The organism is Natronocella acetinitrilica (genome assembly GCF_024170285.1).
Classification (GTDB): Bacteria; Pseudomonadota; Gammaproteobacteria; order Nitrococcales; family Aquisalimonadaceae; genus Natronocella; species Natronocella acetinitrilica.
Genome location: NZ_JALJXV010000008.1, coordinates 1 through 115343, shown reverse-complemented (window position 1 = coordinate 115343; position 115343 = coordinate 1). Strand labels below are relative to the sequence as shown.

Below are 115343 nucleotides of genomic sequence, written 5' to 3'. Positions count from 1 at the left end.
GCCTGCCCGATAACCAGTTTCGCCATGCCGCAGGCACTTCGCTCCCCGGCATATCGTCATTTCGATGGAAGCCAAGCAACCGCTGCTCGACATCGACCAGGCGGCACCGGGGCCAGACACGAGCGAACAATCGCCGCACCGGGTGCAGCAGATCCACATGAGCGGGTTCGGCCATGGTGGTAATGCCGTGAAAGCGCAGCCGATCGCGCAGCAAAGGCAAATCGAAGGTTGTGCCGTTGTACGTGACGAGTACACCCACAGCCGCAAGGCGGGGCAGCAGGTCCCGCAGCATGGCAGCCTCGCCGGAAAATGCAGTGAGCAGCCACTGTCGCAGCACCAGTGCGGCACCCTCACGCCAGGCGAGACCACAATTGAGAATCACGGTTCCAGCGCCGCCACTGAGCCCGGACGTCTCGGTATCGAAATAGCCGACCAATCCGGTCTTCGGGAGCCGTTGCGGCATAAGGGTCTCGGGAATGACGCCCGACAGTGCGACGGGCCAACTCCCATGCTGGTGAACTAGGGGCCAGCGCTTCTCCATGACCAATACCCCGGGGCCGAGCACAGTAGCACCGAGGCTCCCGGCGAGCGCCGTGGCGGCGTTATCCCGACAGGCTCGCCGCGTCGGAGTGCCCTGCCCGGGTGCGCGCAACTGCCCGAGCCGCCTGGCCAGAGCCGTTGTGTTTGCCTCCGCCGGTCCCGGTTCGGTGCCAGCGGCACGACGGAGCGCATCAAGACGCGTGCGTAACGGCATGGCTCAGCATGGTGTCCAGCACCGTCGCAGTCACTGATTTCGGCGAATAGCCACGCACTTCGTCGGACGCGAGTATGGGCCCGACACAAGCCGGGCAACCATGGGCACAGTCACACCGGGCCACCAGATCGCGAGCGCCGCCGACCACGGCATCCCGTTGTTCGTAAAGCGGCGCCGAAAATCCGATGCCGCCGGGATAGTTGTCGTACAGAAACACGGCGGGTCGAAACCGGGCTTCGGACGCCGGATCCCTTGGACTTCCCTCGGGGCCGAGAATCCGGCCCCGCCCGTCCGAGCCCACCGTTGCAAACCAACGGCCATCCCCGTCGCCCACCGATCGCCCCAGATCACCTGGATCAGCCATCACTCGCAATGCAGCAACATGGTGCATGGCATAGGCCGCGCCGAGGAATCCATCCAGGGCCTGTTGTCGGGAGGTAAAGCGCGCTTCCAGCACGCCAGGAGCCAGTTCCCACCATACCGACGTGGTGTGCATCTCCTGGTCCGGCAGGTTGATATTGCCGTAGCCGATGTTCTCGTGGCTGTAGTATCGGATCTTCTTGTAGCCCGGAATCCGCCTTACCACATGAACTTCGCCCCTGGAGGTGCTGCTGGCAACCACCGGGGCGGATTCGAAGTTTTCCAGAATCCGCAGGCGCGTGTAGTCAATGGCGTCAGTGTAGTAATCGGCGCGGGTTTGACGCACGTAGGCCTTGCGGCCCACCCAGTCAAGCCGCTCCACCTGGTAGGGATTGGCCTGGCGCATGTAGATCGCGCCCTCGTAGATCGTCTCCGCGGCGCTGGTGTAGTCCACCTCGGCAATGATCTGCTTGCCCCCGTTGGTGGCATCGATCACCACAAAGTTGCCTTCCGCCACAGAGCGCAGGCTGACGCTGTGGGCCGGGTAACTGTCTGCCATCCAGTGCCAGGCATCCGCCTCGCGATGCACGACCCCCTGCTCTTCCAGGTATGCCAGCAGCTCCTCCAGATTCTCGCCACCGAATCGCTCACCCCTCTGAAAGGGCAACTCGAAGGCCGCGCAGCGCACGTGATCCAGCAGGATGAGCAACTGGTCCGGATCGATACGGGCGTGCTCTGGAGAAGCGCCGAGAAAGAATTCCGGATTGCGGATAATGTATTGATCCAGCGGCTGGCTGGAAGCCACCAGCACGCCAAGTGCGGCGCGCTGCCGGCGCCCGGCCCTGCCCAGACGCTGCCAGGTCGCTGCGATGCTGCCGGGATACCCGTTCAGCACGCAGACATCCAGGGCGCCGATATCCACGCCCAGTTCCAGCGCCGAGGTGGACACAACACAGTCCACCCGCCCGGCACGCAGTGCCTTCTCGGCAGCCCTGCGCTCCACGGGAAGGTAGCCGCCACGATAAGCCGTCACCCGGGCTGGCTTGCGCGGGTCGGCGTCGAAGACATCCTTCAGATACTTGGTCAGCACTTCCACCATCAGGCGGGACTGCGCGAAGAGAATTGTCTTGAGCCCTGCCCGGATTGCCGTTCTGGCGATACGCGTGGTCTGCGACCGCGCCGAGGCACGAATACCCAGGTCGGGGTTGATCACCGGGGGATTCCATAGCAACAGATGCCGCTCTCCCACTGGCGCCCCGCTTTCACTGATTGCCGTTACCGGCCGCCCGACCAGCCGCGCAGCCAGGTCTTCAGGGTTGGCGATGGTCGCCGAGCAAAGCACGAACACGGGCCGGGCGCCGTAAAACCGGCAGATGCGGTCCAGCCGCCGCATCAGGTTTGCCATGTGAGCGCCGAACACACCCCGGTAGATGTGCATCTCGTCGATCACAACGAAACGCAGATTCTCGAAGAACTGTGCCCATTTGGTGTGATGCGGCAACACCGCTTGATGCAGCATGTCCGGATTCGACACGACGATGTCACCATGGGTGCGGACCGCCTTACGGGCATCGCCGGGCGTATCGCCGTCAAAGGTGTATGCCCGAATGCCAAGCTCACCGGCCTGGTTGAGCTCGGTCAACTCGGCCACCTGATCTTGCGACAGTGCCTTGGTCGGGAAGAGGTAAAGCGCCTTGCCACCGCCCTCAAGCACTGCCTGCAACACGGGAAGGTTGTAGCAGAGGGTCTTGCCCGAGGCCGTGGGAGTGACCATCACGCTATCGACACCGGCCCGCACCTGACCCCAGGCCCGGCTCTGGTGGCTATACAGCTGGTCGACACCCCGCGAATGCAGTGCCTGCCGCAACGCAGGATGCAGCTCATCAGGCAACGGCTCGAACCGTCCCGGACTGCCGGGTGCCACGAGCTCTCCGGTAACTCGGCTGCCGTACTTGCGTTTGAGCCTGGCTGCGAGACGACGTACCGGGTCGTCAGCGGCGCTCGGCGCAGCTTGTTCTGCCAGCCTGACCACGCGTATTCTCCATTTGTTCTCCTGATCCGCTGAATGTAGAGAACAAATGGAGAACACACAAGAGAGGAGCTGTGCCGATCATGGATTCGCACCCGCACAGCCATGGGCAACATGGCAAGTCGCAGGCCACGCATTCCGCGCCCTCATTGACCCGGCGGCAGCAGGCGGTTCTTGATCTGCTTTCCCAGCGCGCCGCTGAGGGTTTGCCCGCGCCTACGCTGATGGAAGTATGCGAGGCGTTGGGGCTGCGCTCACGCGGCTCCCTGCACAAGCATATCCAGGCCCTGGTGAACGCCGGACTGGTAGCGCCCACCCAGGGAAGGCGCCGGGGCATCCACCTGATCCAGCCCGACCACGACAGCCCCGAATCACTGCCGCTGCTCGGCCGGATCGCAGCCGGTCGCCCTATCGAAGCCGTGACCGATGAGATCACATTGAATATCCCGTCGGAACTCCATGGCGGACGGGCCTCCTACGCCCTGGAAGTCCGCGGCGACTCCATGCGCGACGCTGGCGTACTGGACGGCGACTGGGTGCTGGTCGAGCACAAGCAACAGGCCAAAAATGGCGATATGGTGGTCGCTCTCATCGACGGGGACGAGGCCACGCTGAAGTTCATTCAGCAGAGTCCGGAGGCTGTGTTCCTTCACCCCGCCAACCCGGAATATGCTGTACAGCGATATACACCGGAGCAAGTGCAGATCCAGGGGGTGGTGGTGGCACAGTTTCGCCGCTACCGGTAAAAAAACCTGATTATGGACACGGTTTCCATTTTATTTAAATTCCATTTAATTCATTAAAAACAGACTCTTGTTGATTGCCGAAGCGTTCATGATGACCTGATTCCATTTATGGTCTATGATATGCGCTGAACTGATCATCGCCGCCCGACAGGGTCCTCGTGCGGCGCCCCACACCCGATAGCGGGAGGAGGCTTAGTCCATGTCCGAGAGAATAGCCATCGGTGGCCTGCAGGTTGCCAAGCCGCTGTATGACCTGATTGCCAACGAAGTCACGCCCGACCTCGGGATAGAAGCCGACCATGTCTGGACGGAACTCGGCCGCATGGTTCGTGATCTTGGTCCCCGTAATCGCGAGTTGCTTGAAAAGCGCGATCGCCTCCAGGCGAAAATCGATGCCTGGCATCGCGAACGCAAAGGGCAGCCGCATAACGCAGAAGAGTACAAGCAGTTTCTCAAGGAAATCGGCTATCTCCTTCCAGAGGGGGAAGATTTCCAGGCAACGACGTCCAACGTTGATCCTGAAATCGCGACTATCGCCGGGCCACAGTTGGTGGTTCCCGTGATGAATGCCCGTTTCGCGCTGAATGCGGGTAACGCCCGTTGGGGAAGCCTGTACGACGCGCTGTATGGCACAGACATCATTCCCGAGGACGGTGGGCTGGAGAAGACCGGCGGGTTTAACCCCGATCGTGGCGACGCCGTGGTCAAGCACGCCGCTACCATGCTTGACGACGCCGCACCTCTAGAGACTGGCAGCCATGCCGACGTCACCGGCTACCGGATCGACGCCGGCAAGCTCCAGGTGTCACTGGAAGGGGGCACCACCAGCCTGAAGGATCCATCGCAGTTTGTCGGCTTCGTCGGCCCACAGAATGCGCCGGAGACCATTCTCCTGCAGAAGAACAACCTGCATCTGGAAATCCAGATCGACAGCAGCCACCCCATCGGCTCGCGACACCCCGCCGGCGTCAAGGACGTGGTGTTGGAATCGGCGCTTACCGCAATCCAGGACTGCGAGGATTCCATCGCCGCTGTGGACGGCGACGACAAGGTGCTGGTCTATCGCAATTGGCTGGGCCTGATGCGCGGCGACCTGGAAGAGCAGGTGAAGAAGGGTGACAAGACGATCACCCGTCAGCTCAACCCGGACCGCACCTACACTCTGGCCGAGGGCGGCGAACTGACGCTGCCGGGGCGTGCACTCATGCTGGTGCGCAACGTCGGTCATTTGATGACAACGCCGGCGGTGCTCGACGAGCAGGGCAACGAGATCCCCGAAGGCATGCTCGATGGCATGATCACGTCGCTGTGCGCCATGCACGACCTCAAGGGCCTGGGGCGGGTCAGCAATTCACGGGAAGGCAGCGTCTACATCGTCAAGCCGAAAATGCACGGCCCGGAAGAAGTCGCCTTTGCCTGTGAGATTCTCAATCGTGTGGAAGACGCTCTCGGTCTTGCCCGCAACACCCTGAAGATCGGGGTAATGGATGAAGAACGACGCACCACCGTCAACCTGAAGGAATGCCTCCGTGCCGCCAGGGAGCGGGTGATCTTCATCAACACCGGCTTCCTCGATCGCACCGGCGATGAGATCCACACATCCATGGAACTCGGCCCCTTCAAGCGCAAGGACGACATCAAGGGTGAGCCCTGGATCAAGGCCTATGAGGACTGGAATGTCGATGTAGGCCTCGAGTGCGGCCTGCAGGGTCATGCCCAGATCGGCAAGGGCATGTGGCCGAAGCCCGACCGCATGGCCGAGATGCTGGAAGCCAAGATCGGCCATCCCAAGGCAGGCGCGAACTGTGCCTGGGTGCCCTCCCCCACGGCGGCCACCCTGCATGCCCTGCACTACCATCAGGTTGACGTCCAGGCAGTGCAATCGCGACTCAAGAGCCGCGGACGCGCCAGTCTTGACGACATCCTCACGGTTCCGGTGGAGAACAACCCCAACTGGAGCGCAGAGGAGATCCAGCAGGAACTGGACAACAACGCCCAGGGCATCCTCGGCTACGTGGTCCGCTGGATCGACCAGGGTGTCGGCTGCTCCAAGGTGCCGGACATCAACGATGTGGGGCTGATGGAAGACCGTGCAACGTTGCGCATCTCCAGCCAGCATATCGCCAACTGGCTGCACCATGGCGTTGCCAGCGAAGAGCAGGTGATGGAGACAATGAAGCGCATGGCCGAGGTGGTTGACCGCCAGAACGCTGGCGATCCCGCCTATCGCAACATGTCCCCGAGCTTTGACGGTATCGCCTTCAAGGCTGCCTGCGACCTGGTGTTCAAGGGCCGCGAGCAGCCCAGTGGCTACACCGAGCCGGTGCTGCACCGCCGGAGACGGGAGCTGAAGGGCACCTGAGTCCGATCAGGACGGTAGCAAAACAGAAAAAAAGCCGGCAGATTGCCGGCTTTTTCTTGTCTGCACGTGATCAGGCGTGCCCGGGGAGCAGTGGATCGGTGATTCGCTCACCCCAGCTCCGGCTGTAGAAGGGCTCTGCTACAGCCCGTACCTGACGAGACAGCGGAGAGTCGCCCAACTCGAGAACATCGGCGCTGACGAAACCGCCTCGCTCCTCGACTCTGCTGGCAACGTAGATGACGTCCTCGGAGACCTGCTCGAAGGTATCGGGTTCAAGGTCCAGACCGACCAGCAACTGGTCGGGATCGCCACGCAACTCCGGCTCCATGGCGCATAACCAGGCAGCACGCACTTCACGGCGACCGACGAACAGCGTCGTCAGCGCATCCACCAGGATGGCTGGATAGGGCCTGGCAGGCCCTACCCGCCGCGGCCGGCCGGCTTCATGCTGGCGGCTCGCAACCGCATCGACGCCCGGGAGGTGCCCTGCCGCCAGAGCTTGCACGTCGTCCGGCGAGAGGATCTCCTGCAATTCTGACAACGGATTGAGCACCAATGGGACGTCAGTACCCAGGGCCATGAGCTGGGCACCGGGCATGCGCAACACCTGCTCCTCGCTGTCGATTGAGCGGCGAACCTCCTCCAGCGACGTGAATACGGGAATCACCCGCTCGCCACGCTCGGTTTCCCACTGCATAAGCGTCAGTTCCTGGCCGGACCGGGTGCTGTCGGCCGGTGAACTGCTGCCAATGAGATAGATCTCCGAGCGCAGCAGGGCGCGATAGAAATCGGGCCGCATGGCCGGCTGCTGGTGGGCGCGGCTGAGCGCATGTTCGAGGACGTTGGGCTGGTCGGTAGTCGGTTCCATGGACCTCCGCCGGATGGGGCCGGCTCGGCATCGGGGGGCTCGGGTCACCCCCAGTGGGTTAGGGTTTAACCAACCCTTACAGTCTAACATGACCATCACAGCGACGTGCCGGATGTCTTGTCGGCGCAGGGGCACTACAATGGGATCAGGTCCTTACAGGTACCGACCATGGCTGACGAGCAACGCTATTGGCAGACACTGACCGAGCTTTGCAGGGAACACGCTGACGCGGTGGCCCGGGTTTATCGATTGCGGCCAGGCTATCTGCGTGAGGACATGCTTGCCATCGTCGTCAATTTCACGGCTGGCGCAGCGTTGCGGGAACACTTTGCCGGCGCCGGGAACGTCGATACAAGCACTCTCCTGGAGACGCTCGCCGCACTGCCAGAAGAAACGCAGCACCCCCGTACCGCGGTCGAGGCCCTCGCCTGGTTTGACAGGGGCGCATGCCAGGGCCGTCGGATCCCCGACGTGCTCATTCAGACGCCCCTGCTCCAGCCGTCCGTGGAACGGGCGTTCAAAAACCGGCGACGCCAGAAAACGGAACACAGCCTGCGGCGAATTATCGAAAACCGCAGACTACTCCACCGGCACCTGCACGCCCTCCGGCAAGCGGCCAGAAGCGGCAGGCTGCGGCGGACACATGCCGCCGCCCACCGGGAGATGATGCGCCTGCTTCGCTCGAGCGAGTGGCACGCCCGCGCCAGCGGTGGATGGGCCGTGAAAAACCGCTTTCCGGTGGTCGGCGTGAGCCGCGCCCTGCACCGCCTCTACATCGGCCCGCTGCGGCGGATCTCCGGGGAACTGCAATTCCTGGAGCAACTGCTGACAGCCGACGACAGGGATCGTCTGGCCCCCAGGACGGACGCCGCCGCACGACGGATGCTCCACGAACTGATGGAGGCGGCGGCAACGGATGTCGATCGTAGCCGCCGCGGCGACGCCGTTTTCCAGCCGCCATCCCTGGGCAAACGCCTCATACCGAGGCCCCGCCCCCGGCACCGGCCGCGGCACTGACCTCAACCCGCCTGCCGCGGCTCGTCTTCGTCGTCGCGGCGCCATGCGGTGTAGCCCGGCAGCACCAGGTTGAGCAGGATTGCCGCCACACTGGCCAGGGCAATACCCTGCAGGCCGATGGCGGTACCACCCACCACGACGCCACCAATACCAAGCACCAGCGTCACGGCGACGATGATCAGGTTGCGGGCCTGGGAGAGATCGACCTGATGACGGATCAGCGTATTCAGGCCAACCACTGCAATGGACCCGAACAGCAGGCAGAGGATACCGCCCATCACGGGGGCCGGAATCGCTTGCAGCACGGCGCCGAACTTGCCAACGAAGGCCAATACGATGGCGACTCCCGCGGCCCATAACATGATGTTGGGGTTGAAGTTGCGGGTGAGCATGACGGCGCCGGTTACTTCCGAGTAGGTGGTGTTGGGCGGTCCACCGACACTGGCCGCCGCCGTGGTGGCAAGGCCATCACCGAATAGCGTCCGATGCAGGCCGGGTTTACGCAGGTAATTGCGCCGGGTCACGTTACTGATGGCAAGCACGTCGCCCACGTGTTCGATGGCGGGCGCGATGGCCACCGGCAGCATGAACAGGATCGCGCCCCAGTGGAAACTGGGCGCGCTGAAAGCGGGCACGGTGAGCCACGGCGCATCGGTGATGGTGGAAATATCAACAATGCCCACCGCGAAGGACGCCAGATAGCCCGCCAGCACGCCGAACAGGATGGGCAGCAGGCGGAACAGGCCGCGACCCAGCACGGCCACGACGATGGTCACGCCCAGGGAAATGGCCGCGATGACGATTGCCGTGGTATACGGCACGAGTTCGGCAGCACCGTCGCCGGTGCGGCCCATGGCCATGTTGGCCGCCACGGGAGCCAGGCCCAGACCGATGCTCATGATCACCGGCGCAATGACCACCGGCGGCAACAGCCGGTCCACAAAGCCGGTGCCGTTCAACTTCACGGCACCTGCGAGGAGCATGTAGGTGATCCCTGCCGCCATGAGACCACCCATGGTGGCAGACAGACCGAACTCGCCGGTAGCCACGCCGATAGGCGCAATGAAGGCGAAGGACGACGCCAGGAAAATTGGCAGTTGCTTGCCCGTGACGAGGTGAAAGATCAGCGTCCCGACACCGGCGGTGAACAGCGCAACGCTGGGATCGAGCCCGGTGATCAGCGGCATCAGCACCAGCGCACCAAAGGCGACCAACAGCATCTGGGATCCGGCCAGCGCTTCTCGCCAGACGGGATCGGAGTATCGTTCCTGCATTGGGGGAGTCCTTGTTTTGCCCAAACGCGCCGACGCCACGAAAGCACTCGGCTCGGCGGGCAAGACTAATAAAGTCTGCAGAAAAAATCAGGCCCGATCAGCGGGCATCACTGAGACGCTCGAGCCGGCGTCGATGGTACGGAGAGTAATAACGCAGATTGCCCGGGGCATGGGCAATCACGCCGGAAATGGCAATCACCATCAGGATCAACGGCAGTGCCGCGACATCGTGGAGCGCGATGGCGACCAGGAGTAGCACCTTGAACACGATGGCCAGCCCCCGGATCTGCAACAGCCAGATCGCGTTGCTCCAGACCTCCAGCATCACCATGAGCAGGCCGGTGGCCATGGTCAGCCAGAAGTATGGCAGCCAGCTGTGCGGCGCTGCTTCGTAAAGATAGGCACCGCCCAGTCCGGCAACGCCAATCAGATGCAGCGTGCGCAGGCCGATGCGGATCCAGCGCTGCCCGGGGAGAGCACGGGATTCATCGGGAAACAACACCCGGATCAACGACTCACGCGCTGACTTGCCGCCGCGCACTAGTCTGCCCTACCCTGTTCGGACGCATCGCGATCAAGGCTGTGCTGCTGCTGTTGCCACAGCGCGTGATAGAGCCCGCCAGCAGCCAGCAGTTGGACATGGGTGCCCTGCTCCACCACCCGCCCCTGATCCAGCACGAGTATCGCGTCGGCGTTCATGATGGTGGACAGCCGATGGGCGATGGCCAGGGTGGTCCGGCGCACGGTGGCCGCCGCCAGAGCCGCCAGCACGGCCTGCTCGGAATGGCTGTCCAGGGCCGATGTCGCCTCGTCGAGAATGAGGATTGGCGGATCCTTCAGAAGCATGCGGGCGATGGCGATGCGTTGCTTCTCGCCGCCGGACACCTTCAACCCGCGCTCACCGACCCGGGTGTCATAACCATCGGGCAACCGATCGATAAAGCCCTGCAGATTGGCCCGACGCGCCGCGTCCAGCACGGCTTCCCTGGGCGCGTCGGGGCGGCCATAGGCGATGTTGTAGTAAATGGATTCGTTGAACAGCACGGTGTCCTGGGGAACCACCCCGATTGCCCGACGCAGGCTCTCCTGGGTGACGTCGCGGATATCCTGCCCATTGATCAGGATTCGCCCCTCATTAACGTCGTAGAAGCGGAACAGCAGGCGCGCAATGGTTGACTTGCCGGCACCACTGGGGCCGACGATGGCGACAGTCTGCCCGGGATGAACCGTGAAGTTCAGGTCGCGAAGAATGGTGCGCTCGGGTTGATAGCCGAAAGCCACCGAGTCGAAGCGGAGTTCGCCGCCATCAGGCTGCAACGGCACCGCGTCCGGGGCGTCGACGACGGCTTCGTTGGTTTCCAGCAAGCGGAACATGCGCTCGATGCTCACCAGGGCCTGTCTGATTTCCCGATAGACAAAGCCAAGAAAATTGAGGGGGATAAAGAGCTGGATCATGTAGGCATTGACCATGACCAGATCACCCAGGCTCATGCGGCCATCCGCAACCTGGCTCGCGGCCATCATCATCATCACCGTAACTGCAGCGGCTATGATCAGGGCCTGACCGGAATTGAGCGCCGCCAGGGACAGGCGGTTTTTCATCCGTGCCGCCTCCCAGGCGGCCAGATTGTGATCATAGCGCTCCGCCTCGAAACGCTCGTTGCCAAAATACTTCACCGTCTCGTAGTTCAGCAGGCTGTCCATGGCCCGGGTGTTGGACTGGCTGTCCATCTCATTGGACTCGCGCACGAAACGCGTTCGCCACTCCGTCACCACGATGGAGAAGAAGATATACACACCCACCGCCGCGAGCACGGTGGTGACAAACCCGGGGCTGAAAGCCACCACCAGGATCACCGCCACCATCGCTATCTCCAGCAGCGTCGGCAGGATGTTAAATAGCGTGAAGCGCAGCAAGAAACTGATTCCCGTCGTTCCTCGCTCGATATCCCGGGCCAGTCCACCCATCCGACGGGACAAATGGAAGGCCAGTTCCAACCGGTGGAGGTGCTCGAAGACCGCGAGGGACACCCGGCGCATGGCCCGTTCTGCAACCCGGGCAAACACCGCATCACGCAACTCACTGAAGAACACGGCGCTGAACCGCAGCAAACCGTAGGCCGCCACCAGGCCGAGGGGCACCGCGATCAGTGCTTCGGCGCGGCCCTCGAAGTGATCGACGATGTATTTCAGGGCAATGGGTACGGTGACGTTGGCGAGTTTCGCGAGGGTCAGGCAGGCCAGGGCCAGGAAGACCCGGCCGCGGTACTCCATCAAATAGGGGAGCAGGCTGCGCAGAATGCGCCAGTCGGGCCGTCGCTGAGGCTCGTCATCACCTGTGGTCTGGGCGCGCAAGAATTCTGCTCCATAGGCAGTCAGTGAACTTGCAGCAGGATGGGCCTTTGTCGCTCGAGTTGAAAGCCCCGCCCACGGAGTAGGAGCGATTAAAGGGAAATTTGTAGCCCGTTTGTAGCTGATTCTTGACGAAACAATCAACTTTAAAATAAATTCTTAAACTTCTGTTTTTACTTTGTTTTATAAACTTTTGATGTTAATGCTGTCGGTATCTGGCGGCATTCGAAGCCGCCGAAGCGGGCGACAAGGTTCATAATCTATGCGAGCATCTCGGAGATAGCCCACAGTAGATGGGCAGACGGACTTCCAGCAGCTACAAAACGCCAACAAAATCATCGAATCCGGAGGACGGGCAGCATGGACCGGTTCACTCTCGCAGACTACGGTATCGACGGGCCACAGGTCCTGCGCAATCCGGCGCCAGCGCAACTCTACGAGTTTGCCCTGACGCATGAGCCCGGCACCGCCATCTCCGCCACGGGTGCGCTCATGGCGCGCTCCGGTGCAAAGACCGGTCGCAGCCCCAAGGACAAGCGCCTGGTGCTTGGCGGGCAAACCGAAGCCGATATCTGGTGGGGTCCGGTAAACAAGGGCCTGTCGGATCAATCATTCGACGCGTTGCGTGCCCAGGCGCTTGCCCACCTGGGTGCACAGCCACGGCTGTTTGTCATTGATGGCTTCGCCGGATGGGATCCCGCCCATCGGGTGCGCATCCGCATCATCTGCGAACGCGCCTACCATGCCCTGTTCATGCGGAACATGCTGATTCGTCCCACCGAGGACGAACTGGCGGAATTCGGCACACCGGACTACGTGATCTACAACGCCGGGCGGGCCAGCGCGGACGACAGCATTGACGGCGTCGACAGCCAGACCAGCGTCAGCCTCTGCCTCGACAGTGGCGAATTCATCATCCTCGGTACGGAATACGCCGGGGAGATGAAAAAGGGCGTGTTCACCATCATGAACTACCTGATGCCCAAGAATAACGTGCTGTCCATGCACTGCTCGGCGAACCAGGGCGACAACGGCGATGTCTCGATCTTCTTCGGCCTCTCCGGCACTGGCAAGACCACCCTCTCCGCGGATCCTCGTCGCGCCCTCATCGGCGACGACGAACACTGCTGGTCGGACGACGGCGTTTTCAACATCGAGGGTGGCTGCTACGCCAAGGTGATCGACCTGGACCCCCGGGCCGAACCGGATATCTACCAGGCGATTCGCTTCGGTGCAGTACTGGAGAACGTGGTTTTCGATCCGACGACCCGGGAGGTGAACTACCGCGACGGCAGCATCACGGAGAACACCCGGTGCTCCTACCCCGTGGAATTCATTCCGAACGCCAAGCTCCCCTGCATCGCCGGCAAGCCCAAGAACGTGGTCTTCCTCACCTGTGACGCATTCAGCGTGCTGCCCCCGGTGAGCAAGCTCACCCCGGCCCAGGCCATGTACCACTTCATCAGTGGATACACGGCGAAGGTGGCCGGCACCGAAATGGGCGTGACCGAACCGGAGGCGACCTTTTCTTCATGCTTTGGCGCCCCGTTCCTGGTCTGGCACCCGACACGTTATGCCGAGTTGCTGGCGGAGCGCATCCGCCGCGACGAAGTCTCCGTCTGGCTGGTTAACACGGGCTGGACCGGCGGCCCCTACGGCGTTGGCCAGCGCATGAGCATCGCCCACACCCGGGCCATCATCGACGCCATACACGACGGATCACTGGAACAGGCACCGACGGTAACCGACCCCGTATTCGGGGTCGCCGTGCCGACGCACTGCGCCGGCGTCCCAGAGCACGTGCTGATTCCGGAGAACAACTGGCCCGATCACGCTGCTTACCAGGAAACGGCCCAGCACCTCGCAGCCCTGTTCCATGAGAATTTCCGCAAGTTCGAGGATCAGGCCTCGGCGGAGATCCGTGACGCCGGTCCGCGGCGACCCCGGGAGATCGCTGCCGCCACCGCAGCCGCGGCACTCTGATAACCCGGCAATTCGGCGGCAGTTGATCCCGACCGCCCATGGAGGCCAAGAGAATGGCAGCATTTCTGCTCGCCGATGTTGCCGTTGCCGACATGCAGGCATACCGTGACAGCGGCTATATCGACACGGTTCCACGCATTGCCGCCGGGTTTGGTGGGCGCTATCGGGCGCGCGGCGGTGACATGTCGGTGCTCGAGGGCGACTGGAGTCCGCGCCGGATGGTGATCATTGAGTTCCCGGACATGGCGGCGCTGCTGGATTTCTATCATTCACAGGACTACGCACCGTGGAAGGCGATCCGCCAGCGTCTCACCGATTCGAAGTGGGTCGCGGTCGACGGCCTGTCCACGGAACTCCTGCCCTGAACCACTGGTCCCTCCCCCCAGTGGCCTGCTCGATGCTGGACCGCTCGCCATTACCGGTGTAAAGATTGAAGTAGAGATTCTTGCTTCGTGGCCGCACTCTGGTCTGGCCAGCCCGTGGAGGAACCAGCCCATGGCCGCGCGCTTCCCTCGCATTCCCCTGATCCTCGCGCTGATCGCGCCCCTGCTCGCCGCTGCCACCTTCGGCGCACACGCACGGGAACTCGCCGTACACCCGGATGAGCTGGTGCCCGTAGAACTGGCGACAGTGGGTTTCGACCGCCTATCCGGCGCGCCGGTGGTACTCCTGCGGGAACCTGAATCAGGTGATGTGGTGCCGATTCTGGTCGGGGTCAACGAGGCCAGGGCCATTCTCATGGCACTGCACGATGTTTCGGTCCGTCGCCCCATGACCCACGACCTCATGCATAGCCTGGTTGGCGCCATCGACGCACGCCTGGAGCGGGTCATGGTGGACGAACTGCGTGACGGCACCTATTTCGGGATGCTGCAACTACGCAAGAACGCATCGGATGAGACCATCATGGTCGACACCCGCCCCAGCGACGGACTGGCGCTGGCCCTGCGAGCCGGAGCCATGATCCTCGTAGCACCGGCCATACTCCAGCACCGGCCGGACCTGGAATTCGAAGGCCTGCAGGATGACGAGGTGGTGACGGCACTGGACATCACCGTGGTACCGGTTACCGCCGAACTGCGGGAAGCACTCGGCCTGCCTGAGGATGCCGAAGGCGTGTTGGTGAGCCGGGCACGCGGTCGTGCCGCGTCTGCCGGCATCAGCGAGGGGGATCTGATTCTGAGCATCAATGGCGAAGTCCCTCGCTCGCCCATGGATTTTCTTGAACTGGTTGGCGAGACCAGCACCGGGGCACGTGCCCGGATCCGCTACTGGGATGGTAACGAAGAACAGGAAGTGGAACTCCCGACGGACGTGCCCATGCCCCGGGCCGAGGACGGACCACGCATCTCCTTGTAAGCTTCACTGGCACGGGATGGCCTTAGTTCTCTATCATGGACGACATGAATAATAAAACCCACGCCACCGGGCGGGATGGCCCGGGGATCCGCGAGCATCCGCAAAGGCTCGCTATCGCTTCGGAACTCCATGCTCGGCCCTTCGAGAGCCTGACGCCGCCACTGAGAGCGACGCATCTGGCCATGCTCGGTGCCGACGCCCAGGAGGATCGCCGCCACGTAGAGACACTATGCGACGCCTTCGAGCAGGTGCGGCCTCCGGAGAGCGCAACCCACCACAGCGTCAACCTTGGGGCGTTCCACCTGCGCTGGGAACGGCACACGGAATTCTCTACCTACACGTTCTTCTGCAGCAGCCCTTACATGGGCCGGGATGAGCACTTCACCAACCGGGCCCTCGACCGTGTGCCACCAGCCTGGCGTGAGGCGATTCCCGGGGAGTTGGTAGCGGCGGTCCATCTCATACTTGAAGGCCCTGCCGACCCCGAGCGGAGTGTTCACGAGATCCTGGAGCTATTCGGCACGGAAAATGTGGCTGGCAGCATGGTTGCCGATGGTGGTGCGCACCTGTTCACGGATTTTCGCCTCCATGGCGACGGCTTCGGACACATTCTCATTCAGGCAGGAGGGTTGCCGGCACGTCGGACGGGTCGGCTGGTGCAGCGGGTACTGGAGATCGAGACCTACAGGCTCATGGCCTTGCTGGCATTCCCCATCGCCCGGCGCACCACGGCACAATTGACGGAACTGGATGACCAGCTGCGGTCCGTCACCGACCGAATGTCACATCGGGAGAGCCTGGAGTCAGAGCAGGCCCTGCTGACCGAGCTCTCCGGCCTGGCAGGCGAACTCGAGCGCATCACCGCCCAGAACACCTTTCGCCTGAGCGCGGCGCACGCGTATCGGGAGCTGGTGGAAAACCGCATCGACAACCTGCGAGAAGAGCGCATCAAGGACCTGCAGACCATCAGCGAGTTCATGGAGCGCCGCTTTACGCCGGCGATGCGCACCTGTGAGTCGGTGGCCTTGCGCCAGCATGCCCTGTCGGAACGCTTGTCCAGGGCGGCCGAGCTGTTGCGGACCCGGGTTGATGTCGCGCTGGAAGCGCAGAATCGCGATCTGCTGGCCTCCATGAACCAGCGCACCGATCTGCAATTACGCCTGCAACAGACCGTCGAGGGCCTCTCAGTGGTTGTTCTGAGCTACTACACGACCGGCCTGCTGCATTACGCCTTGCGTGGAGTCGAGGCGGCGGGTGTGGCACTCAATGTGAACCTGATTGTCGGCGCCTCCGTGCCATTCATCGTGGTGGGCATGTGGACAGTCAGCAGGCTGATGCGCCGCCGCCTGCTGGGCAAACGCTCCAGTCATTGAAGGGGCCGGCTGACAGGTCCGGCAGCGCGTGCCGAACCTGTCAGCCTGTTCACGACATCGTGGAGCGCTGCTTGGCGTCCTGTTTGCCGAAGAGGCTCGCAAGCACGCTCTCCAGCTTGTCTACCGCGCTGTTGACGGCATCGTAGGCAGACTCCTCGGTGGCTTCTGCCAGCACCGGATCCAGTCCCCGTGGCCTCGCTTCCAGCTTGACGCGTTTGTTCTCACCGCCTTTTGGTCCGTTGACGTCGGTCATGTGCACTTCGATCCGGGTCAGACGCTCGCCAAAGCGCCGATCGATTCGCTCCAGCCGCGCAGACACGTGCTCATCCAATGCATCAGACTGCTGCATACCCGGTCCCGGATTGATCTGAATCTGCATGATCTCGCTCCTTGTTGCGGATAGTCCCCCCTGATCGAAGATGTGCGGCATTGACCAACAGCTTTCAAGGCTAATGCTGGTCGTCCTCCACAACCATGCAAACAATCTCCTCGACTTCGCCCGCCTCTCCATCGGGTCCGGGCTCGTGTTCGCCCACCCAGGCCTGCCTGGCCATCTCCGCAGCAGCATGACCATCACCGGCATCGAAGACGCGGGTGTCATGATGAATGGAGCCGTTATTCAGTCGATACTCAACGGTGCAACGGAATCTACTCATGTGTCGCCTCCTCCGTGTTCCCTGCTCCCCCATCTCAAAAGTCTAGTTCCTCACGGCGCAGCAACCAGGCGGTCACGACAAATTCACGTTGATAACAGTGGATTTTTTCCCGGAATGGTCCTACCATTTTACCTGCAGTGCCGCTCTTGTAAGTCTTCCGGCAGTACCTTCCTTCATGGCAAGTCACTCCCGAGATTGCTCTTCAGACCGACCTGCACAAACCCAATGTTTCGTACGAGGAAAGACCCCATGATGACAGGTACAGTAAAGTGGTTTGACGATGCCAAGGGCTTTGGCTTCATCACCCCGGAAGATGGCAGCAAGGACGTATTCGTACACCACTCCGCCATACTTGGCACCGGCTTCAAGAGCCTGGCCGAAGGTCAGCGAGTTCAGTTCGAAACCCAGAACACCCCCAAGGGTGTTGCTGCGGCGAACGTTACCCCGGTCTGAAGCTGACCTGACGGGCTCGATCCCGGAGAATATGACCGCCCCGCGCTTGCGGGGCGGTTTTTTTATCCCAGTCGATGAAAGCCATCCCCTTTACTGCCCCCCTCGAACCAGGCCAATTGGCGTCGCAAATTGACCACCGAGCCGACAATGATGAGGCTGGGTGCCCGGGCGCCCGCATGCTCCGCCAGCCCCGGCAGCGACGCTATCGTTCCGCTGATCACCCGCTGGCAATCCGTCGTCCCTTGTTCCACGATGGCGGCGGGCACCCCCTCAGGCATGCCATGCCGCATCAACCCGGCGCACAGTTCGGCGAGACTCTGCAGCCCCATGTAAAACACGACGGTCTGGGCTGGTCGCACCACGGCGTCCCAGTCGATATCCAGACGACCGTCCCGACGATGTCCGGTGACGAAAAGGCAGGACTGGGCATGGTCACGGTGCGTAAGGGGTATGCCTGCATAGGCCGCACAGCCGCTGGCAGCGGTGATTCCCGGCACCACTTCAAAGGGGATGCCGTTCTCCAGGAGTTGATCGAGTTCCTCGCCGCCGCGCCCGAAGATGAAGGGGTCTCCACCCTTCAGTCGGACAACCTGTAGCCCTTGCCTCGCGAGTTCGATGAGACGGGCGTTGATGGTCTCCTGCGGCACCGGATGGCGATCCCGCTCCTTGCCGACGAAGACCAGTCGGGCCTCAGGCCGAGCCATTTCAAGAATGGCGGGTGCCACCAGGCGATCGTAAACCACGACATCGGCGCGCCCAAGAAGCCGGGCGGCGCGCAAAGTGAGCAGATCAGGTGCTCCGGGACCGGCACCCACCAGATAGACTGTTCCCAGCGGGGTGTTGTGTTCAGACATTAATCATCGTTTCTTCAGGACAATCGTACGCCAACTCTAAAGTGCGGTCATGGCGAGCCGAAGAAATGATTTCTCGCCGCCATATTCCAATTAGTTATACTTGATGAGACTATTGCGCCAGAATTGACGTTCAACGCTGCTGTCCGACTTGTGGATTAGTCTATGAAACTGAATCAACTGCGTTACATTTGCGAGGTTGCCAGAAGGAACCTCAATGTATCAGCGGCCGCAGATGCACTGTATACCTCTCAACCGGGCGTCAGTAAGCAGATCCGCATGCTGGAATCAGAGTTGGGTGTGCAGATTTTCGAGCGTAGCGGCAAGCACCTGAGTCGGATCACGCCGGCGGGCGAAGAGATCCTCAAGGCCGCGAACCGCGTACTTGAAGATGTTCGTAACATCAAGGCCATCGCCGAAGAGCACAAGGACGACAATCGCGGCAGCCTGTCCATCGCAACGACCCAGACACAGGCCCGGCACGCCTTGCCGCGGGTGGTAAGCCTGTTTCGCGATCGATATCCCAACGTCAGTCTGCACATGCATCAGGGCACACCGATGCAGATTGCCGACGAGGCAGCCCGCGGCGCGGTGGATTTCGCGATAGCGACCGAGGCCATCGAACTTTTCGAGGACCTGGTGATGCTGCCCTGCTACCGGTGGAATCGCAGCGTCATCGTGCCGGACGGACACCCCTTGCTGGACCGGATGCCCATCACGCTGGAGGATCTCGCCCAGTATCCCCTGGTGACCTACGTGTTCGGTTTTACCGGCCGCTCGAAGCTGGACAAGGCGTTTCAGGAGCAGGGGCTGGAGCCCAATGTCGTGTTTACTGCCACGGACGCGGAAGTCATCAAGACCTACGTGAACCTGGGGGTGGGCGTAGGCATCGTTGCCAGCATGGCTTTCGATTCAATTCGCGACAGCGGCCTGCAGGCCATAGACGCAGCCCACCTGTTCGAACCCAGCGTTACCAATATCGGCTTTCGCCGGGGCAGTTACCTGCGCAGCTACATGTACGACTTCATTCAGCTCTTCGCGGCACACCTGACGCCGGAGATCATCCAGCGCGCCATCGAAGCGCGGGAGCCGGAGCAGCGTGCGCAACTGTTCGAGGAGCTCAACGCCAACCTGATCGAGGCCTGACACAATCCCCGGGTCACCAGAGATAGTCGCGCCCACCCAGGTAAGCTTGCAGCGCTTGCGGGACGCGTATCCGCCCATCGGCTTCCTGGTAGTTCTCGAGAATGGCCACCAGGCACCTGCCAATCGCAAGACCTGACCCGTTCAGTGTGTGCAGCGGTTCGGGTTTGCCGGTCTCCGGATTACGCCAACGGGCCTGCATACGCCGCGCCTGGAAAGCCCGGAAATTGCTGCACGAAGAAATCTCCCGATAACGCTCCTGCCCGGGCAGCCAGACTTCCAGATCGTAGGTTCTGGCCGACGAGAAGCCCAGGTCACCGGTACATAGCAGCATCACCCGGTAGGGCAATTCGAGCCGTTGCAGAATGGTCTCGGCATGGTTGGTGAGGATTTCCAGCGCCGCGTCGGACTCGTCGGGACGAACCATCTGCACCAGTTCTACCTTCTCAAACTGGTGCTGACGGATCATGCCGCGCACGTCCTTGCCGTAACTGCCCGCCTCGGCGCGGAAACAGGGGCTGTGACAGACGTAGCGCTGTGGCAAGTCACCGTCGTCGATGATGCTGTCCCTGGCCAGGTTGGTCACCGGGACCTCGGCTGTGGGAATGAGGTAATAAGGATGATCCCCCTGCAGCGCGAACAGGTCTTCACCGAACTTCGGCAACTGCCCAGTACCACGCAGCGAGTCCGCATTGACGATATAGGGGACGTTGACCTCGTTGTAGCCATGCTCCTCAACATGGAGGTCCAGCATGAACTGGATCAATGCCCGGTGCAGCCTCGCGACACCACCACGCATGACGACGAACCGTGAGCCTGTGAGCTTGGCGCCGGCCTCGAAATCCAGGCCTCTGTCGGCCCCCAGCTCGACGTGATCCCGTGGCTTGAAGTCGAACGATGCGGGCTCGCCCCAGCGGCGAATCTCAACATTGGCGTCTTCGTCTTCGCCGGCGGGCACATCGGCATCGGGCACGTTGGGCATACCCATGTGCCAGTCGTCCAGGGTGGCCTGCAACTCTTCAAGTGCCACTTCCGCTTGCTTGAGGCGATCCCCGAGATCGGCAACCTCATTCAACAGGGGCTGGATGTCCTCACCCGCCGCCTTTGCCTTGCCGATGGACTTGGCACTCCGGTTGCGGGCGTTCTGCAGGTCCTGCACCTCGACCTGCAGGGTGCGGCGCTGCTCGTCCAGCGCACGATAACGTTCGGCATCCAGGGTGTAGCCGCGTCGCGCCAGGGCGGCGGTCATGTCGTCGAGTCGGTTGCGTAGCTCTCTGGGGTCGAGCATATCTGTTTCCCGGTGTGCTGAGCAGCGCAGGATTGTAACCGCTGAGGCGGCTGAAGATAAGCGATGGCTAGCGACGGCGTCGCTTGTTCGCCGGAACCTGTCGATCCATTTCACGAAGCTGGCGCAGCCGCTCGGCAATACGCGTCTCCAGGCCGCGCTCCACGGGCTGGTAGTAGTGCCGCGGCGTCATGGCCTCGGGGAAATAGTCCTCCCCCGCCGCATAGCCGCTGGGGTCATCATGGGCATAGCGGTATTCGCGGCCATAGCCCAGCTCCTTCATCAGGCTGGTGGGTGCATTGCGCAAATGCAGGGGCACCTCCAGCGAGCCGAGTTCACGGGCATCCTTGCGGGCCTGATTGTAGGCCTTGTAGACCGCGTTGCTCTTGGGCACCACCGCCATGTAGACAATGGCATGAGCAATGGCCAGTTCACCCTCGGGGCTGCCCAGGCGCTCCTGGGTCTCCCAGGCGGCCAGGGCCATCTGCAGGGCCCGCGGATCAGCGTTGCCGATGTCCTCCGAAGCCATGCGCACCGCACGCCGAGCCACATAGAGCGGATCGGCGCCGCCGTCGATCATGCGGCAGAACCAGTAAAGCGCAGCATCGGGGTCAGAGCCCCGCACCGCCTTGTGCAGCGCCGATATCTGATCGTAGAAGGCCTCCCCGCCCTTGTCGAAGCGGCGCAGGCCGGCGGCCGTTGCCTCTCGCACCACGGCCGCGTCGATGCGCCCCTCGGCAAGGTCGGAGGCCACTTCCAGCAGGCTCAGCACGCGCCTGGCATCGCCATCCGCTGCAGCCACCAGTGTCTGTAGCGCGTCCTCGTCAATAGAGAGACCACGCTGCCCCAGCCCGCGATCAGGATCGACCAGGGCGCGATGCACCAGGGCTCCCAGATCTGCCGGCTCCAGGTCTCGCAGCACGTAGGTTCTGACCCGGGAGAGCAAGGCGTTGTTGAGTTCGAAGGACGGATTCTCGGTGGTGGCACCGATGAAGATGATGGTGCCGTCCTCGACGAAGGGCAGAAATGCGTCCTGCTGACTCTTGTTGAAGCGATGCGCCTCATCGACGAACAGCACGGTGGCACGGCCACGTTCCCGCTCGCCCCGCGCCTCCTCCACCGCAGCACGGATATCCTTGACCCCGCTCATCACCGCGGAGAGGGTCAGGAATCGCGCATCACTGGCTTCGGCCACCAGCCGTGCCAGCGTAGTCTTGCCCGTCCCCGGCGGGCCCCAGAACACCATGGAGTGGGGATGGCCTGATTCGATACTGCGCCTGAGCGCCTTGCCAGCCCCCACCAGATGCTGCTGGCCGACAAATTCATCCAGGCGGCAGGGGCGCATGCGGTCCGCAAGGGGGCGGACCGTTTCACCGCCTACCATTCCTCGTCCTCGCCGAGTACGTCGGCTTCCGGTGGCGGCTCGAACTGGAAATGTTCCGGCGCAATTTCGTCATTGACCCGCAGTTCACTGAGCCGCAGCGTGTTCTTCTGCCCGAGCCCATCCATAATGACCACCTCCACCGGCACCCCGTCCTCGAAGCGCAGTCGCGCCTCCTCGATCTCCCAGCCACGGCTGCGGGGCTCGAGCAACAACCAGCCGTTATCCTCGCTGATGCGGAACTGCTCTTCCAACGCGTCGAGTTCACCGCTCAACAGCAACGCCGGGCCACTGCCCAGCACGTCTTCCAACGGGCGCACGCTGACCTGAAGCAGGTCCACATCGTAGACCCAGACCCGCTCTCCGTCGGCGACGATCTGCTGCTCGTAGGGGGTTTCGTACTGCCAGTTGAAGCGATTCGGCCGGGCGATTCGCATATGCCCCTCGCTACGCTCCAGAACACGTCCATCCTCATCCGCGGTTTCCTGGACGAATCGCCCCTCCAGCGTTTTCACGTCGGCGTAGTAGCGTTCCAGTTCCGCCTTGCCGGCGTAAAGGGCCAGCGGCGCCAGCAGCAGCGCGAAGAAGAGAATAAGGCGGGGGATGTGAACCATGTTCTAGACCTCGGGTTGGACTGCTACCAGATGCGGACCGCCGGCATGTCGGTGGGTTCAGTCCTTGGGCGGGGGCGGCGCGATGACCTCGCGGCTGCCATTGGACTGGAGTGGGCCGACAATCCCGGCGGACTCCATGTCCTCGACAAGACGGGCGGCGCGGTTATAGCCGATCTTGAGCCGTCGCTGCACGCCGGAGATCGACGCCCTTCGGGTCTCCGTAACGACGCGCACGGCCTGGTCATAGAGCGGATCGGACTCGGCGTCGCCGCCGGATTCCCCGGGAATGCCGGGTATCGGCTGCCCATCAGAGCTCTCTTCAAGCACGCCGTCGATGTAGTCGGGTTCGCCCTGCTCCTTGAGATGGCCGACCACCTTGTGCACCTCGGCGTCGGACACAAAGGCGCCATGCACCCGCATGGGCAGCCCCGTCCCCGGTGGCAGATAAAGCATATCGCCGTGCCCCAGGAGCGCCTCCGCGCCCTGCTGGTCGAGTATGGTGCGGGAATCGATCTTGGAGGACACCTGAAAAGCCATGCGCGTGGGGATGTTGGCCTTGATCAGGCCGGTAATCACATCCACCGATGGCCGCTGGGTGGCAAGGATGAGGTGCAGGCCGGCGGCCCTCGCCTTCTGGGCAAGCCGGGCAATCAGCTCTTCCACCTTCTTGCCCACCATCATCATCATGTCGGCGAACTCGTCTACGACGATGACGATATAGGGCAGGACCTCAAGCTCTGGATGCTCGGCATCCGGATCCAGTTCGGGAGTCCGCCAGAGGGGATCCTTCAGCGGCTCACCCTGCTCCCGCGCCTCCCGCACCTTGCGGTTGTATCCGGCGATGTTGCGCACGCCCAGCGCCGCCATCAGACGGTAGCGACGTTCCATCTCGCCCACCGACCAGCGCAAGGCGTTGGCGGCTTCTTTCATGTCCGTCACCACCGGCGCCAGCAGGTGCGGAATACCGTCGTAGACGGAAAGCTCCAGCATCTTGGGGTCGATCATGATGAGGCGGACATCTTCTGCCTGGTTGCGGTACAACAGGCTGAGGATCATGGCGTTGACACCGACGGACTTCCCCGAGCCGGTGGTGCCGGCAACCAGCAGGTGCGGCATCTTGGCAAGATCAACGACGATGGGCTGGCCACCAATATCCTTGCCCAGGGCGAGCGACAGAGGTTGCCCCGCCTGCTCCCACGCCTCGGAGCCGATGATCTCGCTGAAGGCGATGACCTGCCGGTGCTCATTGGGGATCTCGAGCCCGATGACCGACTTGCCGGGGATGACTTCAACCACCCGAACACTGGTCACGGACAGGGCGCGGGCAAGATCCTTGGCCAGATTACTGACCTGACTGACTTTTACACCGGGTGCCGGCTGCGCCTCGAAGCGCGTGATGACCGGCCCGGGCTCCACGGCAACCACCTGGATTTCCACACCGAAGTCCGCAAGCTTCATCTCCAGCTGGCGAGACATGGCATCCAGCGCCTCCTTGGAATAGCCCTGCTTGTGCTCCCGCGGTTGGTCAAGCAAACCCAGTGACGGCTTGGACCCCGGGGACACGTCGGCCTCGAAAAGTGGCATCTGGGGGGCTTGGGCCGCCTTTTTTCCAGGCTTGAGGGTGGGCTCCATCACGCCGATTCGGGGCGGCTCCCGATGTCGTACCTTGTCTTTCTTGCGGGCCACGGTTTCCTGGCGCTCACGTCGGGCCCGCCGCCCGGCCCAGACATCACGAACCGCGATGAGCCGTTGGCCAAACCACGCCATGACCGCAAGGGTGATCCGCCCCACCAGATCGATCAGGCTGAGCCAGGAGAGGCCGGTGAAGAGCGTGACGCTGGCAAGGAAGGCCGCCAGCAGAAACAAGGTGGCGCCGAGGAAGCTGAACAACTGTTCCAGCCCCTGCCCGACCAGATCACCGAGAATGCCGCCGGCATGCAGTGGAACGCTGCCGGGAAACGCCTGTACGTGGAGAGCGGCAAGGCCGGCCCCGGTGACAAGCGTGAACAGGAATCCGAGAGTGCGAAGGCCAAAGATGCCCCAGTGGAACTGACCGTCCTGGCGCTGCCAGCGCCACGCCAGCCAGCCGGACAGGGCGATCATCACCGGAAAGAGATAGGCCAGGTAACCAAACAGAAACAGGAAGACATCGGCAAACCAGGCTCCGGCAACGCCACCGGCATTCTGAACGGGCTGCCCTGCACCGCTGAAACTCCAGCCGGGATCATTGGGGTGATACGTCACCAGGGCGGCAATCAGGTAGATGGAAACCGCGAGCAGCAGGAACAGCAAACCCTCGCGCAGGCCGCGACCGACATGATGCCCCAACGGGGACGGCAGCTTGTTCTCGGAATCAGAGCGGGCCACGCAGCGTCCCGTTATCAGAAATCAATTGAAATCATTTGCGCAAGTTACTACGAATACTGAAATTCTGCAAAACAGCCCTGTTGCATCCAGGCGACAGGGCTGCCCACCACCCAGGTGTCGTCTGCGAAGACACGAGTCGGCTGTCACGTTGCAGTTGCGGTGATATCCGCAGCCTAGCGATCGCGCCTAATGTACCATGAGCAACCCTTGTTCATGCGCTGCAACATACCCATCCTCGTAGTGTCCGATGGGAACAACGGAAACGCTCCAGGGAGAACAGTTACCTTGCAGGTCCGAACAATCACCAGCCTTGACAGCGTGCCGGCGCAGCGCTGGAACCACCTGAATGGCGCTGAAAACCCGTTTCTGCGGCATGAGTTTCTGCACGCCCTGGAGCGCCATGGCGCCGTGTCGCAGGGTAACGGCTGGCAACCCTTGCACCTGCTGCTGGAGAGCGACAATGGTGAGCTGCTGGGCGCTGCGCCAGCCTACCTCAAGGGCAACTCCTGGGGCGAGTTCGTATTCGACTGGGCATGGGCCAATGCCTACGAGCGGGCTGGCGGCGACTATTACCCGAAGCTGGTGATGGCCGTCCCCTACACACCGGCAACCGGCCCTCGTGTTCTGGTCCAACCCGGCTTCTCTGCCGAACAGGCAATGGCGCACCTGGCGGCCGCCGCAGTCGCCCTGTGTCGCGGGCAGGGCCTGTCAGGCGCGCACTGCCTGTTTGCCGAAGCCCAGCAGGGCAGCGGTTTCATCGAGGCAGGCTGGATGCGTCGAGCCGGTTGCCAGTTCCACTGGAACAATCAGGGATACGCTGATTTCGACGCCTTCCTCGACACCCTCAGCAACAAGAAGCGCAAGAACATACGCCGCGAGCGGCGCCTTGCGGCGGAGGCAGGCCTGACGTTCCGTATCGTGCCCGGCGACCAGGTCGATGACGGGGCCTGGGACACCTTCCACGATTTCTACACCCGCACTTTCGAGGAACACGGCAATCTTCCGGTTCTCACCAGAGCCTTCTTTGCCGAGATCGGCGAGAAGCTGGCCGGTCGTGTCCTGATGGTTCAGGCCTGGCAGGATAACCGCATGGACGGGGCGGCGTTGCTCCTGCGCAGCGACGACAGCCTGTATGGCCGGTACTGGGGATGTCGGGTGGAGCATCCGGGCATGCACTTTGAAACCTGCTACTACCAGGGCATCGAGTATTGCATTCGAGAAGGTCTGGACTGGTTCGAACCGGGCGCCCAGGGCGAACACAAGATCGCGCGCGGATTCCTGCCACGTCAGACACATTCGCTGCACTGGATCGAGGACGAAGGCTTTCGCCGGGCGATCGCCGATTTCCTGCATCGAGAAACCCCGATGGTCCGGGGCTACATGGAAGAACTGGCAACCCATAGTCCCTACAAGGCCGGCTGCGCGCCAGCCATGGAATCGCGGTAGGCTAAGGACCTGATGGAATACCACGGCTGAATGGACAGGTAGACCAACAATCCCATGGCGGAACTGCCGATAACATGGCTGCCAACCGACGGTGCACCGGAGTTTCCACCTATCGACAACGCGCTACCGGTGCCGAACGGGCTTTTGGCTGTTGGCGGATCACTGGATACTGCCCGCCTCGAGCTTGCCTACAAACGCGGCATCTTCCCCTGGTTCGAGGAAGGCCAACCGGTGCTCTGGTGGTCACCGGACCCCCGCACCCTGATCTATACTGACCAACTCCATATTTCCCGCAGCCTGCGCCGCAGTCTGCGCAGGCCGGACTATACGGTTTCACTGGACAGAGCGTTCCCCCTGGTCATGCGGCGCTGTGCAGCACCCCGCCCGGGACAGAAAGGCACCTGGATTACCCGCGACATGTTCGCTGCCTATGTCCGACTCCACCAACGCGGGCAGGCTCACTCGGTGGAAGTCTGGCGTGGGGAAGCCCTTATCGGCGGGCTATATGGTGTCTCCCTGGGCCGCGGATTCTTCGGCGAGTCCATGTTCAGCGACGAGACCAATGGATCGAAAATCGCCCTGACATGGCTGGTCAGGCAATTGCGACGCTGGCAGTTTCCGTTTCTCGATTGCCAGGTTGGCTCGGGACACCTCTACAGCCTGGGCGCTGTTGACGTCCCAAGACGTCGTTTTCAACAGGAACTCAACGAGGCGGTTGCGCAGCCCCCACCCCCAGGCCCACACTGGCAATTCGACGGCGACTTCCATCCTCTGGACGAGTCATGAAGAGCGACCAGCGCAATCCCGGCTCAGGTACACTCTGGCTCTATTCCACGGGCGAGCATGCCTGCTCCTACCTGGAAGATCGCTCCGCCAGAACCGTGTTTGTCGACCCCGCCTTCCCGGTCTCCAACGCCCACTACAGTCGCCTGATCACCCAGGGGATGCGACGCAGTGGACACTTCATCTACCAGCCCGGCTGTGCCGGCTGCAGCAGCTGCAAGTCACTACGCATCCCAGTTGCGGATTTCTGTGCGAATCGAGCACAACGGCGATGCTGGAACCGTAACCAGGACATACGCATCATCCAGCGCCCTCCGGTTTTCGTGCAGCAACATTTCGCCCTGTACCGGCATTACATGAGTCATCGCCACCCCGGCAGCGGTATGGATGAACACGATCCGGAACGTTACATGGAGTTCCTGGTCTCCAACTGGTCGGACACGGTGTTCCTCGAAATGCGCCGCGGGCAGGATCTGCTTGGCGTCGCTGTTACCGACCGTCTGGCTGACGGCCTGAGCGCCGTCTACACGTTCTTCCATCCGGAGCTTGCCCGCCGCAGCCTGGGCACTTTCGGGATCCTCGCCCAGATCGAGCATGCACGCATGAACGGTCTCGCCTACGTCTACCTGGGATACTGGATCGCCGAATCACCGAAGATGCGCTACAAGGCCACTTTTCGACCCCACGAAATCCACACCGGCGGGCGCTGGCTGCGCACTCCATGATGCGCCATGACCCGCACGCCGGCTGCCCCACCACAGGCAATCTGGTAGACTCTTGACTTTTTGTCGCGGGGGGCCAAACTCGCGACTCGATGCAGCAGAATCGGGAGAACACGACTGAATGGCTCGCGAAGACCACATCAAGATGCAGGGGAAGGTTGTCGAAACGCTGCCCAACACCATGTTCCGGGTAGAACTTGAGAACGGCCATGTGGTAACCGCCCACATCTCTGGCAAGATGCGCAAGCACTACATCCGCATACTCACCGGAGATACCGTCACGGTTGAACTTACGCCCTACGATCTCACCAAGGGCCGCATCACCTACCGCGCCCGCTAGCAAACGACCCGCAGACCACTCGAACCCAGGCATAAAAAACGGTGCGTTCGCAGAGCGAAGCGCACCGTAGGGCAAGGCGTTACCTTATTGCTTACCGTAGCCTGGGCTACAGCGCCGGTTCCGCCTCCGTACTGTAATGGAAGCTCAGGCTGCCGGCGTCGTCGACACGGACGACCACTTCGCCACCGGCGGACAGACGACCAAACAGCAATTCCTCGGCGAGCGGCTTGCGAATCGACTCCTGGATGAGGCGCTCCATGGGACGTGCGCCCATCTTGGGGTCGTAGCCGTGCTCAGCGAGCCAGTTGCGGGCCTCCTCGTCGACCTTGAGCACCACGTTCTTGTCACGCAACTGGACGACCAGTTCATTGACGAACTTGTCGACCACGCGGCGCACCGTCGCGGCATCAAGGCCGTTGAACTGAATGATCGCGTCCATCCGGTTGCGGAACTCCGGCGTGAACATCCGCTTGATGGCTTCCATCCCATCGGTGCTGTGATCCTGTGGCGCAAAGCCGATGGACGGCCGACTCATCTGCTCGGCCCCGGCGTTGGTGGTCATGATCAGCACCACGTTGCGGAAATCCGCCTTGCGACCGTTGTTGTCGGTGAGCGTGCCATGGTCCATGACCTGCAGTAGCAGGTTGAACACGTCCGGATGCGCCTTCTCGATCTCATCCAGCAGCACCACCGAATAGGGGTGTTTGATCACTTCTTCCGTGAGCAACCCACCCTGATCGAACCCCACATAGCCCGGAGGCGCCCCGATCAGCCGGGACACCGTATGCCGCTCCATGTACTCGGACATGTCGAAGCGGATCAGCTCGACGCCCAACTGCTGCGCCAGTTGCCGGGTCACCTCTGTCTTGCCCACACCAGTCGGCCCGGCGAAGAGGAAGCTGCCCGTGGGCTTCTGCGGCGACGAGAGTCCCGCCCGGGACATCTTGATGGTCGCGGCCAGGGTCTCGATGGCCACCTCCTGACCAAAGATCGCCGCCTTGAGGTCGCGCTCAAGGAACTCCAGCGTCTTCATGTCCGAGCTGGACACCCGCTTCGGCGGAATGCGCGCCATGCTGGCCACGACTGCCTCGATGTCGGCGACACCGATGTTCTTTTTCTGCTTCGACGGTGGCAGCAGCTTGATGCGGGCCCCTGCTTCGTCAATGACATCGATGGCCTTGTCCGGCAGGCGACGATCGTTGATGTGCTTGCCCGCCAGTTCCGCAGCGGCGCGCAGGGCCCGGTCCGCGTACTTGACGTCGTGGTGCTCCTCGAAGCGGCTTTTAAGCCCCTTGAGAATGCGATAGGTGTCGTCAACGCTCGGCTCGGGCACGTCGATCTTCTGGAAGCGCCGGGCCAGGGCACGATCCTTCTCGAAGATGCCGCGATATTCCTGGTAAGTGGTGGATCCGATGCACTTGAGTTCGCCGTTGGCGAGCACCGGCTTGATCAGGTTACTGGCATCCATGACACCACCGGAGGCCGAACCCGCGCCGATGATCGTGTGAATTTCATCGATGAACAGCACCGCGCCCGGCGTCTTCTGCAACTGCTTCAGCAGCCCCTTGAGCCGTTTTTCGAAATCGCCGCGGTACTTGGTACCTGCCACCAGCGCGCCGAGATCCAGGGAATAGATAGTCGATTTCTTGAGCACGTCCGGAACGTCGCCCTCGACAATCAGCTTGGCCAGGCCCTCTGCGATGGCGGTCTTGCCAACGCCGGCCTCACCGACATAGAGCGGGTTGTTCTTGCGCCGCCGACACAGTACCTGAATCGTGCGATCAACCTCCTGCTGCCGACCGATCAGCGGGTCGATCTGCCCCCGCCGGGCCCGCTCGTTCAGGTTGGTGGCGAAACTCTCCAGGGGAGACTTGTTGGCGTTACCCTCCCCCTGGCCTTCCTCATCGCCATCGCCGCTCACCGACTGGGACGGCGCCTCGGGTGAGGGGCCACTCTCATCGGAGACCTTGGAGATCCCGTGAGAGACGTAATTGACGACATCGAGGCGGGTGATGCTCTGCTTGTGCAGGAAGTAGACGCTCTGGGATTCCTGCTCGCTGAAGATCGCCACCAGCACGTTGGCGCCGGTGACTTCCTTGATGCCCGCCGACTGAACATGGAGGATCGCCCGCTGCAAGACGCGCTGGAAGCCCAGCGTCGGCTGCGTCTCGCGACTATCGTTTGGCGGCAGCAGCGGCGTGGTTTCGTCAAGAAATGCTTCGAGATCCTGCTTCAGGCGAGGCAGGTCGGCCCCGCAAGCCTTGAGGACACCAACCGCCGTCGGATTGTCCGTCAGTGCAAGCAGTAGATGCTCGACGGTGAGGAACTCGTGCCGCTTCTCCCGAGCCTCCTTGAAGGCCAGGTTAAGCGTGAACTCCAGCTCTTTGCTCAGCATGCGTTCTCACCTCGACAGTGGGCTAGACGTGCAGCCAAGGGCTGCACCCTGCATTCGGACAAGTAGTCGACGGGCCGGTTCCAACCTTCCATCGCCACCCTTCTTCATGCCTCTTCCATGGTACACAGGAGCGGGTGCTGGTGTTGCCGCGCGTACTCGTTCACCTGCTCCACCTTGCTTTCCGCCACATCCCTGGCATAAACGCCGCAGACTCCGCTTCCCTTAGTATGGACCTGCAACATCACCTGTGTCGCTTTGGACCTGTCCATTGCGAAAAAGGTCTGCAGGATCTCCACGACGAATTCCATCGGAGTGTAGTCGTCGTTCATCAAAAGCACTTTGTAGAGGGGCGGACGTTTTAGCTTCGGCTTCGCCTCCTGCAGCGCAACACCGTCGTCCGACCCTTTGCGTCGTTCGTCACCCATGAGTTCCGGGAGTCCACATCAATCTGTTGGGAATCATCTACATCGAGCCCTCAGGCCGCGGCAGACGACCCATGGTTCGCCGCTGCGCCACTGTTCAACCTCCACTATAAGCAAGGCTGCTCGATGCTCCAATGACGAGAGGTTGGGGTTGTGCGGCATTTCTCAAGTCCGCCACAGACAGACAGCTGGGAAGGCACTGAATTCCACAGACAAAACGGCCCGGGCAAAAAATGCCCGGGCCCTTGGGACAGAGTGATCAAATCACCCGACGGACGGTTGACCTAGGGAGACAGCGTCTCCCTAGAACTGCTCCTCTTCGGTGGAGCCGGACATGGCCGTCACCGAGGACTCGCCGCCCTGTATCGTGTTGGTCAATGCGTCGAAGTAGCCGGCGCCCACTTCCCGCTGGTGGCGGGTCGCGGTGTAGCCGTGCTTCTCCGCGGCGAATTCAGCCTCCTGCAACTCCGAGTAGGCCGACATCTGCCGCTCCTTGTAGCCCTTGGCAAGCTCGAACATGGAGTAGTTCAGCGCATGGAAGCCGGCCAGGGTGATGAACTGGTACTTGTAGCCCATGGCGCCCAGTTCCCGCTGGTACTTGGCAATGGTGGCGTCGTCCAGGTTCTTCTTCCAGTTGAACGAGGGCGAACAGTTGTAGGCCAGCATCTTGTCCGGGAACTCACGCTTGATGGCTTCGGCGTACTTGCGGGCGAATTCCAGGTCCGGTTTGCCGGTCTCGCACCAGATCAGGTCTGCATAGGGCGCATAAGCGAGACCCCGGGCAATGGCCTGATCGTCGCCGGCGTTGGTCCGGTAGAAACCTTCCGCGGTACGCTCTCCGGTCAGGAAGGCCTTGTCCCTCTCGTCGATGTCGGAAGTCAGCAAATCCGCCGCCAGGGCGTCCGTCCGCGCCACCAGAATGGTGGGCACGCCCATGGTATCCGCCGCGAGTCGGGCACCGATCAGTTTCTGCACCGCCTCCTGGGTGGGAACCAGCACCTTGCCGCCCATGTGACCGCATTTCTTCACCGCGGCAAGCTGGTCCTCGAAGTGCACACCGGCCGCGCCGGCGCGGATCATGCTCTTCATCAGCTCGTAGGCATTCAGCACACCGCCAAACCCTGCCTCGGCGTCTGCCACGATGGGCGCCATCCAGTCGATGCTGTTGTCGCCTTCCGCATGGTGGATCTGGTCGGCCCGCAGCAGGGCATTGTTGATGCGCTCAACCACGTTGGGCACGGAGTTGACCGGGTAGAGGGACTGGTCCGGGTACATGGTCCCGGCCAGGTTTGCATCGGCGGCAACCTGCCAGCCGGACAGATAAATGGCCTGCAGACCGGCCTTGACCTGCTGCACCGCCTGGTTCCCGGTCAGGGCGCCCAGCGCGTTGACGAAGGGCTCGTCCTGCATCAGTCGCCAGAGCTTTTCGGCGCCGCTGCGCGCCAGGGTGTACTCGATCTGGACGCTGCCGCTAAGCCGCACTACTTCCTCTGCGCTGTATCCGCGCTCCACGCCCTTCCAGCGCGGGTTTTCCGCCCAATCCTGCTTGAGTCGATCGATTGCGGCCTGATGAATGCTCATTGCTGTATCTCCCTCTTGGGCGCGTCAAGCGCCCCTGGTGTCAGGAACTCGACGAAGTCGTCATGACCCGCATCCAACATCGGAAACGGATCGCAGTGCCGATGGGCACACGGCTCGAAAGCCGTCCGTCACGTGCATGTCCGCTCAGTGCGCTGATGCGCAGACCCGCTGGGGATGACCGACTTTTCTGAAGGCGGTCTCGCCGTCGGACACATCGTGCCGGCCTGCCGGTCCGCCGTTGCGGCACGGGCAGTGGGCCGATTCGACTGTTGAGGCGCATGTTCCACCTCTCGGCTTCGCGCTCCTGGCCGGCCTCCGCCCTTATCAGAGTGCCGCCGAGTCGCGCTCGGGGTCGTTTCGGAATGTCACCCGCGTCAACGAGCGAACAGTGCTGGCTTCGCTCCTGAAATGCCTGGCCTTGGTCCGGATAATCGGTGACGCGAGTACCCGAAGCCGTCTTAATGCTTCAGAGCCCCGCCAGGACAAGGTGCTGTTTCCATTTCTGTGGAAGATCGGGGTTTATCCCGATACCCTGCCCTGCCGTCTGACCGCCGCCTGCTCCCGTATCCAGAGCCCCTGCACGGGCTTTTCGCTCTGAGGAACAGCATTTCATTTTTGACGCAGCTCCAGTGTATTGCCGCGCCGCAGCATTTGACAATGGGTGCGGGTCAATCTTGAATATTGATTTTCTCAATACAAGGGTGGCTCTGTGTCAGAAAAGTCGCCGGCGCGTCTGTACTACAAGAACAACCGGATCAAGCAGCTTCGGGCATTCTGTTTCACCGCACAGGCGGGCAGCATTTCCCGAGCCGCAGAGCGCCTGTTTCTCAGCCAGCCATCGGTATCCCTTCAGATTCAGGCCCTTGAACGGGAAATGGGGATTACGGTGTTCGAACGCCGGGGGCCTCGCATTACCCTGACACCCGACGGAAAAACCCTCTATGAACTGGCGTTGCCACTGGTCGAGGGCATCGACGCCCTGCCCGCCCAGTTCGCCGCCCGCAGCCAATCCACCGAGAGTGGGCGCCTCGACGTGGCGGCGGGGGAATCCAGCACGCTTTACCTGATTCCGGATCTGTTGCGGGATTTCATGGATCGCTACCCGGAAAGCCCGGTAAAGCTGCATAATCTGATTGGTGCCGACATGCTGGCCGCCTTGCGCAACAATGAGGTGGACTTCGCCATTGGCTCCATGCTCGACCTGCCCGACGACATCAACTACCGACCCGTCTATTCCTTTGCAACCTCGCTGATCACACCGCTGGACCACCCGCTGGCGGCGAAGAGCGACATCACCCTGGAGGATCTGGCCTCCGACGCCCTGATACTGCCGCCCCGCCACCTCACCACCTGGCGCCTGGTGAACCTGGTCTTGCAGCAACAGAACATCCCCTACCAGGTGCGTCTCGAGGTCGGTGGCTGGGAAATCATGAAAGCCTATGTGGAGCGTGGTTTCGGTATCGGCATTGCCAGCAATATCTGCCTCACCGGCCGGGAACAATTGGCCGTGCGGCCATTGCCGGAGGTCTTCCCGCGGCGCACCTACGGTGTGATGTGGCGTCGCGGCAAGTTCCTGTCGCAGACGGCTCGCCGCTTCATCGAGCTGATGGACCCGAATTTCTTTACCGCCGGCCAGGATCAACGCTTCGACATCAATCACGAACCCAGCGGCAACCAGGTCTTTGTGGCCGCCAGTGGTGCTCCCAGCCGACGTGAAACCAGTGTGGCGGAGGATACCGCCCCCCTCGACACGCCAGCCAAGCCGGGCTAGTGTCGCGCCCCATGTTGTGGAAACCCAATGTCACCGTGGCGGCAGTGATCGAGCAGAATGACCAGTTTCTGTTCGTGGAAGAGCATGCCGACGGTCGTACCGTCCTGAACCAGCCCGCCGGCCACCTGGAAAAGGGCGAGAGCCTTGAGGACGCGGTGGTCCGGGAAGTCCTGGAAGAGACTGCCTACCCCTTTGTTCCGAGGGCGCTGATCGGCGTTTACCGCTGGCAGCATGCGGCCAAGGACCTGACGTTCCTGCGGGTGTGTTTCGCGGGTGAGATCGGCGCGTTGGATACGTCGCGCACACTGGACGCAGATATTATCCGTGCGCTGTGGTTGCCCGCCGATGTGGTGAACCGCCAGGCCGAGCGTCTGCGCAGCCCGCTGGTGGCTCGCTGCGTCCACGATTTCCAGGCGGGCAAGCGGTATCCCCTTGATATTCTGTGTGACATCCCCGATGTTCCTAACAACCCAGTTATTTTTGAGGAATAGCCATGACCCGGCGCAGTGGCGAGCGCGTTGTTGTTGGACTCTCCGGCGGCGTTGATTCCGCCGTCGCCGCGCTACGCCTGGTAGAGGCCGGTTACGACGTCCACGCCCTGTTCATGAAGAACTGGGAAGACGACGACGATGACACCCACTGCACTGCGGAACAGGATCTCGCGGACGCACGTCAGGTTGCACAGCAGCTCGATATTCCCCTGCACCAGGTCAACTTTGCAGCACAATACAAGCGCGACGTGTTCGAACACTGCCTGCGGGAATTCCAGGCGGGCCGTACGCCCAACCCGGATGTGCTCTGCAACCGGGAGATCAAGTTCAAGGCGTTTCTGGAACATGCGCTGCGGCTGGGAGCCAAGTATGTGGCGACAGGCCACTACGCCCGCATCGAGCCAACCGCGAGCGGCGTATGCTTGCTCCGGGCACACGACGGCAACAAGGATCAGAGCTACTTCCTGTACATGGTCGGCGAGACGGCCCTTGCCAAAACGCTGTTCCCCCTGGGCGATCTGACCAAGCCCACGGTGCGCCGCATTGCCGAGGATGCAGGCTTCGACAACTTCGAGAAGAAGGACAGCACGGGCATCTGCTTTATCGGCGAACGAGACTTTCGTGCCTTTCTGGCACGCTATATCAAATCCCGGCCGGGCCCCATCGTCACCACCGACGGTGAGACCGTAGGCGAGCACATGGGGCTATCGTTCTACACACTGGGGCAGCGCCAGGGCCTGGGCATAGGCGGCGTACCGGGGCGCGCCGGGCCATGGTTCGTGGCCGACAAGGACCTTGAGGGCAATAATCTCATCGTCGCTGAAGGCATCGACCACCCCGCCCTGCTCAATGACGGCCTGCTCGCCAATGACCTGCACTGGGTCGCTGGTGGACCACCGGCAGGAGAGTTCCGCGCCGGCGCAAAAACCCGCTACCGGCAGGCCGATCAACCCTGCCGCGTCACCATGCTGGACGGTGATGGCTGCAAGGTGCACTTCGACGACCCGCAGCGCGCCATTACACCAGGGCAATCCGTCGTGCTTTACCAGGGTGACGTCTGCCTAGGCGGCGGCATTATTCGCGAGCGCATCACCGTGCGCCATGACGAGGCCGTGTCGTGAATGCCGAAGCACCCCATCAGGCCCAGGCCCTCGCCCTCGCCGCCCTCTATCAGGCCCTGGCACAGGTGCGCATGGTGGCGACCACCGGTCGCTGGGACGCCGACGACGCCGAGACCTGCCTGCGCGGCCTGACTGTCGAATTCCAGGAAAGCCTGGACGGATTATACGGCGGCACCGGGCGGCTACGTACCGGGTTGCAGCAGTTGCACACGCAGTTGAGTCAGCCCCAGGACATGGACCTGACCCGTTACGCGGTCATGGCCCTGCACCTGGAGCGGAAACTGGTAAAGCGGCGGGGCATGCTGAGTACCTTGCGGACCGGTCTTGACCAGGCGCGGCATCAGGCGGACTACTTCTCCATCACTCACGAGAACGTGGTCGGCAAACTCGCGGATCTCTACCAGAACACGGTCAGTCATCTCACGCCGCGTATCATGGTGCAGGGCAAACGCGAATGGCTGGAGGACCCGCAACGGGCCAACCAGATCCGCGCCCTGCTGCTGGCAGCAATCCGCGCCGCCACCCTGTGGCGACAGGCCGGCGGCGGCAGGCTGCAACTGATTTTCGGCAGAGCCCGACTGCAGAGCACGACCAATCAGTTACTGGACGGCGCTACCACCTGAGGCCTTCCAGCCCCGGCGGCTCCTGCGTCGAGCGGCGCTTGAAATGCACGCTTGCGCTATGCTGCATGGCCGCAAAACCATCATTCTTCGTGTATGATGTTGGCGCCGAAAAAGACACCTTGCTGCACCCTGCCAACCCCGCGACGACCACGCTCCCGCGCGGTCCAAGTGTGGCTTGAGAACACGGCGGACAGGCAACAGTGACCGATACTGGGAGGTATAATGAAAGACAGCTTCAACACACGCTCCACGCTTGAGGTCGGCGGAAAAACCTACGACATCTTCCGCTTCGACAGCCTGCGCGATAGCCACGACGTGGAACGTCTTCCTTTTTCGTTGAAGGTTCTTCTGGAAAACCTCCTGCGCAAGGAAGACGGCGTCAACGTGACGCGTCAGCACATCGAATCGCTGCTCGCCTGGGACGCCAGGGCAAAGCCCAGCGACGAAATCGCATTCACCCCGGCACGGGTGGTCATGCAGGACTTCACCGGCGTACCGGCGGTGGTCGACCTGGCCGCCATGCGCGATGCCATGCAGCGCCTCGGCGGAGATCCCACCAAGATCAACCCGCTCGAGCCGGCAGACCTGGTGATTGACCACTCCGTGATGGTGGATCACTACGGCGCCAAGGACTCCCTCGACCTCAACACCAAGCTCGAATATCACCGCAACAAGGAACGCTACAAGTTCCTGCGCTGGGGCCAGACCGCGTTCTCCAACTTCCGCGTGGTGCCACCGGGCACCGGTATCGTTCATCAGGTGAACCTGGAGTACCTCGCCAAGGTTGTGTTCACCAAGGACGAGGACGGCAAGACCGTGGCCTACCCGGACACCCTGGTGGGCACCGACTCCCACACCACCATGATCAATGGGCTCGGCGTCCTCGGTTGGGGTGTCGGCGGCATAGAAGCCGAGGCAGCCATGCTCGGTCAGCCGATCTCCATGCTGATCCCCGAAGTCATCGGCTTCCGCCTCAAGGGCGAGTTGCCGGAAGGCACCACTGCCACCGATCTCGTGCTCACAGTCACGCAGATGCTCCGCAAGAAGGGCGTGGTGGGTAAATTCGTCGAGTTCTTCGGCGATGGCCTCTCCAACATGCCCCTGGCGGATCGCGCCACCATCGCCAACATGGCGCCGGAGTACGGTGCGACCTGCGGCATCTTCCCCATCGACGAGCAGACGATTCGCTACCTGGAGTTGTCGGGCCGCACGGAAGAGGAAATGGCGCTGGTGGAAGCCTACGCCAAGGCCCAGGGCATGTGGCGCGAGAACGGCGCCCGGGAAGCCGACTACAGCGACGTGCTGGAACTCGACATGGGCACGGTGGAGCCGAGCCTTGCCGGCCCCAAACGGCCGCAGGATCGCGTCTCGCTCAAGAACACCAAGGCGACGTTCGTCAGTAACCTGCAAGCATTTCTTGACGAGCACAAGACGCCGGAAGAAACCCGCTTCGAAGGTGAAGGCGGCGACACCGCCGTGGGTGGCCAGATCGACTTTGATCGCGGTGCGGTGGAAGTCGAAATCAACGGCAAGAAGGAACTGCTCTCTCATGGCGCCGTAGTCATCGCCGCCATCACGAGTTGCACCAACACATCCAACCCGGACGTGCTGGTGGCTGCGGGGCTGGTGGCCAAGAAGGCGAATGCGCTTGGCCTGAAGAGCAAGCCCTGGGTGAAGACCTCCTTCGCCCCCGGCTCGCAGGTAGTGCCTGCCTACATGGACAAGGCCGGTCTCACCGAGCATCTGGATGCCCTTGGCTTCAACCTGGCGGGCTTCGGCTGCACCACCTGCATCGGCAACTCCGGCCCGCTGCCGGATCCGGTTGCCCAGGGCATTCGCGAGGGCAACCTGATGGTCGCCTCCGTACTCTCCGGCAACCGTAACTTCGAAGGTCGCGTGCACCCGGATGTGCGCACCAACTGGCTGGCCTCGCCGCCGCTGGTGGTCGCCTATGCACTGGCCGGCAACATGCAGGTCGACATCACGACGGAATCCCTGGGCAAGGACAAGAACGGCGACGACGTCTTCCTGAAGGACATCTGGCCCACCCAGCAGGAAGTGGCCGACGTGGTGGGCGGCAATCTGAGCCGCTCCATGTTCCAGGAGCAGTACAAGGATGTATTCGCCGGCGACAGCAACTGGCAGGGGATCGAAATCGCCCGCAGCGAGAACTACGACTGGGCGCCCTCCACCTACATTGCCAACCCGCCCTACTTCGAGGGTATGGACATGCAGGAGCCGGGGGTGCACAGCATCAGTGATGCCCGGGTACTGGTGTTCGTCGGTGACTCCATCACCACGGACCACATCTCCCCGGCGGGCGCCATCAAGCCCGACAGCCCCGCGGGCAAGTACCTGCAGGAGCAAGGAGTGGAACCCAAGGAGTTCAACTCCTACGGTTCACGCCGTGGCAACCACGAGGTGATGATGCGTGGCACCTTTGCCAATGTGCGGCTGCGCAACAAGATGGCATCGGGCACCGAGGGTGGGTGGACGACCCATGTACCCAGTGGCGAGGTCATGAGCATCTTCGACGCTGCGCAGAAGTACAAGGAGGCAGGCACCCCACTGGTGGTTCTCGCCGGCAAGGAATACGGCACAGGCTCCAGCCGCGACTGGGCCGCCAAGGGTACTAACCTGCTTGGCGTGAAGGCCGTCATTGCCGAGAGCTTCGAGCGCATCCACCGCTCCAACCTGGTGGGTTTCGGCGTGCTGCCATTGCAGTTCAACGATGGCGACAGCGCCGAGAGCCTCGGACTGACGGGCAATGAATCGTTCACCTTTGGCAAGCTGGACGATGAGCCCACCAGCCTGAAGGTTACGGCCCGAAGCGACGATGGCCGGGAAGTCAGCTTCCAGGCGCAGGTGCGGATCGATACGCCTAAGGAGTGGGACTACTTCCGTAATGGCGGCATCCTGCATTATGTGCTGCGGAATCTCGCCAAGGCGGCCTGAGACCGACCTGCGTAAAGCAGTTCAAGGGCCGGCTGACATGCCGGCCCTTTTTCTATCTGCCCGATCACCCCGGCGCCTCGCCGTCGCCGGCCGCATCGCCGTGTATGCACTGTGACGCGACACACGGATTCCAGCACGCTCTCATTCTAAGCTTCAGTGTCGGCCGAACCCTACGCGCGCGCATGCAGGCGGTCACTGCCCCGTCGACTGATATCGGGATCATGGGTGGACGAGTCCAGCGAAAGCCTCTATCGGGAACTTTTCGTCGAGCATCCGGCAGTAAAACTGCTGGTTTGCCCCGACACGCTGGCTATCGTCGATGCCAACCATGCGGCGGCCGAGTTCTATGGCTACTCCCGCGATGCACTGGTTGACAGCAACTTCACCCGTATCAGCAGTCGCCCGGCAGATGAAATCATCGCCGACATCAAGGTCGCGCTCCGCGGAGAGCGCCGCCATTTTCACTTCCGCCATCGCCTGGCCTCCGGCATCGTCAAGGACATCGACCTGCAATGCGGGCCCATGCATTTTCGTGGTCGCCTGCTACTTCACATGCTCGTTCACGACGTCACGGAGCAGCAGCGCAACTACGAACAGTTGCTGAGTTACCGGGAGATCTACGAACGCCTGCCGGTGGCCTTCTATCGCGCCACACCCGGCCCCACCGGGCGCTTCCTGGAATTCAACCAGGCCTTCATGCGCATGCTCGAGGCCGAGTCCCGCGAAGCCCTGCTCGATCTTGATGTTTCATCGATTTACGTCGACCCCTCACATCGATCGCAGTTCTCGGAGGCGCTGCTCTGTCGCGACAAGCTGTTCCGCCATGAGCTGCATCTGCGCACCATCAAAGGCAAAGCCATCTGGGTGGCGGATACGGCTTTCCGCCACGTGAACGAAGGCGGTCAGGAAGTGTTTGACGGCGTGATGGAGGACATCACCGACCGCAAGCGTCTGGAGCAGGAACTGGAGCGGCGTGCGACACGGGACGAACTGACAGGGCTCTACAACCGGGGGCACGCGTCGACGCAACTCGATCATGAAATACAGCGCATCGAGCGCTATGACGGCGAACTGGGCGCCGTGATGTTTGACCTGGACGAGTTCAAGAACATCAACGATACCTTCGGCCATCCCACGGGCGACAATGTGTTGCGTCAGATCGGGGAGCTGATTCGATCGGCCATACGGGAAGTGGACCTGCCTGCTCGCTGGGGCGGAGAGGAATTCCTCATCCTGATGCCGTCCACGAATGAGCGCGGGGCGGCGCAGATGGCTGAAAAGCTCCGGGTCATGGTCAGCAACATGCGCTTCGCAGCCGTTGGTCGGGTCACGCTGAGCGCGGGCTCCGCCGACTACCGCCGGGGCGAGGGTGAAGAGGCCTTTCTTCGCCGCCTCGACCGTGCACTCTACGCTGCCAAGGGCGGTGGCCGGGACCGTGTGGTGGAAGCACGCTGACACGCCGGACCGAGCAGAGATCCGATGTGCCAGAACGAGATGACGCGGCGATCAGAAGTCGAGCTTGACGCCGGCCCACAACTCCCGCGACTTGCCTGGACGGGCGCCCGCCGGGCGGAAATGGGCAACATAGGTCTCGTCGGTCAGGTTCTCCACCGCGGCGAACAGCCGGGCATTGGTATGCACCCGGTACTCGGCGGACAGATCCAGCAGCAGCCTGGACTCGATCTTCTGCCGGGAAAGCGCCGGATCGGCCTTGGCCTGCGCGCCGGACACGTAGTTGGCGTTCAGGTTGACCTGCCATGCGGATTGCCCGACACCCACGCCGACGTTCACCTGGTGCTCCGGTATCTCCGGGATGGAATCACCTTTTCGCGCATTGGCCCACTGGTTGGGAGCGGTGGACCCGATATCCTGCTTGAAGCGGCTTTGCGTCAGGGTGTAGCCCACGCGAACGGGGACGTTGTATCGCCAGCCCCGGGCGGCACCCAGATCGTGCAGCAGCAATGCCTCGACCCCGTAGATCTCGACTTCACCGGCGGCCACGGTGTCGCCGATATCCGCCGAGCCACAACCGCCGCCAACAGCAGTGCACTCGATGTTGATATTGGAATAGTCGTTATAGAAGCCGATGACCTCCGCCTGCGTGGCCGCACCCTGGAAGCGGAAACCAGCCTCGTAGTTGATGCTCTGCTCTTCTTCATCATCCGGCGACGCACCACCGGGCGCGAAACCCTTGTGAACGCCGGCCAGCACGCTCCAGCTCTGGTCAATGGCGTAGGTCGCGCCCACCCCTGGAATCAACACCCGGTAATCGTTGGAGTCGTTCTGGGTCCGGTTGCCGCCGGAGCGGGACGGGCCGCTCCAGTCCTCGCGACGGATGTTGATGTCCTCCAGTCGCAACCCTGCGGTAACCGCCCATGGGCCCCGTCGTGCCGTGTTCTGCAAATACGTGGCGACAGCTCTGGCACGGGTGAGCCGGTTCGTTGTCTCACCGAATTCTTCCCGGGATTCCAGCACCATGTAGCCATTCTGCATGCTGTAGAGATCCTGCCACTGGAAACGGTCCTCCTCGTCCTGGTGGAAGCGCAGACCAACATCCAGTTCATGATTCCAGCCGATGGCGTCATAGAGGTAGCCGAGTCGCAGATCGATGCCCTGGCCGTAGTACTCGCGATTGTTGGCCCGTACCGCACCCCGTGCGTCGGGGTTGTTGGGATCCCCCTTGATCCAACTCAGTGCATCGTCGTTGGCGTCGGGGTCGTCGAGTATGGGCGTGATGCCCTGGAAACTGCCATCACCGTTGCCATCGACCTCATGCAGCTTGTACCAGTTACGTACGGTTTCCGTGCGGTAGATGGAGGTACTCATATCCACGTTCTGGTTGAACTGGATGTAATGGCGCAGTTGGTAAAGGTCGTTGGACGTATTGATCTCGTCAAATTGCGAGCCCCGGTAACGCCGGAAGGGGTTATTCGAGAAATCCTGCGCCGTTAACCCCAGATAGGTGTCCTGAATCGATCGCTCGTCATTGGCGAACTTGAGTTCAACCTCCTGATAAAGCTCCGCACTGGGGTCGCTGTTCCAGCGGAGCTTTGTCAGCAGATTGCGCCGGTCGAAGCCCGTATTCGGGTCCGGCTGGTTGGGTCCACGGGCGGGGTTGTCCAGTTGCTTGAAGCCGTCACTCCCCTCCTGCAACCCCTCGACCAGCCAGCCCCACTGGCCGACCGTACCACCCAGGTTGGCATGAACCCGACGGCCGTTGTTGGACCCGAACAGCACATCGGCCTTGCCACTCAGTTGGCCGGGGATCGGCGTCGACAACATGTTGATGGCGCCGCCGGTGGTATATGGCCCGTGACGGATCGAACTGGAGCCCTTGAGCACCTCGACACGGTCCATGCGGCTCATGGGTGGGAAATAGTAGGCCGCCGGCGCGGAATACGGCGCCGGCGCCACTGGCACCCCGTCCTCCATGATGGTGACGCGGCTGTTTCGCTCCGGCGGAGTCCCCCGCATGCTGATGTGCGGGAACTGGCCGAACCCCTCCTCCTCGGCGACGTTGACCCCCGGCACCGCACGCAGTATCCGGTGCGGGTCACTGTAGCTGTGTCGATCCAGCACACTGCGGTCCAGTACCTGGGCGGAGCCCGGGACTTCCCGAATGCGATCCGGATCCCCGGTAATCGTGATGCGCTCCAACGCCCGCTCGGTCTGCGGGCCCGACTCCTGCGCCAGCGCCGGGGTCAGAGCGCCACTCGCCGTCAACAGCACGGCGCCGCCCACCAGCGCCGCCCGATGTAGAGCAAAATCTGTCATCTTCGATGCCTCCAGTTAATCGTGTCGAGAGGCCGAGTCTATGCAGTAATGTTACAAAAGACAATGCGACTCATTCGTATTTGTTTTTGCATTATTGAATTGCGCAATGCATCAAGCCCGTGAACGCTTTAGAATCGAAGTTTCGATTTCAGTAATGACGGACGGCATGAAACAACAACACTTCGACACGGCAGTCATCGGCACCGGGCCCGGCGGCGAAGGAGCCGCGCTAAAACTCTCCAAGAGTGGTCAAAGGGTTGTAGTCGTTGAGAGTCACGATGACGTGGGCGGCGGCTGCACCCACTGGGGGACGATTCCTTCCAAGGCGCTACGCCACAATGTGCGCCGGATGATGGAGTTCAACACCAACCCCCTGTTCCGTGACGCTGACGGCATGAAGCGGTTGTCCTATCCACGGGTGCTCAAGTTCGCGGAACAGGTCATCAACAAGCAGGTGGCGCTACGGGGCAGCTTTTATAGCCGTAATGACATTCCGGTCATCCACGGTCGCGCGAGCTTCGTGAATGACCACTCGCTTGAGATACGCGCTGCCGACGGCAAGGCAAGCCGCATCCATGCCGATCGCTTCGTGATTGCCACTGGCTCGCGGCCCTATCGCCCCGACGATGTTCCCTTCAACCACCCACGGGTTTTCGACAGCGACCAGATCCTCTCCCTCGACCACACGCCACGCAGCATCACCATCTATGGCGCGGGCGTGATCGGTTCGGAGTACGCGTCGATCTTTCGGGGGCTTGGAATGAAGGTGGACCTGATTGATTCGCGGGAACGCCTGCTCACTTTCCTCGATAACGAAATCAGCGACGCCCTCAGCTACCATCTGCGGGAGTTGGGCGTGTTGATTCGCCATGGTGAGACTTACGCCAAGGTCGAACCGCACGACGATCACGTGGTACTGCACACCGAATCCGGCAAGCGCATCAGGAGCGACATACTGCTGTGGGCGAATGGACGAACGGGCAATACCCAGGAGATGGGGCTGGAGGCACTTGGCATAACACCCAACAGCCGCGGCCAGCTGGAAGTCAACGATGTCTACCAGACGGCCCAACCACACATCTACGCTGTCGGCGACGTGATCGGCTACCCCAGTCTTGCCAGCGCCGCCTACGACCAGGGCCGTTTCGCTGCCACGCACTTGCTGAATGGCAGCAGTGATTACCGGCTCGCGCAGGATATTCCCACCGGCATCTACACCATTCCGGAAATCAGCTCGGTCGGCAAGACGGAGCAGGAACTGACCAACGCCAAGGTGCCCTATGAGGTCGGCCACGCCTTTTTCAAGGACCTGGCCCGGGCACAGATCGCCAATCAGGGCGTGGGCATGCTGAAGCTGCTGTTCCACACCGAGACCCTGGAAATCCTGGGTATCCATTGTTTCGGTGACCAGGCCGCGGAGATCGTGCATATCGGCCAGGCCATCATGGCTCAGCCCGGTGACGCCAACAGTCTGCTTTACTTCATCAATACAACTTTCAACTATCCCACCATGGCCGAGGCCTATCGGGTGGCCGCACTCAACGGCTACAACAGGATCAACTGATGTCTACCTCGCGCACCGCCACATCCGTCCCAGTGACGTTGTTCTTCGACTACAACTGCCCGTTCTGCTACGTGGGCAGCCATCGGCTTGAACAACTGGCGCAGGAATATCCCCTGGACATACTTTGGCGATTCGTGGAGATCCACCCAGGCAACGACCCGGCGGGCCAACCGCTGGAATCCCTGGGTTATCCGCGGGATCGCTGGCAGGCAATGACCCAGGCGCTGGAGTCCATGGTGGAGGAAGACGGTCTGCCCTGGCGCTCGCGCAGCTTCACCACCAATTCCCGCAAGGCCATGCAGCTCGCTCAGGCCACGCTGCTGCAACGCCCCCAGGCATTCCTGCCACTGCACCGCGCCATATTCCACCGGTATTTCGCCGAGGGCGACAACATCGGCGATGTTCAGGTTCTCGAGGCGCTCGCCACGGAACACGGCGTTGACGACCTCACCGAGATTGCCTGGAAAACCGAAGGCCCCACGAAGGTACTGCTGGCCCACGTGGACGCAGCCAGGGAGCTGGGTCTCACCGGCGTGCCCACGCTTGTGGTCTCCGGCAAGCCCTTCGCGGGAGCCGTGTCGCTGGACCTGTTGCGTCAGGCGCTGGCCCGGGAGGCCCACCAATCCCCAGACCAGGAGTAGATCCATGGCCCGTGTACGACTGGAATTGCCCGCAAGTGAACGCTTTGTCCACGAGATAACGCTGGCGGTTCGCGTCGCAGACATGAACTACGGTGGCCATCTGGACAACAGCAAGGTGCTGTCATACTGCGGCGAGGCCCGGGCACAGATGCTGATCAGCCGTGGTTTTTCCGAGATGGATATTGCCGGGCTCGGCATCGTGGTCGCAGACGCGGTGGTGGTCTACAAGGCCGAGGGATTCCACGGCGACCGGGTGCGCATCAATGTGGCCGTGGATGAGTTCAACAAGTACGGCTGCGATCTCTACTACCGGCTAACCCATGCGGATCAAGGGCACGACATCGCCCACGCCAAGACCGGCATCGTTTTCTTCGACTACGAGACACGACGCCCGGCGAGAGCGCCGGACGCCTTCATGGACGCCTTTTCCGGCAAAAGCCCCAATCAATAGTCGCCCAGCATACCGCGCTTGACGCGGGCATCCGCCGGGCTGTCACCGAGCCAGATTGTGAGCACGGCACGCGCGAAGGCATCACCTTCCACGATGCCACGCTCGGCGTCGTTCACGGCGACCCGCGTTCCCTGCCCCGGGATGAAATCGATATCCACCCGGTCGCCATTGGCCAGATCCGGGAACAGCTCACGGAAGCCCTGACTCTGCTGACGCATACCCCGCAACTCGGCTCGGTCATGATTGGCGGCGAGACCGTCTTCCAGTGCCTCGACCATGGTCCCGCGATCCACGGCACGGAGCATGTGCAGGTGGACGCGCTTGGCGCCATCCATGTCCAGAGCCGTCGCGGCATCGCCGGTCCGTTCAGGCAGGTACAGCGCTCCGACGTATACCCGCACCATGAAGCGGGAGCGCAGCTCAGCGCCGTTCAGGTGCAATGTCTGCCCGTCCACCTCCACGGTATCGGCGAGGTTGACACCGCGGATGCTTGTGTCGGCGTGAGCCACGCCAACCGAAAGTACCAACGCCAGCCCTGCAATCCATTTCCACATGACCAGATCCCTCGGTTCAGAGCGCCTCGATAATGCCGGCGGCGCCCATGCCGGTGCCGATGCACATGGTAATCATGCCGTAACGCTTGCGCTCCCGGCGCAGGCCGTGAACCAGCGTGGCGGCGCGAATCGCGCCCGTGGCACCCAGGGGGTGCCCCAGCGCAATGGCACCACCCAGGGTATTCAACACCGTCGGATCCAGTTCAAGTTCACGGATAACGGCCAGGCTCTGGGCGGCAAACGCCTCGTTCAGCTCGATCCATTCCAGATCGCCCTGACTGAGCCCCGCCAGCTTCAGGGCTCGGGGAATGGCTTTCACCGGCCCAATGCCCATGACCTCCGGCGGCACACCTGCCACTGCAAAACTCACGAAGCGGGCCAACGGTTCAATGCCCAGCTCCCTGACCTTGCGCTCACTCATCAGCAGCACGGCGCCAGCACCATCACTCATCTGCGAGCTGTTGCCGGCGGTCACCGAACCCCGGGCTGCAAATACCGGGCGAAGCCTGGCCAGGGTCTCCGGAGTTGTGCCCGGGCGCGGCCCTTCATCCTGATTGACCAGCCTCTCCTGCACCGCCAGGCTCACACCGTCTGCCGCCGGATATTGCTCGCGCACCGTATAGGGGGCGATCTCGCCGCGGAAGGCCCCTGCATCGATGGCACGTAGCGCCCGGGCATGGGATTCGGCGGCGAAGGCGTCCTGATCCTCACGGCTGACTTTCCAGCGCTGCGCAACACGCTCCGCCGTGAGTCCCATGCCGTAGGCAATGCCGATCTTGTCCGGATCAGCCAATACCGCGGGATTCATGGAGGGCCGATGACCCATCATGGGGATGGCGGACATGCTCTCCGTTCCCCCGGCGAGCATGACATCCGCCTCGCCAACGCGGATTCGGTCCGCCGCCATGGCCACTGCCTGCAGGCCGGAGGCGCAAAATCGGTTGACCGTCACGCCGCCCACGGAATCCGGCAATCCGGCCAGCAGGGCACCAATGCGGGCCACGTTGAGGCCCTGCTCGGCCTCCGGCATGGCGCAACCCACGATGGCGTCCTCGATATCCCCCGGCTCAAGTGCGGGTACCGCATCCACAACGCCACGTATCACGTGGGCAAGCAGGTCATCCGGCCGCACATGGCGGAAAGCCCCGCGCGGCGCCTTGCCAACCGGCGTCCTCAGCGCGGAAACGATGTAGGCTTCCTGGATCTGTCCACTCATTCCTTTTCTCCTCGGCCGCGATTCAATTGCGCAGCGGCTTGCCGGTTTTCATCATGTGCGCGATCCGTTCCTGGGTAGGCTTGTCCCGCAACAATTCCACGAAACGCTCCCATTCCCGCCGGAGCAGCCAGGCTTCAGAGACCTGCGACCCACCCTCGACGTCGCCTCCGCAGAGGGCGTCGGCAGCATATCGGGCGACCTTGAAGTCGTGTTCGGATATGAAACCGCCTTCACGCATGTTCACCAGCATCATGGTGAGGTTGGCGATGCCGGGGCGGCCGGCAACCTTCACCGGCAGTTTAAGCGGCGGACGGTAACCAGTTGCAGCCAGGGCCCGGGCTTCCATGGTCGCAGCATGCAGCACTTCATGGGTATTCATCACGATACGGTCTGTAGCACGCAGCAGGCCCAGTTCCTGGGCTTCCCGGGCGCTGCGCGCAACCTTGGCCATGGCTATGGCTTCGAAGGACTTGCGAATCGCCGGAAAGACATCGCCGTCCGGGGTTGCGGCAGCGGCGCGCAGTGCCAGCTCCTTGCAACCGCCACCTGCCGGAATCAGCCCCACCCCGGCCTCCACGAGACCGATATAGCTCTCCAGCGCTGCGACTGTTCGATCACAATGCATCTGGAATTCGCAGCCACCGCCAAGCGCCATGCCCCGCACCGCCGCCACCACCGGAATCTGCGAATCCCGCATACGGCCGGTGGCCTGCTGGAACAGGTGAACCATCGTTTCCAGCGCGTCGAAATCCTGCTCTCCCAGCGCGTCCACCACCTGCTTGAGGTTGGCACCCACGCTGAAGGGTTCGCGGGGCTGCCAGAGGACCACGCCATCGAAGCGTTTCTCGGCTTCGTCCATCGCCGCCAGCACGCCTTCCAGCACTTCTCGTCCCACCGCATGCTGCTTGCTGCGGAAACTGAGAATCCCGATGTCGTCCACCACATGCCAGAGGCGAACACCCTCGGTCTCGAAAACCGTATTGCCGGACGCCCCGGCGTCCTCACCGAGCACGGCATCCGGGAACCACTGGCGGCTGTATACCGGAAGCTCGGAGCGGCTTCGGTAGACACCGTCGGCCGGCGCCCAGGAGCCCTTCGGGCTGTGTACGGCTTCGATGGAACCGACCCAGTCCGGCAAGGCCGCACCGCTCATGGCCTCTCCGGCTTCGATGTCCTCCCGGATCCAGTCAGCCACCCGACGCCAGCCGGCGGATTGCCAGATTTCGAAGGGACCCTGCTTCCAGCCGAAGCCCCAGCGCAGTGCCAGGTCCACGTCCCGTGCACAGTCGGCTATCTGCTCCAGAAGATAGGCCGCGTAGTGGAAGGCATCCCGATGTATGGCCCAGAGAAACCGGGCCTGGGGATGTTCCGATTGCCGCAGGGCGGCGAACTTCTCCGCCGGGTCGCGCAGCGCCAGTATCTGTTGCACTTCCCCGGCGGCTTCCGGGTGGGCCGGACGATAGTCACCAGTTTCCGGGTCGAGCACCTCGATCTGCTTGCCCTGCTTGCGATACACGCCTGCCCCGCTCTTCTGCCCGAGAGCGCCAGCGTCGATCAGACCTCTAACCCAGGGGGCCAGAACCAGATACTCGTGCCACGGATCGTCCGTCAGCCGGGGCGCGGACCCCTCCACCACGTGGGCCAGCGTATCCAGCCCGACCACGTCTGCGGTACGGAACGTCGCACTCTTGGGACGACCGATGGCAGGCCCGGTCAAGGCGTCAACCACGTCCGGTGCCAGACCCAGCCGCTGGGCATGGTGCATGGCTGCCAGCATGGCAAATACACCGATGCGATTGCCGACGAAATTCGGGGTATCCCGGGCATAGATGACACCCTTGCCCAGGGAACTCACCAGAAATGTTTCCAAGCCCTGCAGGTAGGCCTGCTCTGTCTGTTGCCCCGGAATCAGTTCTGCCAGGTGCATGTAGCGGGGCGGATTGAAGAAGTGCACGCCGCAGAAACGGCTGCGCATGTCTTCCGGCAGTACCGCCGCCAGTTCATTGATACCGAGCCCGGAGGTGTTGCTGGCAAGGATGGTATGTGCGGCCACGTGGGGGGCGATTCGCGCGTAGAGATCCTTTTTCAGGTCCAGACGCTCGGCAATGGCTTCGATGATCAGATCACAATCGGCCAGTTGCGCCAGGTCGTCCCGGTAATTGGCCGGCCGAATGAGCTGGGCGTAGGCGGGCACTGCCAACGGTTTCGGCTCGAGCTTGAGCAGCCGGTCGATGGCCTTGCGCGCATTGGCGTTGCGATCATCACCGTCGGCGGGCAGCTCGAAGAGCACCGTATCCACCTGGGCGTTGACCAGGTGTGCGGCGATCTGGGCGCCCATGACACCGGCGCCGAGCACGGCGACCCGCCGGATGGGTAGTCGATTGGTCATTGTCTCCTCCATGTGTGTCCTTACCACCGCAGCCACCTGGCTCAGGCGACATGCTTCCGCACGGGACCACCGGTCTGTGCCCCACTCTCCAGTGTTTCGCGGGGGAAGGCATCGGTGATGATCGCGTCCATCCGCAGGGCCTCATAACGCCGCAGCAGTTGTGCTTCGTCAGCATCGATGAGGCCTGCCGATCGTGCATGCTCAAGCCGGGTCTCGAACTCCAGCCCCACGATCTCGCCCCGGCCGACAGCCTTCTGGAAACGGTCGTACACCGGCTCCACGGCAACCAGGGTGTCGAAGGCCTGCTCCATGCGGCCGGTCACATCGTCAGGATTGTCCGCCGCCCAGTAGGCATGGGTCGTCACCCGGTCGCGTACTCCACCCGGCGCCATCATGGCCGTGGCCACTTTCGCACCGATGGCGTCCGCCGGACGACGGTAGGACCGCCCAAGCGGGAATACCACAAGCTGCAGAAGGCGGCCGACAAGGCGGTTCGGGAAGTTCGCGAAGAACTCATCGAACGCCGTATTGATCTCGGCCAGGGAGTGCTGGATGGCCCAGTCCACATGGGCCTGCTCCGAGTCCTGCGCGCCACCATCACGGTGGTACTTGAGCACGGTGGAAGCCAGATAGAGATGGCTCAACACGTCGCCAAGTCGCGCTGACAGACGCTCGCGACGCTTGAGCTCACCGCCCAACACCCCCATGGCCACATCCGAGACGAAGGCCAGGGAGGCACTCATCCGGGTCAGTGCCTGGTAGTAGTGGGCATTGCTGCCCGCTTCCGGAGCCGTGGCCAGCCGTCCCCCGGTCAGGCCCAGCGTAAAGGCCCGCACGCCACGGTTGATGGAGTAGCCCAGGTGGCTGAAGAACAGGCGGTCAAACGCAACCAGGTCGTCGTCCCGCGCCGCTTCCATTTCCGGGAAAACGTAGGGATGGCAGCGGATCGCACCCTGTCCGAAGATCATCAGGTTACGGGTGAGGATATTGGCACCTTCCACCGTGATGCCGATGGGGACTGCCTGGTAGCCGTAGCCCAGGTAATTGCGGGGACCATAGATGATGCCGCGGCCAGCGTGGATATCCATCGCATCGTTCACCGACTGTCGCATCATTTCAGTCATGTGGTACTTGGCGATGGCCGATACCACGGACGGCTTGACGCCGAGATCGCCGGCGCTTGCGGTCAGCACGCGGCTCGCTTCCAGCATGTAGCCGTAGCCACCGATCCGCGCCATGGCTTCCTGCACACCCTCGAAACGACCGATGGGCAGCTTGAACTGGCGGCGGATACGGGCATAGGCACCGGTCATGCGATAGCTGACCTTGCCCGCAGCGGTACCCAGTGCCGGCAGGGAAATCGCGCGCCCCACCGACAGGCATTCCACCAGCATGCGCCAGCCCCTGCCAGCCATGGCCTGCCCACCGATGATCCAGTCCAGCGGCACGAAGACGTCCTTGCCCTCGATAGGTCCGTTCATGAAGGCAAGCCCCATGGGGAAATGCCGCTCGCCAATCTGCACGCCCGGATGATTGGCCGGGATCAGCGCGCAGGTAATGCCGATGTCCTCGCGATCACCCAGCAGGTGATCAGGGTCGTGGAGTTTGAAAGCCAGCCCCAGAACAGTGGCCACCGGCGCCAGGGTAATATAGCGCTTGGTGAAATTGAGTCGGATGCCGAGTACTTCACGCCCTTCGTGCTCGCCCTTGCAGACCACACCATAGTCGGGCATGCCGCCGGCGTCCGAGCCCACGTCCGGGCCGGTGAGGGCGAAGCAGGGAATTTCCTCCCCGGCAGCCAGGCGCGGCAACCAGTGGGCCTTCTGCTCGTCGGTGCCGTAGTGCATGAGCAGTTCACCGGGGCCAAGCGAATTGGGCACCATCACGGTGACCGCCGCCGAAATGCTACGGGTGGCGATCTTGGTGACGATGGTGGATTGGGCCAGGGATCCGAAGGCAAGCCCCCCGAATTCCCGGGGGATGATCATGCTGAAGAAACGCTCGCGCTTGAGGTAATCCCAGACTTCCTGGGGCAGATCCCGGCGCTCGCGAATGATGTCGTCCTCATCCAGCATGGCGCAGAGCGTCTCAACCTGGTTGTCCAGGAAGGCCTGCTCTTCGTCGCTGAGCCTGGAGACATTGATGGCGTGCAGCCGATCCCAGTCGGGCCGGCCCTGGAAGAGCTCTCCTTCCCACCAGATGTCGCCGGCCTCCAGCGCCTCGCGCTCGGTCTGGGTCATGGGCGGAAGGACCGCACGGAAGGTCTTGAAGATACGCGCGGTAATGAGTTTGCGCCGCAGCGCCGGCACATTGAGCAGCACCGCAACCGGTGTCAGCACCAAGGCAAGAAGGGCCACTGATGCGGGCCCGAGTATTCCCAACACTGCAAGGGCAGCGACGAAGGCAGCGACGGCCCCCGTCCAGATGGCGAGGCTTGCACCCCGGTAGGCAAGAATCCATGCCCCGGCCAGGGCAAGCAGCAACACCGCTACGGCGACCATACGCTCCTCCAGCGTGCGATGGCGCTGCCCGGTAACGGTTTGCCGATACGCCGCTGGTTCTCAGTCGGCGAGTAACGGCCCCGCCGAGGCACGGTGACGCGCCTCGAATCCGGGAATCAGCACCTCGCTGATGTAGTCCATGTATGCGTGAAATTCCGGCCCGGTGGGGATCAGTTCCGGCGCATCCCGGCGTAACTGGAGCGTGCCCAGATAGACCGAATAGGCTAGAACCGCCCGCTGGCGGGCATCCTCCGCAGACAGACCCATGGCGGTGTAATTGGCCACCATGAATCGAATGCGGCGTTCATTCACGCGCTTGACCACCGAACCCACTAGCGGATCCTTCGAGGCAACCGCAAACGCGAGATATAACTGCCCCGCTCGCTTGCTGCCATCCGCACCCCTGAACAAACGGTCGATGCGCGCCCGAGCATCCTGCTCGACTTCTGCCCGGGCGATGACGTCCTCTGTCTGCTGTCGCTCCCAACGTTCAAGAGCCACCTTCAACAGGGCATTCCGGTTCTCGAAATGCCAGTAGAAGCTGCCCTTGGTCACACCCAGGGTTCGGGCGAGACGCTCGACGGCCAATGCCTCCAGGCCGCCCTCGGCAACTGCATCCAGGGCGGCATCCGCCCAGTCTTCCGCGTTCAAGGTCTTTTTCGTGTTTTCCGTGACCATAGCCATTTTCTACACCATACGCATGCGTATGGCAAGTCTTGAGAACAACTATCGCCGGTTGGCGAAAGCACCCTAACCTCCTGTAATTGAAACTCCTGTACTGACTCCCTGGAGTCAGGCCCGCTCTCTGAATGGATGCGCAATCGGTTCTGCGCGGGGCCCTGCCAGATGGGCGTCAGCGACCGGCTGCCCTGCCTCATCATCGCGACCCAGTGCCGTACGACGCGACCGCAAGTACCCCTCTATCCACAGTGGCAGGAAGATCAGCAGATCGTAAACCTGTATCGACAACCGCTCGACGATGGCGATGGCGGTAATCAGGCCCCGCAGAATGAAGGCGAATACCGTAAGTACGCTGGCGAGCAACAGCACGCCCGCCGGACGCGCGCTACGCAGCAAGGTGCCAAGAGGAATTGCGCCGGCCGCAAGGGCCAGGGGCAGCAACGCCAGTGCAAGCCCGTAGATTGCCGCCTGCATCAGCCGCAATTCCACAAGGTCGGCGGACAGTAGCAGGTTGGTCGCAAGCAGGTCAGCCGTCGCCAGGCGCAGATAGATGGCTGCCACGGTGAACGAGAGCAGCATAAGCGGCACAAGACTGAACCAGAACAGAAGTCGCCTCTGGCGAATATCCATGGTGCCGATGGCGGGGATCACCCGGGACAGGCCAGCGGATTCGAAGACCAGCAGCCCCAAGCCCAGCTGAAAAACGACCAGCAGCCCGATCATCACTCCGGTGGCGGCAACGCCGTTCAGCAAGGGCTGCTCGCCGAGCACCAGGCCCAGCGGCTCCTGAAGCATGGCGGTGTGTACGCTGATGCCGTAGGCCACCACAGCCAGTGCCACCAACGCCAGCACAAACCGACCAACCGTTGCGATGGCCAGTGCGCCAACCCGCGCGCCACGCCCGCTGTCGGCCTGGGATCGCAAGCCATGCTCACGCCGACGCAGTTGTGTGATGCGTTGCTCGACCCGCTCGAGACGGTGATCGAAATCCCCCAGCACCGCCTCGACGCGACGCCAACGGGGCATCATCCGATACAGCAGCAGATAGCGCCGATGACTGCTACGCCGTATTTCCTCCCTGGCGTCGGACCGGTATTGCGCCAGGGAGTCACGGATATCCTCCAGCGCGCGGGCCAACTGACCCGTGTGGTCATCGCCGCCATCCGACATGGCCTGCGACACCCGCGCCCAGGCCGGCGGCTCCGGGGGAACGTCAGCACTGCGCTGGAAGTCTTCCTCCATGAAAGAGATCTGCCGTGCCAGTCGCTCTTTCAGCAAGGGGAGTCCGGCGAAATCCCGCTGCATCTGGCGCTGCAGGCGGTTGAAGTCCAGCAGGATGGCCTCGCGGCTGTCAGCGCGTGTCTGCAACAACAGCAGATGCCGACTCCAGCGTCGACAGTAGGCGGCAGCCTTGTGAGTGGTGCGGGAAAGGACCCTGCAGGCGTGACGCAGAGACAGACATGCCGCGCGAAGCAGCCGGTGTACCGGCTCTCGCGCGAAGTAGCAGAGTACAACCACGAGGCCGCCCCAGAGCAGCGCTGACCCCGCCGGGCTCGGGACGATCATGAACCAGTCTGACTGCGTCATCGCCGGACCTCCTTTGCCCACCCTCGGCCATCGTCCACGCCCTGGGCGCGGGCCGGGTTGACCGCCACGACTTCACCCCGGATTAGCGCTGACCGCTTGTTATGTCATCACTGCATTATGGGGCCGTGGGGATGGACTGGCAAAAAAGCACCGGATCCGGTCATCCGATACGCCGTCATTGGTCTGTCATAACCTTGCAGTAGCATGCGCTGTCTCGAAACTGTCATAGTCGGACCATGATGGACGCCGTCGATCTGAAACATCCTGACCTATACATCAACCGGCAGCTCAGTCTGCTGGAGTTCAATGCGCGGGTGCTGGAACAGGCCAAGGACACCGGGCTACCGCTGCTCGAACGACTACGCTTCCTGTGCATATCCAGCACCAATCTCGATGAATTCTTCGAGATTCGCGTCGCCGGACTGAAACAGGCCCATGAACTCGGTTCGACCCAGGCCGGCCCGGACAACCGCACCCCGCTCGAGGTCCTGCGCCTGATCGGCAGGCGCGCCCATGCCCTGGTGGATGAACAGTACCGGGTGCTGAACGACGAACTGATACCTGCCATGGCGGCAGAGGACATTCGCTTCATTCGTCGTGGGGACTGGACCGAGGAACAGCGACACTGGTTGCGTGAGTACTTCGAGGACTCCCTGCTACCGGTGCTCTCGCCCCTGGGGCTGGATCCCGCCCACCCGTTCCCGCGCATCCTCAACAAGAGCCTGAACTTCATCGTTCAGCTCGAGGGCAAGGACGCATTCGGCCGCAACAGTGGCATGGCCATCGTGCAGGCACCCCGCTCGCTTCCACGGCTCATTCCCTTGCCGCCGGAAGTGTCTGTAGGCAGTCATGATTTCGTGTTTCTATCCTCGATCATCCACGCCTTTGTGGAGGACCTGTTCCCCGGGATGCGTGTGAAGGGCTGTTATCAGTTCCGGGTCACGCGGAACAGCGATCTGTACGTGGATGAAGAAGAGGTGGACGACCTGCTGGTGGCCATGGAGGGGGAATTGCAATCGCGGCGTTATGGCGATGCGGTGCGCCTGGAGGTGGCGGCAAACTGCCCGGAGCATATGGCGCGCTTTCTGCTCGACGAGTTCGAACTGGGCGACGACGATCTCTACCAGGTCAACGGCCCGGTGAACCTGAATCGTCTGATGGCCATCTGCGACAGCGTCGACCGCGCGGATCTGACCTTTCCATCCTTCACCCCTGCGATCCCCTCCGAAGTCTCGCGCAGCCCTGACGTGTTTTCACTGATCCGCAAGCGCACCTTGCTGCTGCATCACCCGTTCCAGTCGTTTGCGCCGGTCATCGACTTCATTCGTCAGGCGGGACGTGATCCCCATGTCCTGGCAATCAAGCAGACCCTGTATCGAACCGGTCCCGACTCCGCCATCGTCGATGCATTGGTCGCGGCGGCGCGGGCCGGCAAGGAAGTGACCGTGGTCATCGAGATAAGAGCCCGCTTTGACGAGGAAGCCAATATCCAGCTCGCCAACCGGCTGCAGGAGGCGGGCGCCCACGTGGTTTACGGCGTTGTGGGCCACAAGACCCACGCCAAGATGGTGCTGGTGGTCCGCCGCGAGAACAATGTGCTGCGCAACTACATGCACCTGGGGACTGGCAACTACCACTCGCGCACCGCCCGCCTGTACACGGACTACGGCATGCTCACCGCCGACGATGACATCGGCGAGGACGTACACAAGATCTTTCTGCAGCTCACCAGCCTGGGCAAGGTTCACAGGCTGAACAAGCTGCTGGAATCGCCCTTTACCCTCTTCGACCGCATGCTGGAGTTCATCGCCCAGGAGCAGGAGCACGCCCACGCCGGCGTCGGCGGGCGCATCATCATCAAGGTCAACTCGCTGGTGGAGCCCCGCATCATTCAGGCCCTCTACAGCGCATCCTGCGAGGGCGTAGAGATTGATCTGATCGTGCGCGGCATGTGCAGCCTGCGGCCGGGTATTCCGGGCGTCTCCGAGAACATCCGGGTGCGTTCGATCATCGGTCGCTTTCTGGAACATACGCGGGTGTTCTATTTCCAGAATGCAGGCGAGCCCAGGATGTACCTCTCCAGCGCGGACTGGATGGAACGGAATTTCTTCCGCCGGGTGGAGGTTGCCTTCCCGGTGGAGGACGCATCGCTGCAGGAGACGGTACTGGAAGACCTGCACACCTATCTGCGGGACAACACCCAGGCCTGGATCATGAACCGGGACGGGGAGTACGTTCGTGGGCAGCCCGGCGAGGCGCCAGCCTATTCCTCCCAGGCGGCACTACTGGAGAGACTGGCGGAGCGGGCCTGAAGCGCAGCTAGCCAGCGCGCTCGACGGCCAGCGCAAAGCCACCGCCCTCCAGTTGACGGGCCTCTTCCTGAAGGTCCGCCATGGTCAGGGGGTGGGCGTCCAGCCAGCTCGGCGACAACTGCAAATGAATATGCGCGTCATCGATGCGCAGTCGTGGCTGGGGCGGGCCGTCCGCATTGCGGCCACGGTTCAGCACGACGGCAAGCCGCAGTAACACCGAGAGACGCAGGAGCGCCGGGCGATCCCGCTCCGGTAGCGTCTCGAACAGGCTGCGCTGGAGCTTTCTGCGATGGCAGCGGATGAGCGTGGCCAGTGCTGCCTGGTTTTGCCGTGAAAACCCGGCCATATCCGCATTCCGGGCGATATATTCACTGTGCTTGTGATACTGGCTGTGGGCGATGTCGAGGCCGATTTCGTGCAACTCGGCCGCCCAGGCGAGCAGCTGGGCGTGTTCATCGCCCAGGTCCCACACCTCTGCCGCCTCGGCGAACAATGCCAGAGCAGTCTGCTTGACCCGTTCGGCCTGCTGCCGCTCCACATGGTAGCGTTCTGCCAGATTGCGAACACTGGCGTCGCGACTGTCAGCGTCCTCGATTCGGCCCAACAGGTCATACAGCAGGCCTTCACGCAACGCACCATCGGAGATGCGCATGCGCTGAATGCCCAGGGCCTCGAACACCGCGCACAGCACAGCCACCCCGCCGGCAAAGACAGGCCGGCGATCTGCCGCCAGGCCGGCAAGTTTGAGTTTGCCCCGGGTTCGCGACTCAAGAATCGCATCGCGAACCCGGTGCAGCGCGTTGCGGGAGAGGTCATCGTCACACCAGCCCTCGGCCTGGGCGACTGCCTGCACGGCACGAATGGTGCCGGATGTCCCGATTGCCGTCTGCCAGTGTCCTTCACGGTAATCCGGCGTTACCGGTTCAAGCTCCATGAGGGCGGCTTCCTCGGCACGGCGCCAGGCGGATCGGTTGTATCTGTCATCCGGGAAGTAGCGTTGACTGAAGCTGACGCAACCCATGTAGAGGCTTTCCAGGCGTCGTGCGCGCTTGTCCTCGCCAATGATGAGTTCGGTACTGCCGCCGCCGATATCCACTACCAGCCGCGCCGCGCCATCGTCAGCCAGGGAATGGGCGACGCCAACGTAGACCAGCCTGGCCTCCTCGACTCCCGCCACCACCTCGATGGGGTGCCCCAGAGCCTCTTCCGCCTCGCTGAGAAAGCCATCTTCGGGCAGCTGTCGGAGGGTGTTGGTGCCCACGGCCCGCACGCTGCCGCGGGGCATGTCCCGCAGGCGCTGACCGAAGCGCTGCAGGCAATCCAGGGCGCGGGCGCGTGCCTCACCATGCAGACAACCGTCGCTGGACAGGCCTTCGGCGAGGCGCACCATTTCCTTGATGCGGTCGATAACGATCAGCCCGCTGCCGTTACGCCGGGCGACCACCATATGAAAGCTGTTGGAGCCAAGGTCCACCGCTGCGACCGTCTCGGGCGGCGCACGCCGGGTGCGACGGAAGCCCTGCATGATCTGCGGCGTCAATCGGCTTCCGTGCTGCGTGGTCGAGGCACCTGGGCCGGCGTCATGTGCCAGCGCAGCAGCCCGGTGCCGGGGGCTGCCTTTCCGGGGAACTCCAACAGGCAGGCGCCGGCTTTCTTGAAAGCCAGCATGCTGCAGGGCTTGCCGGTAAGCGCGAGCCCAGCCACCAGATTCAGCAACGGTTCATGGCCTACCAGGACAAGCAATTCGGCGTCCTGCCCGGCAACCCATTCCAGCAGCGCTTCCGGGCTGCCGGCGGGCTCCAGCAGATCGGACTCCAACCGCACTCCTGCATGCAGCTGCTCTTCCAGCAGATCGGTGGTCTGCAGTGCGCGCAACAGGGGGCTGCTCACCAGAACGTCCACCGAACCCAGCATGGAAGCCAGACCACGGGCGGCCTTGTCGGTTTTCTTGCGGCCCTTGTCCGTGAGCGCCCTGGCCACATCGGACACCCCCGCATCAGGATCCTGCGCAACGCCGTGTCTGAAGAGAACGAGTCTTTGCATGCGTCTCCGCGCCTGTTGCCTCCACGTTCCCGGCACTATAACCGCTGTATCGGCCGGCTTCTATCGTCGATACCCCGTCATGCCCCCGGGGCTGCAGGATGCTACGTTCACACAATCACCTGAAAGCATTTGTATTGCTGCGCTTGCACACGGATAATGCGCGCTCTGTCAATACCCCATGTCGCAAACCGGGACCAATTCCGTGATCGAGAACCTCCGCAATATCGCCATCATCGCCCATGTCGACCATGGCAAGACCACGCTTGTGGACAAGCTGCTCAAGCAGTCCGGCACGCTGGAGGGCAAGGCGGCCGCCGGTGAGCGGATCATGGATTCCAACGACCTGGAAAAGGAACGCGGCATCACCATCCTCGCGAAAAACACCGCGATCCGCTGGCGCGACTACCGCATCAACATCGTCGACACCCCCGGCCACGCCGACTTCGGCGGCGAGGTGGAGCGGGTCATGTCCATGGTCGATTCCGTGCTGCTGCTGGTGGATGCCGTAGACGGGCCCATGCCCCAGACGCGCTTCGTGACCCAGAAGGCACTGGCACAGGGCCTGCGCCCCATCGTGGTCATCAACAAGGTAGACCGGCCGGGTGCACGGCCGAGCTGGGTACTTGATCAGACCTTCGAGCTGTTCGACCAGCTCGGTGCCGCCGACGAGCAGCTGGACTTCCCGGTGATCTACGCCTCGGCCCTGAACGGCTACGCCGGCACCGAGGACGACGTACGCGAAGGCGACATGACGCCTCTGTTCCAGGCCATTGTCGATCACTGCCCGACGCCGGATGTGGATCTGGAAGGTCCGTTCCAGATGCAGGTGAGTTCCCTGGACTACAGCAGCTATGTGGGCGTCATCGGTATCGGCCGGATCAAGCGCGGACGGGTGCGCCCCAATACCCAGGTGAGCCTGGTGGATCGCCATGGCAACAAGCGCAACGCCCGTGTCCTCCAGGTGCTCGGCTTTCTCGGCCTGGATCGCACCGAGGTGAGCGAGGCCCGGGCCGGTGACATCATCGCCTTTACCGGTATCGACGGACTCAACATTTCCGACACGCTCTGCCACCCGGATGCAGTGGAAGCCCTGCCACCGCTGACGGTGGACCAGCCCACGGTGAGCATGACCTTTCAGGTCAACACCTCGCCACTGGCCGGCCGTGAGGGCAAGTACGTAACCTCCCGGCAGATCCGTGAGCGCCTGCAACGCGAGCTGGTGCACAACGTGGCGCTGCGCGTCGAGGAGACCGACGATCCGGACAAGTTCCGCGTCTCCGGCCGTGGTGAGCTGCACCTCTCTGTTCTCATCGAGAACATGCGCCGTGAAGGCTATGAACTCGGCGTCTCCCGGCCCGAGGTCATCCAGCAGATCGTGGACGGCGTGCGCCAGGAGCCCTTCGAACGCCTCACCGTTGACGTTGAAGAACAGCACCAGGGCGCCGTTATGGAAAAACTTGGCGCGCGCGGTGGTGAGATGCAGGCCATGAATCCCGACGGGCAGGGCCGCGTCCGGCTGGACTACATGATGCCCGCGCGAGGCCTCATCGGTTTTCGCACGGAGTTCCTCACGGCAACCTCCGGTACCGGCCTGCTCTACCATGTTTTTGATCATTACGGGCCGGTCAAACCAGGCGATTACGGCCAGCGCATCAACGGCGTGATGATTGCCAATGGCCCCGGCAAGGTACTGGCCTACGCCCTGTTCAACCTGCAGGAGCGGGGCAAACTGTTTGTCGAACATGGTGAAACCGTCTACGAAGGGATGTGCATCGGCATCCATTCCCGGGGCAACGACCTGGTGGTCAATCCGCTGAAGGCCAAGCAGCTCACCAATATCCGTGCGGCTGGCAGCGACGAAAACATACTGTTGACGCCGCCGATCAGGATGTCACTGGAGCAGGCGCTGGAATTCATCGACGACGATGAACTGGTGGAAGTGACGCCCGAGTCAATCCGCATCCGCAAGAAACTGCTGAAGGAGCACGAGCGCAAGAAAGCGTCACGCGCCACAGCATAGCCCTCTGGCAGGGCGTATCGCCGGCGGGAGAGGGAGAGGCCGCTATTTGCGGGAATCATCCTCGCCGGCGCTGCCCATTCTGGTGATCACCTCGTACACGATGAGCCCCAGCGCTGCACCGGCGCCAGCATGAATGCCGGCCTGCAGGCCGCTTTCGATCGTGGTGATTCCAAACCAGGTGGGCATGAAGACCACACCAATACCCAGCATCACCGAAATGTTACGTCTGTGTCCCATCGATCGCCTCTTTGCCTAGCGCCTGAGCAATACGCTACCTGAGAAGCGGATTCAGGCGCCACTTGCTGAAAGGTCAGCATGTATCCGGGCAGTCAGGAATTTTCCCAGGCAGCGCTTGCCAGTAACCGACATCAACCCAACGGGCGAACTTGTAGCCAACTTCCTTCAGTTCGGCAACCTTCCGAAAGCCGAGTTTTTCGTGCAGGGCGATGCTGCCGGGGTTTGGCAGGGTGATCCCGGCGAGGACGGCGTGCACCCGCCGCCGCCTCAACTCGACCAGCAGGTCCTTGTACAGGGCCGTACCGGTGCCCTGCCCGACAGCCTCGGGATCGACGTAGACGGTACTCTCCACGGTAAACCGGTAGGCGCTGCGGGGCTTCCAGGCCGTAGCATAGGCGTAGCCGGTCAGCCGCTTGTCAGCTGTACTGACCAGCCAGGGCAATCCGGCACCGCTGACAGCCGCGATCCGCGCGCCCATGTCGGCGGCGGTCACCGGCGTCTCTTCGAAAGTTGCCACGGACTCGACGATGTAGTGATTGTAGATTCGGGCGAGCTCGGGGGCATCCTCCTCGGCAACTGGACGGATCACGCTGTATCCGCCCCCGCAGCAGGAATGGGCGCCACACCGAAGCGCCGCTGGTGTTCGTTGAGCCGGCCGCTGCGCTCGCGCCAGTCCGGCAGAAGGCGGTCCATCCAGCCATGAAAGGGCGGACCGTGGTTGAACTCACGCAGGTGGCAGAGTTCATGGACCACCACGTACTCGACGCAATCGATGGGTGCGCGGAGCAGCCAGATGTTCAGATTGATACCACCTCGACTGGAACAGCTGCCCCAGCGCCGACGCATGGTCCTCACCTTGAGTCCGGGGACCTTGGCCGCAGGCAACCCCAGGTGCGGATACCATTGCTCGAGCAGCGGAAGAAAAACGCTTTCGGCCTGACGTTGATACCAGTGCTTGACCGCTCCAGCCACCGCGTCGGGATCACGCCGGGGATGCTGCACCACGAGGCTGGTGCCATCACGATGCACCAGAGCCCGTCGGGCCGGACGCAATTCCAGCTGTAACTGTTCCCCCAGGTAGGGATGCGTCGCGCCGTGATCGTAGCGGGCCGGTTCCGGCGTCAGTTGCTGCGCCCTTGAAGTCAGAACACGCTGCAGCCAACCAGCGCGATCAGCGACGAAGGCCCGAATCAAACCTGGCGGGCAAGCCTGGGGGGCCCGCACTTCCACCGTGCCGTCTTCCAGAACATAGAGCCCGATGGTGCGACGGCGCTTGTACCGGATGCGATAGCCGATCTCCCGATCCGGCAAATGCAGCCTTCCCTGATCCAACCCGACCGTCACGACCATTCAGAACTCGAAGGTGTAGAGAAGATCCAGTGCATTTTCCAGCCCGCTCACGGCCTCCAGGAACAGCCGCTGGGTAAGACGATACCGCAGCTTGAGGGTATTTTCCGCCTGAAAAACGCCGACCCCGTAGCTTACATAGAGATTCGGGCTCAGGCGGCCGCGAACCACGAACTGGGTATCGTCACCATCACCCTCGGTGTCGAGTTCGAAATCCTGGATACCAAGATCTTCGGCAATACCCCCGGCAATGCCACCACCACCAGCGATCCCCAGTGCGATGGCGGCACGGGCTACCATCTGCTCGCTGCCGGGCCCTTCCTCGCCCAATGGCCGGCCGAGAATGATATAGGAGAGGATCATGTCCTCTTCCATCATCGGCTCGGAGAACAGGCTAACGCGGGGGTCATCCGGCGGGCCCTCGATGCGCAGGCCCGCAACAACGGTCTGCCCTTCAGGCCGGTTGATGGTGCGCACGGCTTCCACATACAGCTGCGGTCGATCCAGGGGACCGGAGAAAAGAATCTGTCCCTCACGGATCTGCAGGCGCTGACCGTAGGCGCGGTACTCGCCGTCGGCAATACGGATTTCGCCCGCAGCCTGGGGCGCGCCGGTCTCGGCCTGAACCACGCCAAGCTGCCCTTCGAGGCGACCGTTGAGACCGAAAGCGCTGATGTTTACTCGATTGCCAAGAATGATCTCGATATTGCTGGTAACAACCCAGCCATCGGCAACGGGAATGGCATCAGGATCGAACAGTTCGGCCTGTTCGTCGCCCTCCTCCTCGCCATCCTCGATGATCACGACATCGCCGGACACCCGGACTGCGCCTTCCGGCAGGCTCTGGACGGTGATGTCCCCTCGTGGAATGCGGATCTCGCCGGAGAGATCCGCGGCCTGAGGCCGCAATGACAGGGTGAGATCCGGGCTTGCTTCGATCAGGGCAATCGTGTCGTAGGCAAGCTCAAGCCGCCGGCCAACCAGATTCACCGTGGCCGACCAATCCGGGCTGGACCAGTCCGCGTCACCGGAGAGTTCCGCCGTGCCACCACCGCTGCGAAAACCGCCACTCAGCGTGGCGTTGTCTCCAGCCACTTCCACCAGGAGCTCGATCTCGCTGATGGTCACCGGCACGGCGAGTGTCTCGACCGTGCCGTCGACGAGCCGTAGTTCACCGTCGAAGCGCGGATCCTGCAGCGTGCCGGACAGCTGACCCTCGGCATTGATCTCGCCCCGCAACTGCCGCAGTTCGAGAAAGAACGGTTCGGCTACGGCAAGGTTGAGGCCAGACAGGCTCACGCTTCCATTCAGATCCGCAAGAGCACCATCCACAACAGAGATCTCGGCATCCAGTGCTGCAGCGCCAATGCCGCTGGAGACAAGTTCCAGGTGCGTGCGCAGGGAGTCGTCGTCCAGAATCAGCGAGGCTTCCAGGGTTTCGTACTCGAACTCGACGAATTCATCCTCTTCCTCGTCTTTTGCCAATACCCGGCCGCCCGTCACCGAGAAGGAGGCGTCCACTCTGGGAAGTCGCTGCGGCTCCCATTCGGCGCCAAATTCACCATTGAGTTCACCGAGCAGGCGGATCTCATCCGGCAGCCAGGTTGACAACGAGGCCAGCTGATGGCCCTCCAGCCGGAAGCGTGCGCTGCCGCTCTCGGCCAGTTCCAGTGGCTCCTCGGCACAAAGCCGGCCATCATTGGGCAACCAGCAGTGGGGGCCCAGGGCGGCGCGCTGGCCATTGATATCCACTTCGAGGGAGGCCGGATCCTCCAGATCAAGGCCCAGACCGTGCGCCTCGGCGAGCAGACCCAGCTGCGCCAGTTCGCCGGTCCAGATCATCGTGTCTTCATCGAGACCACCCTGCAGGACCAGATCAAGGCCTGCCGGTTCGCCGTCGACTTCAAGGGACAGGCGGTGGCGACCCCGGGTACCGTCGAGCCGCAGCGCCAGACTGTCCACACGGGCATCGGCCTGTTCGGTCTCCAACCCGGCCATATCGATGCGCAGACGACTATCCCCCAGGGCGAGCCGCGTCAACTCCGCCACCAACGTCAGTTCGTCCAGCGCCACGAGTTCCTGATAACGCAGCGTTGTCGCCGTCAGATCCGCTTCGATGTCCGGCTCGAGCAACGGCCCCCGCGCGTTGATACGGCCTCGTATGGCGCCTGCCGCGTCTGGCAGGAACATCCCCAGATCATCCAGGTTGATGTCCGCCGCAAGGTCGAGGGTTTCTTCGCTGGCCCGTCCATTCACCACGATCCGGTTGTCACCACTGCGCAAACCGAGATCATCTACCCGCCAGCCGCTAGCGGGCCGGTGGGAGACACCACCGGCGGCGGTCACCGCGTAACCCTGCATGGCAGCCTGCACGTCCTCCAGCACCGCATCCAGCGTGAGGTCGCCGTCGGCCAGGGAGCCTTCGGCACGAACGCGGCCGCTGACCGTCTCCGGCGCATCCGGCCACTGCTGCACCGGTTGCAGACCATCCACGCTGAGTAACAGGTCCCAGTCCACCGTCTGCCACCAACCGGCTTCGCCACTGAGTTCCAGCGAGCCACCGAGCAGCTCTCCCCGAAGGCTGTCCAGACGCACCCGCGACCAGTCCCCGGAACCCCGGGCCTGCCAGTCGCCCTCTGGCAGCTGGGCACCACTGAGCGCCAGGGCGAGATCGAAGTCGAAACCGTCCAGATCACCAGCGACGGTAATCTCGCCGGCACGACTAGCGACTTCAGGGGCATCACCTTGCAAGGGCCAGCGCAGGCCGCGCCAATTCAACGTGAGATCATGGGCCAGCAAGGGTTCCAGGGGCGAAACGCTCCCCTCTGCGGTGACCGTCGCCGGCCCTTCCACGCGCAGGTCCAGGTCGACCTCATGCACCGTGTTCCAGGCACTGAGATGCACCTCCACAGGCCCGACCTCGGGCACGTCGTGGGCCTGCAGGTGCAGATCGATATCCAGTGGCCATTCGTCGGCGAGGCGCAGGCGGCCATTCAGGTTGGCGGCGGCCATGGCGTGCTCGGCACGCAAGGTGTCAATCCGCAGGTCATGGCCAACCAGTCGCGCGGTGAGGTCCAGGCGTGCCAGTTGCTCGTCCAGCGCGCCGCGACGAAAGCGTGCGTCCCGGATCCGCAGATCGTTGATGGCCACATCCAGCGGCAGCGGGATGTCCGGCAGCACGATGGGGTCGCGCTCGCCCGGTGGGAAAAAGGCCGGCGGGTCACCGCCCTCGATGATCTCCTCCACCGCCACTTCCAGCTCGGTCTCGGGTTCGGTGACCGGCAACTCGCCGTAAGGCCCCACCCACCGGACGCCATCGACGCGCAGACGATCGCCCCGCAGATCGGCCCCGCCGGAGAAATGCCGCCAGCCGAAACGCATGCCGTCGACCTCGACGCCCACATCATCAAGATGCACATCGCCGAGGGTGATCCTCACGGGGAGTGAAAGGCGGCCCATGGGGTCCCCGGGCTCCTCATCCGCCGAGGCGGAATCCGGCTCGCCGCGTAGCAGGTCGGTATTGACGCTCGCAGCAACACCGTCGGCATGTATCTCGTTGACGCAGACCTGCAGGGCCAGGAGGCACAAGGGGTTCCAGCGAAGCCGGGCGGCGTCGACGCTGACGTCGATCCCGGTATCCCGCCATGCGACTTCCGAGACCTCGAGGCCGTTCCAGAGGCTGCCGCCCTGGACGGTGATTGACAGCCGGGGTTCCTCGGACACCGCACGATTGGCGAGCCATTCCGCACCACTGGTGGTAAACACCAGCCAGAGCAGGACAGCCAGCAGAGTAATGAGCAGGATGTAGGCGAAGCGGAACGCCTTGACGGTCAGCCAGCCCACCGCATAAAACCCATGGCCGATGTAACGGGCGATTCGCCGCAGCCAGCTCATATTTCCGGCCCCATGGAGAAATGCAGGCGGAACGGGGTATCGGGCTCACTGACACCCCAGGCGAAATCGAGTCGTATCGGGCCCACAGGCGAGATCCAGCGAACACCGAAACCTGCACCCTCCTTCAGGTCATCGTCCCAGGAGTCGAATGCGTTGCCGACGTCGTAGAACGCCGCCAACCGCCACCGCTCGAGAATCTGGTAGCCGTATTCCGCACTGGCCGTGAACAGGTAACGGCCACCCACCAGGTCACCGTCTTCATTCCTTGGCGCAAGCGAGCGATAGGCGTAACCGCGCACGCTCTGGTCACCGCCGGTGAAAAACCGCAGGGACGACGGCGTGGCGTCGAAGTCCTCGGTGGTCAGCCAGCCGACCTCGGCCCGCACACGGCCGCGATGGCGCCCGTAACTGCGCAGCCAGCTGCTACGCAACCGCAGCCTTGCAAGCTGGATATCCGAGCCGAGCTCGCGGTTGGTCACCTCCACCTGGGCGAACTGCCGGTCGCCCCAGCCGGGGTCGATGCCACCACGGCTTCGTGTGCGGCTGATACTGCTGCCGGGAATGGTCAGGGTGGATCGCCCGCGATCACCCGCCTGGGTGAAGTTCTCCCGCTGCCACCGGGTGAACAGGGTCTGCTGCCAGCCACGGGTCAATGTACGCTGGCGCTGTATCCCCAGGGTGTAGGTTTCGCTCTCGGTATCCTCGAAGCGCTCACGCTGATAGCCGCCAAGAAACTCCAACTTGTGCTCCAGCGGTGGGTCGAGGGGCATGCTGTAGGTGCTGCTGATGTTCTGCCGGACCTCGGAGACCTCGGTTTCCGTCAGCAGGGAATGGCCTTCGGGGTTGACGTAGGGTCTGCGCCAGTTCACTCGCACCCGGGGCCCCACGTCCGTCGAATAGCCGATACCGGTGCCCACGATGTTGCGGCTTTGCGGCGTCAGATCGGCCAGCACGGGAACGGTTTCGTCTTCACTTTCAGCCTGCAGGGTGCGCACTCGCACGTTTCTGAAGTAGTCGCTGTTCAGCAGGTTGCGATTGAAACGCGCCACCGTGTCGGAGTGATAGTACTCCCCCGGGGAAAAGGGCGTGAGCCGTCGCAGGAGGTCGTCCGACAGCGGCGTCTCGGAGAACTGCACATCGCCAAAGCGGTAACGGCGGCCACTGTCATAGTGCAGAATGATCTCCGCCTCGCGGGAGGCGCGCCGCACCACCAGCCGTGTGGTCTCGTAACGGCCATCGAAATAACCGCGGCTCAGGGCGACGCTCTCGATGTTGCGCTTCAGGCTCTCGTAGCGGCCATGGTGTAGCACATCCCCTTCCCGTATCCCGGATCGTGCCAGCACATCGCGGAGCGCGCTGTCGTCACCGCCTTCGCCGTCGATGCGCAGGTTGATTCGGGCGATACGGGTCGGCTCGCCAGGGTCGACTTCAACGCGAATGCGGGGCTGATCGTTTACCGTATCGCGGCTCACCCGCACCGTTGCATGGTAGTGGCCCAGCGCCTGCAGGCCATTCTGGGTGCGTTCTTCGACCTGCCGGGCAAAACGGCGCACCACGGCGGCATCCGTGCTGGGCGGTTGACCGATGTAGTTGATGACATTGTCGCGCAGAGCGCCTTCCACGCCGGTCACCTCGATCAGCACATCCGCCCGCACAACAGTTGCCCAGACGCCGGCGAGCAATACGATCAGCAGCAACAGGGGCTGCACGGGCGACAGGCGGATGGGGCGAAAAATCATGCGGGCACTCTTTATCAGACCACCAGAGGCGGCTCATCCATGAGGGCGGCCTGCTCGCGCAGGGACAGGACGTGCTCCTCCCAATAACGGTCGCTACCGAACCAGGGAAAGGCCAGCGGAAAGGCCGGATCGTGCCAGCGCCGCGCCAACCAGGCGGCATAGTTCATGATACGTAGTGTTCGCAAGGCCTCGATCAGATGCAACTCGCGGCGATCGAACTCGTTGAAATCCTCATAGCCCGCGAGCAGATCCAGCAGCTGCGTGGTCATCTCCTGCCGGTCACCCGACAGCAGCATCCACAGGTCCTGCACCGCCGGACCGGTCACCGCATCATCCAGGTCAACGAAGTGTGGCCCGGCATCCGTCCACAGGATATTGCCCGGGTGGCAATCGCCGTGCAGGCGCAAAGTCGCAAACGCCCCGGCCCGCTCCCAGCAGGCCTGGACCCGAATCAGCACATCCCGGGTGATTGTGGCGTAGGCCTCGGCGATGTGCCGCGGTATGAGCTCCATGGAAAGCACCGTCTCCACGGCCTGCTGCCCCATCGCCTCGATGGACAGCTCCCGACGATGCCGGAACGGCTTGCTTGCCCCCACCAGGTGAAGACGTCCCAGGAAGCGCCCGACCCACTCCAGGGCATTGCTGTCGTCCAGATCCGGCGAGCGCCCGCCCCGTCGCGGATAAACGGCGAAACGAAAGCCCCGGTATTCATGCAAGGTCGCCCGGGCAATGATCTGCGGCGCAACCACCGGAATCTCGTGACCTGCCAGTTCCTGGGCGAAGGCGTGTTCCTCGAGTATGGCATCGGTGGTCCAGCGGCCAGGCCTGTAGAACTTCACCACCACCGGATCGGCGCCCTCGAGCCCCACCTGGTAGACCCGGTTTTCGTAACTGTTCAGCGCCAGAAGCCGGCCGTCGGTCCACACGCCGAGGGTGTCGATGGCATCAAGCACCGTGCCTGGATCCAGGCCATGGTAGGGAACGGCGCCCTGCTCATCCGATAGATTCATGCTGACTCCCCAGCAGAACCGATCCGGCGCCGCTGCTGCGCTGCTGTGTACGTCTTTCGTCTGACCGGAGGCTGCGACGAGAGTTGCCGGGAGATTGCCGAAACAACGGGATCATTCGCGCAACAGTGCCCGGGCCAGGGCTTCCTCGCTGGCGGGGGGAGCGGACGTCACCGCGTCCCGCAGCCGTTGCCGGCGGGCCATGGCGGACGCGTTCGCGGGCGCACGGGCCAAGGCGGCGATCACGTCGGCCATGGCATCCAGTTCGTTGCATACCATGACCATGTCCGCGCCCGCAGACAGTGCACGCGTGGCGCGTTCCGGCAAATCGCCAACCACTGCGGCGCCTTCCATACCGAGATCGTCGGCGACAATCAGCCCTTTGAAACCGAGCTGCCCGCGCAACACCTGGTTCATCCAGACCTCGGAGAAACTCGCCGGCAGCCGGTCCAGCGCCGGGAAAACGATGTGTGCGGTCATGGCGCAATCAAGTTTGCCGGCCTCGATCAGACGTGCATAGGGCACAAGATCCGCCCGCTCCAACTCGGCGAGACTGCGCTGATCCACCGGCAGGTCCAGATGGGAGTCGGGCATCACACCTCCGTGGCCAGGAAAGTGTTTGCCGGTGCAGGGCATACCCGCCGCATGCATGCCATCGATCCACGCTCCCGCCAGGGCGGCCACCGCCTCGGGGTCGGAGTGAAAGGCCCGGTCACCAATCACACTGCTCAAGCCCAGATCCAGGTCGAGCACCGGCGCGAAGGAATAATCGATACCCACCCGGCGCAACTCGGCCGCCATAACCAGCCCGGCGGCGCGGGCAAGCGCCAGCCCCGCATCCGCCGACTGACGGTAACGCTCGCCGAAGTAACCGGCCGGCGGCAGCCGGGTGAACCCCTCGCGACAGCGCTGCACCCGCCCGCCTTCCTGGTCGACGCTGACCAGCAGCGCTGGTGAGCGCAGACCGCGGATACTCTCTGTCAACGCGCGGATCTGGGCAGGTGTCTCTATGTTCCGTGCGAAAAGAATGACGCCACCAACCGCCGGATGCTGCAACAGGCGACGCTCAGCGCCGGTCAGTTGCGTGCCCTGCAGCCCCACGATCAGCGGGCCGAGCTGCTGTTCTTCGAACAATCGGGGTACTCCGTGTTTACTGGCGAATGAGCACGCGGCTTCCCGCGGGCACCTGGTCAAACAACATCAGCATGTCCTGATTGCGCAGGCGAATGCAGCCCTTGGAGGCCGGCTCGCCGATGCCGACCTCATCCGGGCAGCCATGCAGGTAGATATACCGGCGCATGCTGTCGACCCGGCCACCCCGGTTATGGCCCGGCTCAAGCCCGCATAACCAGAGGATGCGGGTCAGAATCCAGTCCCTGGCCGGATTGCTCGCATAGAGCGCGGCGTCGCAGATCTCGCCGGTCCAGCGACGTCCCCGGAACACGGCACCGAGCGGGACCCCCTCACCGATACGCGCCCGCACGTAGTGCCAGCCCGTCGGTGTCTGGAACGACCCTTCCTGCTGGCCGATACCCCGGGCGGCGGTGGCCACGGGGAATTCGGCCAACGCGCGGTCTCCCTCGCGCAGCGTCAACCGCTGCCGCTGGATATCCACGTCCAGCCAGCGTCCCTGCCGCGCCGGATGGGCAAGCCCCGCACCAGATCCGTCGTCCTTCAACGCCGCCTCCTCAGGATGAACGCGGCTGCCATGGTACTCCACCGCTCGGACATTCTGCAGCCCGAAGGCGTGCCGTCACGAGGGCTTTTGGCAGACCCGTGGCAATGGCGGGTCCAACGTTAGTACACTACGGCGCCATTCAATCGACACACTACAGGGACTGCGTGATGAAGAAACTGGTCTTGCTCCGCCACGGGCAAAGTCAATGGAATCTCGAGAATCGTTTCACCGGCTGGTACGACGTGGACTTGAGCGAACAGGGCAGGACCGAGGCCGCGGGTGCCGGCCAACTCATGCGTGCTGCGGGTATCCGGTTTGATGCCGCCTTCACCTCCGTACTGAAACGGGCCATCCGCACCCTGTGGATGAGCCTGGACGAAATGGACCAGATGTACGTGCCCATCACCAACAGCTGGCGGCTCAACGAGCGTCACTACGGCGCGCTGACCGGGCTCAACAAGGCGGAAACCGCGAAAAAATACGGCGATGATCAGGTGCACGTCTGGCGGCGCAGTTTCTCGACGCCGCCGCCTGCCCTGTCCGAAGAAGACGAGCGCCATCCCCGACATGACCAGCGTTATCGCAACCTGCGCCCGGATCAACTGCCGGGCACCGAGTCGCTGGAAACGACACTGCAGCGGGTACTGCCCTACTGGGAATCTGACATGGTGCCGGTAGTGAATGAATCGGAGAACGTGCTGGTGGCCGCCCATGGCAACAGTCTCCGCGCCCTGGTCAAGCACCTGCGCGGCCTGGACGACGAGGCCATCATCGGCGTGGAAATTCCCACAGGCGACCCGCTGGTGTTCGAACTGGACGACACGCTTGCCGTGACCGACAGCTACTATCTGCGGGAGCGCGTCTGAGCGCGGGCCACACGCCATCGAGGAACAGAACATGAACCAGGTGCGTCGCGTCGCCGTCGTCACCGGGGCCAACCGTGGCCTCGGCTTCGAAACCGCCCGACAGATGGCACAACTCGGTTACCGGGTGGTGCTGACCAGCCGCGACGGCATCAAGGGCAAGGCGGCGGCGGACAAACTGCAGAGCGAGCGGCTGGATGTTCGCTTTTCGCCCCTGGACGTAAGCCGTGAGGAGAGTCGCTCGCGGCTGATCGAGTTCGTCGCCGGGGAATACGAGCGGCTGGATGTGCTCATCAACAACGCCGGCATCATGGTGGACGGCGCTCCGGATGAGCCGCAGAAATCCAGTTTCTTCGATGTCGGGCTGGATCTGGTCCGGGAAACCATGGAAACCAATGTCTATGGCCCGTACCGCCTGATTCAACTCGCTGTGCCCCAGATGCGCCGCCATGGCTACGGGCGCATCGTGAACCTGTCATCCGGGCTGGGGCAACTCGCCGAAATGCGCGGGTCGTTCCCTGCCTATCGCATGTCCAAGACAGCACTGAACGCGCTGACCCGCATCGCGGCTGCGGAACTCAAGGGCGAGAACATCCTGATCAATGCCTGCTCACCAGGCTGGGTTCGCACACGCATGGGCGGCAAGTCAGCGCCCCGTGAGGCCGCCGAGGCAGTGCGTGGCATCACCTGGCTCGCCACCCTGCAGGATGACGGCCCAAGCGGCGGTTTCTTCCAGGACCGCATGAGCATCCCATGGTAGGGAAAAGCCGCACTTTGCGGTAACGTCGAATTTCGGGAGCACTGGCGGCAATCAGGCCGGTCGGAGGGGCGGTGAAAAGCCTGAAGTGGTTTACGCGATTACTCATGCTGCTGCTGGTGCTTGCCATCGGCCTGGTGTCGGCGGCGCTGATCAGTAATCAGGTCCCCTTTTTGGCTGCCCCGGGGCCGGCGGAACGCCTGCCGATCTATCTCTCCGAGAACCGCATCGTCACCAGTGAAAACGCGGTCCTGCCGGAGCTGCGATTGACCTACTACGAAGTGCGGCCACGCGTGGCCTTCGAGGCGGCCACGGCAGCGGTGATGGATCTGGGCTGGGACATTCTCAACGCCGATGGCGACCAGTACAGCCTGCACGCAGTCGCCACCACGCCCTGGTTGCGGTTTCAGGATGACTTCTACCTGCAGGTTCGCGAGACAGATCCAGGGCTGATTGCGCTGCATGTCATTTCCCAGAGTCGTGTCGGTGAGGCGGATCTGGGGGCGAACCTGCGGCACTGGCTGAACTTCCGCCACCGCTTCGAGCAGCAGCTACGCCGCCGCCCGTTCATTGATGATGACGAACCCGACGCCGAGGAAGCGCTTGCGCCGGAGGTGGATTGATCCACCGCAGGAGGTATCACAAGCGCCGACGCGGTGCGTTACGGCCTTCGGCCTAACACACCCTACGGGGGACTTCGATCAGGCCACTTTATTGGTGAGTTACGCGCTGCGCGCTAACACACCCTACGGCGGGTACCGATCAACTGTGGAGGCTGGCGTAGGGTGTGTTAGGCCGAGGGCCGTAACGCACCACAACAGCGCTGGCCGAAGCCGCACCTCCACGACTTAAGGAAGCGCTTCTTAACTCCGCGGCCCCAGCCAGAACCCGGTCAAAACCGTCGGCTGTCCGGCACGCAGGTCGATGCTGCGCTGCTCGCTGGTGAGGGTCCGCCCGCCCGCGCCGACGAACTCCATATCCACCGTCCGGCTACCGGGCGGCAGATCAATGCGGGCCAGGTAAACCTTGTCCGGCAGGGTGCGCCAGATTCTGGTGTCGGACTGCTCCAGCAACAGCCCGGCGATATTCACTGCCAAACCCAGCAGCGGGCTTTCCTGCCGCGCCCGCTCGGTGGCGCCGTAGCGGGCCACGTTCCGTGCGATGCTGCGCGTGGTTAATGCCGGCATCTGCCGCTCCAGCCAGCGATCTGCCGTGCGGCTCACCACCTCGGCGGTATCCGTTTCGACCCATTGGCCGTTGGCGGCAATGCGGGCGCCGTTCAGCCCCGTGGGCCGTGCTCGCAGGGCGGGTAGTGACACACGAACGAACTGATCCGCCGCCACGGCCACCACTGCCGTGCGCTCCTCGAGCCGGGGTCCAAGCCCATCCTGCACCACCACGATGAGCATGCCCTGCTCCCGATTGCGTCGCATGGGCTCCCATTCGTCGATGCCGAACGCCTCGATGTAGCGATCACGCTCTTCAGTGAGTTGCAGATGATCCGATAGCCGCACGAGGCTCCGCTGAAGATCCCGTGGAATCGGCGCATTGCCCCGTCGATAGGCGTTGAAGGCATGGCGATAGGCGATCATGGCGTCGCTCCAGTCGCCGTTGGCCTCGAATGCCAGCCCACTGACATGGCGCGCGAAGGCATCGCCGCCGTCCGGCGCCGCGCCGGTGGCCGGGTCTACTCGACGCAGGCCAAGATCGATCTGCAGGGCTTCCACCCGGGCGGCGTCGAGCTGGCCGAGTTCCAGGTAGTTCAGCAATTGAAAGGCGTGGAGCATGAGATGCTCATGCACCGGCGGGGTGTAGCTGCCAGCGGTCTCGGTGACCGTCCAGGTGGCGAGGGTTTCACTCAGGCTGATGGGCTCGAGCGCCCCAATCTCGGATTTGGCCAGTTCGAAGGCGGCAACGCTGCCTTCCAGATCACCCTTGTGGCGCAACAGCATGCCCCGGTTCATCTCGAACAGGGCCTGATTGAGACGGGAGCCGGACATGGGCTGCAGCCGTTCCAGCGCCGCGTCCACATTGCCCCGTGTCAGTTCGTCCTCGACCTGCTCGAAACTCCGGCCAAGCCCGGAACAGCCGGCCAACACAAAGGCGAGCAGCACCACGACCACGAGGCGTGGCCGGCTCAGACCCGGCCACGCACCACGCCTGACGACAGGAATCAGCGGCATCCAGCGACGATCCCGCAATGCCTCAGGAGCGGAACAGGCCACGACGGATCAGCTTGCGGATCTCCTTCTGCCCCACCCACACGCGCGTGTTGTCCTGAAGGTTGGTCAAGGCCAGGTCCACCTGGTAGTAGGCAACCTGGGTGCGGCCTTCCTCGTCGATGATGCTGTTGATGGTGCCAGTGAGCATGTAATCAGCCCCCAGTTCCTGGCCCCACTGTGCCGCAGTGTCGGGGCGGGCGAACTGCTGCTGGTCGGCACGCTCGTCGCGAATCTGCTCGCGCTCGATGCCGCTCGCGACAAAGGTGACTTCGCCGGCATTGATCAGCTCGCGCTCGATATCCCGCACGAAAGTGTTCAGGTTGATGTGCTCATGGCTGAGATTGCGGATCTCGCCGACGATCACCGCCGGTCTGTTGCCAGAACGCTGACGGTGGTTGCCGATCCATCCGCGGCGCAGCATGTCGGACACCATTTCCTCGGACACCAGACGGGAGTCGGTATCGTTCCAGCGGCCGCTGAGATCCTGGGGCTGGTCGCGGTCGATGCGGTCCACCTGGGTCGCACAACCGGCGGCGATGAAGAGCGAAAGCAGTGCGAGAACTGCCAGACGGGCGGAGGACATCCATGGCTTCATTGGTCAAAACCCTCTGGGATCACAACGGACAATGTGGAAGTAGACCGCCGCAGCGGCGTCCCGGTTCGCCGCATTGTCGATCGCAGCGCCCCCCCGACACAAGCGGGCCCGCGCCACCATGTGACACGGGCCCGGCTGAACACGCGATGAACGCGCGGATTATCCAGGGAAGCACTAGAACTGGTAGTTGTACTGCACGCCGAACAGATGGGCCCGGGTCCGTGACTCCCCTTCCAGCACGTGTCGGGTCCGGGCCGGGTTCTCCCGGTTCTCGATATCGGCACTGCGCACACGCACGAACATGTAGGCCAGATCGATGCTGTGGTGCGTGTCGAAGGTATAGCTCAGGCCACCGGAGAACAGCAGACGGTCGTTGTCCGGCAACCGGGCCGTGCGCTGGCGAGCATTACGCACCGGGGTCTCGTCGTAGGCAATGCCGGCGCGGAACGTCCAGTTATCGTCGTGCCGGTAGCGGGCGCCGATGCCGTAGCGCCAGGCGTCGGTGAACCGCAGTGGCTGCACCAGGTCACGCCGGCGGAGGTCCGGCGCGCCTTCCTGGAAGCTCTCGCCGCCGGCGTTGCTGCCATCCGGGAACTCGAAACGCAGTTCATCGATACGGCTCCAGCGGGTAAAGGTGGCACCACCCATGATGGTCCACTGGCTGTTGATGTCCTGGGAAATACCCAGGCTGATGACCTCAGGCAGTTCGATCACCGAGCGGATGTTGCCACCGCCGGCACCCAGCGGCCCCAGCGCCTGATCGGCAATGCCGCCCGGATCGGGTATGCCGAGATCCGCCAGCGTCGACTCAAGGCGCTGTCGAAACGCTTCACTGCCGGTCTGTGGCCGGCGGGCCCGGCCGTCGATCACATGCTGCACCTTGCTGTGGTAGCTCAGGCCCACCTGGGTGCCTTCCACCGGCTCCCACATCAGCCCCAGGTTGAGGCCGAAGGTGACGTTGTCACCGGTGATCTCGTTCTCCACGTCAAAATTATGGGACAAGGCGCCGATGATGGCGTCCCGCTCGTCGGCCGACAGCCCCTCCTGCTGCTGGATGATGTTGTTGGCCAGGTTGTGGCCCAGATCCACCTCGTTGCCAATATCGGCGTCGATGAACTGAACAATGGCCCCAAAGCCCAGGGAGAGTTGATCGTTGACCCGAAATGCCACGGCAGGGTTGAGATTGATCGTGGTGATGTTGGAAGACTGGGCGTGGTAGCGGCCGACGAAATCCCCCGGGTAGCTGCTGGCGTTGCCGAAGGGCACGTACAGGCCGATGCCCACCGCTGCGTTGTCCGACAGCCGGTGGCTCAGGTAGGCGTGGGGCACCACCGAGTTCTCCTCGGCCCGGCCCCGGCCAGAACCTGGCACCATGCCGTCGTCGCCGGCGATAAGCGTCCGGCGTGCCTCCAGGTTGTAGCGATTACGGGTCAGCAACAGGTGGCCGCCGCCGCTAAAGCTGGTGCCGTCCAGCAGGATCAGCCCGGCAGGGTTATAGGCGATTGTGGAGGCATCCTCCGCCGCCGCCGCCGATCCGGCGTAGGCCTGCCCCAGCGCCTTGATGCCGTGGGTGTTGACCTGAAAGCCCGCCGCGCCGGCGGTGCTCGCGAATGCGGCAAGCATGGCGAACACGCCGCCGCGAACCAGAGTGTCCTTGTGTCTCATTGTTGTCTCCTCCGTGGCGGGCACAGTGCACGGCTGCCCCCGCTGTCATTCTTGTGGTTGCGTTCAGTTGCCCGCCGGGGCGACGAGATCTTCGTTGTCGACGTTCAGCATCAGCCCGCCTGATCCAAGGAAGGACAGATACTGTGTACGCATCTCGGTGCGGACGGCATCTGCGCTCGCGCTCTCCCCATCGGGCGGCGAGATGTAGTCGCCATGCGCCCCAACCACGAAGGACACGACACCCTTGACCGGGTTATCCATGACTGACTGTCCGATCGGATCGAGTTCGGCGAAGGTGGCGAATACCGCACTGCCAGACAACGGAGCGTTCTGAGGGTCCGGCAGCGGCGGCAGCACCTGGTCCTGTGGCCCGCCATTCCCAACCACCTGGGTCAGCAACAGACCGCGATCACTGGCTGCGAACTCGGATGCGTAGTTGAGCGGCTCCGCGTCGTTGAGCACGCTTTGCACCACAATCACGAACTGCTGGAACTCGGGTGTTCCCGGGAAAATGCCCTCCTCGGCCAGCGCACCCAGCACCTGATCCTGGAATGCCGGTGAGTTGGCAACCTGACGGGCAAGCCCGGAGCCGGGCATGCCAATGGCCGCGGCAAGCACGTTATCCTCCCGGGCCAGGAAGGGAATGGACGCGGTGGCACCCAGGGAGTGACCGAGGAAGTAGATCTCGTCCGCATCAACCGCCACCGGCTGCGTCCCGCCTTCCTGCAACTCAACGACGGCGTCATCCACCAGTGCGCGGGTGAGGGCCAGCAGGTCAGCGCTGGTCTGGCGCAGATTGTCCCGCAACACCAACGGATTGTTGATGTTCAGGTAGTAGGTGCCAGAGCCCGCTACGCCGGTGCCATCCTGGGCCGCCAGGTTGAAGGTGCGTTCGATGGCATCCTCAAACAGGGCGAGTTGGCTCGGTCGCAGTCCCGCCAGATCGCTGTCAGCCAAGAGACCATGCAATGGCGCATCAATGGCGATACCGATGTATTCGAGCCCGGCAAGCTGGTCAGCCACCGCCAAGAGGTCCGTGCGGTTGCGGGTCAGCCCGTGCTGGAAGATCACCACAGGATAGGGGGCACCGGCGCCATCATCGTCGGGCACCGTCATTAATACCGGTATGCGCACGTCCTCACCGAAGAACAGGCCATCATCGTCGTTGTCCCGGGCATCGAGGCTATTGCAGGACAGTGCGGCCAGCTCACCACAGCGCCAGAAAAGCTGCAGGGCAGAGAAATCAACAGCAAGGTCGGCGCCTGCATCTTCGGGCACGCCGAGTCCATAACGGACATTAAGGGCGCCAATGTAGATATCGGCTGCCCCACCCGGCGTCTGTGTCCCGGTGTCGACGACTTGAATACTGCGGTCCCCTAGGTTGGCAATATCCACACGATACTTATCCAGCGTATGGCCGATGTCGCCCTGGGTGGTCACCGTCCAAGAGAGAACGACATTCTCACGCTGGATCGCCCCGCCCGTTCCCCCTTGGGCCAAATCGATGTGACCATCAATCAACTGGCTCAACTGCTCCTGCTGATTGCTGGGCTCCTCACCCTCGAAGGGTTGGCGCAGGGTCCGATAGGTCAGCCCTGCCGTCACACTGCGGCCGGCGGTATCGGTCAGCCCGTTGGTGAGGACGACGAGATAGCTGTTGCCTGGGGGCATGGGCTGGCGGGGCTGGATGACCAGCCGGTTGCCATTAACCAGTGCCGTGAAAGCGTCGCCTTCACCGGTGCCCACAGCCTGAGGCACCAGCGTGCCCCCCGCCGTTGGCGGAACCGGAACGAAGGGCTGCTCCGGATCCGTCGTGATTTCGAACACGAAGACCCCTGAAGCAACACTCGCCGGGTCGAGATCCTGCGTGAACCGCGCGATCCAGGGCTCGATAGACGAGAAGCCATGGAGGTCGTTGAGAACCGCGGCCGGGTCGGTGTCAGCGACAGGCAAGTTCAAAGTGCCATCTTCGGTGCCGAGAAACAGTAGATTATCGGGAAATGGCAACTCCCCTTCCGAGGGGTTGTAAACGGCGACTGCCCGCGGCTCGGCCTGGGACGTCGTGCCGCCGGTACTGCGCGTGTCATCCTGGAAAAAACAGCCATTGAGCAGGGCTGCGGCCGCCGTCAGGCAGAGCAACCCCGTTACACGAGTCCGTGTAGACATCGTTCTCCTCCTCCGTGTCGTTCTTATTCCCTGGATCCGTCGCCGGGGCGCGGAAACGTCTCTCTTGGTATAGGCGCCACGGTGGGCAACAGCCATCCGTGACGATTGCCTAATTGGTACCACACGGTACCGTATGGAACAACTGAAAGTTGATTCAGACCTTTGGGCTGGCAGGACGAAGACAGGCGCGGGAACCTAGTGTCCCGAAACAGAGACATCCCGGCAATCGTCAGACGACTGCCGGGATGTGGGGTAGCGATGGAATGCTGGTCTGTGCGGATCAGTGCAGGCTGGTGGGCTTGCGCTCGTCCTGGGGGTAATCCGAAGGTGCGCGAATGGAGTCCGGGGAATCCTCGCTATCGTCTGCGGCCTCCTTGCGTGGCGCTTCCTCCGGCTCGTCAGCATCGGCAGCCTTTTCACCGTCTGTGCCATCCGCTGCCGGTGTCTGCTCCGGAGCCGGTGTCTGCTCCGGATCGGCGGAAACGCTGTCATCGGCGTCAGCAACAGCCTTCTTGCCGGGACCGTCGGTTTTTTCCTCCTCGGCGGTGGGCTGCTCGGCTTCGCCGGGATTGGTATCCTGCTCGTGGTCCCCGGCCGGCGGCTCTGAGCTGGCTGACTGCGCAGATGCGGCGGCGGCCGCAACACCCGCTCCGGCAGCAGCGGCCGCAGCACCGCCGGGCTTGTCATCGCCGCCTTCAGCCGCGCCCGTCAGCTTGCGCTGCTCCGGCTCGGCCTGCAGCACATTGCCATTGTCGGACAGGCCAAGCCGCGTGGCCCCGTCTGCCAGATGCTCGTACAGCGACCGGTAATCCCCCGTCAGCTGGTCAAACAGCTTGCCGGTTTTCTCGAAATGGCTATTCACTTCTTCCTGATAACGCCGCAACTCACCGGTGGCAGAATCCCGCTCGCGCTCCAGGTTTTTCAGCCGTGCCGTGCGCGGAGCGCTCAGCCGTCCGGCCACAAACGACACCACGATCCCGACCCCGAGTACGAATAGCCAGGCAAGCGTTCCCATCGGCAGCACCTCCTCAGTTACTGTTTACCGCCCAAGGCGGATTCGAGCGTCATGCCAGTATGGCAGGCACGCAGACAATCGAAAGCGAACAAACAGTCACGATTACAGGCATGGCACGGAGAAGCAACACTGCAACCTTTTTGCCACAAACTGTTGCAATCCGGGGACAGTCAGGCTACAACTGTGATCTGCAATGTAGATAAGTGGCCGACCGGAAAGGAAATTCCGAACAAAACAGCAAGGATCATAACCGCTCCGGAGACGAGCGCCCCTGTCTCCATTTTGCGAATCGGCTCACAGCCTGTTTGTTGCGATAGCGCAACAAACCTAAAGTCGTTTGTTCGCAATCCTTGCTAACCCCTCCACTTTCCAGATCCAGGCTTGTTGCAACAATCCAACAGATAGCGTTGCGAAATTGCAAAAAAGACTTGTCTTACCCCTACGACCCTGTTCTATACTGCGCCGCAGATGGTTTCTAGGGGCCATCTCCTTTTGCAGCAATTGCAACATCTCTGATCAGTGAGGAAACGACAGATGTCCAAGAAAACCCTTAAGAATGTCGCGCTGGGCTCCGCCTCCGCGCTGGCGCTGGCTGCGGCCGGCACCGCTTCCGCCGTTGAGTTCCAGGCTGGTAACACCAGCGTCAACGTTTACGGCTATGCCCAGCTCGACATCATTTATGATGTTGACGCCGATCTCGGCAGCCGCAGCGCCCAGGACGTTGGTGCCGCTTCCGACACCGACAACACTGGCCACTTCTCGATGGACGCCTCCACCAGCCGTCTGGGCGTGGAAACCCGCACCCCCACCAGCATGGGCGGCGACCTGCGCACCGTGATTGAAGGCGACTTCTACGGCGGCGGTGGCGGTACCTTCCGCCTGCGTCGTGCTTTCGGTGAGTGGAACGGCATTCTGGCCGGTCAGGAATGGTCCAACTTCGTGACCTTCATCGGCTCCACGCCGACCCTCAGCTTCACCGGCACCCTGGGCTACCCCCGCGGCGCCCGTAACGCCCAGTTGCGTTACACTTTCGACAACTTCTCCATTGCGCTGGAAGACGTTGGCCAGGGTGATTTCTTCGACGGTAGCGATGCCGGCGCCGGAATCGAAAAGCGTTCCCTGCCCGACCTGACCCTGCGCTTCCAGGACACCTCCGGCCCGGTCAACTTCGCCACCGGTGCTGTTCTGCGTCAGATCGAATGGGAATTTGACGATGGTACCGACAACGAAAGCGAATCCGCCTTCGGCTTCGGCCTGATGGGTGCCGCCAGCATGGAAGTTGCTCCCGGCACCACGATTCGCGGTGTTATCACCGGTGGTCCCGGTATTGGTACGTACATGTACGTCAACCCGGCCTCTGCTGCCTTCACCGATACCACCAGCGATCTCGACGTCGAGCCGATTACTGCCTACGGCGGTACCATTGGTCTGAGCCAGGCGCTGGGTCAGGGCAACCTGAACATCGCCTACAGCACCACCATCGCCGACCTCGACGACGCGGTTGATGACGGTACGCTCACCGAAGACAACATCGAGCAGCTGACTGCCGTTTACCTCAACTACATCTGGTCGCCGGTGAACCGCGTGACCTACGGGGTTGAAGTGAGCTGGAACGAAGCCAAGACCCAAGGCGGCGACTCCGAAGACGCCGTTCGTCTGCAGGGTTCGGTCCGGTACAGCTTCTAAGCTGATCCAGACTGTTTAAGTCTGCACGAACGCCCCCGGTTTTCCGGGGGCGTTTTTTGTTGTGAGTTTTTTGCATGGATTGGTGTGATTGGTTTAGGTGTGGATGTCATAGTGAAGGCCGGTTACGGTGCGTTACGCCGTTCCCGATCGACGCTCTATGCCGAGGGCGGCCAAAGCCCGCCGTAGGGTGCTGTTAGGCCGAAGGCCGTAACGCACCGCATCGGTAATCGTTCAGGCACCACGGCGTCCATCCAGCGCCGTTTCGGTGCGTTACGCGCTGCGCGCTAACGGCACCCTACGGTACATTGGCCATGGTCACGGGGCGGTTAACATTGCACGAGGGAGTCAAATGACGCTTGCTTACTGGATTGTGCTGGTGGCGGCTGTGATGCCGGTGGTGTTTGCGGGCATTGCCAAGGCCGGGGGCGAGGCCTACGACAACCGCAACCCGCGGGACTGGCTGGCGCGACAGGAGGGCTGGCGCAAGCGCGCCAATGCCGCACAGCAGAACAGCGTGGAGGCGTTCGCGCCCTTCGCGGCCGCCGTGATCATCGCCCATCAGCTCGGTGCGGGACAGGCCACCATCAACACCCTGGCTGTGCTGTTCATTCTCTGCCGCGTCGTCTACGGTGCGCTCTATATCAAGGACATGCACAGCCTGCGCAGCCTGGCCTGGCTGGCGGGCTTCGGCTGTGTGATTGCCCTGTTCATTGTGTCCATCTGATCATGGCCATGTTGACGTCCCTGGTTCCGCCCACAGCGCTCAGCGAGCGCCACATCCGCGCCCGGGGGCCGGGTGGTCAGCATGTGAACACCAGTTCCACGGCGGTGCAGTTGCGGCTTGATCTGGCACGCAGCCGCCTGCCCATGGCGGTGCTGGAGCGACTGCGCGTCCTGGCCGGCAGCCGCCTGACCGTGGACGACGAGATCGTCATCACCTCGGACAGCCACCGCAGTCTGCAGCGCAACCGTGAAGACGCCGCCGAGCGCATGGCGGCGCTGATTCTGGAGGCGCGGCGGCAACCCCGCCGCCGCGTCCCCACCAAGCCCACCCGCGGTGCCAAGGAGCGGCGATTAGCCGGCAAGAAGGGCCAGGGCCGGAAGAAGGCTCTGCGGCAAAAACCTGTCCGGGATACGTGAATAGGTAGGGTGCTGTTAGCGCTTGCGCGTAACGCACCGCAACGGCGTCAGAGTCGGCGTGGTGCCCGAACGATTACCGACGCGGTGCGTTACGGCCTTCGGCCTAACGGCACCCTACGGCGGGCTTTGACCGCGCACGGGATAACCCTCCGATCGGGCACGGCGTAACGTAGGGTGCGTTAGCGCTTGCGCGTAACGCACCGCAACGGCGCCGGGATGGCCGTCGTGGTGCCTGAACGATAACCGATGCGGTGCGTTACGGCCTTCGGCCTAACAGCACCCTACGGCGGGCTTCGACCGCGCACGGGATAACCCTCCGATCGGGCACGGCGTAACGTAGGGTGCGTTAGCGCCTACGCGTAACGCACCGCAACGGCCTCGGATAGCCGGCGTGGTGCCTGAACGATTGCTGATCCGGTGCGTTACGCGCTGCGCGCTAACACACCCTACGGGAGGCGGATGATTCGCTCGAGCATGTCGGCATCATCAAATTGGCGGCGGCCGACGAAGGCGGTGGCGTGGCGGCCGTGCTGGCGCATGGCACCGGCGTCGGGGACGCCGGATACCCAGAACAGCGCCCGTTCGTCCCGCGACGTGCCGTCCACCATGCCATCCGGCCGAAACAGGCTTTGGTAACCGCCGTCCGGCCCACGCAGCCGCGTGAGATCCCGATACGGCGCCAACGCGTACTCGCGACCCGTATTCACATCATCGCTGCTGCCAATCGCCGCCACGTAGTGGCTACGGTCCTGCAGGCGGACCACCCAGCGCTCCCCTTCCCCGGGCAGCGCCGGCCCGTCAAGCACCAGCGGCCGCTCGGCATAGCCGTGATCGGCGCGGGCCTCGGCCTCGCCGAGCAGGTAATGCTGCTGATAGCAACCGCAATTGTGCATCGTCTCAAGGTGCACCGGCATGCCCTGCTCCGACAGGGTGATGCGCACGGTCATGCCGTCGAGGCGACCGCCGAGGATGTCCAGCACGTGGGCCTTTGGCCGCGATGAAAACCAGAACGTATAGTTGAGACGGGGCAACGCCGCCCCGTTGTAACGGGCGTGATCCAGATAGGTGTAGACCCGGGGCGCGCCGGTGAGCACGTTGGGTCGCCCCGCGGACTCCCAGAACGGCGTGCCGATCCGGTTCCAGGGCTCATCGGCCTCCGCTTCGATCACCGGCGCATGCACCGCGAACAGCAACTCCGCCGCCATGGCGTCGGGCTCCAGCCGCCCCAGCCCGTCCCTGGGGGCGGCGGCAAGGGCCTCCGTGGCGCGGCGAACGTCGGTCTGCGTCGTCGCCGCTGGCACATAACGCACCGGCGCGGGTTCACCGTGTACGTGATTATCGAAATTCTCCGGCACCCGGTTCTGCCAGACCCGCACGCCCGCCAGGATGCCGAAGCGGGTCAGCGGATAGACGCCGGCCCAGCGGTGCCAGGTGATATATTCATCCGGGATTTGCGCCGCGCTCACCAACTGCGCCCGGGCCGCGTCGTCATGCTCCGTGGCGTTGGCCAGCCGTTCGCCGCACTCAAGCAGCGTGGAAATCACGTCACCCTCCCCTGTCTGTTCGCGAAGCGCCTCCCGCTCCCTGTGGCCCAGATTCACGTATTCGGACAGGCGGGCATGCACCTCCCGCTCCCGCAGCGCCTGCAACCAGGCGTCATGGTCGGCCGCTTCGCCCTGGGCGGCCAGCCAGCGATCACTGCGCAGCCAGGGCGCACCGGGCACGGCGCCACCGCTGCCATCCTCTGCTCCGGCTGTCGCCACGGCAGACTCCACTGCGGTGTATAACCGCTCGCAGGCGGCAAGCGCCGGATCGTCGTCGGCCGCAACCGGCGGGGCAACAGGCCGGGCCGCGCAGGCTGCCAGCAGGCAGACGGCACCCAGCAATGGAAAGAGCCGGATCACATGCTTTTGATTCATCACTACTCCGTCACTGCGCCGGCGCATCAGTTCCACCACAGCGGAGGGGCGCTTCCTTGAGTATACTGGCGCCGGTTTCAGCGGAGGCAGCAATGAGTCAACTACCCCACCTGACGGACACCGGCGAAGTGCACATCGTGGATGTGGGCGACAAGGACAAGACACGCCGGGTGGCCATCGCGGAAGGCCGGATTCTCATGCAACGCGCCACCATGGATGCGGTCCTGGCGCAGCAGATCAAAAAGGGTGATGTGCTGGCAGTGGCCCGGATCGCGGGGCTGATGGCGGCGAAGCGGACGTCGGACATCGTGCCCCTGTGTCACCCCATTTCCCTGACCCATGCCGAGGTGGTGATCACGCCGCTGGAGGACGAACCGGGGTTCCTGTGCCGGGCCGAAACCGTGACGGTGGAGCGCACCGGCGTCGAGATGGAGGCCCTGCACGCGGTGCAGGCGGCCCTGCTCACGATCTATGACATGTGCAAGGGCATGGACCGGGGCATGGAGATGAGCGGCATGCGGCTCATGCACAAGAGTGGCGGGCGCTCGGGGACGTGGGATCGGGCCGGGTGATCGGGCCGGGCGAGCGGGCTTGGGCCAGCGTGGGTTGCGGTGCGTTACGCGCTGCGCGCTAACACACCCTACGGCGGGGTCTGGGAACGGGGGGCGGGTGCGCCGCTCGGAGACACGCCGTGAACCCATCCCTGGGGGCTCGTATGCGAGGTCCCTCTCGCATACGGTCTCCGAGCGACGCACCCGCACCCCGTTTGTGCCATCTTCGTGGGGTGCCATGCCCACCGCCATAATGGTGCGTTACGGCCTTTGGCCTAACGCACCCTACATGTGGCCTTGCCCGCTGTAGGGTGTGTTAGCGCGCAGCGCGTAACGCACCGTCAAACAAACTTCTTACTCCGCCAGCCTGTTGGTCTTGGCCGCGAAGATGAAATCGTTCTCGTGCAGGCCACCGATCTTGTGGGTCCAGATCACCACCGTGGCGTAGCCCCAGCCGAACGTGATGTCGGGATGATGGCCCTCCTCCTCGGCCAGTTCGCCGACCCGGTCCACGAAGCGGTTGGCCTCGACGAAGTTGCCGAACTTGAATGTGCGCTCAAGCCGGGTTGCGTCGTGGGTCAGCTCCCAGCCTTGCACATCCTTCAACATGGCTTCCGCCTCGGCCCGGGGCATGGGGTCGATACCGCCCTGGCATGGGGTGCAGGTCTTGCTGGTCAAGTCCATAAGGCCTCCTGGTGATGAAGCGAGTTCGGGAACAGGTTACGATGCCTGCGTGTCCATGTAGTTCAGTGGTTGTGGTACGACAGCCCGAATTCAAGACCTCACCCGGATTTCACCGGTGTGACCAAAGAGCAAGAAGAGCTTATGACTGAGAACCGGAGTTCCTCGGCCGGCAAGCGCGTCGGTCTGTTTCCAACCTGCCTGGTCGACCTGTTCAGACCTTCTGTGGGATTCGCCACGGTGAAACTGCTGGAAGACGCCGGCTACAGTGTTGATGTGCCCGATGGTCAGACCTGCTGCGGGCAGCCCGCCTACAACAACGGCGACGATGAACGGGCCAGGGGTCTGGCGCGGCAGGTGATCGAGGCCTACAGGGGTTACGACTACGTAGTGGTGCCATCGGGCTCCTGCGGGGGGACCATCATCACCCATTACTCCGAGATGTTCCGGAATGACCGGGAGTGGCAGGACGCCGCCATGGAGCTGGCCGGCCGCACCTGGGAGCTGACCCGCTTTCTGCGTGAAGTTGCCCAGGTGGAGAGCCTGCAGGCCAACTACACCGGCAAGGTCACCTACCATGACTCCTGCTCGGGTCTGCGCGAACTCAATATCCGCGAGCAGCCCCGGCAATTGCTGACGGGGGTCACGGGGCTGGAACTGCGGGAAATGGCCGACACCGACGTGTGCTGCGGATTTGGCGGCACCTTCTGTGTGAAGTATCCCGAAATTTCCGAGCGCATGGTCAGCAACAAGGTGGAGAACATCCGCCAGACCGGCGCCGACACCCTACTTGCCGGCGACCTGGGCTGCCTCATGAACATGGCTGGGCGACTTCAACGCGAGGGCGTGCCGGTCAAGGCCTACCACGTGGCCGAGATACTCGCCGGCATCGACGACACACCCGCTATCGGCGAGGGGGAGACGCGATGAAATCCACCGCCCATGCGTTCAAGGCCAACGCCAACCGCGCCCTGAAGGACGACCAGCTGCAGCAGGCGCTGGCCAAGGCCAAGGACGGCTTTGTGTTGAAGCGCGCCAAGGCCTTCGAGCACTACCCGGAGTTCGAGCGGCTGCGCGAACACGGCAAACGGATCAAGGACCACACGCTGGCCCACCTGGACCACTACCTGGAGCGCTTCGAGGAGCAGGTCAAGGCCCGGGGCGGCCATGTGCACTGGGCCGAGACGGAACAGGAAGCCCGGGAGATCATCGTCGGCATCTGCCGCAAGCACAAGGCTCGCAGCGTCACCAAGGGCAAGACCATGGCCGGCGAAGAGGTGAGCCTGAACGAGGCCATCGAGGAGGCCGGAATCGAGGCGGTGGAGACCGACCTCGGCGAATACATCATCCAGCTCGCCAAGGAGCCACCCAGCCACATCATCGCGCCAGCGGTCCACAAGACCCGGCAGCAGATATCCGAACTGTTCGACACCCACCATCACAAGGGTGCCCTCAAGGCCAAGCTACGGGAGGTGCCGGAGCTGGTGAACGAGGCGCGCGGCGTGCTGCGCAGCAAGTTCCTGGCCTCGGATGTGGGTATCACCGGCGCCAACTTCCTGGTGGCGGAGACCGGATCGATGTTCCTGGTGACCAACGAGGGCAACGGCGACCTGACCCACACCCTGCCGCCGGTGCATATCGCCATCGCCGGCATCGAGAAGCTTGTGCCCCGCATGGAGGATGCTTCTGCCCTGCTGAGGCTGCTGGCCCGCAGCGCCACGGGTCAGGACGCTTCCTGCTACACCACCATGGTCACTGGGCCGAAGCGAGAGGGTGACCCGGACGGGCCGGAAGAATTCCACATCGTGCTGCTGGACAATGGCCGCACCCGCATGCTGGGCAATCAGTTCCGGGAAATGCTGCGCTGCATTCGCTGCGGTGCCTGCATGAATCACTGTCCGGTGTATTCCGCCATCGGCGGCCATGCCTACGGCTGGGTCTACCCGGGCCCTATGGGCTCGGTACTGACGCCGATGTTCGTGGGCCTGGATGGCACGAAGGATCTCCCCAATGCCTGCACCCTGAACGGGCGCTGTCAGAGCGTCTGCCCGGTGAAGATTCCCCTGCCGTCCCTGCTCCGCGATCTGCGGCAACAGCAATTCGAGGCGGGATTGGTGGGCAAGAGCACCCGCTGGGGTCTGGGGATCTGGGGCTTTTTCGCCCGCCGCCCCGGACTCTATCACTGGGCCAGCGGTCTCGGCATGCGTCTGCTGGGGCGCCTTGGGCGACGACGCGGACGCTTCTCATCCCTGCCCATGGCCGGCGCCTGGACCGGCAGTCGGGATTTCCCGGCCCCCCAGGGCAAGACGTTCCATCAACTGTGGAAACAGCGGAAGGAGTCGGGACAATGAGCGACGCCCGCGAGCGCATACTGGCAAAAGTCCGCAAGGGTATCGGGCGAGACATGCCGATCATGGCCAGCGAAGCCCGAAAGGCGCTGGACGGCGGCGTAGGCTCGGAGTTACCACCCCGGCCGCTGTGGACGGAGGATCCTGTTGACCGTTTCCTGGATCGCTTCGCTGCTGCGGCAGGCACTTTCAGCAGGGTGAGTAGCACAAGCGGTGCCGCCGAAGCGATTTCCGCCTACCTGCGGGAGCGCAAGCTGGAACCCGTCCTCAGGGTTGCCGGCCACCCGTTGCTGGAAAAGATCGACTGGCCGGGCGATCTGCGCATCGAACTCGACAGCCCGGTGGCAGATGCGGTAGTCAGCGTTTCCGTAGCGGAAGCCGGCCTTGCTGAGACCGGCACACTAGTGATGTATTCCGGGCCGCAATCCCCCACGGAGATGAATTTCCTGCCGGAGTATCACATCGTCCTGCTCAAGCGGCAGGATATCGTGGGGTACATGGAAGACGTCTGGAACCGCATGCGGCCGTGGGAAGGCTTTCCGCCACGGGTCTTGAATTTCATCACCGGCCCGTCACGCACTGCGGACGTGGAGCAGACCCTGCAGCTCGGCGCCCACGGGCCGCGGAGTCTGCATCTGGTGTTGCTGGAAGGTTAGCGAGCCGGGGGTCGACGCGGATACGGTGCGTTACGCGCTGCGCGCTAACACACCCTACAGCGGGCACGGCCCCTCGTAGGGTGCGTTAGGCCGAAGGCCGTAACGCACGGATCGGGCGACGGAAAACTGCAATAAAAAACCCCCGCGCCGATCCATCGGCGCGGGGGTTTTTTCTGGGCCTGATCCGTCTAGACGGCGGCCTGATGGGCCGGTCGGCCGTTGTTCGTCCACATGAAGCCGATGAACAGCGCGACTACGGCGATCCACGCCAGGAACCAGACCGCGCTGTAGATCAGCGCCATGCCCAGCACACCGGCCGCGGCCACATAGTAGGTCATGGGGATCAGGGTCTTGCGAATGATCAAGCCTTCGCGACCCAACAGACCCACTGTGGCGCAAGCAGCGACCACGTTGTGCACCGTGATCATGTTACCGGCGGCACCACCCACAGCCTGCAGGGCAACGACGATGGCAGCATCGGTCGCACCCAGGCCGATGTTATCGGCGGTGGAGAACTGGAACAGGGAGAACATCATGTTGCTCACCGTGTTCGAGCCGGCAATGAACGCACCCAGTGCACCGATCAATGGCGAGAACAGTGGCCAGAACGCACCGGTGGCCTGCGATACACCCTCGGCGAGAATCTCCGGCATGGAAGGCAGACCGTCAAGCTGAGCCATGGCTCCAACATAGGACACGCCATCGTCGAGAAGCGCTTCCATGGCCGAGCCATCAATGCTCTGGGTGTTCAGGAACACCTGCACCATGGGTACGGCAAAGAGCAGCGCCGCGCCGGCCCCGACGATCATCTTGCCGGACGACTTCCAGGCTTCCATGTAAGCACCGGGAACTTTCCACATCTTGTGCAGGAAGTAGGCCGCCACCGAGCCCAGGATCAACACGAAGCCAGGCAGATACAACGGCTGCGACGCTGTGTTGATCCCCGTACCAAAGATATTGGTCCAGGAGAACGTTACTGCCTCCGCCCGCAACATATCGGTAATGGGGTCGATGGTGCGGGTGATCACCAGCAGCGCCGCCACAACCACGTAGGGCATCCAGGCGTTCAGCAGGCCGACCTGCTTGTTTTCCTCGAGGGCCGGTTCCTTGACGTCCTGCAGGTCGCCGATCCACTCCTTCTCCCACTGCGCCCGCTCGGGGAAGTCGAACTTGTCCTCGGGCATGAGGAAGCCGGCACGCGCGGCGGGCACCACGATGGCAAGACCAATCAGGCCACCCAGCAGGCTCGGGAAGGCCGGGCCAAGCACCAGCGCCACCAGGTAGTAAGGCACGATGAATGCCAGCGCGGCGAAAATGGCGAACTTCCAGACTGCGAGGCCTTCGCGGAAGGAGCGATTGACGCCAAAGAAGCGGGTCAGCATGCCTGCCATGATAAGCGGCACAAGAATACCGATGATGCCGTGGATCATGGCGACTTGTACGCCGATGTGGCTGACGTACTGCTCGAAACCGAAGGAACCGGAAATCGACTGGTTGACGATCGTCTGATCACCAAGGCCGGTGCTTACACCCACCAGGATGGGCGTGCCCACCGCACCAAAGGACACCGGTGTGCTCTGGATGATGAGCGCGCACATGACTGCGGCCATGGCAGGGAAACCGATGGCAAGCAGCAGCGGCGCTGCAATGGCGGCCGGCGTACCGAAACCGGACGCGCCTTCAATCATGGAACCGAACAACCAGGCGATGATGATGGCCTGGACGCGGCGGTCGGGCGAAATGTCACTGAAGCCCTGGCGGATGGTGGCAATGGCACCACTCTCCCGCAGGCTGTAGAGCAGCAGTATCGCCCCGAATACGATGAAGAGGATATTCAGCGCAGTGACCAGGCCGTGAACCGAGGCCGCCATGGCTGTTGTGAAACTGGTTCCCCACAGCGTGACGGCGATCACCACGGTGACACCATAGGCCAGGGGCATTGCGTGTTTGGCCGGCCATCGCAGCACGACCAGGAACACAAACACCGTGATAATCGGTGCCAGTGCCAATAGGAACAAGATCGGCAAACTCATTCGCCTTCTCCTCTCGATATTTTTGACTGTCGAGACCTGAACGCCCTTGCTTGTGGCAATGAACGTCCGGAGTGAGCGCGCTGGAATCCGTGGCGTATCCGCCCGGCACGCCTTGAGGCAGCTCGCCTACCGTTTGAGCGCGGTGGGCGAAAGCACATCCCTGCCGATTGACGGTCCGTAGGTGCGTAACCCTAGACGAAATATAAGAAAAAATACAGGGCACGCCATTCTGTCCGGGTGAAAGCAGCCATCCTGAGGCTCCCGTTTGTGTCGGTGAGGACCCCCAAGACGGGCTACCAACGGTTTTGGAAACCGCTGCCGTAATGGGCCGTGGTAGCTGGCGAAACGCCCTGAGATTGACTACCATGGATTCTCAAGAAAAATTGGAAATGGTATTCAAAAACGATGGTTCGTCGAGCAAGCGCAGGGACAGGTCAGCGACGCAAAAAGGGTGCTGGTAGCGATAACCCGGGCACCGTACAGGCACTCAATCGGGGCCTTGGGCTACTCGCCGCGCTGGCGCAGGAACCCCAGGGCGTCCTGCTCACCGACCTCGCCAAGCGGGTCGGCCTGGCAGCCTCCACAACCCATCGACTGCTGGCCACCCTGGAGCAGGCGGGTTTCGCCGAACTCGACGACATGTCGGGTCTCTGGCGGGTAGGCGTACGGACGGTCTCCGTGGGTAGCGCTTTCCTGAGGGGGCGCGATTTCGTGGCACTGGCCCGCCCGCTCATGCGCGGACTCACCGATGCGTCCGGCGAGACCAGCAACATGGCCATTCGCCGCGATGACGCTGCCGTCTATATCAGTCAGGTGGAATCCAGCGCGATGGTCCGGGCATTTTCAAAGCTGGGCGACCGGGTGCCACTCACCTGCTCCGGCGTCGGCCTGGCTTTGCTCACCATGGAGTCGGAAGACGATATTTCCGCCCTGCTCCACCGCACCGGCCTGCCGAGCTTCACACCCAAGTCCATCGACACACCGGCCAAGCTGCGGGAAGTGCTGGCGCTGGGGCGCTCCCGCGGCTATGTCATCGACGACGAGGCCCATGCGCTGGGCATGCGCTGCGTCGCCGCGCCATTTTTCGATGTGCATGGTGAAACCGTGGCTGCGGTGTCCATATCCGGCCCCACGGCCCGCCTGACGGAAAACCGCGCACTGGAGCTGGGCAGCGTGGTGGCCCGGACCGCCCGGGAGATCACCGATCGCATCGGCGGACGCCCGCCGGAAGGTTTCGGCGTCGACTGATAGCCGTTGTCAGCGAAAGACGCTGGAGAGATCCACGTCAGGCTCTCTGGGGCTCAGATCCAGCGTGTTTTCCAATGCATCCAGATGCGCCACCGCCAAGGCTGCGGCCTCGTCTCCCCGGCCCGTCAGTATGGCCTCGGCAATCCCCTCGTGTTCACCCTCCATGTAGCAGGGTGAGGCTCCTGGCGTCTTGTAAAGGGCTACGGTCAATGACGTGCGCGACACCAGCTCTTTCAGGTAGCGGCGGTAGACCGAATTGGCGCTGCATTCGGCGAGCTGTCGATGAAATTCGATGGACAGGCGCACCCGTTCCTCGATGTGGTGCATGCGCTGCGCTGCTTGCTCCCGCTGGAGCAAGTCTGCGATCTGCCTGGCCTGCGCTTTGGTCAATGACCCTGCCAGTTCACGAACAACCTCGGCCTCCAGCAGCCGTCGCGCCTCGAAGATATCCCGGGTTTCACTCACCGACGGGCTTGCCACACGGGCCATCTGATTCGGCCTGCGTGTGACGATATGCTCATGGGCGAGGCGGGACAGCGCCTTGCGGACCACGATGCGGCTGACGCCGAACGCATCCCCAAGGCTTTTCTCCGGCAGACGCACGCCTGGCGGCAGCCGGCCGTCCAGCACCGCGTCATAGACACCGCGATAGACCGCATCATCGGCGTTCCCCGGACGGCGTTTCCGGGGTGGCCGCTCGACGGCGGCCTCGGTGCTCATCGCTCCAGCCCCTGGTACCAGGCGGAGATCATGGCACGCTCCTCATCGGTGATCCCGGTCACATTGCCCGGTGGCATGGAGCGATTGGCCACCACGGTGGCGTGAATGCGTGAAGCCAGTCGGTGAACGTCGGCGTCGTCCTGCAAGCGGATACCGCCCTGGGCCACGTTGGCGGCATGGCAGGCGATGCAGCGCTGATCCAGCACGGCGCGAATGGCCTGGTCGTCCACAGGCTCGGAAATCTCCGGCAAGTCGGCGCCGCCCGGGGCTCGCGTGTCCGGCATGGTAATGAAGAACGCCAGCACCATGAGCAGGGCGCCGGCGGGCAGTATCCAGACCTTGCGCTGCGGCAGGTGTCGCACGTTGAAGTAGTGCCGGACCGCCGCCCCGGCGGCCATGATCAGCACCAGGACCAGCCAGTTCCACTCATGGGCGTAGGTGGACGGATAATGATTGCTGATCATGATGAACAGCACCGGCAACGTCAGGTAGTTGTTGTGTCGGGAACGCTGCAGCCCGGCCTTGCCCTTGTCCCCATCCGGCGCGCGGTTCTCCTTCAGGGCATCCACCAGGTCCCGCTGGTTTGGAATGATGACGAAGAACACATTGGCCACCATGATGGTGCCCATGGCCGCCCCGACGTGAATGAAGGCACCACGGCCACCGAACAGGCTGGTCATGGCAATGGAGAGCAATACCAGCAGCACTGCGATCACCCCGGCCAGCAGCATGGGCCGCTCCGCCATCCGGGATTTGCAGAGCTGATCGTAGACCACCCAGCTAACAGCCAGCGTGGCGAGACCAAGGACGATGGCCAGAGCCGGCGAAAGATCCGCCACTCGGGGATCGATCAGGTAGGACTGGGTGTTGAGGTAATACACCAGAATCAGCAGCACCATGCCGGTGATCCAGGTGAAATAGGCCTCCCATTTGAACCAGTGCAGGGTCTGCGGCAGTGAGGGAGGCGCCACCTTGAATTTCTCAAGGTAGTAGAACCCGCCACCATGAATGGCCCACAGATGGCCAGCCATCCCTTCCCGATTGCGGGAGGCGGCACGGTCGAGGCGATTTTCGAGAAAGTTGAAATAGAACGATGCGCCGATCCAGGCGACCCCGACGATCACATGGAACCAGCGGAAGATCAGCTCAAGCCAGTCGTGCAGATGGGCAGTCATTTCCGATATCCCGAATCACTGAACCCGCGACATTTAGCCGCCACTAGCTACCTCGATAGGTGGTGTAACCGTAGGGGGAAACCAGCAGCGGGACGTGGTAATGCTGCCCGGCGTCATCAATCCCGAAGCGGACAACCACTTCGTTCAGAAACGGTGTTTCCGGCAGCGCTAGCCCTGCATTACGAAAGTAGTCCCCGGCGTGAAACACCAGTTCGTATTGCCCGGGAGGGAATTCCCTGCCCTCCAGGACAGGCCCATCGCAGCGCCCGTCGGCGTTAGTCCGCACCTGCCGCAGCAATCGCGATTGCCCGTCCTCAATCCGATAGGCATCAATGGCCAGGTCGCGTCCGGGCAGGCCCTGGGCCGTATCCAGCACGTGCGTCGTCAACTTCCCCACGAAAAATCTCCCTCCATCACCATGCCTGTGCCAAGTGCATTAACAACGATAAAAGTGTATCCACTATTTGGCATCACGAGCACTTTTCTATCGCCGATTCGCGTATGTATGCCCGTTCGACTCCCGGGTCGGCTCTGCCTACACTGTATACAGTCCTTCAGCGGAGACGCGCTATGCCCGCGCACCACCCTCTTTCACCACCGCCAAGCTCACTGGACAAGTCGGCCTTCATGGCCAGATACGGCCATGTGTACGAGCACTCGCCCTGGATTGCCGAGGCCACCTGGCAAGCCGGGCTGGACCAGCGCCACGACACCGCAGAAGGGCTGGCGGGCGCCATGGCGGCGGTGCTGTCGCGGGCCACATCCGAGCAACAACTGGCGCTGTTGCGCGCTCACCCCGAGCTTGCGGGCAAGGCCGCCATCCGCAATGAGCTGACCGTGGATTCAAGCTCTGAGCAGTCCGGCGCCGGCCTTGACCAGTGCACGGCGCAGGAGTTCGAGCAGTTCCAGACGCTGAATCACGCCTACAATGCACGCTTCGGTTTCCCCTTCATCATCGCCGTCCGTGGCCTGCATCGCACCGATATTCTCAGGGCCTTCTCTGCCCGGGTTCATAACCCGCCAACTGTGGAAATCGAGACCGCCATCGAACAGGTCAACCGCATCGCTTTGCTGCGGCTTCAGGCGCTCGCCCTGTCCCCGGAGTAACACCACCCCGGAGCACACCCGTCTACAGTGAGCTCTGCCCCCGATGGGCCCAGCCGGTCATGCGCTTTTCGAGTTGGGCGAAAAACTCGTACATGATCATGGCCATGACGCTGATGACGATCAGGCCGGCAAACACCAGCGGCATCCGCATCTGCGAACCGGCGCTCATCATCAGGTAGCCAATCCCCTGGTTCGAGGCCACCGTCTCCGAGACCACGGCCCCCACAAAGGCCAGGGTGATGGCCACCTTCAATGAGGCGAAAAAGTACGGCAGCGATCGCGGCAGCCCCACCTTCAGCAGCACATCCATGCGCTTTGCCCCCAACACACGCAGCACGTCCTCCATCTCGGGCTCCAGCGTCGCGAGCCCGGTGGCCACGTTCACCAGGATCGGGAAAAAGCAGATCAGAAAGGCCGTGAGGATGGCGGGCACCGAACCGATGCCGAACCACACCACGAGGATGGGCACGAATGCGACCTTGGGAATGGCGTTGAAACCCACCAGCAATGGGTAGCAGGCGTGGTACATGAACCGAGAGGAACCCACGATGAAACCCAGCACCAGACCGGTGGCCACCCCTAGCCCGAAGCCCACCATGGTGGTCCAGAATGTCTGCCAGGAATGAACGCCGATGGGACCGGCGAAGTTGTACAGCGCCTGGGCCGTCGCCCAGGGGCCCGGAAAGATGAACTCCGGCACGGCGAGTATCCACACGGTGAATTCCCAGATCACCACCAGCGCCGCCACGGCGATCCACGGGGCGAAACGTTCCAGCATTCTGTTATTCACATCAGGCTCCCCGGATTTCCCCGATCTGCGCGCGCAGCCCATGGACAAGATTCGTGAACGGTTCGCTGTAGGTCACTTCCAGGCCGCGGGGCCGTTCCAGATCAATGCGATGGGTATCGATGATGCGCCCCGGCCGTTTGCTCATGACGTACACGGTATCTGCGAGAAACACTGCCTCTCGCAGATCATGGGTCACCAGGACCACCGTGAACCGCTGGGCCTCCCAGAGATCGCGCAGCACGCACCAGAGTTCTTCACGGGTAAAGGCGTCCAGTGCGGCAAAGGGCTCATCGAGCATGAGCAACCGCGGCTCGTGCACCAGCGCCCGGCAGATGGAGGCACGCTGCTGCATGCCCCCGGATAACTGCCAGGGATACTGATGCTCGTAACCTTCCAGACCAACGGTGCGCAACAGGGCCTTGGCCTGCTCCACGAATTTGGCCTTGTCCCGGCGGAAACGGCGCCGGTAGGGTTCGACGATCTCCAGCGGCAGCAGCACGTTGTCCAGCGTGGTCCGCCACGGCAGCAGCGTTGCATTCTGGAAGGCCATGCCCGAGATCTTGAGCGGACCCGTCACCGGCTTGCCGTCTACCTCGACCTTGCCGGTGGTTGGCGGCCGCAAACCGGTGCAGAGCTTCATGAAGGTGGATTTGCCGCAACCACTGGGGCCGACGAAGGCCACGAACTCCCCCTCGTCGATGGTCAGGCTGATGTCCTCGATGGCGTTCCCTGAGTCGTCGTAGGCCAGGCTGACGTCCTGGAATGAAACGAAGGGCCGTGAGGCTCCCGTCGCTGCCGCGACGGGAGCCTCGCGATCGGCCTGCGCAGCACCCACCCGGTTTTCTCGTGCGCTCTGTTCTGCCATATCAGTCAGGGAAGATCATCCGATCCTGCTGATCCGGCAGGAACTCGGAGGAAAACACCGAATCGGCATCCGGCACCTGGGGCAGATCGTAGGCGTCTGCAACGAGTTGGATGGATCGTTCAAGCCGCTCCTGGTTCACCGCGCCTGCACCATGAGCGCGGGCATCTTCAGTGTCGATGGAGCTCTCGATGGCGAGGCGCAGGCGCCGGGTTTCCATCTCCACGTCGATGAGCGAGTCGCGATTGCGCACATACTGGATGGCCGCATCCGGGTCGGCCAGGGTCTCGCGAAGTGCGCGATTGAAGGCCCGCAGGAAACCACTCACGGCCTCCGGGTTGCTCTCGGCAAACCGGTTACTAACCACGATGGCATTGCCATACAAGGGCACATCGAATTCCGGGAACGGCATGATGGTCAGGTCGTCCATACCCATGCCGCGGGATTCCAGGTTGAGCAGGCTGGTGAAGTAGAAACCGGTGATTGCATCCACGTCACCGCGCACCAGCAGGGTTTCGCGCAGGGCGGGGTCGACGTTCTGCCAGTCGACACTGTCGGCAGCCAGCCCATTGGCGCTGGCAAAAATACCCCAGGCCCGGTAGCCGGTATCGAAGGACGGTGCGCCCATGGTCTTGCCTTCCAGGTCAGCCGGGGATTCGATACCCCGATCACGGCGGGCGAAGACAGCGGCCGGGGTGCCGTCATACACCACATAGACGCCCTTGATGCCGGGGCCATCCGGGTTGTTTGCCAGAAACTCCACCAGGGCGTTCATGTCGCCAAAGCCCATCTCGTAGGCCCCGGATGCCACCCGGTTGATTGCACCGGCGGAGCCACTGCCGGAATCCACCACCACGTTCAGACCTTCTTCGGCGAAGTAGCCCCGCTCCACGGCCATGAGAAATGGGGCGCTGGGGCCCTCGAACCGCCAGTCGAGTTGAAACCGGATGCGGGTCTCCTGGGCCGAGGCAGCGCTGGCAAACAGCACACCGGCAACCACCGAGACCGCCGCGCAAGATAGATAGTGCTTCCATCGAAACATGGGTGAACCTCCCTCGTGATTGAATCGATTGCCTTCCCGGCGACCCGCGGCGGCGTCTCGGCCAGGCCTTTCTGCAACTTCCCGAACAGTATGCAATCTGCTCCAAGTATTGGCGACGACTGCAGGAACTCTGCCAAGTCCTGTTACCCGCGAGTCCGTCATACCCGCTGCTCCATGGCGAGAAGCTGGGCGGCGATGGCAATGGCGATGTCCGCCGGGGCCTTGCCACCCACCCCCGGCAGGCCGACGGGACAGATGAGCCGTTGCCTGGCGGCATCCTCCAGGCCCATATCCCGCAAGCGGTGCAGCATGCGGCCACGCTTGGTTGCCGAGCCGATGGTGCCGACCAGGGCCAGGTCATCCCGGCGCAGCCCGGCAGCCACCACCTGCAGGTCCAGGTCGTGACTATGACTCATCGCCAGCAGTGCTCCGCCGGCAGGCAGGACCTGCATGATCGACGCCGGCTCCACGAATTCGTGGCGGCGGGCGTTGCCCGGCATGGCATCCGGAAACAGTGACGCCCTTGCATCAAACCAGTGCACGCGGCAGTGCACCGGGCCCAGCACGTTGACCAGCGCCTGCCCGACATGCCCTGCTCCGACGATGGCAATGACCAGCGGTGGCGGATACAGCGGCTCGAACAGCACCGTCATGCGCCCGCCGCAGGCCTGGTCTATGGCATCGTTGAGGATGAACTCCTCCTCGTGAGGCGCCGGGTCTGCCGCATCGAGCAGCGTGCGGGCCTTCTGCTGCGCCAGCAGTTCAACCGTGCCCCCGCCGAGCGTTCCCACGGACTCGGTGGCACTGACCACCATCTTGGCCCCACCCTCCCGCGGCGCCGAGCCGGCGCTGCGCAGCAGGGTCACCATGACGCAGGGCGTGTCCGCCTCCTCGAAACGCTTGAGTGCCGCGAGCCACGGTCTCACGTCTCGGCCACCGTCTTCCTGCCTGGTGCCTCTTGCAGCCCCCGGGCGCGCAGTTGCTCCATGGCCATGAATACCCGCTCGGGCGTGGCCGGGGCATCCAGCGGGACGCTGCCTGGGCCCGGTGCAACACTGGCCACGGCGTCCTTGAGGGCGTGGAACACACTGATGGCCAGCATCAGTGGCGGCTCCCCCACCGCCTTGGAGCGGCGAACGGTGGCTGCGGGGTTGCGGCTCCAGTCGGCAATGCGGACGCGGAAATCCGTTGGCGTGTCCCCTGCCGCAGGGATCTTGTAGGTGCTGGGCGCATGGGTGGTGAGGCGGCCGCGGTCGTCCCAGCAGAGTTCCTCGGTGGTCAGCCAGCCCATGCCCTGGATGAAGCCACCCTCTATCTGGCCGATATCAATAGCAGGGTTCAGGGATTGGCCACAGTCGTGGAGGATGTCGGCCCGAAGCAGGCGGTACTCACCGGTGAGCGTATCCACAAGCACCTCGCTGCAGGCAACACCGTAGGCGAAATAGAAGAAAGGCTTGCCGCGCAGGGTGCTCTTGTCCACATGGATATCCGGTGTGGCGTAAAAGCCGGTATCCGAGAGCTGGATACGATGCAGATAGGCGAGCTTGCAGAGCTCGGGGAAGCTGCAAAGCCTACGCTGCCCGGCAAACAGGGCGTCATCCACGAGGCGCAGCCCGGACTGCTGCACGGAGAAATGCGAGGCCGCAAATTCAAGCAGCCGGGCTCTGATCTTCCCACAGGCAGCCACGGCAGCGGCACCGTTGAGATCGGAGCCGGAGGATGCAGCAGTTGCGGAAGTGTTGGGGACCTTGCCGGTGGTGGTGGCCGTCACCCGCACCCGCTCCATGGCAACACCGAACTCCTCCGCCACCAGCTGCGCAACCTTGGTGTACAGGCCCTGGCCCATCTCGATACCGCCATGGTTCAACTGCACGCTGCCATCGGTGTACACCAACACCAGCGCCCCGGCCTGATTGAGGTGCGTGGTGGTAAAGGAAATCCCGAACTTCACCGGCGTTATTGCGAGCCCCTTGCGAAAAACAGGGTGACGGCGATTGAAATCCGCCACCGCACGGCGTCGTGCAGCATACTCGGCGCTGTGCTCAATCTCGTCGAAAAGCTGCGGCAGGATGTTGTGCTCTACCACCTGTCCATACGGGGTAAGACTGCGCTCGCCCTTGCCGTAGAGGTTCGCCCGTCGAACGGCCAGGGGGTCCAGACCCAGGTGGCGGGCGATTTCGTCGAGGAGGTATTCAATTGCCATCATCCCCTGGGGCCCGCCAAAACCCCGGAAGGCGGTGTTGGACACTGTATTGGTGAAGCAGCGGTGCGAGACAATGCGCACGTTGGGCAGGTAATAGGCATTGTCCGCGTGGTACATCGCCCGGTCATTGATCGACGCGGAGAGATCCGGAGAAATGCCGCAGCGCGAGGCCAGCATGAACTCAACGCCGTGGATGCGGCCCTCGTCGTCGAAGCCGGCGTCGTAGTCCACGAGGAAATCATGCCGTTTGCCGGTCATCACCATGTCGTCGTCGCGGTCGAGCCGCAGCTTGACCGGGCGGCCCGCGCGCTGCGCCAGTAGTGCCGCGATGGCGGCGATGTGGGCGGGCTGGGTCTCCTTGCCGCCGAAGCCGCCCCCCAGGCGACGGGCTTCCACCACCACGGCATGGTCGGGCACACCGAGCACGCCGGCAACCAGATGCTGCACCTCCGAGGGATGCTGGGTGGAGCTGTAGACCAGCATGTCGCCGCCTTCCTGGGGCACCGCCATGGCGACATGGCCTTCCAGGTAGAAGTGGTCCTGGCCACCGATGCGCAGCCGCCCCCGCAGCCGATGTGGCGCCTGCCGAATGGCGCCGCCGGCATCGCCCTGGGCGATTTCGCGGGTAGGCAGTACAAAGGCCTGCTTCTCCAGGGCCTGGTCAATTTCCAGTATGGCGTCGCGGTCGTCGTAGCCAACATCGGCCAGCATGGCTGCGAATCGCGCCTGGGCAATGCTGTTCGCCGCTACGGCGAACAGCGCCTGACCATGGTAGAGCACCTCGCCATTGGCGAAGACGAGATCTCCCGGCGCGACCGGCCCCACATCGGTGCCGGCAGGGAGATCATCGAAGGTCATCACCGCCGCGACGCCGGGGGCCGCTCGACACGGAGAGACATCCAGTTGGCTGATCCCGGCATGGGCCCGGTCACTCAAGCGCACCCAGGCATGCAGCAGATCGCGGGGCTCGGGCAGATCGTCGATGTAAAGCGCGCTGCCGGTCACATGGCCCACCGCGGATTCATGGGCAAGCGCATGATGTGCCGTGCGGGCCGACTCCGCGGCCTTGAAGCCAGCCCAGCCGTCGCGCCGACTCACAGCGCCGCCTCACGATAGTGGGGAACCCGCGTCACCAGTTCCGGCTGGGTGGCTTCCAGCAGGCAGCGCCGGAGCAGCTGGCGCATCATGCGGCGCCGGTAATCGGCGCTGGCACGCATGTCGCTGAGGGGCTGGAACTCCTGTTCCAGGGTGTCCGCAGCATCTTCCACCGCCTCTGCAGTCCACGGGCGCCCGGTCAGCGCCTGCTCGGTGGCCAGGGCGCGGGCCGGAATGGCCGCCATGCCACCGACCCCAATGCGCACCTCTTGCACCACACCGCCGTCAAGGCGCAGCAGAATGCCGAGACAGGCAGCAGAAATGTCCTGATCGAAGCGCTTCGAGATCTTGTAGCAACGCAGCACGCAATCAGGGCGCAACGGGATGCGAACGCGCTCCAGGAATTCCCCGGGTTGCAGGTTCGTCATGCGGTAGTCCAGATAGAACGCTTCGATCGGGACCGTGCGTTGCTGGTCTGCGCGGCGCAGCACCAATTCTGCGCCCAGCGCGATGAGCACGGGCATGGAATCACCGATGGGCGAGCCATTGGCGACATTGCCGCCAATGGTGCCGGTATTGCGGATCTGTACCGATGCGAAACGGCGCAGCAGCTCCCCGAAGTCGGGATAGTGTCGGGCGATTGGTTGCATTGCACGCCCATGGCTCACCGCTGCACCGATGTCCAGGTATTGGTCGCACTCGGCAATGCTGGATAGCTCCACCACGCGATTGGTATCAATGAGGTTATCCAGCACTCGATGCTGCTTGGTGACCCACAGCCCCACGTCGGTGCCGCCGGCAAGCAGCGTGGCGTCCGGCTCGGCGGCAAGCCGCGTCGCCAGGGCATCGACGCTGCGCGGCGCGAAGTAGCGCCGTCCGTGGACACTCAAGTCCAGGGGCTCACCATCGTCAAGAGCCTGCAGTCTTGCCAGGGTCGCCGCTTCGCGCCGGGTGAAGTGGTCTTCTCGCTGTCCTGCACCCAACACTTCGCGGCCGGCATCGAGTATTGGCCGATAGCCGGTACAGCGGCACAGGTTGCCTGCCAGCACATCCTCCAGGCGCAGATCATCCTCGGCACTGCCCTGGTGGAATCGGGCAAACAGGGACATGACAAAGCCCGGCGTACAAAAGCCGCATTGGGAGGCATGGGCCTTAACCATGGCTGCCTGCACGGGATGCAAGGCGCCATCCGGGTCGCGCAGATGCTCGACGGTGATGAGTTGCCGGCCGTGCAAGACGGGAAGAAACAGGATGCAGGCATTGACGGCCGTGTAGGAGAGGCCGCCGTGGGCGTCGGGCTCGGCAAGGACAACGGTGCAGGCACCACAATCGCCCTCGGCACAACCCTCCTTGGTCCCGGTGCGTCGCGCCTCGGTGCGTAGCCACTCGAGTACGGTCATGTTCGGATCGACGCCAGTCAGCGACTGCTCCTCGAATCCGAGCAGGAAGCGGATTGCCTGCCCCATGTGTCACCTCAAGCTCTCCCTGAACTCAAAGTGTATACATTGTTTCCGAGCTTGCAAAGGCAATACAAATTATTGTTTTTAATTATTTTTTATAAATTTGCACTGTCGTGATGCACCATTGAAGAGGCCCGCACCGTGATGGTTCAAAAATTGAAGTGGATGCACTTTTCTCAATGAGCGTTGTGGTGAGGTGTGCCATGGAGCAAGTGCGGTTGCGGTGCGTTACGCGCTGCGCGCTAACACACCCTACAGCGGGCACGGCCTCCCGTAGGGTGCGTTAGGCCAAAGGCCGTAACGCACCACAACCGACGTGGCAATAGCACCCCATGGCCATGGCACAAACGGGGGGCGGGTGCGCCGCTCGGAGACCGTATGCAAGAGGGACCTCGCATACGAGCCCCCAGGGATGGGTTCACGGCGTGTCTTCGAGCGGCGCACCCGCCCCCCGTTCCCGGACGCCGCCATCCAGGCCATCAACCGATTTCGTGGTTGCTCATTTTCTCGATGGCGCGCACCAGGGCGGAGTGATCCCAGTCCTCGCCGCCATTGGCATTGCAGACGCTGAACATCTGCTGGGCGATGGCGGTGTTGGGCAGGGCGACGCCGAGCTCCTTGGCGCCGGACAGCGCCAGGTTGAGATCCTTCTGGTGCAGGCGAACACGGAAGCCCGGATCGAAGGTGCGCTTGATCATGCGCTCGCCATGGACTTCAAGAATCTTCGACGAGGCAAAGCCACCCATGAGCGCGGAGCGCACCTTGGCGGGATCGGCGCCAGCCTTGGATGCGAATGTCAGGGCTTCGGCAACAGCCTGGATGTTGAGCGCCACGATGATCTGGTTCGCGACCTTGCAGGTCTGGCCATCACCGTTGCCACCCACCAGGGTGATGTTCTTGCCCATCAGTTCGAAGAGCGGTTTGATCTTGTCGAAGGTTGCCTGCTCGCCACCCACCATGATGGTAAGAGCCGCGTTCTTGGCGCCCACTTCCCCGCCGGAGACCGGCGCATCCAGGTACTGGCCACCCTTGTCGTTGATTCGCTTGGCGAACTCCTTGGTGGCCATGGGCGAGATGGAACTCATGTCCACCACCACCTTGCCTTTGCTCAACCCCTCGGCAATGCCGTCGGCACCGAAAAGCACCGCTTCAACCTGCGGGGTATCGGGAACAATGGTGATGATGATGTCCGCAGCCTCGGCCACGGCCTTGGGCGTCGGCAACTCCTTCATGCCGGCATCCACCAACTCTTTCGGTGCGGCCTTGTGGTGCGTGCTGGTGAACAGTTCATGTCCGGCCGCGATGAGATGCCCCGCCATGGGTGCGCCCATGATGCCAAGACCAATGAATCCGATTTTACTCATGCCTGATAGTCCTCCAGTTCGAATTATGCTTTTCGGCGCTTTTCAGTCGTCCCGCGGTAGCCAAGCCAATCCCTCCGTGGTCCCGGCAGCGGGTTTGTACTCACATCCGATCCACCCCTGGTAGCCGATACGATCCAGGTGGGAAAACAGGAACGGATAGTTGATCTCTCCCGTGCCCGGTTCGTGACGTCCCGGGTTGTCGGCAATCTGCACATGAGCGATGCGAGGCAGATGCGCTTCCAGCGTATGGGCGAGATCCCCTTCCATGATCTGCATGTGATAGACATCGTACTGCAAACGCAGGTTATCCGACCCCACTTCATCCATGATGTCCAGCGCCTGCCGCGTACCATTGAGGAAGAAACCCGGAATATCCCGGGTATTGATGGGCTCGATCAGCAGGCGGATACCGGCCTTCTCCAGGACACCCGCCGCATGCCGCAGGTTGTCCACAAAGGTCGCCCGGGCATGCTCCTCCGTCAGCCCCTCGGGTGCAACACCCGCGAGGCAGTTCACCTGGCCACAGCCCAGGGTGGTGGCATATTCCACGGCAAGCTCCACCCCTTCACGGAACTCTGTCTGGCGATCCGGGTGACAGGCGATACCCCGCTCGCCGGCTTCCCAGTCGCCCGCCGGGAGATTGTGCAGGACCTGGGTGAGGTTGAATGTGCGCAGGCGGCGCGCCAGTTCGTCGGCGCTCCAGGCGTAGGGAAACAGGTACTCGACGCCACGGAAGCCGGCCCTCGCGGCGGCTTCGAAGCGTTCGGCGAAGTCCAGTTCATTGAACAGCATGGACAGATTGGCGGCGAATTTCGGCATGGGCACTCCTCTTGTTCTTTTGACTGATCGCAGGCCTCGACTAGGACAGGCGTTATAGCGACCCTACCGCATCAAGGGAAGCCCCGGGGCCATTCATGCGGCTGGCATTTGCCTGACACCGCGGAGATAGGTGGCCGTAATGTGGCGGTCATCTCCCAGGGTAAACAGGGCAAACAGGCGCTCCTCGATTGTCGTGGCGGCCCTGTCCCGCCGGCCGGTGAGCGGTGTGGCCGCGGGGTTGACGACGATGAAATCCGCCTCCATGCCCGGGTCGAAGCCACCGATACGGTCATCCAGGTATAGTGCACTGGCCCCGGCCCGGGTGCAGAGGTGGAGCATGGTGGCAGCGGACAGTGGCTGACCGTGCAGCGCAGACACCTTGTAGGCCTCCGCCGCCGTGCGCAGCATCGAGAAACTGGTGCCACCACCAACGTCCGTGGCCAGCCCCACCCGCATCCCCGCCTCACGGGCCTGGGCATAGTCGAACAGGCCACTCCCAAGGAACAGGTTTGAAGTGGGGCAGAAGGCAGCAGCCGCGCCCTGCTCCGCCATGCGCCGGCGGTCGTCGTCGTCCAGATGAATGCAGTGCGCAAAGACGGATCGTTCCCGCACCAGACCGTAGCGATCGTAGACGTCGAGGTAGCTTCGCTCATCGGGAAACAGCGCCCTCACCCAGGCCACCTCGGAGCTGTTCTCCGCCACATGGGTGTGTACGAACGTCTCCGGGTAGGCCCGGGCAAGGCGACCCGTGGCAGCAAGCTGCGCCTCACTGGAGGTCGGCGCAAAGCGCGGTGTTATTGCGTAAAGCAGCCGCCCCTGCCCGTGCCAGCGCTCGATCAGCGCCTGGCTGTCCCGGTAGCCCGACTCAGCGGTATCGAGAAGATTGTCCGGCGCATGGCGGTCCATCAGCACCTTGCCCGCGGCGATGCGCATGTCCCGGGCGGCGGCAGCGGCAAAAATGGCGTCCACGGACTGGGCATGGACCGTACCCAACACCAGGGCCGTGGTGGTGCCGTTGCGCAGCAATTCATCGATGAAAAATGCCGCCGTCTCCGCGGCGACTTCCGCATCGCCAAACGCGGCCTCCGCCGGGAAAGTGTAGCGATTCAGCCATTCCAGCAACTGTTCACCGTAACTGGCGATGATGTCCGTCTGGGGATAGTGGATGTGCGTGTCGATCAGCCCCGGCAGGATCATCGACCCCGAGTGATCCTCGACCGGCAGGTCTTTAAGGTCAGAACGCAGCAGCGTCGTCGCCGGACCGATGCGCTGCACGTGGCCGTCGTCCACCAGCATGACGCCATCGTCGAAGGTCTCCAGCGTCGGCTGCCCACCCGCTTCACGGGGGCAGTGCACAATGGTGCCGCGAACAAGGTAAGCCATGACCACTCCGGATAACCGCGAGACCTTACGCGCCGACACTATCCCCGACTACACTGGCGCACAAGCCTCCGCTTCCCAAAGGCACCGACCATGCAGATCGAATTCTTTTTTGACACCGTAAGCCCCTACAGTTACGTGGCCGCATCACAGGTACCGGCGCTGGAGAGGCGCACTGGTGCAACGGTTCGCTGGCGGCCCTTTTTTCTCGGTGGACTGTTCAAGACCATCGGCAATCGCGCGCCCCTGGAACTGCCTGCCAAGGCGCGCTATCTCTGGCACGACCTGGAGCGCCTGGCCCGCTTTCATGGCATTGCGCTGCGCAAGCCCGACAACTTTCCTTTCAACAGCCTGACGGCACAACGCGCACTGGCGGCAATGGATGACGACGCCTGCCGCGCGGCGGCGCAGCAATTATTTCAGGCCCGTTGGGCCGAGGGGCGGCCTATCGACGAGGAGCAGTCGCTCACCGGCATACTGGGATCGGAAGCCCTGGCTGGTGCGGGCACGGCGGGCGCCAGGGATGCACTGAAGGCGAATACGGAGGAAGCTGCAGAACGCGGCGCCTTCGGTGCCCCGACCTTTTTCATCGGCGACGCGCTTTTCTTCGGCTGTGACCGACTGCATATCATCGAGGCGGAACTACTCGCCGGACGCTGACCCCGCATCCACCGGCCCCCAGGCCTTGGGCATGAAGCTGTGCAGCCAGACCGTGGGTGTCTCGCGATCGTAGATCAGCTGCCCCAGGCCGATAACCTGATCGCGGAAGCGTACGATCACATGCCCCGGCCCACTGCAGCGCAGCAGCTGGTCCGGCTCCATCACGGCTGTCTCGCGGCGCTGGTACAAGCCCAGCTGCCCGGCATCGAGGTCCACCACGTTGCGACTTGCATGGTGCCCCAACAGCAGCACGGCGGCGGTGGTGGGTTTCAGTGGCAGGCTCTTGCGCCGGACCATTGGCAGACCGAGCACATCCGGCGCCGGCGCCTGGGGCGCCTGGTGATCACTGGAGATCGCATGAATATGGCGGCCGCCGCGCCGCACGAGCTGCAAACCGTCCCACACCGCGCTGGACATGCCGAAACGTTCGGAAAAGGGCTGTTTCCATTCGTCCGGGGCTGCCGCCGGCCGAAAGAATGCCGCTGCCTCATCCGGGCCCGGCGCAGTTGCTGCCTTGTCCAGAACAACCACGAAGAATCCACCGCTGTCATTGTGGTGGGGCCAGATGCGGGCGGCACCAACAAGGACCGGATCGAAGGATTGATCCCCCCAATGCAGTAGCCCCGGTGCATGGTTGAGACCGGGAATCCGAATGGGCCGGACTTGCAGGCTGCCGGGATGGGCCCGCAACACTGCGTCCACGACGGCTTCGTTCTCCTCCGGAGAGAAGGTGCAGGTGGAATAGACGATTCGACCGCCTGGCCGGGTCAGTGACACCGCCCTAGTGAGAAGGCGTTGCTGGATGCGCGCGGTGCGCTGCCGGACATCATCGGCAACAATCTGCGGCACTCGACTCTTGCGGAAGGTCCCCTCGCAGGTGCAGGGGGCATCCACCAGGACGCGATCAAAACCACCGGCGCGGGCATGCAACCCCTGGCCATCACGCACCGTGACCGAGACATTCACCAGGCCCAGGCGTTTGGTGGTCTGGCGAATGGCGGGAATGCGGCCCCTGCTGCTGTCGTTGGCAACCACCGTACCCCGGTTAGCCATGGCGACGGCGATCTGTGCGGTCTTGTTGCCGGGAGCGGCGCAAAGGTCGAGCACCCGATCACCGGGCTGTGGATCGAGACAGGTTACGGGCACCATGGAGACCTCTTCCTGCACCTGGAACAGGCCTGCAAAAAAGCCCCAGTGCAGTCCGGGCCGGGCCTCGGCGTCGAGCCGCAGGCCCTGATCCCACCAGGGCAGCGCGGTGCTCGCGAGGCCGTCCTCCCGCAGCAGTTCTGCCAGTCTTTCCCGACTGATGCGCAGGCGATTGGCCCACAGCGTTTGTGGCAAGGGGCGGCGTAACGCGGCAAACAGGGCATCCGCATCGTCGATGATGGTCGCGTAGCGGGAGAAGATTCGCTCAGCGAGGGCTTCCCGATCCGGGAACCGGGCCCGGGGATCAAGCGGCCTGGTCATGGGCGCGGGGACTTTGCTCCAGGGTTGATCGACTGTTGCCCATGGGCACGCCGACGGTGTCATCTTCCTCGAATTCCTCGGCGGCATTCTCGCCCTGGCCGAGAAACACATCCCGATAGGAGGTGTACATCACCGCGCCGAAGAACGGAATCATCACCAGGCCGAGCCAGCCCACGGTCAGGAAGAGCACGCCAAGGGTGATGACCAGCACCCCGGACAGGCCCAGCATGGGTACCGGGTTGAGGGGGTACGCTTTGGCACTGACCACCATGGAGGGCGGCAGCGGCGGGCTGTGCAGGACCATCATTGGCAGCAGAAACCATTGGCCAAAAGCCAGCAACAGCAGGAGCCCGGCCAGCAGCGCCAGGCCAAGCAGTATGCCCGGCACGAGGATCGGCCCAACCAGTGTCATTCGCAGGGGCTCGGCGGCCGGCAGCCCGTCGCTGCCGATGGGGCTCCACAGGCCTAGACCCTGTACAACGGTCTGAAAGCTCCCGGCCAGGGGCTGCAGCATCAGCTCCAGCCCTGTCTGCAGGGAGAAAAGCGCCGCCGCCACACCCAGAGCCAGCACGCAGTGAGTATTCTCCGGCAACAGGTCGGCTATCCGCCGGCGCTTGCTCTCGTCAGCTGCCGCCGCAAGGCGAATGAATACAGTCAATCCCAGCATGGCGAGGAAGAAGAAAACGAACGAGCGCAACACACCAAAGGAAATTCGATGGGTGAGATAGAACAGCACCAGTAATGCAACTGCCCAGCACAGCGTCTGGCCGGGGCGCCGGCGCAGCAGCGCATACGCTTCCGTGAGCCAGCGTAGCCAGGCATCCGGCTCGGTTTCCCTTGGCCCCAGGGCGGGCATGTGCGTCTCCTGCGCAAGACTTTGGCGATAGACCGGCGATTGAAACCCAGATGACGGTCGCCGTCAAAGCGCATCGCTTCCGGAGGCACCCTCCCGGGCATGATCCAGCCAGTCCACGAAACGCGCCCGGGTCTGCGCATCGTTGAAGCTCTGGATATGACCGGTCTGCGGCAGCAGCCAGAGCTCGCTGGGATCGTTAGCCGCGTCGTGCAGACGCTGCGAATGATGGGGCGGCACGATCCAGTCGTCTTCCCCGGCGATCAGCAACAACGGCACCGGCGCGATGCGATGCACCCGGGTCAACGGTGAGTAGCGATTGGATATGGTCAGCGACAACGGCCACTGCAGCGGCCAGGTCAGCCACAGTTCACCGAACTTCTCCCTGGCGATGCCCCGGTAGCTACTGAAGGCGCTATCCGCCACGACACCGGCGAGGTCTGAGCCCAGTTCGGACTCCGCCGCCACGGTGAGCGCAACCGCGCCGCCAAGGCTCTGCCCGAGCAATATCGTCGGCAATCCGTAGTCCGCACCCCGCCCCAGCAACCAACGCAGCGCAGCCTCGCTATCGCGATGGATACCGGAGACATCGGCACTGCCTTCGGAGAGACCGAACCCCCGATAATCCAGCAGCAGCACCTCGTAGCCGTGCTCCGGTAACCAGTACACGGAAGCCAGGTGCGTGCTGATGTTCTCGGCATTGCCGTGCAGAAACAGAACCTGACCACGGACCTCCGATTCCTCCACGGGTAGCAGCCAGGCGTGCAGCGCCACCCCGTCGGCGGACTCAAGCCAGACATCCTCGTAGGCAATGCCGGCGGTGGCCGGATCCCAGCGGTGGCCGGATTCCGGCTGCAGGAACAGGCCGGTACACCCAGCAAGCCCCAGGACAAGCAATGCGCAGAGCAGACTCCGGAACACGTCAGAAATACCCGTAGAGCGTCATGCGCAAGCTGGTCTCGGTAGAATCGAAGTCCTGCTCGCGGGAGACGCCGAGGCGCAGTGAAGCCTGCTCGCCCAGAGTGGTGGACTGCGCGAGGTCAAGCCGCCAGGCGCTGGATGACGTGTCAGTGTAAGCCTGGCCGATGGCGGTCGCCCGCCAGCGCAGGCGTTCGCCACCGAGAAACAGGTCCAGCCGCGGCCCCGCGCCGGCGCGGGCCTTGTCGGGCAGGCGTTCGCTGGCCCAGGCATCGACCTCCACCCCGGCCATTGCGCTAACCGGGGCCGACCAGGGTTGCCAGGCGTAGCCGCCGCCCCCCGCCACGCCACCCATCAGGGAGCGTCTGGCGGCCGGCCTGAGACGTTGCTCGAAGCCGCCACGTATCCGCCATGACCAGTTGCGGAAGAACTGATCCCGGGGCGCGATGGATTCGATGTCCACAAACATCAGGCGCTCCAGCAGGGGGCGATCCCGTTCCATGTCATAGCGCAGTTCGAGATCACCGTAGGCGATGTGCGCACCCGGAATATAACCCGCCGGCGGATCAAGGAAATCGTGATAAGCCGGACGCCAATGGAGGCCAACAAAGTTGCCATCGCCACGCCGACCGCCACCAAGCCCCATGCGCAAGGTGCCATGCCCCTCGTCAGGCCGAACCGCAGGAGTTTCTACGTCAACGGGCTCGGTTCGGCGGGCAAGCTGACTGCGGACCAAAAGCAATTCACGCATGCGCTCGCGCTCGTCGGCGTCCGTCTGGCCACGGCTGTGCTGGAAATGCAGATACCCGTAGGCCGTCTCCACCAACTCGGCCAGCGCTACCTCATCCAACGTGTCCAGCGGCGCATCGCCTGCCTCCAGCCGGCTCTGCGCGAGGCCCAGCGTCCGATCCTGCGCCTCGGCGTCGAGCCGCGCCAGGCGCTGCTCCAGCACCGTGCGTTCCGCCGGGCGATAAACCACCTCGGCAAACAAGCCCTCTTCCTCCAGTACAACACGTACCGTATCGGTAGGAATGGCGTACCAGTTGAAGCGATCGGACAGCGCCATGCCGGGGCGGGCCACGTCAAGCAACCCCAGCAGCCGGTAGGAACAGTTCTGGTAAAGAAAGAAATACGGGAATGCGACGCCCTGGAGTTCCCAGGTGTGCATCAGCAGCCGCTCGACCTCTTCGGGGGTCAGGTCCAGCTCGTATTCCCAGAGATCGCGATTCTCCAACGCGTTGTATTCCCGCACCTTCTCGTAGTACGGCATAATGGAGAAAAGGCCCGGATAACCACCGGTCAGGCCACGCACCGCAAAAACAAAACCGCTGCTCTCATCCGTGGCGGCAGCATGGTTGATCACGTAGGACAGCAGGCGGCTGCTCCCAGGCTCCTGCTCCTGATCCAGCCGCAACAGGGTATGGCCGAACATGGAGGCCGGGTTGTTCAGATACGCGGCTGCAAAGATCAGTGTGACCCGATGGGGATTGATGGCATCCCGCCAGGCTTCATACTGCTCGCACACTGGTTGAGGCAGCGCGTTGCCGTCCCAGTCAAGACGGTCTTCTAGCCACCGAAAGCGAGCGGGGAAGCGGCACTGGGGATGCTGGGCGCCCTCCTCCACGGCGTCCAGCGGAAGAAAGAAGGCAGCCAGGGTGGCATCAAGCTCGGCCTGCGGGTCTCGCCAACCCGCCTCGGCGTTGAAGAATGCCGTGGTCCGGGTTGCACTCCGTCGCCCGGGCAGAAAACGCCGCTCGCGGTAGTGCAGCAGGTCCTGCCATTCCCGGGTTTGGGATAGCCTGGCCTCACGGGCCTGGATCTGGAGGGTTTCGAGAGGGGTGGCCCCCGCCGTGCCACTGATGGCGGCAAGCACCAGCAGTAGCAGGCCGACGGGCGTCAGGAGGCGCCAGGTCATGCGTGCTATCCAGTCAAAGCAAACGGCGCCGGAAAGGCGCCGTTTGCAAGCAAGAGTCTATCCGTTACGCGCTGTAGCGTACCAGGCGCTCATCACGCCGCAGCGTTTCGTCAATGGCAGAAATCACGTCTTCCGCAGTGACGTCGGCGCTGGGGAAGATATTGCCGTAGTTGCTCTGCAGAGCCGTGAAGAAATGCTCCCGGTCGTCGGCTTCGATGCCCATCAGATCAGCCAGCACGTCCAGTGACTCACCAGAGCCGATGGACATGTCGCGGGCGATCATGTCGATGTTTGAACCGGTGTACATGCCCAGCGCCGCCGAGGAACGGATGACGCCGTCCTGCTCGCAGCCCAGGGTGCCGGAGGTGATGCCGAAGGTCTGGTTACCGGAGGTGCCGTTGGTGGTCACTGCCAGGACCTGGGGGAAAATGCCCTGCTGCCCATCCCACAACATGCTGCCGAGGCCACAGCCGGTGCTGTCGGCGGCTGCATTCATGCTGAAGGGCGCCACTGCGCCGGCCAATGCGATTGCGATGAGTTTCCGTTTCATAAGTGATGACTCCTGACTGTTGCTTGTTACGTCCATGGCCCGGATCTGGTACCGGAAGAATCACGCTCTCGTGGAACGTGCGGGTGCGGCAATGCTTCTTGTTGCTATAAAGCAACAATGTTGCACCTCCACAACAGAGGATAGTCGATTTTGATAACTCTGCTCGATAATAATAAGAATGATTTTCAATTGTATTTATCGATTAAAACCTCTCATACTATAGACACAACCAATGAGAGGCCGGCCATGAGAGATTTCATCAAGACTTTGACCTTCGCAGTTACCCATATGGTGGTGGCATTCGCTGTGGTCTTTGCCCTGACCGGCAGCATGATCATTGGTGGACTGGTCGCCCTGATCGAACCCCTGGCGAACACCGTCGCGTACTTTCTGCACGAAAAAATCTGGAGACGAATCCCGGAGACTGCATGATCGACACGCTCACCGCACTGACCGACGGCATTCCACTGTTTTACATCGCGGCGGGTGCCGCCCTGATCGCGGGGCTTGCCACCTGCCTCGGCGCCATCCCGGTGTTCTTCCTGCGGCAGCTCTCACCCCGCCTTGAAACGGCGATGATGAGCTTTGGCGCAGGCGTCATGCTCGCCGCCACGTTTTTCTCCCTGATCGATCCCGGCCTGCGCATTGCAGGTGATCTGACTGAAACGCTCGTGGCACCACCGCTGTGGATCGGTTTGGCCATGCTGCTCGGCGCCGGGCTCTTCCTCGCTGCTGATCGTTACCTGCCCCATGAGCACTTCATCAGCGGACCTGACGGCGTGACGGTGGATCACTCCCGGTTGCGCAAGGTCTGGCTGTTCGTGATCGCCATCGCCATCCATAACTTTCCGGAGGGGCTGTCAGTCGGGATTGGTTTTGCCGGGGATGATTTCGGCAACGGGATCGCGATTACCACCGGGATCAGCCTCCAGAACCTCCCGGAAGGGCTGGTCGTGGCTGTAGCACTGCTTAGCGTGGGTTACAGCCGCCTGCAGGCATTCAGCGCTGCAGCCCTGACCGGCCTGGTCATGTCACTGGGCGGTATCGTTGGCGCCGCCTTCATCGGCCTGGCCGGCAGCGCCCTCATGCCCTGGGCGCTGGGTTTCGCAGCGGGTGCCATGCTGTTCGTCATCATCGACGAGATCATTCCCGAGACCCACCGGCGGGGCTTCGAACGCGAGGCCAACCTGGGATTCATGGTGGGCTTTATCCTGATGATGTTCCTCGACCTGACTCTGGATTAGCAGCAACAGCACTTCGCCTCGGTTCAGCCTGCTGAGCCTGTCAATCGGCAGGCTGGAAGGCAAAGGGCGCGGCCGGTTCGAATGCCGCCGAGACTTCGCCCGACATGACCCGTTCCATGTCCACGCCCAGATCCAGCTTGACCACGTCGCTGCCCTTGGAAAAGTCGAGGTTGTCCAGATCGACCCAGAACACGCTGGGCGAGATCACGGATTCGAAGTAATAGCGCCGGTCCTTGTGGTCCGCGACCACCCGCCATCGTGTGGTGGACAGGTTCGGCGCGTCCGCCACGCTGATGCCCCATGGGACCGATGCCTGCCGGATTACGCTGAATACCGAGGCAGCCGCGATGCGGGGATCAGCGCTTTGCGTCACTGCATTGATGTAGAAATGGGCCCTGACAAACCGATCCGAAGCACGCACCGTTCCCGGGAGGAACTCTCGCGGGTTCACGTTCTGCCAGTACTCCAGAACCGCAAGTTGCCGGTCATAGGTCGGCTCGTTGGTCATGACCTGATAGGACCGATCGTGCCAGATGGTCATCTCGCCCTCGACAAACTCGATGACAGTGTCGCCTTCCCCGAAAATTGGTCCATTGAAAACTGGAGGTCTCCGGGCAGACTAAGCCCAAGGAGGCCCAGATGCGCAAGAGCAGATTCTCAGA

Annotated in this window: 98 protein-coding genes (1 of these 98 running past the window's edge); 39 read left to right on the top strand and 59 right to left on the bottom strand. The window is 63.0% G+C overall.

What is annotated here, in order from left to right:
- Both J2T57_RS16210 and J2T57_RS16205 read right to left on the bottom strand, forming a co-directional pair.
- On the bottom strand, positions 1-754 hold the 5' portion of the coding sequence (locus J2T57_RS16210) for a ribonuclease H-like domain-containing protein (RefSeq protein ID WP_253480971.1). Its footprint begins 230 nt before the window's first position; the window shows 754 of its 984 coding nt (coding positions 1-754); it begins with the start codon at positions 752-754; the stop codon falls past the left edge of the window.
- Positions 732-3146, bottom strand: coding sequence for a DEAD/DEAH box helicase (locus J2T57_RS16205; RefSeq protein ID WP_253480968.1), 2415 nt, complete (start codon positions 3144-3146; stop codon positions 732-734). The genes J2T57_RS16210 and J2T57_RS16205 overlap by 23 nt, the downstream gene beginning before the upstream one ends.
- Positions 3147-3226: 80 nt before the next feature.
- Here J2T57_RS16205 and lexA point away from each other — a divergent pair, with 80 nt between their 5' ends.
- Together lexA and J2T57_RS16195 are read left to right on the top strand one after the other, a co-directional pair.
- Positions 3227-3889 (top strand): transcriptional repressor LexA, encoded by a 663-nt coding sequence (gene lexA, locus J2T57_RS16200; RefSeq protein WP_253480966.1) that lies wholly within the window; start codon positions 3227-3229, stop codon positions 3887-3889.
- Positions 3890-4088: 199 nt separating this feature from the next.
- Entirely contained in the window at positions 4089-6251 is a 2163-nt protein-coding gene (locus J2T57_RS16195; RefSeq protein WP_253480941.1) for a malate synthase G, read from the top strand.
- A 70-nt stretch (positions 6252-6321) separates the two neighbouring features.
- Here J2T57_RS16195 and J2T57_RS16190 read toward each other — a convergent pair whose 3' ends face one another.
- A complete protein-coding gene (locus tag J2T57_RS16190; protein ID WP_253480939.1) occupies positions 6322-7119 on the bottom strand; it encodes an enhanced serine sensitivity protein SseB C-terminal domain-containing protein in 798 nt (265 codons plus the stop codon).
- A gap of 168 nt (positions 7120-7287) precedes the next feature.
- On the opposite strand from J2T57_RS16190, the gene J2T57_RS16185 reads away from it, so the two are divergent.
- A complete protein-coding gene (locus J2T57_RS16185; protein ID WP_253480936.1) occupies positions 7288-8136 on the top strand; it encodes a hypothetical protein in 849 nt (282 codons plus the stop codon).
- A 2-nt stretch (positions 8137-8138) separates the two neighbouring features.
- Here J2T57_RS16185 and J2T57_RS16180 read toward each other — a convergent pair whose 3' ends face one another.
- The 3 genes from J2T57_RS16180 to J2T57_RS16170 all read right to left on the bottom strand — a co-directional run bounded on the left by J2T57_RS16180 (position 8139) and on the right by J2T57_RS16170 (position 11765).
- A complete protein-coding gene (locus J2T57_RS16180; RefSeq protein WP_253480933.1) occupies positions 8139-9410 on the bottom strand; it encodes a uracil-xanthine permease family protein in 1272 nt (423 codons plus the stop codon).
- A gap of 97 nt (positions 9411-9507) precedes the next feature.
- Positions 9508-9951 (bottom strand): hypothetical protein, encoded by a 444-nt coding sequence (locus J2T57_RS16175; RefSeq protein WP_253480929.1) that lies wholly within the window; start codon positions 9949-9951, stop codon positions 9508-9510.
- Positions 9951-11765 carry an ABCB family ABC transporter ATP-binding protein/permease gene (locus tag J2T57_RS16170; protein ID WP_253480925.1) on the bottom strand — a complete coding sequence of 605 codons (1815 nt, stop codon included), beginning with the start codon at positions 11763-11765 and terminating at the stop codon, positions 9951-9953. The genes J2T57_RS16175 and J2T57_RS16170 overlap by 1 nt, the downstream gene beginning before the upstream one ends.
- Positions 11766-12122: 357 nt before the next feature.
- On the opposite strand from J2T57_RS16170, the gene pckA reads away from it, so the two are divergent.
- The 4 genes from pckA (at position 12123) to J2T57_RS16150 (ending at position 16477) form a co-directional block, all read left to right on the top strand.
- On the top strand, positions 12123-13745 hold the full coding sequence (pckA, locus tag J2T57_RS16165; RefSeq protein ID WP_253480922.1) for a phosphoenolpyruvate carboxykinase (ATP): 1623 nt from the start codon (positions 12123-12125) through the stop codon (positions 13743-13745).
- A 53-nt stretch (positions 13746-13798) separates the two neighbouring features.
- Complete coding sequence (locus J2T57_RS16160) at positions 13799-14110, top strand: DUF1330 domain-containing protein (RefSeq protein WP_253480920.1); 312 nt, start codon at positions 13799-13801, stop codon at positions 14108-14110.
- Positions 14111-14240: 130 nt separating this feature from the next.
- Positions 14241-15104, top strand: coding sequence for a bifunctional nuclease domain-containing protein (locus tag J2T57_RS16155; RefSeq protein WP_253480918.1), 864 nt, complete (start codon positions 14241-14243; stop codon positions 15102-15104).
- A 35-nt stretch (positions 15105-15139) separates the two neighbouring features.
- Positions 15140-16477, top strand: coding sequence for a DUF3422 family protein (locus tag J2T57_RS16150; protein ID WP_253480906.1), 1338 nt, complete (start codon positions 15140-15142; stop codon positions 16475-16477).
- Positions 16478-16526: 49 nt separating this feature from the next.
- Here J2T57_RS16150 and J2T57_RS16145 read toward each other — a convergent pair whose 3' ends face one another.
- Positions 16527-16856, bottom strand: a complete 330-nt coding sequence (locus J2T57_RS16145; protein ID WP_253480903.1) for an HPF/RaiA family ribosome-associated protein — start codon at positions 16854-16856, stop codon at positions 16527-16529.
- A gap of 70 nt (positions 16857-16926) precedes the next feature.
- Positions 16927-17133: a hypothetical protein gene (locus J2T57_RS16140; protein ID WP_253480900.1), complete on the bottom strand. Its 207-nt coding sequence runs from the start codon at positions 17131-17133 to the stop codon at positions 16927-16929.
- Between the two features lie 249 nt (positions 17134-17382).
- On the opposite strand from J2T57_RS16140, the gene J2T57_RS16135 reads away from it, so the two are divergent.
- Positions 17383-17586, top strand: coding sequence for a cold-shock protein (locus tag J2T57_RS16135; protein ID WP_253480897.1), 204 nt, complete (start codon positions 17383-17385; stop codon positions 17584-17586).
- A 62-nt stretch (positions 17587-17648) separates the two neighbouring features.
- On the opposite strand, the gene cobA is transcribed toward J2T57_RS16135, so the two are convergent.
- Complete coding sequence (gene cobA, locus J2T57_RS16130; RefSeq protein ID WP_253480895.1) at positions 17649-18440, bottom strand: uroporphyrinogen-III C-methyltransferase; 792 nt, start codon at positions 18438-18440, stop codon at positions 17649-17651.
- A gap of 162 nt (positions 18441-18602) precedes the next feature.
- On the opposite strand from cobA, the gene cysB reads away from it, so the two are divergent.
- Entirely contained in the window at positions 18603-19583 is a 981-nt protein-coding gene (gene cysB / locus J2T57_RS16125; protein ID WP_253480892.1) for an HTH-type transcriptional regulator CysB, read from the top strand.
- A 13-nt stretch (positions 19584-19596) separates the two neighbouring features.
- Here the strand turns inward: cysB and serS are convergent, their stop codons facing one another.
- From serS to J2T57_RS16105, 4 genes are all read right to left on the bottom strand, one after another.
- Positions 19597-20868 carry a serine--tRNA ligase gene (serS, locus tag J2T57_RS16120; protein ID WP_253480874.1) on the bottom strand — a complete coding sequence of 424 codons (1272 nt, stop codon included), beginning with the start codon at positions 20866-20868 and terminating at the stop codon, positions 19597-19599.
- A 67-nt stretch (positions 20869-20935) separates the two neighbouring features.
- Positions 20936-22249, bottom strand: coding sequence for a replication-associated recombination protein A (locus tag J2T57_RS16115; protein WP_253480871.1), 1314 nt, complete (start codon positions 22247-22249; stop codon positions 20936-20938).
- Positions 22243-22860, bottom strand: a complete 618-nt coding sequence (gene lolA, locus J2T57_RS16110) for an outer membrane lipoprotein periplasmic chaperone LolA (protein ID WP_253480867.1) — start codon at positions 22858-22860, stop codon at positions 22243-22245. Before lolA ends, J2T57_RS16115 begins: the two co-directional genes overlap by 7 nt.
- Before the next feature lie 57 nt (positions 22861-22917).
- Positions 22918-25227: a DNA translocase FtsK gene (locus tag J2T57_RS16105; RefSeq protein ID WP_366519117.1), complete on the bottom strand. Its 2310-nt coding sequence runs from the start codon at positions 25225-25227 to the stop codon at positions 22918-22920.
- 285 nt (positions 25228-25512) lie between these two features.
- On the opposite strand from J2T57_RS16105, the gene J2T57_RS16100 reads away from it, so the two are divergent.
- The 4 genes from J2T57_RS16100 to infA all read left to right on the top strand — a co-directional run bounded on the left by J2T57_RS16100 (position 25513) and on the right by infA (position 28518).
- Positions 25513-26673 carry a GNAT family N-acetyltransferase gene (locus J2T57_RS16100; protein WP_253480864.1) on the top strand — a complete coding sequence of 387 codons (1161 nt, stop codon included), beginning with the start codon at positions 25513-25515 and terminating at the stop codon, positions 26671-26673.
- 54 nt (positions 26674-26727) lie between these two features.
- Complete coding sequence (gene aat / locus J2T57_RS16095) at positions 26728-27459, top strand: leucyl/phenylalanyl-tRNA--protein transferase (RefSeq protein WP_253480861.1); 732 nt, start codon at positions 26728-26730, stop codon at positions 27457-27459.
- A complete protein-coding gene (locus J2T57_RS16090) occupies positions 27456-28181 on the top strand; it encodes an arginyltransferase (protein ID WP_253480846.1) in 726 nt (241 codons plus the stop codon). Before aat ends, J2T57_RS16090 begins: the two co-directional genes overlap by 4 nt.
- Before the next feature lie 118 nt (positions 28182-28299).
- A complete protein-coding gene (gene infA, locus J2T57_RS16085) occupies positions 28300-28518 on the top strand; it encodes a translation initiation factor IF-1 (RefSeq protein WP_253480842.1) in 219 nt (72 codons plus the stop codon).
- A 106-nt stretch (positions 28519-28624) separates the two neighbouring features.
- Here infA and clpA read toward each other — a convergent pair whose 3' ends face one another.
- The 3 genes from clpA to aceA form a co-directional block, all read right to left on the bottom strand.
- Positions 28625-30913 carry an ATP-dependent Clp protease ATP-binding subunit ClpA gene (gene clpA / locus J2T57_RS16080; RefSeq protein ID WP_253480838.1) on the bottom strand — a complete coding sequence of 763 codons (2289 nt, stop codon included), beginning with the start codon at positions 30911-30913 and terminating at the stop codon, positions 28625-28627.
- A 104-nt stretch (positions 30914-31017) separates the two neighbouring features.
- Positions 31018-31338 (bottom strand): ATP-dependent Clp protease adapter ClpS, encoded by a 321-nt coding sequence (gene clpS, locus J2T57_RS16075; protein WP_253480836.1) that lies wholly within the window; start codon positions 31336-31338, stop codon positions 31018-31020.
- 300 nt (positions 31339-31638) lie between these two features.
- Complete coding sequence (gene aceA, locus J2T57_RS16070; protein ID WP_253480833.1) at positions 31639-32916, bottom strand: isocitrate lyase; 1278 nt, start codon at positions 32914-32916, stop codon at positions 31639-31641.
- A 709-nt stretch (positions 32917-33625) separates the two neighbouring features.
- Here aceA and J2T57_RS16065 point away from each other — a divergent pair.
- The 6 genes from J2T57_RS16065 to J2T57_RS16040 all read left to right on the top strand — a co-directional run bounded on the left by J2T57_RS16065 (position 33626) and on the right by J2T57_RS16040 (position 41332).
- The gene (locus J2T57_RS16065) at positions 33626-34687 is read left to right on the top strand and encodes a LysR family transcriptional regulator (protein ID WP_253480830.1); all 1062 of its coding nucleotides are present in this window, start codon (positions 33626-33628) and stop codon (positions 34685-34687) included.
- 11 nt (positions 34688-34698) lie between these two features.
- The gene (locus tag J2T57_RS16060) at positions 34699-35178 is read left to right on the top strand and encodes an NUDIX hydrolase (protein WP_253480827.1); all 480 of its coding nucleotides are present in this window, start codon (positions 34699-34701) and stop codon (positions 35176-35178) included.
- Between the two features lie 2 nt (positions 35179-35180).
- Positions 35181-36299 carry a tRNA 2-thiouridine(34) synthase MnmA gene (gene mnmA, locus J2T57_RS16055; RefSeq protein WP_253480824.1) on the top strand — a complete coding sequence of 373 codons (1119 nt, stop codon included), beginning with the start codon at positions 35181-35183 and terminating at the stop codon, positions 36297-36299.
- Positions 36296-36922, top strand: coding sequence for a high frequency lysogenization protein HflD (hflD, locus tag J2T57_RS16050; protein WP_253480821.1), 627 nt, complete (start codon positions 36296-36298; stop codon positions 36920-36922). Before mnmA ends, hflD begins: the two co-directional genes overlap by 4 nt.
- Positions 36923-37144: 222 nt before the next feature.
- On the top strand, positions 37145-39877 hold the full coding sequence (gene acnA / locus J2T57_RS16045; RefSeq protein ID WP_253480818.1) for an aconitate hydratase AcnA: 2733 nt from the start codon (positions 37145-37147) through the stop codon (positions 39875-39877).
- 225 nt (positions 39878-40102) lie between these two features.
- Complete coding sequence (locus J2T57_RS16040) at positions 40103-41332, top strand: sensor domain-containing diguanylate cyclase (protein ID WP_253480815.1); 1230 nt, start codon at positions 40103-40105, stop codon at positions 41330-41332.
- A 51-nt stretch (positions 41333-41383) separates the two neighbouring features.
- Here the strand turns inward: J2T57_RS16040 and J2T57_RS16035 are convergent, their stop codons facing one another.
- Positions 41384-43651: a TonB-dependent receptor family protein gene (locus J2T57_RS16035; RefSeq protein WP_253480806.1), complete on the bottom strand. Its 2268-nt coding sequence runs from the start codon at positions 43649-43651 to the stop codon at positions 41384-41386.
- A gap of 166 nt (positions 43652-43817) precedes the next feature.
- On the opposite strand from J2T57_RS16035, the gene sthA reads away from it, so the two are divergent.
- The 3 genes from sthA to J2T57_RS16020 are packed head-to-tail and all read left to right on the top strand — an operon-like array spanning position 43818 to position 46307.
- Positions 43818-45215, top strand: a complete 1398-nt coding sequence (gene sthA / locus J2T57_RS16030; protein ID WP_253480804.1) for a Si-specific NAD(P)(+) transhydrogenase — start codon at positions 43818-43820, stop codon at positions 45213-45215.
- On the top strand, positions 45215-45856 hold the full coding sequence (locus tag J2T57_RS16025; RefSeq protein WP_253480801.1) for a DsbA family oxidoreductase: 642 nt from the start codon (positions 45215-45217) through the stop codon (positions 45854-45856). Before sthA ends, J2T57_RS16025 begins: the two co-directional genes overlap by 1 nt.
- 4 nt (positions 45857-45860) lie before the next feature.
- Positions 45861-46307, top strand: coding sequence for an acyl-CoA thioesterase (locus J2T57_RS16020; protein ID WP_253480798.1), 447 nt, complete (start codon positions 45861-45863; stop codon positions 46305-46307).
- Here the strand turns inward: J2T57_RS16020 and J2T57_RS16015 are convergent.
- The 6 genes from J2T57_RS16015 to J2T57_RS15990 form a co-directional block, all read right to left on the bottom strand.
- The gene (locus J2T57_RS16015; RefSeq protein ID WP_253480795.1) at positions 46301-46861 is read right to left on the bottom strand and encodes a chalcone isomerase family protein; all 561 of its coding nucleotides are present in this window, start codon (positions 46859-46861) and stop codon (positions 46301-46303) included. The genes J2T57_RS16020 and J2T57_RS16015 overlap by 7 nt on opposite strands.
- A gap of 16 nt (positions 46862-46877) precedes the next feature.
- Positions 46878-48077, bottom strand: a complete 1200-nt coding sequence (locus J2T57_RS16010; RefSeq protein ID WP_253480793.1) for an acetyl-CoA C-acyltransferase — start codon at positions 48075-48077, stop codon at positions 46878-46880.
- Between the two features lie 22 nt (positions 48078-48099).
- Positions 48100-50466 carry a 3-hydroxyacyl-CoA dehydrogenase/enoyl-CoA hydratase family protein gene (locus tag J2T57_RS16005; RefSeq protein ID WP_253480790.1) on the bottom strand — a complete coding sequence of 789 codons (2367 nt, stop codon included), beginning with the start codon at positions 50464-50466 and terminating at the stop codon, positions 48100-48102.
- A gap of 41 nt (positions 50467-50507) precedes the next feature.
- Entirely contained in the window at positions 50508-52967 is a 2460-nt protein-coding gene (locus tag J2T57_RS16000) for an acyl-CoA dehydrogenase (protein WP_253480787.1), read from the bottom strand.
- Positions 52968-53027: 60 nt separating this feature from the next.
- Complete coding sequence (locus J2T57_RS15995) at positions 53028-53618, bottom strand: TetR/AcrR family transcriptional regulator (RefSeq protein ID WP_253480785.1); 591 nt, start codon at positions 53616-53618, stop codon at positions 53028-53030.
- A gap of 141 nt (positions 53619-53759) precedes the next feature.
- Positions 53760-55235, bottom strand: coding sequence for a hypothetical protein (locus tag J2T57_RS15990; RefSeq protein WP_253480783.1), 1476 nt, complete (start codon positions 55233-55235; stop codon positions 53760-53762).
- A 239-nt stretch (positions 55236-55474) separates the two neighbouring features.
- On the opposite strand from J2T57_RS15990, the gene ppk1 reads away from it, so the two are divergent.
- On the top strand, positions 55475-57547 hold the full coding sequence (gene ppk1, locus J2T57_RS15985) for a polyphosphate kinase 1 (RefSeq protein ID WP_253481942.1): 2073 nt from the start codon (positions 55475-55477) through the stop codon (positions 57545-57547).
- Between the two features lie 7 nt (positions 57548-57554).
- On the opposite strand, the gene ppx is transcribed toward ppk1, so the two are convergent.
- Positions 57555-59072 (bottom strand): exopolyphosphatase, encoded by a 1518-nt coding sequence (gene ppx / locus J2T57_RS15980; RefSeq protein WP_253480781.1) that lies wholly within the window; start codon positions 59070-59072, stop codon positions 57555-57557.
- 11 nt (positions 59073-59083) lie between these two features.
- Positions 59084-59590, bottom strand: a complete 507-nt coding sequence (locus tag J2T57_RS15975) for a SixA phosphatase family protein (protein WP_253480779.1) — start codon at positions 59588-59590, stop codon at positions 59084-59086.
- A gap of 202 nt (positions 59591-59792) precedes the next feature.
- On the opposite strand from J2T57_RS15975, the gene typA reads away from it, so the two are divergent.
- Complete coding sequence (typA, locus tag J2T57_RS15970) at positions 59793-61610, top strand: translational GTPase TypA (RefSeq protein ID WP_253481928.1); 1818 nt, start codon at positions 59793-59795, stop codon at positions 61608-61610.
- 42 nt (positions 61611-61652) lie between these two features.
- Here the strand turns inward: typA and J2T57_RS15965 are convergent, their stop codons facing one another.
- The 8 genes from J2T57_RS15965 to J2T57_RS15930 form a co-directional block, all read right to left on the bottom strand.
- Complete coding sequence (locus J2T57_RS15965) at positions 61653-61847, bottom strand: hypothetical protein (RefSeq protein ID WP_253480776.1); 195 nt, start codon at positions 61845-61847, stop codon at positions 61653-61655.
- 73 nt (positions 61848-61920) lie between these two features.
- Complete coding sequence (locus tag J2T57_RS15960; protein WP_253480772.1) at positions 61921-62436, bottom strand: GNAT family N-acetyltransferase; 516 nt, start codon at positions 62434-62436, stop codon at positions 61921-61923.
- Entirely contained in the window at positions 62433-63197 is a 765-nt protein-coding gene (locus tag J2T57_RS15955; RefSeq protein ID WP_253480769.1) for a M48 family metallopeptidase, read from the bottom strand. The genes J2T57_RS15960 and J2T57_RS15955 overlap by 4 nt, the downstream gene beginning before the upstream one ends.
- The gene (gene tamB, locus J2T57_RS15950) at positions 63198-67088 is read right to left on the bottom strand and encodes an autotransporter assembly complex protein TamB (protein WP_253480766.1); all 3891 of its coding nucleotides are present in this window, start codon (positions 67086-67088) and stop codon (positions 63198-63200) included.
- On the bottom strand, positions 67085-68827 hold the full coding sequence (tamA, locus tag J2T57_RS15945; protein ID WP_253480764.1) for an autotransporter assembly complex protein TamA: 1743 nt from the start codon (positions 68825-68827) through the stop codon (positions 67085-67087). Before tamA ends, tamB begins: the two co-directional genes overlap by 4 nt.
- A 14-nt stretch (positions 68828-68841) precedes the next feature.
- The gene (locus tag J2T57_RS15940; RefSeq protein ID WP_253480761.1) at positions 68842-69837 is read right to left on the bottom strand and encodes a serine/threonine protein kinase; all 996 of its coding nucleotides are present in this window, start codon (positions 69835-69837) and stop codon (positions 68842-68844) included.
- Positions 69838-69948: 111 nt separating this feature from the next.
- Complete coding sequence (gene nagZ / locus J2T57_RS15935) at positions 69949-70968, bottom strand: beta-N-acetylhexosaminidase (protein ID WP_253480747.1); 1020 nt, start codon at positions 70966-70968, stop codon at positions 69949-69951.
- 16 nt (positions 70969-70984) lie between these two features.
- Positions 70985-71512, bottom strand: coding sequence for a L,D-transpeptidase (locus J2T57_RS15930; protein ID WP_253480745.1), 528 nt, complete (start codon positions 71510-71512; stop codon positions 70985-70987).
- Positions 71513-71688: 176 nt separating this feature from the next.
- Here J2T57_RS15930 and gpmA point away from each other — a divergent pair, with 176 nt between their 5' ends.
- The 3 genes from gpmA to J2T57_RS15915 all read left to right on the top strand — a co-directional run bounded on the left by gpmA (position 71689) and on the right by J2T57_RS15915 (position 73755).
- A complete protein-coding gene (gene gpmA / locus J2T57_RS15925) occupies positions 71689-72378 on the top strand; it encodes a 2,3-diphosphoglycerate-dependent phosphoglycerate mutase (protein WP_436262716.1) in 690 nt (229 codons plus the stop codon).
- A 31-nt stretch (positions 72379-72409) separates the two neighbouring features.
- Entirely contained in the window at positions 72410-73135 is a 726-nt protein-coding gene (locus J2T57_RS15920) for an SDR family oxidoreductase (protein WP_253480739.1), read from the top strand.
- Positions 73136-73206: 71 nt separating this feature from the next.
- Positions 73207-73755: a DUF1499 domain-containing protein gene (locus J2T57_RS15915; RefSeq protein ID WP_253480737.1), complete on the top strand. Its 549-nt coding sequence runs from the start codon at positions 73207-73209 to the stop codon at positions 73753-73755.
- A 240-nt stretch (positions 73756-73995) separates the two neighbouring features.
- Here J2T57_RS15915 and J2T57_RS15910 read toward each other — a convergent pair whose 3' ends face one another.
- The 5 genes from J2T57_RS15910 to J2T57_RS15890 all read right to left on the bottom strand — a co-directional run bounded on the left by J2T57_RS15910 (position 73996) and on the right by J2T57_RS15890 (position 80795).
- Complete coding sequence (locus J2T57_RS15910) at positions 73996-75357, bottom strand: COG3014 family protein (protein WP_253480733.1); 1362 nt, start codon at positions 75355-75357, stop codon at positions 73996-73998.
- Positions 75338-75937 (bottom strand): penicillin-binding protein activator LpoB, encoded by a 600-nt coding sequence (locus J2T57_RS15905; RefSeq protein WP_253480731.1) that lies wholly within the window; start codon positions 75935-75937, stop codon positions 75338-75340. Before J2T57_RS15905 ends, J2T57_RS15910 begins: the two co-directional genes overlap by 20 nt.
- Before the next feature lie 186 nt (positions 75938-76123).
- The gene (locus J2T57_RS15900; RefSeq protein WP_253480717.1) at positions 76124-77614 is read right to left on the bottom strand and encodes an OmpP1/FadL family transporter; all 1491 of its coding nucleotides are present in this window, start codon (positions 77612-77614) and stop codon (positions 76124-76126) included.
- Positions 77615-77677: 63 nt separating this feature from the next.
- A complete protein-coding gene (locus J2T57_RS15895) occupies positions 77678-79780 on the bottom strand; it encodes a hypothetical protein (RefSeq protein ID WP_253480714.1) in 2103 nt (700 codons plus the stop codon).
- Between the two features lie 280 nt (positions 79781-80060).
- The gene (locus tag J2T57_RS15890) at positions 80061-80795 is read right to left on the bottom strand and encodes a Z-ring associated ZapG family protein (RefSeq protein ID WP_253480711.1); all 735 of its coding nucleotides are present in this window, start codon (positions 80793-80795) and stop codon (positions 80061-80063) included.
- A 534-nt stretch (positions 80796-81329) separates the two neighbouring features.
- Between J2T57_RS15890 and J2T57_RS15885 the strand changes: the two genes are divergently transcribed.
- The 3 genes from J2T57_RS15885 to arfB all read left to right on the top strand — a co-directional run bounded on the left by J2T57_RS15885 (position 81330) and on the right by arfB (position 83621).
- Entirely contained in the window at positions 81330-82481 is a 1152-nt protein-coding gene (locus tag J2T57_RS15885) for a DcaP family trimeric outer membrane transporter (protein WP_253480709.1), read from the top strand.
- A 349-nt stretch (positions 82482-82830) separates the two neighbouring features.
- Positions 82831-83205, top strand: coding sequence for an MAPEG family protein (locus tag J2T57_RS15880; protein ID WP_253480706.1), 375 nt, complete (start codon positions 82831-82833; stop codon positions 83203-83205).
- Positions 83206-83207: 2 nt separating this feature from the next.
- Positions 83208-83621: an alternative ribosome rescue aminoacyl-tRNA hydrolase ArfB gene (gene arfB, locus J2T57_RS15875; protein WP_253480704.1), complete on the top strand. Its 414-nt coding sequence runs from the start codon at positions 83208-83210 to the stop codon at positions 83619-83621.
- Between the two features lie 446 nt (positions 83622-84067).
- Here the strand turns inward: arfB and J2T57_RS15870 are convergent, their stop codons facing one another.
- Positions 84068-85540 carry a hypothetical protein gene (locus tag J2T57_RS15870; protein WP_253480701.1) on the bottom strand — a complete coding sequence of 491 codons (1473 nt, stop codon included), beginning with the start codon at positions 85538-85540 and terminating at the stop codon, positions 84068-84070.
- Between the two features lie 92 nt (positions 85541-85632).
- Here J2T57_RS15870 and moaC point away from each other — a divergent pair, with 92 nt between their 5' ends.
- The gene (gene moaC / locus J2T57_RS15865; protein ID WP_253480698.1) at positions 85633-86112 is read left to right on the top strand and encodes a cyclic pyranopterin monophosphate synthase MoaC; all 480 of its coding nucleotides are present in this window, start codon (positions 85633-85635) and stop codon (positions 86110-86112) included.
- Between the two features lie 333 nt (positions 86113-86445).
- On the opposite strand, the gene J2T57_RS15860 is transcribed toward moaC, so the two are convergent.
- Positions 86446-86775 carry a 4a-hydroxytetrahydrobiopterin dehydratase gene (locus tag J2T57_RS15860; RefSeq protein WP_253480695.1) on the bottom strand — a complete coding sequence of 110 codons (330 nt, stop codon included), beginning with the start codon at positions 86773-86775 and terminating at the stop codon, positions 86446-86448.
- A 141-nt stretch (positions 86776-86916) separates the two neighbouring features.
- On the opposite strand from J2T57_RS15860, the gene J2T57_RS15855 reads away from it, so the two are divergent.
- Genes J2T57_RS15855 through J2T57_RS15845 form a run of 3 tightly spaced genes read left to right on the top strand, consistent with a single transcriptional unit; the run spans position 86917 to position 89776 of the window.
- Positions 86917-87702 (top strand): (Fe-S)-binding protein, encoded by a 786-nt coding sequence (locus tag J2T57_RS15855; RefSeq protein ID WP_253480692.1) that lies wholly within the window; start codon positions 86917-86919, stop codon positions 87700-87702.
- Entirely contained in the window at positions 87699-89123 is a 1425-nt protein-coding gene (locus tag J2T57_RS15850; RefSeq protein ID WP_253480689.1) for a LutB/LldF family L-lactate oxidation iron-sulfur protein, read from the top strand. The genes J2T57_RS15855 and J2T57_RS15850 overlap by 4 nt, the downstream gene beginning before the upstream one ends.
- Positions 89120-89776 carry a LutC/YkgG family protein gene (locus J2T57_RS15845; RefSeq protein WP_253480686.1) on the top strand — a complete coding sequence of 219 codons (657 nt, stop codon included), beginning with the start codon at positions 89120-89122 and terminating at the stop codon, positions 89774-89776. Before J2T57_RS15850 ends, J2T57_RS15845 begins: the two co-directional genes overlap by 4 nt.
- 188 nt (positions 89777-89964) lie before the next feature.
- Here the strand turns inward: J2T57_RS15845 and J2T57_RS15840 are convergent, their stop codons facing one another.
- The gene (locus J2T57_RS15840) at positions 89965-91809 is read right to left on the bottom strand and encodes an L-lactate permease (protein WP_253480683.1); all 1845 of its coding nucleotides are present in this window, start codon (positions 91807-91809) and stop codon (positions 89965-89967) included.
- A 405-nt stretch (positions 91810-92214) separates the two neighbouring features.
- Here J2T57_RS15840 and J2T57_RS15835 point away from each other — a divergent pair, with 405 nt between their 5' ends.
- Positions 92215-93057, top strand: a complete 843-nt coding sequence (locus J2T57_RS15835) for an IclR family transcriptional regulator domain-containing protein (protein WP_253480680.1) — start codon at positions 92215-92217, stop codon at positions 93055-93057.
- A 9-nt stretch (positions 93058-93066) separates the two neighbouring features.
- Here J2T57_RS15835 and J2T57_RS15830 read toward each other — a convergent pair whose 3' ends face one another.
- Genes J2T57_RS15830 through uraH form a run of 3 tightly spaced genes read right to left on the bottom strand, consistent with a single transcriptional unit; the run spans position 93067 to position 95349 of the window.
- Positions 93067-93777 carry a GntR family transcriptional regulator gene (locus J2T57_RS15830; RefSeq protein WP_253480678.1) on the bottom strand — a complete coding sequence of 237 codons (711 nt, stop codon included), beginning with the start codon at positions 93775-93777 and terminating at the stop codon, positions 93067-93069.
- Positions 93774-94952 (bottom strand): urate hydroxylase PuuD, encoded by a 1179-nt coding sequence (locus tag J2T57_RS15825; RefSeq protein ID WP_253480674.1) that lies wholly within the window; start codon positions 94950-94952, stop codon positions 93774-93776. The genes J2T57_RS15830 and J2T57_RS15825 overlap by 4 nt, the downstream gene beginning before the upstream one ends.
- 43 nt (positions 94953-94995) lie before the next feature.
- Positions 94996-95349 (bottom strand): hydroxyisourate hydrolase, encoded by a 354-nt coding sequence (gene uraH / locus J2T57_RS15820; RefSeq protein ID WP_253480671.1) that lies wholly within the window; start codon positions 95347-95349, stop codon positions 94996-94998.
- Between the two features lie 173 nt (positions 95350-95522).
- Here uraH and uraD point away from each other — a divergent pair, with 173 nt between their 5' ends.
- A complete protein-coding gene (gene uraD, locus J2T57_RS15815; RefSeq protein WP_301289459.1) occupies positions 95523-96059 on the top strand; it encodes a 2-oxo-4-hydroxy-4-carboxy-5-ureidoimidazoline decarboxylase in 537 nt (178 codons plus the stop codon).
- A gap of 22 nt (positions 96060-96081) precedes the next feature.
- Here the strand turns inward: uraD and J2T57_RS15810 are convergent, their stop codons facing one another.
- The 9 genes from J2T57_RS15810 to guaD form a co-directional block, all read right to left on the bottom strand.
- Positions 96082-96849 (bottom strand): ABC transporter permease, encoded by a 768-nt coding sequence (locus J2T57_RS15810; protein WP_253480654.1) that lies wholly within the window; start codon positions 96847-96849, stop codon positions 96082-96084.
- A 1-nt stretch (position 96850) separates the two neighbouring features.
- Complete coding sequence (locus J2T57_RS15805) at positions 96851-97714, bottom strand: ABC transporter ATP-binding protein (protein WP_253480651.1); 864 nt, start codon at positions 97712-97714, stop codon at positions 96851-96853.
- 1 nt (position 97715) lies between these two features.
- The gene (locus tag J2T57_RS15800; protein WP_253480647.1) at positions 97716-98753 is read right to left on the bottom strand and encodes an ABC transporter substrate-binding protein; all 1038 of its coding nucleotides are present in this window, start codon (positions 98751-98753) and stop codon (positions 97716-97718) included.
- Positions 98754-98911: 158 nt separating this feature from the next.
- Entirely contained in the window at positions 98912-99679 is a 768-nt protein-coding gene (xdhC, locus tag J2T57_RS15795; protein ID WP_253480645.1) for a xanthine dehydrogenase accessory protein XdhC, read from the bottom strand.
- A complete protein-coding gene (xdhB, locus tag J2T57_RS15790) occupies positions 99676-102054 on the bottom strand; it encodes a xanthine dehydrogenase molybdopterin binding subunit (RefSeq protein WP_253480643.1) in 2379 nt (792 codons plus the stop codon). The genes xdhC and xdhB overlap by 4 nt, the downstream gene beginning before the upstream one ends.
- On the bottom strand, positions 102051-103517 hold the full coding sequence (gene xdhA / locus J2T57_RS15785) for a xanthine dehydrogenase small subunit (protein ID WP_253480641.1): 1467 nt from the start codon (positions 103515-103517) through the stop codon (positions 102051-102053). Before xdhA ends, xdhB begins: the two co-directional genes overlap by 4 nt.
- Positions 103518-103990: 473 nt before the next feature.
- Positions 103991-104875: a 2-hydroxy-3-oxopropionate reductase gene (glxR, locus tag J2T57_RS15780; RefSeq protein ID WP_253480639.1), complete on the bottom strand. Its 885-nt coding sequence runs from the start codon at positions 104873-104875 to the stop codon at positions 103991-103993.
- A 42-nt stretch (positions 104876-104917) separates the two neighbouring features.
- Positions 104918-105694: a hydroxypyruvate isomerase gene (hyi, locus tag J2T57_RS15775; protein WP_253480637.1), complete on the bottom strand. Its 777-nt coding sequence runs from the start codon at positions 105692-105694 to the stop codon at positions 104918-104920.
- Positions 105695-105787: 93 nt separating this feature from the next.
- On the bottom strand, positions 105788-107077 hold the full coding sequence (gene guaD / locus J2T57_RS15770; RefSeq protein WP_253480635.1) for a guanine deaminase: 1290 nt from the start codon (positions 107075-107077) through the stop codon (positions 105788-105790).
- A 90-nt stretch (positions 107078-107167) separates the two neighbouring features.
- Between guaD and J2T57_RS15765 the strand changes: the two genes are divergently transcribed.
- Entirely contained in the window at positions 107168-107734 is a 567-nt protein-coding gene (locus tag J2T57_RS15765; protein ID WP_253480633.1) for a 2-hydroxychromene-2-carboxylate isomerase, read from the top strand.
- On the opposite strand, the gene J2T57_RS15760 is transcribed toward J2T57_RS15765, so the two are convergent.
- The 5 genes from J2T57_RS15760 to J2T57_RS15740 all read right to left on the bottom strand — a co-directional run bounded on the left by J2T57_RS15760 (position 107717) and on the right by J2T57_RS15740 (position 113437).
- Positions 107717-109201, bottom strand: a complete 1485-nt coding sequence (locus J2T57_RS15760) for an RsmB/NOP family class I SAM-dependent RNA methyltransferase (RefSeq protein WP_253480630.1) — start codon at positions 109199-109201, stop codon at positions 107717-107719. The two genes, J2T57_RS15765 and J2T57_RS15760, sit on opposite strands and share 18 nt — an antisense overlap.
- Positions 109185-110057, bottom strand: coding sequence for a hypothetical protein (locus tag J2T57_RS15755; protein ID WP_253480627.1), 873 nt, complete (start codon positions 110055-110057; stop codon positions 109185-109187). Before J2T57_RS15755 ends, J2T57_RS15760 begins: the two co-directional genes overlap by 17 nt.
- A gap of 63 nt (positions 110058-110120) precedes the next feature.
- Complete coding sequence (locus tag J2T57_RS15750; protein WP_253480624.1) at positions 110121-110975, bottom strand: alpha/beta hydrolase; 855 nt, start codon at positions 110973-110975, stop codon at positions 110121-110123.
- A gap of 1 nt (position 110976) precedes the next feature.
- Positions 110977-112887: an Lnb N-terminal periplasmic domain-containing protein gene (locus tag J2T57_RS15745; RefSeq protein ID WP_253480620.1), complete on the bottom strand. Its 1911-nt coding sequence runs from the start codon at positions 112885-112887 to the stop codon at positions 110977-110979.
- 64 nt (positions 112888-112951) lie between these two features.
- Positions 112952-113437, bottom strand: a complete 486-nt coding sequence (locus J2T57_RS15740; RefSeq protein ID WP_253480617.1) for a DUF3015 domain-containing protein — start codon at positions 113435-113437, stop codon at positions 112952-112954.
- Positions 113438-113683: 246 nt separating this feature from the next.
- On the opposite strand from J2T57_RS15740, the gene J2T57_RS15735 reads away from it, so the two are divergent.
- Both J2T57_RS15735 and J2T57_RS15730 read left to right on the top strand, forming a co-directional pair.
- Complete coding sequence (locus tag J2T57_RS15735; protein WP_253480614.1) at positions 113684-113869, top strand: DUF2061 domain-containing protein; 186 nt, start codon at positions 113684-113686, stop codon at positions 113867-113869.
- Positions 113866-114681 (top strand): ZIP family metal transporter, encoded by an 816-nt coding sequence (locus tag J2T57_RS15730; RefSeq protein ID WP_253480611.1) that lies wholly within the window; start codon positions 113866-113868, stop codon positions 114679-114681. Before J2T57_RS15735 ends, J2T57_RS15730 begins: the two co-directional genes overlap by 4 nt.
- Positions 114682-114721: 40 nt before the next feature.
- On the opposite strand, the gene J2T57_RS15725 is transcribed toward J2T57_RS15730, so the two are convergent.
- Positions 114722-115243 carry a linear amide C-N hydrolase gene (locus J2T57_RS15725; RefSeq protein ID WP_366519125.1) on the bottom strand — a complete coding sequence of 174 codons (522 nt, stop codon included), beginning with the start codon at positions 115241-115243 and terminating at the stop codon, positions 114722-114724.
- Positions 115244-115343 lie beyond the last annotated feature (100 nt).

Coding starts and splice junctions, on each gene's coding strand:
- lexA (WP_253480966.1), top strand. CDS start 3,227: ATGGATTCGCACCCGCACAGCCATGGGCAACATGGCAAGTCGCAGGCC.
- J2T57_RS16195 (WP_253480941.1), top strand. CDS start 4,089: ATGTCCGAGAGAATAGCCATCGGTGGCCTGCAGGTTGCCAAGCCGCTG.
- J2T57_RS16190 (WP_253480939.1), bottom strand. CDS start 7,119: ATGGAACCGACTACCGACCAGCCCAACGTCCTCGAACATGCGCTCAGC.
- J2T57_RS16185 (WP_253480936.1), top strand. CDS start 7,288: ATGGCTGACGAGCAACGCTATTGGCAGACACTGACCGAGCTTTGCAGG.
- J2T57_RS16180 (WP_253480933.1), bottom strand. CDS start 9,410: ATGCAGGAACGATACTCCGATCCCGTCTGGCGAGAAGCGCTGGCCGGA.
- pckA (WP_253480922.1), top strand. CDS start 12,123: ATGGACCGGTTCACTCTCGCAGACTACGGTATCGACGGGCCACAGGTC.
- J2T57_RS16160 (WP_253480920.1), top strand. CDS start 13,799: ATGGCAGCATTTCTGCTCGCCGATGTTGCCGTTGCCGACATGCAGGCA.
- J2T57_RS16155 (WP_253480918.1), top strand. CDS start 14,241: ATGGCCGCGCGCTTCCCTCGCATTCCCCTGATCCTCGCGCTGATCGCG.
- J2T57_RS16150 (WP_253480906.1), top strand. CDS start 15,140: ATGGACGACATGAATAATAAAACCCACGCCACCGGGCGGGATGGCCCG.
- J2T57_RS16145 (WP_253480903.1), bottom strand. CDS start 16,856: ATGCAGATTCAGATCAATCCGGGACCGGGTATGCAGCAGTCTGATGCA.
- J2T57_RS16140 (WP_253480900.1), bottom strand. CDS start 17,133: ATGAGTAGATTCCGTTGCACCGTTGAGTATCGACTGAATAACGGCTCC.
- J2T57_RS16135 (WP_253480897.1), top strand. CDS start 17,383: ATGATGACAGGTACAGTAAAGTGGTTTGACGATGCCAAGGGCTTTGGC.
- cobA (WP_253480895.1), bottom strand. CDS start 18,440: ATGTCTGAACACAACACCCCGCTGGGAACAGTCTATCTGGTGGGTGCC.
- cysB (WP_253480892.1), top strand. CDS start 18,603: ATGAAACTGAATCAACTGCGTTACATTTGCGAGGTTGCCAGAAGGAAC.
- serS (WP_253480874.1), bottom strand. CDS start 20,868: ATGCTCGACCCCAGAGAGCTACGCAACCGACTCGACGACATGACCGCC.
- J2T57_RS16115 (WP_253480871.1), bottom strand. CDS start 22,249: ATGGTAGGCGGTGAAACGGTCCGCCCCCTTGCGGACCGCATGCGCCCC.
- lolA (WP_253480867.1), bottom strand. CDS start 22,860: ATGGTTCACATCCCCCGCCTTATTCTCTTCTTCGCGCTGCTGCTGGCG.
- aat (WP_253480861.1), top strand. CDS start 26,728: ATGGCGGAACTGCCGATAACATGGCTGCCAACCGACGGTGCACCGGAG.
- J2T57_RS16090 (WP_253480846.1), top strand. CDS start 27,456: ATGAAGAGCGACCAGCGCAATCCCGGCTCAGGTACACTCTGGCTCTAT.
- infA (WP_253480842.1), top strand. CDS start 28,300: ATGGCTCGCGAAGACCACATCAAGATGCAGGGGAAGGTTGTCGAAACG.
- clpA (WP_253480838.1), bottom strand. CDS start 30,913: ATGCTGAGCAAAGAGCTGGAGTTCACGCTTAACCTGGCCTTCAAGGAG.
- clpS (WP_253480836.1), bottom strand. CDS start 31,338: ATGGGTGACGAACGACGCAAAGGGTCGGACGACGGTGTTGCGCTGCAG.
- aceA (WP_253480833.1), bottom strand. CDS start 32,916: ATGAGCATTCATCAGGCCGCAATCGATCGACTCAAGCAGGATTGGGCG.
- J2T57_RS16060 (WP_253480827.1), top strand. CDS start 34,699: ATGTTGTGGAAACCCAATGTCACCGTGGCGGCAGTGATCGAGCAGAAT.
- mnmA (WP_253480824.1), top strand. CDS start 35,181: ATGACCCGGCGCAGTGGCGAGCGCGTTGTTGTTGGACTCTCCGGCGGC.
- acnA (WP_253480818.1), top strand. CDS start 37,145: ATGAAAGACAGCTTCAACACACGCTCCACGCTTGAGGTCGGCGGAAAA.
- J2T57_RS16035 (WP_253480806.1), bottom strand. CDS start 43,651: ATGACAGATTTTGCTCTACATCGGGCGGCGCTGGTGGGCGGCGCCGTG.
- sthA (WP_253480804.1), top strand. CDS start 43,818: ATGAAACAACAACACTTCGACACGGCAGTCATCGGCACCGGGCCCGGC.
- J2T57_RS16025 (WP_253480801.1), top strand. CDS start 45,215: ATGTCTACCTCGCGCACCGCCACATCCGTCCCAGTGACGTTGTTCTTC.
- J2T57_RS16020 (WP_253480798.1), top strand. CDS start 45,861: ATGGCCCGTGTACGACTGGAATTGCCCGCAAGTGAACGCTTTGTCCAC.
- J2T57_RS16015 (WP_253480795.1), bottom strand. CDS start 46,861: ATGTGGAAATGGATTGCAGGGCTGGCGTTGGTACTTTCGGTTGGCGTG.
- J2T57_RS16010 (WP_253480793.1), bottom strand. CDS start 48,077: ATGAGTGGACAGATCCAGGAAGCCTACATCGTTTCCGCGCTGAGGACG.
- J2T57_RS16005 (WP_253480790.1), bottom strand. CDS start 50,466: ATGACCAATCGACTACCCATCCGGCGGGTCGCCGTGCTCGGCGCCGGT.
- J2T57_RS16000 (WP_253480787.1), bottom strand. CDS start 52,967: ATGGTCGCCGTAGCGGTGTTGCTGCTTGCCCTGGCCGGGGCATGGATT.
- J2T57_RS15990 (WP_253480783.1), bottom strand. CDS start 55,235: ATGACGCAGTCAGACTGGTTCATGATCGTCCCGAGCCCGGCGGGGTCA.
- ppk1 (WP_253481942.1), top strand. CDS start 55,475: ATGGACGCCGTCGATCTGAAACATCCTGACCTATACATCAACCGGCAG.
- ppx (WP_253480781.1), bottom strand. CDS start 59,072: ATGCAGGGCTTCCGTCGCACCCGGCGTGCGCCGCCCGAGACGGTCGCA.
- J2T57_RS15975 (WP_253480779.1), bottom strand. CDS start 59,590: ATGCAAAGACTCGTTCTCTTCAGACACGGCGTTGCGCAGGATCCTGAT.
- J2T57_RS15965 (WP_253480776.1), bottom strand. CDS start 61,847: ATGGGACACAGACGTAACATTTCGGTGATGCTGGGTATTGGTGTGGTC.
- J2T57_RS15955 (WP_253480769.1), bottom strand. CDS start 63,197: ATGGTCGTGACGGTCGGGTTGGATCAGGGAAGGCTGCATTTGCCGGAT.
- tamB (WP_253480766.1), bottom strand. CDS start 67,088: ATGAGCTGGCTGCGGCGAATCGCCCGTTACATCGGCCATGGGTTTTAT.
- tamA (WP_253480764.1), bottom strand. CDS start 68,827: ATGATTTTTCGCCCCATCCGCCTGTCGCCCGTGCAGCCCCTGTTGCTG.
- J2T57_RS15940 (WP_253480761.1), bottom strand. CDS start 69,837: ATGAATCTATCGGATGAGCAGGGCGCCGTTCCCTACCATGGCCTGGAT.
- J2T57_RS15920 (WP_253480739.1), top strand. CDS start 72,410: ATGAACCAGGTGCGTCGCGTCGCCGTCGTCACCGGGGCCAACCGTGGC.
- J2T57_RS15905 (WP_253480731.1), bottom strand. CDS start 75,937: ATGTCCTCCGCCCGTCTGGCAGTTCTCGCACTGCTTTCGCTCTTCATC.
- J2T57_RS15900 (WP_253480717.1), bottom strand. CDS start 77,614: ATGAGACACAAGGACACTCTGGTTCGCGGCGGCGTGTTCGCCATGCTT.
- J2T57_RS15895 (WP_253480714.1), bottom strand. CDS start 79,780: ATGTCTACACGGACTCGTGTAACGGGGTTGCTCTGCCTGACGGCGGCC.
- J2T57_RS15890 (WP_253480711.1), bottom strand. CDS start 80,795: ATGGGAACGCTTGCCTGGCTATTCGTACTCGGGGTCGGGATCGTGGTG.
- J2T57_RS15885 (WP_253480709.1), top strand. CDS start 81,330: ATGTCCAAGAAAACCCTTAAGAATGTCGCGCTGGGCTCCGCCTCCGCG.
- J2T57_RS15880 (WP_253480706.1), top strand. CDS start 82,831: ATGACGCTTGCTTACTGGATTGTGCTGGTGGCGGCTGTGATGCCGGTG.
- arfB (WP_253480704.1), top strand. CDS start 83,208: ATGGCCATGTTGACGTCCCTGGTTCCGCCCACAGCGCTCAGCGAGCGC.
- J2T57_RS15870 (WP_253480701.1), bottom strand. CDS start 85,540: ATGAATCAAAAGCATGTGATCCGGCTCTTTCCATTGCTGGGTGCCGTC.
- moaC (WP_253480698.1), top strand. CDS start 85,633: ATGAGTCAACTACCCCACCTGACGGACACCGGCGAAGTGCACATCGTG.
- J2T57_RS15860 (WP_253480695.1), bottom strand. CDS start 86,775: ATGGACTTGACCAGCAAGACCTGCACCCCATGCCAGGGCGGTATCGAC.
- J2T57_RS15855 (WP_253480692.1), top strand. CDS start 86,917: ATGACTGAGAACCGGAGTTCCTCGGCCGGCAAGCGCGTCGGTCTGTTT.
- J2T57_RS15850 (WP_253480689.1), top strand. CDS start 87,699: ATGAAATCCACCGCCCATGCGTTCAAGGCCAACGCCAACCGCGCCCTG.
- J2T57_RS15845 (WP_253480686.1), top strand. CDS start 89,120: ATGAGCGACGCCCGCGAGCGCATACTGGCAAAAGTCCGCAAGGGTATC.
- J2T57_RS15840 (WP_253480683.1), bottom strand. CDS start 91,809: ATGAGTTTGCCGATCTTGTTCCTATTGGCACTGGCACCGATTATCACG.
- J2T57_RS15835 (WP_253480680.1), top strand. CDS start 92,215: ATGGTTCGTCGAGCAAGCGCAGGGACAGGTCAGCGACGCAAAAAGGGT.
- J2T57_RS15830 (WP_253480678.1), bottom strand. CDS start 93,777: ATGAGCACCGAGGCCGCCGTCGAGCGGCCACCCCGGAAACGCCGTCCG.
- J2T57_RS15825 (WP_253480674.1), bottom strand. CDS start 94,952: ATGACTGCCCATCTGCACGACTGGCTTGAGCTGATCTTCCGCTGGTTC.
- uraD (WP_301289459.1), top strand. CDS start 95,523: ATGCCCGCGCACCACCCTCTTTCACCACCGCCAAGCTCACTGGACAAG.
- J2T57_RS15805 (WP_253480651.1), bottom strand. CDS start 97,714: ATGGCAGAACAGAGCGCACGAGAAAACCGGGTGGGTGCTGCGCAGGCC.
- J2T57_RS15800 (WP_253480647.1), bottom strand. CDS start 98,753: ATGTTTCGATGGAAGCACTATCTATCTTGCGCGGCGGTCTCGGTGGTT.
- xdhA (WP_253480641.1), bottom strand. CDS start 103,517: ATGGGGCAGGCAATCCGCTTCCTGCTCGGATTCGAGGAGCAGTCGCTG.
- glxR (WP_253480639.1), bottom strand. CDS start 104,875: ATGAGTAAAATCGGATTCATTGGTCTTGGCATCATGGGCGCACCCATG.
- hyi (WP_253480637.1), bottom strand. CDS start 105,694: ATGCCGAAATTCGCCGCCAATCTGTCCATGCTGTTCAATGAACTGGAC.
- guaD (WP_253480635.1), bottom strand. CDS start 107,077: ATGGCTTACCTTGTTCGCGGCACCATTGTGCACTGCCCCCGTGAAGCG.
- J2T57_RS15765 (WP_253480633.1), top strand. CDS start 107,168: ATGCAGATCGAATTCTTTTTTGACACCGTAAGCCCCTACAGTTACGTG.
- J2T57_RS15760 (WP_253480630.1), bottom strand. CDS start 109,201: ATGACCAGGCCGCTTGATCCCCGGGCCCGGTTCCCGGATCGGGAAGCC.
- J2T57_RS15755 (WP_253480627.1), bottom strand. CDS start 110,057: ATGCCCGCCCTGGGGCCAAGGGAAACCGAGCCGGATGCCTGGCTACGC.
- J2T57_RS15745 (WP_253480620.1), bottom strand. CDS start 112,887: ATGACCTGGCGCCTCCTGACGCCCGTCGGCCTGCTACTGCTGGTGCTT.
- J2T57_RS15740 (WP_253480617.1), bottom strand. CDS start 113,437: ATGAAACGGAAACTCATCGCAATCGCATTGGCCGGCGCAGTGGCGCCC.
- J2T57_RS15735 (WP_253480614.1), top strand. CDS start 113,684: ATGAGAGATTTCATCAAGACTTTGACCTTCGCAGTTACCCATATGGTG.
- J2T57_RS15730 (WP_253480611.1), top strand. CDS start 113,866: ATGATCGACACGCTCACCGCACTGACCGACGGCATTCCACTGTTTTAC.